Origin of the sequence: Phnomibacter sp. (genome assembly GCF_036803085.1) — a bacterium.
Taxonomy (GTDB): Bacteria; Bacteroidota; Bacteroidia; order Chitinophagales; family Chitinophagaceae; genus Phnomibacter.
The window spans coordinates 360265-473262 of the sequence record NZ_DAIRUZ010000001.1 but is presented as its reverse complement, the minus strand read 5'-3'; the positions used below and the strand labels follow the sequence as shown (position 1 = coordinate 473262).

At 46.3% G+C, this 112998-nt stretch carries 120 protein-coding genes and 1 tRNA gene (2 of these 121 cut by a window edge); 72 read left to right on the top strand and 49 right to left on the bottom strand.

The window, feature by feature from the left end; all coding sequences use genetic code 11:
• A protein-coding gene (locus V7Q13_RS02095; RefSeq protein ID WP_333799027.1) for a DNA-3-methyladenine glycosylase family protein crosses the window boundary here: on the bottom strand, positions 1-387 show its 5' portion. 225 nt of this gene lie to the left of the window's left edge; only the first 387 of its 612 coding nucleotides appear in the window; the start codon lies at positions 385-387; its stop codon lies off the left edge, out of view.
• Between the two features lie 46 nt (positions 388-433).
• Between V7Q13_RS02095 and mnmD the strand changes: the two genes are divergently transcribed.
• The gene (mnmD, locus tag V7Q13_RS02090) at positions 434-1108 is read left to right on the top strand and encodes a tRNA (5-methylaminomethyl-2-thiouridine)(34)-methyltransferase MnmD (RefSeq protein WP_333799026.1); all 675 of its coding nucleotides are present in this window, start codon (positions 434-436) and stop codon (positions 1106-1108) included.
• Positions 1108-1539 carry a YybH family protein gene (locus tag V7Q13_RS02085; RefSeq protein ID WP_333799025.1) on the top strand — a complete coding sequence of 144 codons (432 nt, stop codon included), beginning with the start codon at positions 1108-1110 and terminating at the stop codon, positions 1537-1539. The genes mnmD and V7Q13_RS02085 overlap by 1 nt, the downstream gene beginning before the upstream one ends.
• On the opposite strand, the gene V7Q13_RS02080 is transcribed toward V7Q13_RS02085, so the two are convergent.
• Positions 1536-1778, bottom strand: a complete 243-nt coding sequence (locus V7Q13_RS02080) for a hypothetical protein (protein WP_333799024.1) — start codon at positions 1776-1778, stop codon at positions 1536-1538. The two genes, V7Q13_RS02085 and V7Q13_RS02080, sit on opposite strands and share 4 nt — an antisense overlap.
• Positions 1779-1941: 163 nt before the next feature.
• Between V7Q13_RS02080 and miaB the strand changes: the two genes are divergently transcribed.
• From miaB to V7Q13_RS02030, 10 genes are all read left to right on the top strand, one after another.
• A complete protein-coding gene (gene miaB, locus V7Q13_RS02075) occupies positions 1942-3387 on the top strand; it encodes a tRNA (N6-isopentenyl adenosine(37)-C2)-methylthiotransferase MiaB (protein ID WP_333799023.1) in 1446 nt (481 codons plus the stop codon).
• Positions 3388-3398: 11 nt separating this feature from the next.
• A complete protein-coding gene (locus V7Q13_RS02070; RefSeq protein ID WP_333799022.1) occupies positions 3399-3710 on the top strand; it encodes a nucleotidyltransferase family protein in 312 nt (103 codons plus the stop codon).
• Positions 3697-4077: a HepT-like ribonuclease domain-containing protein gene (locus V7Q13_RS02065; RefSeq protein ID WP_333799021.1), complete on the top strand. Its 381-nt coding sequence runs from the start codon at positions 3697-3699 to the stop codon at positions 4075-4077. The genes V7Q13_RS02070 and V7Q13_RS02065 overlap by 14 nt, the downstream gene beginning before the upstream one ends.
• 15 nt (positions 4078-4092) lie before the next feature.
• Complete coding sequence (locus V7Q13_RS02060) at positions 4093-5379, top strand: sigma-54 interaction domain-containing protein (protein WP_333799020.1); 1287 nt, start codon at positions 4093-4095, stop codon at positions 5377-5379.
• 51 nt (positions 5380-5430) lie between these two features.
• Positions 5431-5943 carry an LptE family protein gene (locus tag V7Q13_RS02055; protein ID WP_333799019.1) on the top strand — a complete coding sequence of 171 codons (513 nt, stop codon included), beginning with the start codon at positions 5431-5433 and terminating at the stop codon, positions 5941-5943.
• Between the two features lie 20 nt (positions 5944-5963).
• The gene (locus V7Q13_RS02050; protein WP_333799018.1) at positions 5964-6704 is read left to right on the top strand and encodes a hypothetical protein; all 741 of its coding nucleotides are present in this window, start codon (positions 5964-5966) and stop codon (positions 6702-6704) included.
• Positions 6701-7054 carry a preprotein translocase subunit SecG gene (gene secG, locus V7Q13_RS02045; protein WP_333799017.1) on the top strand — a complete coding sequence of 118 codons (354 nt, stop codon included), beginning with the start codon at positions 6701-6703 and terminating at the stop codon, positions 7052-7054. Before V7Q13_RS02050 ends, secG begins: the two co-directional genes overlap by 4 nt.
• Before the next feature lie 111 nt (positions 7055-7165).
• The gene (gene mltG / locus V7Q13_RS02040) at positions 7166-8212 is read left to right on the top strand and encodes an endolytic transglycosylase MltG (protein WP_333799016.1); all 1047 of its coding nucleotides are present in this window, start codon (positions 7166-7168) and stop codon (positions 8210-8212) included.
• 12 nt (positions 8213-8224) lie between these two features.
• A complete protein-coding gene (locus V7Q13_RS02035; RefSeq protein ID WP_333799015.1) occupies positions 8225-9202 on the top strand; it encodes a YihY/virulence factor BrkB family protein in 978 nt (325 codons plus the stop codon).
• Between the two features lie 82 nt (positions 9203-9284).
• Positions 9285-9893 carry a thioredoxin family protein gene (locus V7Q13_RS02030; protein ID WP_333799014.1) on the top strand — a complete coding sequence of 203 codons (609 nt, stop codon included), beginning with the start codon at positions 9285-9287 and terminating at the stop codon, positions 9891-9893.
• A gap of 86 nt (positions 9894-9979) precedes the next feature.
• Here V7Q13_RS02030 and V7Q13_RS02025 read toward each other — a convergent pair whose 3' ends face one another.
• The 5 genes from V7Q13_RS02025 to V7Q13_RS02005 all read right to left on the bottom strand — a co-directional run bounded on the left by V7Q13_RS02025 (position 9980) and on the right by V7Q13_RS02005 (position 14265).
• Entirely contained in the window at positions 9980-10534 is a 555-nt protein-coding gene (locus V7Q13_RS02025) for a hypothetical protein (protein WP_333799013.1), read from the bottom strand.
• A gap of 161 nt (positions 10535-10695) precedes the next feature.
• Positions 10696-11871 carry an NAD(P)-dependent malic enzyme gene (locus V7Q13_RS02020; protein ID WP_333799012.1) on the bottom strand — a complete coding sequence of 392 codons (1176 nt, stop codon included), beginning with the start codon at positions 11869-11871 and terminating at the stop codon, positions 10696-10698.
• Between the two features lie 152 nt (positions 11872-12023).
• Complete coding sequence (gene fbaA, locus V7Q13_RS02015) at positions 12024-13097, bottom strand: class II fructose-bisphosphate aldolase (RefSeq protein ID WP_333799011.1); 1074 nt, start codon at positions 13095-13097, stop codon at positions 12024-12026.
• 94 nt (positions 13098-13191) lie between these two features.
• Positions 13192-13917, bottom strand: coding sequence for a ThuA domain-containing protein (locus V7Q13_RS02010; RefSeq protein ID WP_333799010.1), 726 nt, complete (start codon positions 13915-13917; stop codon positions 13192-13194).
• Positions 13918-14085: 168 nt separating this feature from the next.
• Positions 14086-14265, bottom strand: a complete 180-nt coding sequence (locus V7Q13_RS02005) for a hypothetical protein (RefSeq protein WP_333799009.1) — start codon at positions 14263-14265, stop codon at positions 14086-14088.
• 690 nt (positions 14266-14955) lie between these two features.
• Here V7Q13_RS02005 and V7Q13_RS02000 point away from each other — a divergent pair.
• The 35 genes from V7Q13_RS02000 to V7Q13_RS01830 all read left to right on the top strand — a co-directional run bounded on the left by V7Q13_RS02000 (position 14956) and on the right by V7Q13_RS01830 (position 35499).
• Positions 14956-15165 (top strand): hypothetical protein, encoded by a 210-nt coding sequence (locus V7Q13_RS02000; RefSeq protein WP_333799008.1) that lies wholly within the window; start codon positions 14956-14958, stop codon positions 15163-15165.
• Entirely contained in the window at positions 15162-15395 is a 234-nt protein-coding gene (locus V7Q13_RS01995) for a hypothetical protein (RefSeq protein ID WP_333799007.1), read from the top strand. The genes V7Q13_RS02000 and V7Q13_RS01995 overlap by 4 nt, the downstream gene beginning before the upstream one ends.
• The gene (locus V7Q13_RS01990) at positions 15395-15865 is read left to right on the top strand and encodes a hypothetical protein (RefSeq protein WP_333799006.1); all 471 of its coding nucleotides are present in this window, start codon (positions 15395-15397) and stop codon (positions 15863-15865) included. Before V7Q13_RS01995 ends, V7Q13_RS01990 begins: the two co-directional genes overlap by 1 nt.
• 128 nt (positions 15866-15993) lie before the next feature.
• Entirely contained in the window at positions 15994-17247 is a 1254-nt protein-coding gene (locus V7Q13_RS01985; protein ID WP_333799005.1) for a hypothetical protein, read from the top strand.
• Between the two features lie 16 nt (positions 17248-17263).
• Positions 17264-17692, top strand: a complete 429-nt coding sequence (locus tag V7Q13_RS01980) for a hypothetical protein (RefSeq protein ID WP_333799004.1) — start codon at positions 17264-17266, stop codon at positions 17690-17692.
• A gap of 6 nt (positions 17693-17698) precedes the next feature.
• Positions 17699-18049, top strand: a complete 351-nt coding sequence (locus V7Q13_RS01975; RefSeq protein ID WP_333799003.1) for a hypothetical protein — start codon at positions 17699-17701, stop codon at positions 18047-18049.
• Complete coding sequence (locus tag V7Q13_RS01970; protein WP_333799002.1) at positions 18046-18261, top strand: hypothetical protein; 216 nt, start codon at positions 18046-18048, stop codon at positions 18259-18261. The genes V7Q13_RS01975 and V7Q13_RS01970 overlap by 4 nt, the downstream gene beginning before the upstream one ends.
• Positions 18251-18547, top strand: coding sequence for a hypothetical protein (locus tag V7Q13_RS01965; protein WP_333799001.1), 297 nt, complete (start codon positions 18251-18253; stop codon positions 18545-18547). The genes V7Q13_RS01970 and V7Q13_RS01965 overlap by 11 nt, the downstream gene beginning before the upstream one ends.
• Before the next feature lie 144 nt (positions 18548-18691).
• The gene (locus V7Q13_RS01960) at positions 18692-19081 is read left to right on the top strand and encodes a hypothetical protein (RefSeq protein ID WP_333799000.1); all 390 of its coding nucleotides are present in this window, start codon (positions 18692-18694) and stop codon (positions 19079-19081) included.
• Positions 19082-19198: 117 nt separating this feature from the next.
• The gene (locus V7Q13_RS01955; RefSeq protein ID WP_333798999.1) at positions 19199-19603 is read left to right on the top strand and encodes a hypothetical protein; all 405 of its coding nucleotides are present in this window, start codon (positions 19199-19201) and stop codon (positions 19601-19603) included.
• Positions 19604-19751: 148 nt separating this feature from the next.
• Positions 19752-20030 (top strand): hypothetical protein, encoded by a 279-nt coding sequence (locus V7Q13_RS01950; protein WP_333798998.1) that lies wholly within the window; start codon positions 19752-19754, stop codon positions 20028-20030.
• A gap of 123 nt (positions 20031-20153) precedes the next feature.
• On the top strand, positions 20154-20489 hold the full coding sequence (locus tag V7Q13_RS01945; RefSeq protein ID WP_333798997.1) for a single-stranded DNA-binding protein: 336 nt from the start codon (positions 20154-20156) through the stop codon (positions 20487-20489).
• 62 nt (positions 20490-20551) lie between these two features.
• Entirely contained in the window at positions 20552-21031 is a 480-nt protein-coding gene (locus tag V7Q13_RS01940; protein WP_333798996.1) for a type II toxin-antitoxin system RelE/ParE family toxin, read from the top strand.
• A gap of 387 nt (positions 21032-21418) precedes the next feature.
• Positions 21419-21622, top strand: coding sequence for a hypothetical protein (locus V7Q13_RS01935; protein ID WP_333798995.1), 204 nt, complete (start codon positions 21419-21421; stop codon positions 21620-21622).
• Between the two features lie 90 nt (positions 21623-21712).
• On the top strand, positions 21713-22378 hold the full coding sequence (locus V7Q13_RS01930) for a hypothetical protein (RefSeq protein WP_333798994.1): 666 nt from the start codon (positions 21713-21715) through the stop codon (positions 22376-22378).
• A gap of 80 nt (positions 22379-22458) precedes the next feature.
• The gene (locus V7Q13_RS01925) at positions 22459-22803 is read left to right on the top strand and encodes a hypothetical protein (protein WP_333798993.1); all 345 of its coding nucleotides are present in this window, start codon (positions 22459-22461) and stop codon (positions 22801-22803) included.
• A gap of 8 nt (positions 22804-22811) precedes the next feature.
• Complete coding sequence (locus tag V7Q13_RS01920) at positions 22812-23009, top strand: hypothetical protein (RefSeq protein ID WP_333798992.1); 198 nt, start codon at positions 22812-22814, stop codon at positions 23007-23009.
• Complete coding sequence (locus tag V7Q13_RS01915; RefSeq protein ID WP_333798991.1) at positions 23009-24787, top strand: transglutaminase-like domain-containing protein; 1779 nt, start codon at positions 23009-23011, stop codon at positions 24785-24787. Before V7Q13_RS01920 ends, V7Q13_RS01915 begins: the two co-directional genes overlap by 1 nt.
• 26 nt (positions 24788-24813) lie before the next feature.
• Positions 24814-25107 carry a hypothetical protein gene (locus tag V7Q13_RS01910; protein WP_333798990.1) on the top strand — a complete coding sequence of 98 codons (294 nt, stop codon included), beginning with the start codon at positions 24814-24816 and terminating at the stop codon, positions 25105-25107.
• Between the two features lie 54 nt (positions 25108-25161).
• A complete protein-coding gene (locus tag V7Q13_RS01905; protein WP_333798989.1) occupies positions 25162-25554 on the top strand; it encodes a hypothetical protein in 393 nt (130 codons plus the stop codon).
• A gap of 51 nt (positions 25555-25605) precedes the next feature.
• On the top strand, positions 25606-26268 hold the full coding sequence (locus V7Q13_RS01900; RefSeq protein ID WP_333798988.1) for a hypothetical protein: 663 nt from the start codon (positions 25606-25608) through the stop codon (positions 26266-26268).
• Between the two features lie 89 nt (positions 26269-26357).
• Positions 26358-26807, top strand: a complete 450-nt coding sequence (locus V7Q13_RS01895) for a hypothetical protein (protein ID WP_333798987.1) — start codon at positions 26358-26360, stop codon at positions 26805-26807.
• Between the two features lie 5 nt (positions 26808-26812).
• The gene (locus V7Q13_RS01890) at positions 26813-27049 is read left to right on the top strand and encodes a hypothetical protein (RefSeq protein WP_333798986.1); all 237 of its coding nucleotides are present in this window, start codon (positions 26813-26815) and stop codon (positions 27047-27049) included.
• Positions 27046-27228, top strand: coding sequence for a hypothetical protein (locus V7Q13_RS01885; protein WP_333798985.1), 183 nt, complete (start codon positions 27046-27048; stop codon positions 27226-27228). Before V7Q13_RS01890 ends, V7Q13_RS01885 begins: the two co-directional genes overlap by 4 nt.
• Positions 27221-27979 carry a hypothetical protein gene (locus V7Q13_RS01880; RefSeq protein WP_333798984.1) on the top strand — a complete coding sequence of 253 codons (759 nt, stop codon included), beginning with the start codon at positions 27221-27223 and terminating at the stop codon, positions 27977-27979. The genes V7Q13_RS01885 and V7Q13_RS01880 overlap by 8 nt, the downstream gene beginning before the upstream one ends.
• Before the next feature lies 1 nt (position 27980).
• Positions 27981-29003 carry a hypothetical protein gene (locus V7Q13_RS01875; RefSeq protein ID WP_333798983.1) on the top strand — a complete coding sequence of 341 codons (1023 nt, stop codon included), beginning with the start codon at positions 27981-27983 and terminating at the stop codon, positions 29001-29003.
• A gap of 38 nt (positions 29004-29041) precedes the next feature.
• Positions 29042-29644, top strand: coding sequence for a hypothetical protein (locus V7Q13_RS01870; RefSeq protein WP_333798982.1), 603 nt, complete (start codon positions 29042-29044; stop codon positions 29642-29644).
• Positions 29644-30114, top strand: coding sequence for a M23 family metallopeptidase (locus tag V7Q13_RS01865; protein ID WP_333798981.1), 471 nt, complete (start codon positions 29644-29646; stop codon positions 30112-30114). Before V7Q13_RS01870 ends, V7Q13_RS01865 begins: the two co-directional genes overlap by 1 nt.
• The gene (locus V7Q13_RS01860) at positions 30111-30386 is read left to right on the top strand and encodes a hypothetical protein (RefSeq protein ID WP_333798980.1); all 276 of its coding nucleotides are present in this window, start codon (positions 30111-30113) and stop codon (positions 30384-30386) included. Before V7Q13_RS01865 ends, V7Q13_RS01860 begins: the two co-directional genes overlap by 4 nt.
• 2 nt (positions 30387-30388) lie before the next feature.
• The gene (locus tag V7Q13_RS01855) at positions 30389-31123 is read left to right on the top strand and encodes a hypothetical protein (protein WP_333798979.1); all 735 of its coding nucleotides are present in this window, start codon (positions 30389-30391) and stop codon (positions 31121-31123) included.
• A 12-nt stretch (positions 31124-31135) separates the two neighbouring features.
• Positions 31136-31762, top strand: a complete 627-nt coding sequence (locus V7Q13_RS01850; protein ID WP_333798978.1) for a hypothetical protein — start codon at positions 31136-31138, stop codon at positions 31760-31762.
• Positions 31763-31765: 3 nt separating this feature from the next.
• A complete protein-coding gene (locus V7Q13_RS01845; protein WP_333798977.1) occupies positions 31766-33502 on the top strand; it encodes a hypothetical protein in 1737 nt (578 codons plus the stop codon).
• A gap of 12 nt (positions 33503-33514) precedes the next feature.
• Positions 33515-34738, top strand: coding sequence for a right-handed parallel beta-helix repeat-containing protein (locus V7Q13_RS01840; RefSeq protein WP_333798976.1), 1224 nt, complete (start codon positions 33515-33517; stop codon positions 34736-34738).
• A complete protein-coding gene (locus tag V7Q13_RS01835; RefSeq protein WP_333798975.1) occupies positions 34735-35244 on the top strand; it encodes a lipoprotein in 510 nt (169 codons plus the stop codon). The genes V7Q13_RS01840 and V7Q13_RS01835 overlap by 4 nt, the downstream gene beginning before the upstream one ends.
• 27 nt (positions 35245-35271) lie before the next feature.
• Positions 35272-35499 (top strand): hypothetical protein, encoded by a 228-nt coding sequence (locus V7Q13_RS01830; protein WP_333798974.1) that lies wholly within the window; start codon positions 35272-35274, stop codon positions 35497-35499.
• A gap of 459 nt (positions 35500-35958) precedes the next feature.
• On the opposite strand, the gene V7Q13_RS01825 is transcribed toward V7Q13_RS01830, so the two are convergent.
• Positions 35959-37083 (bottom strand): site-specific integrase, encoded by a 1125-nt coding sequence (locus V7Q13_RS01825; protein ID WP_333798973.1) that lies wholly within the window; start codon positions 37081-37083, stop codon positions 35959-35961.
• A 78-nt stretch (positions 37084-37161) separates the two neighbouring features.
• Positions 37162-37233, bottom strand: a tRNA-Glu gene (locus tag V7Q13_RS01820).
• Positions 37234-37389: 156 nt separating this feature from the next.
• Here V7Q13_RS01820 and gap point away from each other — a divergent pair.
• From gap to V7Q13_RS01805, 3 genes are all read left to right on the top strand, one after another.
• Positions 37390-38403: a type I glyceraldehyde-3-phosphate dehydrogenase gene (gene gap, locus V7Q13_RS01815; protein WP_333798972.1), complete on the top strand. Its 1014-nt coding sequence runs from the start codon at positions 37390-37392 to the stop codon at positions 38401-38403.
• Positions 38404-38419: 16 nt separating this feature from the next.
• A complete protein-coding gene (locus V7Q13_RS01810) occupies positions 38420-39283 on the top strand; it encodes a hypothetical protein (RefSeq protein ID WP_333798971.1) in 864 nt (287 codons plus the stop codon).
• 129 nt (positions 39284-39412) lie between these two features.
• Positions 39413-40612, top strand: a complete 1200-nt coding sequence (locus tag V7Q13_RS01805; RefSeq protein ID WP_333798970.1) for a phosphoglycerate kinase — start codon at positions 39413-39415, stop codon at positions 40610-40612.
• A 56-nt stretch (positions 40613-40668) separates the two neighbouring features.
• On the opposite strand, the gene V7Q13_RS01800 is transcribed toward V7Q13_RS01805, so the two are convergent.
• From V7Q13_RS01800 to V7Q13_RS01760, 9 genes are all read right to left on the bottom strand, one after another.
• Positions 40669-41499, bottom strand: a complete 831-nt coding sequence (locus tag V7Q13_RS01800) for an MOSC domain-containing protein (RefSeq protein ID WP_333798969.1) — start codon at positions 41497-41499, stop codon at positions 40669-40671.
• Positions 41483-41977 (bottom strand): DUF4442 domain-containing protein, encoded by a 495-nt coding sequence (locus V7Q13_RS01795; protein WP_333798968.1) that lies wholly within the window; start codon positions 41975-41977, stop codon positions 41483-41485. Before V7Q13_RS01795 ends, V7Q13_RS01800 begins: the two co-directional genes overlap by 17 nt.
• Before the next feature lie 372 nt (positions 41978-42349).
• The gene (locus V7Q13_RS01790) at positions 42350-43936 is read right to left on the bottom strand and encodes a C1 family peptidase (protein WP_333798967.1); all 1587 of its coding nucleotides are present in this window, start codon (positions 43934-43936) and stop codon (positions 42350-42352) included.
• Between the two features lie 198 nt (positions 43937-44134).
• Positions 44135-44344 carry a fasciclin domain-containing protein gene (locus V7Q13_RS01785; RefSeq protein WP_333798966.1) on the bottom strand — a complete coding sequence of 70 codons (210 nt, stop codon included), beginning with the start codon at positions 44342-44344 and terminating at the stop codon, positions 44135-44137.
• Between the two features lie 362 nt (positions 44345-44706).
• Positions 44707-46566, bottom strand: a complete 1860-nt coding sequence (locus tag V7Q13_RS01780; RefSeq protein ID WP_333798965.1) for a M1 family metallopeptidase — start codon at positions 46564-46566, stop codon at positions 44707-44709.
• 133 nt (positions 46567-46699) lie between these two features.
• A complete protein-coding gene (locus V7Q13_RS01775) occupies positions 46700-47194 on the bottom strand; it encodes a methylated-DNA--[protein]-cysteine S-methyltransferase (RefSeq protein ID WP_333798964.1) in 495 nt (164 codons plus the stop codon).
• Positions 47194-47526, bottom strand: a complete 333-nt coding sequence (locus tag V7Q13_RS01770) for a tRNA-binding protein (protein WP_333798963.1) — start codon at positions 47524-47526, stop codon at positions 47194-47196. Before V7Q13_RS01770 ends, V7Q13_RS01775 begins: the two co-directional genes overlap by 1 nt.
• A gap of 89 nt (positions 47527-47615) precedes the next feature.
• On the bottom strand, positions 47616-48782 hold the full coding sequence (gene mqnE, locus V7Q13_RS01765; protein WP_333798962.1) for an aminofutalosine synthase MqnE: 1167 nt from the start codon (positions 48780-48782) through the stop codon (positions 47616-47618).
• A 369-nt stretch (positions 48783-49151) separates the two neighbouring features.
• Positions 49152-52928: a S8 family serine peptidase gene (locus tag V7Q13_RS01760; RefSeq protein ID WP_333798961.1), complete on the bottom strand. Its 3777-nt coding sequence runs from the start codon at positions 52926-52928 to the stop codon at positions 49152-49154.
• Between the two features lie 204 nt (positions 52929-53132).
• On the opposite strand from V7Q13_RS01760, the gene V7Q13_RS01755 reads away from it, so the two are divergent.
• Together V7Q13_RS01755 and rsmG are read left to right on the top strand one after the other, a co-directional pair.
• Entirely contained in the window at positions 53133-54266 is a 1134-nt protein-coding gene (locus V7Q13_RS01755; protein ID WP_333798960.1) for a glycosyltransferase, read from the top strand.
• A gap of 98 nt (positions 54267-54364) precedes the next feature.
• Positions 54365-55021, top strand: a complete 657-nt coding sequence (rsmG, locus tag V7Q13_RS01750; RefSeq protein WP_333798959.1) for a 16S rRNA (guanine(527)-N(7))-methyltransferase RsmG — start codon at positions 54365-54367, stop codon at positions 55019-55021.
• 160 nt (positions 55022-55181) lie between these two features.
• On the opposite strand, the gene V7Q13_RS01745 is transcribed toward rsmG, so the two are convergent.
• From V7Q13_RS01745 to V7Q13_RS01735, 3 genes are all read right to left on the bottom strand, one after another.
• Positions 55182-56771 carry a peptide chain release factor 3 gene (locus V7Q13_RS01745; protein ID WP_333798958.1) on the bottom strand — a complete coding sequence of 530 codons (1590 nt, stop codon included), beginning with the start codon at positions 56769-56771 and terminating at the stop codon, positions 55182-55184.
• A 141-nt stretch (positions 56772-56912) separates the two neighbouring features.
• The gene (locus tag V7Q13_RS01740) at positions 56913-57737 is read right to left on the bottom strand and encodes a ZIP family metal transporter (RefSeq protein WP_333798957.1); all 825 of its coding nucleotides are present in this window, start codon (positions 57735-57737) and stop codon (positions 56913-56915) included.
• A 4-nt stretch (positions 57738-57741) separates the two neighbouring features.
• Positions 57742-58404 (bottom strand): metal-dependent transcriptional regulator, encoded by a 663-nt coding sequence (locus V7Q13_RS01735; protein ID WP_333798956.1) that lies wholly within the window; start codon positions 58402-58404, stop codon positions 57742-57744.
• Positions 58405-58447: 43 nt separating this feature from the next.
• On the opposite strand from V7Q13_RS01735, the gene V7Q13_RS01730 reads away from it, so the two are divergent.
• From V7Q13_RS01730 to V7Q13_RS01715, 4 genes are all read left to right on the top strand, one after another.
• Positions 58448-59428 (top strand): hypothetical protein, encoded by a 981-nt coding sequence (locus V7Q13_RS01730; protein WP_333798955.1) that lies wholly within the window; start codon positions 58448-58450, stop codon positions 59426-59428.
• Positions 59425-59823: a RidA family protein gene (locus V7Q13_RS01725; protein WP_333798954.1), complete on the top strand. Its 399-nt coding sequence runs from the start codon at positions 59425-59427 to the stop codon at positions 59821-59823. Before V7Q13_RS01730 ends, V7Q13_RS01725 begins: the two co-directional genes overlap by 4 nt.
• A 197-nt stretch (positions 59824-60020) precedes the next feature.
• The gene (gene glgP, locus V7Q13_RS01720) at positions 60021-61685 is read left to right on the top strand and encodes an alpha-glucan family phosphorylase (protein WP_333798953.1); all 1665 of its coding nucleotides are present in this window, start codon (positions 60021-60023) and stop codon (positions 61683-61685) included.
• Positions 61686-61804: 119 nt separating this feature from the next.
• Positions 61805-63682 carry an ABC-F family ATP-binding cassette domain-containing protein gene (locus V7Q13_RS01715; RefSeq protein WP_333798952.1) on the top strand — a complete coding sequence of 626 codons (1878 nt, stop codon included), beginning with the start codon at positions 61805-61807 and terminating at the stop codon, positions 63680-63682.
• On the opposite strand, the gene V7Q13_RS01710 is transcribed toward V7Q13_RS01715, so the two are convergent.
• Complete coding sequence (locus V7Q13_RS01710) at positions 63679-64296, bottom strand: SGNH/GDSL hydrolase family protein (RefSeq protein WP_333798951.1); 618 nt, start codon at positions 64294-64296, stop codon at positions 63679-63681. The two genes, V7Q13_RS01715 and V7Q13_RS01710, sit on opposite strands and share 4 nt — an antisense overlap.
• Position 64297: 1 nt before the next feature.
• The gene (kynU, locus tag V7Q13_RS01705) at positions 64298-65560 is read right to left on the bottom strand and encodes a kynureninase (RefSeq protein WP_333798950.1); all 1263 of its coding nucleotides are present in this window, start codon (positions 65558-65560) and stop codon (positions 64298-64300) included.
• 207 nt (positions 65561-65767) lie between these two features.
• Here kynU and msrA point away from each other — a divergent pair, with 207 nt between their 5' ends.
• The gene (msrA, locus tag V7Q13_RS01700) at positions 65768-66433 is read left to right on the top strand and encodes a peptide-methionine (S)-S-oxide reductase MsrA (RefSeq protein ID WP_333798949.1); all 666 of its coding nucleotides are present in this window, start codon (positions 65768-65770) and stop codon (positions 66431-66433) included.
• Positions 66434-66482: 49 nt separating this feature from the next.
• Positions 66483-68135 (top strand): M1 family metallopeptidase, encoded by a 1653-nt coding sequence (locus V7Q13_RS01695; RefSeq protein WP_333798948.1) that lies wholly within the window; start codon positions 66483-66485, stop codon positions 68133-68135.
• Here the strand turns inward: V7Q13_RS01695 and V7Q13_RS01690 are convergent, their stop codons facing one another.
• On the bottom strand, positions 68136-68954 hold the full coding sequence (locus V7Q13_RS01690; RefSeq protein ID WP_333798947.1) for a C40 family peptidase: 819 nt from the start codon (positions 68952-68954) through the stop codon (positions 68136-68138).
• A gap of 237 nt (positions 68955-69191) precedes the next feature.
• Between V7Q13_RS01690 and dnaE the strand changes: the two genes are divergently transcribed.
• A complete protein-coding gene (dnaE, locus tag V7Q13_RS01685; protein ID WP_333798946.1) occupies positions 69192-72890 on the top strand; it encodes a DNA polymerase III subunit alpha in 3699 nt (1232 codons plus the stop codon).
• Between the two features lie 29 nt (positions 72891-72919).
• On the opposite strand, the gene V7Q13_RS01680 is transcribed toward dnaE, so the two are convergent.
• The 4 genes from V7Q13_RS01680 to V7Q13_RS01665 are packed head-to-tail and all read right to left on the bottom strand — an operon-like array spanning position 72920 to position 77748.
• Complete coding sequence (locus tag V7Q13_RS01680) at positions 72920-74020, bottom strand: DUF3810 domain-containing protein (protein ID WP_333798945.1); 1101 nt, start codon at positions 74018-74020, stop codon at positions 72920-72922.
• 12 nt (positions 74021-74032) lie between these two features.
• Positions 74033-76102, bottom strand: a complete 2070-nt coding sequence (locus V7Q13_RS01675) for a putative porin (protein WP_333798944.1) — start codon at positions 76100-76102, stop codon at positions 74033-74035.
• 17 nt (positions 76103-76119) lie between these two features.
• Positions 76120-76941, bottom strand: coding sequence for a purine-nucleoside phosphorylase (locus V7Q13_RS01670; RefSeq protein ID WP_333798943.1), 822 nt, complete (start codon positions 76939-76941; stop codon positions 76120-76122).
• 9 nt (positions 76942-76950) lie between these two features.
• Positions 76951-77748 (bottom strand): menaquinone biosynthetic enzyme MqnA/MqnD family protein, encoded by a 798-nt coding sequence (locus tag V7Q13_RS01665; protein ID WP_333798942.1) that lies wholly within the window; start codon positions 77746-77748, stop codon positions 76951-76953.
• Positions 77749-78016: 268 nt separating this feature from the next.
• Here V7Q13_RS01665 and V7Q13_RS01660 point away from each other — a divergent pair, with 268 nt between their 5' ends.
• Complete coding sequence (locus V7Q13_RS01660; protein WP_333798941.1) at positions 78017-78388, top strand: hypothetical protein; 372 nt, start codon at positions 78017-78019, stop codon at positions 78386-78388.
• A gap of 11 nt (positions 78389-78399) precedes the next feature.
• On the opposite strand, the gene V7Q13_RS01655 is transcribed toward V7Q13_RS01660, so the two are convergent.
• The 6 genes from V7Q13_RS01655 to V7Q13_RS01630 form a co-directional block, all read right to left on the bottom strand.
• Complete coding sequence (locus tag V7Q13_RS01655) at positions 78400-78795, bottom strand: ExbD/TolR family protein (protein ID WP_333798940.1); 396 nt, start codon at positions 78793-78795, stop codon at positions 78400-78402.
• A gap of 84 nt (positions 78796-78879) precedes the next feature.
• Positions 78880-79569, bottom strand: a complete 690-nt coding sequence (locus V7Q13_RS01650; RefSeq protein ID WP_333798939.1) for a MotA/TolQ/ExbB proton channel family protein — start codon at positions 79567-79569, stop codon at positions 78880-78882.
• A gap of 102 nt (positions 79570-79671) precedes the next feature.
• A complete protein-coding gene (locus V7Q13_RS01645) occupies positions 79672-80604 on the bottom strand; it encodes an SPFH domain-containing protein (protein ID WP_333798938.1) in 933 nt (310 codons plus the stop codon).
• Between the two features lie 87 nt (positions 80605-80691).
• On the bottom strand, positions 80692-82410 hold the full coding sequence (locus V7Q13_RS01640) for a sodium:solute symporter (RefSeq protein WP_333798937.1): 1719 nt from the start codon (positions 82408-82410) through the stop codon (positions 80692-80694).
• A gap of 125 nt (positions 82411-82535) precedes the next feature.
• Positions 82536-82688 carry a hypothetical protein gene (locus V7Q13_RS01635; protein ID WP_333798936.1) on the bottom strand — a complete coding sequence of 51 codons (153 nt, stop codon included), beginning with the start codon at positions 82686-82688 and terminating at the stop codon, positions 82536-82538.
• A 43-nt stretch (positions 82689-82731) separates the two neighbouring features.
• A complete protein-coding gene (locus tag V7Q13_RS01630; RefSeq protein WP_333798935.1) occupies positions 82732-85257 on the bottom strand; it encodes a PIG-L family deacetylase in 2526 nt (841 codons plus the stop codon).
• 125 nt (positions 85258-85382) lie between these two features.
• Between V7Q13_RS01630 and V7Q13_RS01625 the strand changes: the two genes are divergently transcribed.
• Positions 85383-85514: a hypothetical protein gene (locus V7Q13_RS01625; RefSeq protein ID WP_281350667.1), complete on the top strand. Its 132-nt coding sequence runs from the start codon at positions 85383-85385 to the stop codon at positions 85512-85514.
• Positions 85515-85582: 68 nt separating this feature from the next.
• Here V7Q13_RS01625 and V7Q13_RS01620 read toward each other — a convergent pair whose 3' ends face one another.
• The 3 genes from V7Q13_RS01620 to bshB1 all read right to left on the bottom strand — a co-directional run bounded on the left by V7Q13_RS01620 (position 85583) and on the right by bshB1 (position 90147).
• A complete protein-coding gene (locus V7Q13_RS01620; protein WP_333798934.1) occupies positions 85583-88087 on the bottom strand; it encodes a M14 metallopeptidase family protein in 2505 nt (834 codons plus the stop codon).
• A gap of 183 nt (positions 88088-88270) precedes the next feature.
• The gene (locus V7Q13_RS01615) at positions 88271-89341 is read right to left on the bottom strand and encodes a fatty acid desaturase family protein (protein WP_333798933.1); all 1071 of its coding nucleotides are present in this window, start codon (positions 89339-89341) and stop codon (positions 88271-88273) included.
• Positions 89342-89418: 77 nt separating this feature from the next.
• Positions 89419-90147: a bacillithiol biosynthesis deacetylase BshB1 gene (gene bshB1, locus V7Q13_RS01610; RefSeq protein ID WP_333798932.1), complete on the bottom strand. Its 729-nt coding sequence runs from the start codon at positions 90145-90147 to the stop codon at positions 89419-89421.
• A 155-nt stretch (positions 90148-90302) separates the two neighbouring features.
• Between bshB1 and V7Q13_RS01605 the strand changes: the two genes are divergently transcribed.
• Entirely contained in the window at positions 90303-92153 is a 1851-nt protein-coding gene (locus tag V7Q13_RS01605; protein ID WP_333798931.1) for a UbiD family decarboxylase, read from the top strand.
• 77 nt (positions 92154-92230) lie between these two features.
• Here V7Q13_RS01605 and V7Q13_RS01600 read toward each other — a convergent pair whose 3' ends face one another.
• Genes V7Q13_RS01600 through V7Q13_RS01575 form a run of 6 tightly spaced genes read right to left on the bottom strand, consistent with a single transcriptional unit; the run spans position 92231 to position 94981 of the window.
• Positions 92231-92791, bottom strand: coding sequence for a hypothetical protein (locus V7Q13_RS01600; RefSeq protein WP_333798930.1), 561 nt, complete (start codon positions 92789-92791; stop codon positions 92231-92233).
• A gap of 29 nt (positions 92792-92820) precedes the next feature.
• Positions 92821-93438: a SprT-like domain-containing protein gene (locus tag V7Q13_RS01595; RefSeq protein ID WP_333798929.1), complete on the bottom strand. Its 618-nt coding sequence runs from the start codon at positions 93436-93438 to the stop codon at positions 92821-92823.
• A gap of 32 nt (positions 93439-93470) precedes the next feature.
• On the bottom strand, positions 93471-93896 hold the full coding sequence (locus V7Q13_RS01590) for a hypothetical protein (protein ID WP_333798928.1): 426 nt from the start codon (positions 93894-93896) through the stop codon (positions 93471-93473).
• Positions 93893-94147 (bottom strand): AtpZ/AtpI family protein, encoded by a 255-nt coding sequence (locus V7Q13_RS01585; RefSeq protein ID WP_333798927.1) that lies wholly within the window; start codon positions 94145-94147, stop codon positions 93893-93895. Before V7Q13_RS01585 ends, V7Q13_RS01590 begins: the two co-directional genes overlap by 4 nt.
• On the bottom strand, positions 94134-94556 hold the full coding sequence (locus V7Q13_RS01580) for a bactofilin family protein (protein ID WP_333798926.1): 423 nt from the start codon (positions 94554-94556) through the stop codon (positions 94134-94136). The genes V7Q13_RS01585 and V7Q13_RS01580 overlap by 14 nt, the downstream gene beginning before the upstream one ends.
• A 20-nt stretch (positions 94557-94576) precedes the next feature.
• Positions 94577-94981: a hypothetical protein gene (locus V7Q13_RS01575; protein ID WP_333798925.1), complete on the bottom strand. Its 405-nt coding sequence runs from the start codon at positions 94979-94981 to the stop codon at positions 94577-94579.
• 179 nt (positions 94982-95160) lie between these two features.
• Between V7Q13_RS01575 and porW the strand changes: the two genes are divergently transcribed.
• From porW to V7Q13_RS01555, 4 genes are all read left to right on the top strand, one after another.
• Positions 95161-98160: a type IX secretion system periplasmic lipoprotein PorW/SprE gene (porW, locus tag V7Q13_RS01570; RefSeq protein ID WP_333798924.1), complete on the top strand. Its 3000-nt coding sequence runs from the start codon at positions 95161-95163 to the stop codon at positions 98158-98160.
• A gap of 2 nt (positions 98161-98162) precedes the next feature.
• Positions 98163-98681: a toxin-antitoxin system YwqK family antitoxin gene (locus tag V7Q13_RS01565; protein WP_333798923.1), complete on the top strand. Its 519-nt coding sequence runs from the start codon at positions 98163-98165 to the stop codon at positions 98679-98681.
• Positions 98682-98783: 102 nt separating this feature from the next.
• Complete coding sequence (locus V7Q13_RS01560) at positions 98784-101189, top strand: transglycosylase domain-containing protein (protein WP_333798922.1); 2406 nt, start codon at positions 98784-98786, stop codon at positions 101187-101189.
• A 36-nt stretch (positions 101190-101225) separates the two neighbouring features.
• The gene (locus V7Q13_RS01555) at positions 101226-102059 is read left to right on the top strand and encodes a YwqG family protein (RefSeq protein ID WP_333798921.1); all 834 of its coding nucleotides are present in this window, start codon (positions 101226-101228) and stop codon (positions 102057-102059) included.
• 176 nt (positions 102060-102235) lie between these two features.
• Here V7Q13_RS01555 and V7Q13_RS01550 read toward each other — a convergent pair whose 3' ends face one another.
• A complete protein-coding gene (locus V7Q13_RS01550) occupies positions 102236-103054 on the bottom strand; it encodes an alpha/beta hydrolase (RefSeq protein WP_333798920.1) in 819 nt (272 codons plus the stop codon).
• Here V7Q13_RS01550 and V7Q13_RS01545 point away from each other — a divergent pair.
• Positions 103037-104074 carry a sterol desaturase family protein gene (locus V7Q13_RS01545; RefSeq protein WP_333798919.1) on the top strand — a complete coding sequence of 346 codons (1038 nt, stop codon included), beginning with the start codon at positions 103037-103039 and terminating at the stop codon, positions 104072-104074. The two genes, V7Q13_RS01550 and V7Q13_RS01545, sit on opposite strands and share 18 nt — an antisense overlap.
• A gap of 32 nt (positions 104075-104106) precedes the next feature.
• Positions 104107-104874, top strand: a complete 768-nt coding sequence (locus V7Q13_RS01540; protein ID WP_333798918.1) for an FkbM family methyltransferase — start codon at positions 104107-104109, stop codon at positions 104872-104874.
• A 106-nt stretch (positions 104875-104980) separates the two neighbouring features.
• Here V7Q13_RS01540 and murQ read toward each other — a convergent pair whose 3' ends face one another.
• From murQ to V7Q13_RS01525, 3 genes are read right to left on the bottom strand one after another with little or no spacing between them, the layout of a single operon-like run.
• Positions 104981-105799, bottom strand: a complete 819-nt coding sequence (murQ, locus tag V7Q13_RS01535; RefSeq protein ID WP_333798917.1) for an N-acetylmuramic acid 6-phosphate etherase — start codon at positions 105797-105799, stop codon at positions 104981-104983.
• A 33-nt stretch (positions 105800-105832) separates the two neighbouring features.
• Complete coding sequence (locus V7Q13_RS01530) at positions 105833-106672, bottom strand: N-acetylglucosamine kinase (RefSeq protein ID WP_333798916.1); 840 nt, start codon at positions 106670-106672, stop codon at positions 105833-105835.
• 33 nt (positions 106673-106705) lie between these two features.
• The gene (locus V7Q13_RS01525; protein ID WP_333798915.1) at positions 106706-107986 is read right to left on the bottom strand and encodes a hypothetical protein; all 1281 of its coding nucleotides are present in this window, start codon (positions 107984-107986) and stop codon (positions 106706-106708) included.
• 83 nt (positions 107987-108069) lie between these two features.
• Between V7Q13_RS01525 and V7Q13_RS01520 the strand changes: the two genes are divergently transcribed.
• From V7Q13_RS01520 to V7Q13_RS01505, 4 genes are all read left to right on the top strand, one after another.
• Complete coding sequence (locus V7Q13_RS01520) at positions 108070-109653, top strand: S41 family peptidase (protein ID WP_333798914.1); 1584 nt, start codon at positions 108070-108072, stop codon at positions 109651-109653.
• Entirely contained in the window at positions 109653-110423 is a 771-nt protein-coding gene (locus tag V7Q13_RS01515) for an FkbM family methyltransferase (RefSeq protein ID WP_333798913.1), read from the top strand. The genes V7Q13_RS01520 and V7Q13_RS01515 overlap by 1 nt, the downstream gene beginning before the upstream one ends.
• 70 nt (positions 110424-110493) lie before the next feature.
• Positions 110494-111183, top strand: coding sequence for a spheroidene monooxygenase (locus tag V7Q13_RS01510; RefSeq protein ID WP_333799368.1), 690 nt, complete (start codon positions 110494-110496; stop codon positions 111181-111183).
• A gap of 50 nt (positions 111184-111233) precedes the next feature.
• The gene (locus V7Q13_RS01505) at positions 111234-112280 is read left to right on the top strand and encodes a patatin-like phospholipase family protein (RefSeq protein WP_333798912.1); all 1047 of its coding nucleotides are present in this window, start codon (positions 111234-111236) and stop codon (positions 112278-112280) included.
• A 65-nt stretch (positions 112281-112345) separates the two neighbouring features.
• Here V7Q13_RS01505 and V7Q13_RS01500 read toward each other — a convergent pair whose 3' ends face one another.
• Positions 112346-112810, bottom strand: coding sequence for a hypothetical protein (locus tag V7Q13_RS01500; protein ID WP_333798911.1), 465 nt, complete (start codon positions 112808-112810; stop codon positions 112346-112348).
• A gap of 27 nt (positions 112811-112837) precedes the next feature.
• Positions 112838-112998: the 3' end of an FG-GAP-like repeat-containing protein gene (locus V7Q13_RS01495; protein WP_333798910.1), read on the bottom strand. Its footprint extends 2554 nt past the window's final position; the window shows 161 of its 2715 coding nt (coding positions 2555-2715); its start codon lies off the right edge, out of view; the stop codon is at positions 112838-112840.

Below are 112998 nucleotides of genomic sequence, written 5' to 3'. Positions count from 1 at the left end.
TTGGCCCACGCCTTTTATTTGTGTCAGCAAGGCTATCACTTCTTCATTGGGCAGGGCATGTATTTGTCGGTCGGTCAGTTGTTTTTCCACAAAAAAAGTAGCTACGGCATGTACATAAGTTGCTTTGGCGTGGCTCAACCCAATACTGCGTAGTTGCTCATAAGAAATGGCCAGCACATCCGTCATGCCTGGTGTTTTTTCTTCGGTAAACAAAGCCAGAAAACGCTGCTGAAACACCGCCGCCACTTTTGTACTGAGCTGCTGGCTCATAATGGAGAGCATCAACTGTAGTCCAATATTTCTTTTTTTCCTGATAGCAAATACCTGCCCTTGCAGCACTTCAAAAAGTACCGGATCATTTTTCAACACTTGTACGTATTCCGCCATAAATCTTAATTGGATGTTTCAACGTTATGCCTGCATATTTGCGCCCATGATGCGTGAATTACATGTGACGAGAGATGGGTCGCATACATTGCAGTTGATAAATTCGGAAGTTACATATCATAGCCGGTACGGTGCCATTCAAGAAAGTGAACACGTGTATATTGGTGCCGGCCTACAGCCTTTTATTGGTAATACAGAACCTGTGCGCATTTTTGAAATGGGCTTTGGAACAGGACTCAATGCTTTTTTAGCCTACCTCGAGGCCAGAGAAGCCAAAGTGAAAATAGAGTATGAAGCTGTAGAGGCTTTTCCGCTGGTAAAAGAAGAATACAAGCATTTAAACTATGCTCAGGTAATGGGCAAAAAAGAACTTTGTGAAGCTTTTCAGATGCTGCACCAAACGCCCTGGAACCGCACCATCCGTATTGGCAGCTGGTTTAGTTTGGTTAAACATCAGGCCAACATGCTTGAGTTTGCTACCACCAAAAAATTTCACGTCATTTTTTATGATGCCTTTGCCCCCACGGCACAACCCGAACTATGGACGGAAGATGCTTTGGGTAAGATGTACAACCTGCTACAGCCAAATGGTATTTTAACCACGTATTGCAGCAAAGGCGAAGTAAGACGTAACTTGGAGGCTGTCGGATTTTCGATAGAAAAACTGCCCGGGCCTTACGGCAAAAGAGAAATGCTGCGGGCACACAAAGCACTTGATTGATGAAAAAACTTCTTTGTTTCAGTCTGTATTTTTTCTTGCTATCCTCTGGTGTATGGGCGCAAATGCCCAAAGCAGAAGAAGCTATCCGTCAGCTAATGGATATGCAGGAAGATGCCTGGAACCGTGGCGATATTGCAACGTTTATGGAAGGCTATTGGAAAAATGATTCTCTTTCTTTTACCGGTGCCGCTGGCCCGGTATATGGCTGGCAAAAAACCTACGATGGCTATCTGAAACGCTACGATTCGCCGGCTAAAATGGGCAAACTCAGTTTTACGCTGTTACAGCTAAAGCCCCTCGGAAAAAAATTTTACACAGTGGTAGGCAAATGGCATTTGGAAAGAACCGTGGGTAATGTGGGCGGTCATTTCACCCTCATTTTGCAACGCTTTGCCAATGGCTGGCGCATCATTTCCGACCATACGAGTTAGCCCTGCTGGTCTACATCAAACAGGGGCACTTCTTTCCACTTTTTTATAATGTACCGCAACAGCACTAAAAAGCTCACAATAAGCCAAGCGTAAAAAACGATGTGCCATACTGCGCCTTGATCTCCCCAAAACAAGAGGCCCAGTTTTATACCCAACACGGTATTAATCAGCAACCACACCAGCCCAAGGCTCATGGTGTGTAAAATGGTGGCCAAAAACTTCCTTACCTCGGGTTCCATACAATATTGAATTTTTAAAAATGACTGGCCGAAAGTCGCACTTTCGGTACAAACAGATGGCATTTAACCGATACATTACAGTGTTTCGTTAATAAGGTTGCTTTCCTGTCATTTTGGCGCAGCAGCTATTATCTTTGCCCTCCTTCAAATAATTGCCTGCAGCATGCATCAAATTCCAACCACTGCACCAGATATCAGCACAACGCTCAATGACCACGACGAAAGCCGGCAGGGTGAAGCCTATGCCCCTTTTGCACTGGACCCTAACCAATACAAAAAACATTTTTACATTGAAAGCTATGGCTGCCAAATGAACTTCAGCGATAGCGAAATTGTGGCGTCCATCCTCAACCAGCATGGCTTTGGCGCCACCCGCAATGTGGAGGAAGCCGACCTGATTTTGCTCAATACCTGCAGCATTCGGGAAAAAGCCGAACAAACCGTTCGCAAACGCCTCACCGAGTTTCGCAAACTCAAAGAGAGCAAACCCGGCACCCTGGTGGGCATGCTCGGCTGTATGGCCGAACGCCTCAAGAGCAAACTGCTGGAAGAAGAAAAACTGGTAGACATGGTAGTAGGCCCCGATGCCTACCGCACCCTGCCAGCCTTGGTGGAGGAAGCCGAAACCGGTCAGAAAGCAGTGAACGTAATGCTGAGCCGCGATGAAACCTATGCCGATATTTCACCTGTTCGCCTCGACAGCAACGGTGTATCTGCCTTTGTGAGCATCATGCGGGGTTGCAACAATATGTGCTCGTTTTGCGTGGTACCCTTTACCCGTGGCCGTGAACGAAGCCGCGATGACATCAGCATCCTCGCTGAGTGTCAGGACCTGTGGAACCGTGGTTTTAAAGAAGTAACCCTGCTTGGCCAAAACGTAGACAGCTACTATTTTGTACACGACGATGGCCGCATTGTAAACTTTGCCAATCTGCTCGAAAAAGTAGCTCTCATCAGCCCAGACCTGCGGGTTCGCTTCAGCACTTCACATCCCAAAGACATTACCGATGAAGTGCTGCACACCATGGCTAAGTATGAAAACATTTGCAAGTACATACACCTGCCCGTACAAAGCGGCAGCACCCGTGTGTTGCAACTCATGAACCGCACTTACACCCGTGAATGGTACATGGCCAAGGTAGACCGCATCCGCGAAATACTGCCCGATTGCGGTATCAGCAGCGATGTGATTGCCGGCTTCTGCACCGAAACCGAAGAAGACCATCAGGATACACTGAGCATTATGGCGTACAGTAAGTACGACATGAGCTACATGTTTTTTTACAGCGAACGCCCCGGCACACTGGCTGCCCGCCGCTATACCGACGATATACCGGAGGATGTGAAAAAGCGTCGGTTGGTGGAAATTGTAGAATTGCAAAACCGCCTGAGCCGCGAAAGCAATCTGCAAGACATTGGCAAAACATTTAAAGTACTGATTGAAGGCAACAGCAAACGCAGCGATGCCGACTGGATGGGCCGCAGCAGTCAAAACAAAGTGGTGGTGTTTCCGAAAGAAAACTACCCGCTGCAAAAAGGCGACTATGTGTGGGTGAAAGTACACGACAGCACACAGGCCACTTTGCTGGGCAATATTGTAGAAGCATAAATACACGGCAGATGCACCCCATTATCGACAACAACAAAAAAGCAATCATTGAACTATGCAAACAGCATGGTATTGCTTCCTTGTGTGTTTTCGGCAGTGTGCTACGGAATGATTTTGGTCCGGAAAGTGATGTTGATTTTCTGGTTAGTTATGTGCCTGACCAATCGCAACTTGAAAAGTTCGACGCATTCCTTTCATTGAAAAACAATCTGGAGCATCTTCTAAAAAGAGATGTAGACTTATTGGAAGCTGAAAACATTGACAACAAGTATCTCCGCTTTTTCATCAACCAAGAAAAACAGTTGTTGTATGGCGAAGCGTGATTTGATTGTGCGACTGGAGGATATCCGAACAAAGATCCTCGCCATTGAGTCAATTCTTCAAGAAGCTGGCGAAGAATCTTCTATGCTGAAAAGTGAAGTCTACAAGCTTGCCTTGGAAAGGTCTTTCGAAATAATTGGAGAAGCATTGTACCAGATTCAGAAACAGCACGAATTTCAACCAGTATCAGACATGAGCAGAATTATCAGCTTACGTCATTTATTGGCGCATGATTATTTCAAAATAAACCACTCCCTATTGTGGGCTTTAGCGACAGAAAAAATTCCTGTTTTAAAAAAGGAAATACTTGACTGGATTGACAGAGAGAATCTCCGTCTTTTTGGAACTATACATCCTGAAATAGATTAAGAAGGATACAACAACATGAGCGACTTACAATCGATAAAAAACAGGTTTGGCATTATTGGCAATGCGCCGGCACTCAACCATGCATTGCATGTGGCCGTGCAGGTAGCCAACACCGACCTCAGCGTACTCATCAGCGGCGAAAGCGGCGTGGGTAAAGAAGTGTTTAGCCAAATCATTCATTCGCTATCGCCCCGCAAGCACAATCCGTTTATTGCGGTCAACTGTGGCGCCATACCCGAAGGCACCATCGACAGCGAATTGTTTGGCCACGAAAAAGGCTCCTTCACTGGTGCTGTAGATGCCCGCAAAGGCTATTTTGAAACAGTAAATGGTGGCACCATTTTTCTCGATGAAATTGGGGAGATGCCACTGGGCACACAGGCCCGCTTACTGCGGGTATTGGAAACCGGCGAATTCATAAGGGTGGGCTCCAGCAAGGTACAGAAAACTGATGTGCGGGTGATAGCTGCCACCAACCGCAACCTGCTGCAGGAAGCGCATAAAGGCCGCTTTCGTGAAGATTTGTATTATCGCCTCAACTCGGTACCCATTCGCATTCCATCGCTCAGAGACCGGCAGGAAGATATTCCGCTGCTGTTCAGAAAGTTTGTGATTGATTTTGCGGAGCGGTACAATACAACACCTGTGCAGCTTGATGAAGAAGCCCGCCAAATGATGATGCATTACCCATGGCGGGGCAATGTGCGGGAACTGAAAAATATTGCTGAACAAATAAGTGTGCTTGCCAAATCGAAACAGATTAATGCACTGGAATTAAAACCTTTTTTACCAGAAGCACCGCTCAACCATTTACCCGTACTGGCCAGTAATTTTACCGATAACGGAAGCGGATTTGTGAGTGAAACAACATTCGCCAACGAACGGGATATTTTATACAAATTCATCTTCGACCTGAAGAAGGATGTGAATGAAATGAAACGCATGTTTGTGGAGTTGGTCAACAATCCTTCGGCTGTAGCAGCTACGCAGGGCTTTCAGGATGTGATGAATGACAACAACAACCTGATGCCACATGATGTAAGCCACGCCGCTTACAACCTGCCGGCCAAAACCAACACCAATACTGCACCGGTATACATTCAGCAACCAGAAGCAGCTGTACCATTCGATCAACACGAAGAGGTGGACGAATCGCTGAACATAGCCGATATGGAAAAAGAACTCATCATAAAGGCATTGAAAAAACACAGGAGCAAACGAAAGGATGCTGCACTCGATTTGGGTATCAGCGAACGTACGCTATACCGCAAACTGAAAGAATACGACATTGAAGACCTGTAAATCATTTTACGAGGTGTTTGCTTTGATAGAACAAACAATAAAAAGTGTTGCATGAATACAACCGGAAAAATAAAGTGGAGTTGGCTGTTGTGGGCATTGGTATTGATTGCCCCTGCCTGTGGAGTTTATACATTTAAAGACGTGAGCATTCCGGCAGAAATCAAAACCGTGAAAGTAAACTTCATTGAAAATAAAGCCCGGTTGGTAAACCCACGCCTCAGCCCTGCCCTTACGGATAAGTTGCAGCAAAAAATTGTGAGTCAAACCAAACTTATACGTACCAATAATGAAGATGCCGACTGGGTGATTAGCGGTGCGGTGAGTGATTATTCCATCAGCACATCGGGCCTGAGTGCTCAGCAGGCCAGCACTAACCGCCTTACAGTAGTAGTACAAATAAGCCTGCGGGATAATATAATCAATAAAACCACCGAATATTCGGTGAACAAAAGCTTCGATTTCAGCGCCACCAAAACTTTGCAACAGGCAGAAAGCGAACTTGGCGATGAGCTCATCAGAGGAGTAACCGACGAAATTTTCAACCGGCTTTTTTCCAATTGGTAATTGCCCCCTACTTTCGGCACATGCTTGCAAGCAAAAACACCATATTGCCATCGTTGGAAACAGCTGCCGATGTAACCTCATTGGCACTGCAATATCCGTGGTATCCCACGGCGCAGCTGTGGCTGAGTGAGCAAGGCGATAGAAATGCTCCGGGCAAGCTAGCGGCTTTTGTGCAGCATCCGCTACGGGTGCATGTTTTGCTATCTGCAGCCACCACAACTGAGAGTGAGAATGCTTCACAGGTTGATGATGCAACCGTTGCCATGGCTGCGGAGACCGCATCTATTGAACCGCAAGAAACCATTACCCATGAGCCGGTTCATCTGCCCGAAGCGCCGGAAGAAACCACACAACCTTCCCTTACGCTGCAACCTGCAGCAGCTGGCAGCACCGACGAAGACCTCCTGTTTTTGCCCTATCATACGGTAGATTATTTTGCAGCCCTTGGTATAAAAATGGATGCCAGCCAACTGGGCACCACCCGTTTTGATACGCAGCTAAAAAGCTTTACGCAGTGGCTCAAAACCATGAAACGCATCAACTACCAAACGGGCGAAATGAACAGCGATCCGTTGGTTGAGCAACAAGCTAAGGCATCGGTACTGGCAAAAGAAATAGTTACCGAGGCCATGGCCGATGTGCTGGCACGCCAGGGAATGCGGCCGCAAGCCATTGCGGTGTACCAGAAATTATCTTTGCTGCATCCTGAAAAATCCGTTTTCTTTGCAGCCCAAATCGAAAAATTAAAAGCCGAAAAATGACCATACTTTTTCTCATCCTGATTGTGTTGGCAAGTGTAATTCTTGGACTGATTATTTTGGTACAAAACCCCAAAGGTGGTGGCCTCACCGGCAATGTAGCTGGCTTGGGCAATCAGTTTATGGGTGTAAAGCAAACTACGGATGTGCTCGAAAAAGGCACCTGGTTATTTGCAGCCATCATTGGTATTTTGTGCATTGTAAGCGTACTGTTTATGGGTACGCAAGATGCCGGCAAGTCGGCCATCGACCGTGTAAGCGGTAGCGGTGTACCTGCGCAAACCACGCCAAAAGCTACGCCACCGGCTGCAACCACTACTCCCGCTCCTGCAAAGGCTGATAGCGGAAAATAATTTGATTGTACATTTTTTACCGATAGAAAAATCCTGCTGACATCAGCAGGATTTTTTTTGCAAATTGCCACATCATTTTCTTTGCTGTTCTTCCCATTCAACACGTTTTGTATGCTTAAAAAAATAATGAAGGTTTTGTTTGCACTGGGCCTACTGCTGTTGCTGGCAGCCTGGTGGCTGTTTTTCAAAAGCATCACCGGCTTCGACAAATCTTTTGAATACGTGTACATACCAACGGGCACCAACAGCCAGGCTCAACTACTGAAAGCCCTGCAGCAAAATGGCAGCATCAGCAGCACCAGCGGATTTCATTTGCTGGCTACCGCCACAGGGTATTACAACAATATAAAGCCCGGCAAATACCGCATCGAAAAAGGAAGCAATGCCTTCAGCATTTTTCGTATGCTAAAAGCTGGCCGGCAAACCGAAGTAAAACTGGTGATAGGTAAAATAAGGCTGGCAGAAGAATGGGCACAAAAAATGGGACAGCTCATAGAAACGGACAGCGCCAGCATTATGCGTTTTTTGCGCAGCAAGGATAGCCTGAAAACATTGGGCGTAGATACCAGCACCTGGCCTACATTACTCATTCAGAACACCTATAACATTTACTGGACGCAGGATTTCGGCACCGTGATGAAACGCCTAAAAAAAGAACAAGCCAAATGGTGGGCGCAAAAAGAACGGATGCAAAAAGCAGCTACTTTGGGCTACACTGCCGAACAGGTCTACACCATTGCCAGCATTGTAGAAGAAGAAACCAACATGACTGAAGACAAGCCCCTCGTAGCAAGTGTATACATCAACCGGCTGCGCAAAGGCATGCCCCTGCAAGCCGACCCGACAGTGCGGTTTGCCCGAAAAGACTTTGCCAGCAACAGGGTGTTTTATAATCACCTGAAAACGCCTTCGCCCTACAATACCTACCTCAACAAAGGCCTGCCCCCCGGCCCTATTTGTGTACCCTCGGTAGCTACGCTGGATGCAGTACTCAAAGCACCGGCTACTGATTATATTTACTTTGTGGCAAAGCCAGATTTTAGCGGATATTCCGTTTTCAACAGTAGCTATACCGAGCACAGCAAAGCCGCCAAATTGTATCAAGACAGCCTGACGGCTTACCTTGCCAGAAAAGCGGCCAAAGCTGCTGGCAAATAAGCAGCAACAAGGATGAATAAACTCGAAAAGAAAATACTCACTTTCCCACCTGTTGCAGCCTTGCTAAGAGTGAGCAAACGCATCACCCTTCCTGGTTTTGAGGGCATCCCTTTGTACGATGTGATGCACTTTTTTGTGCAGCAAGTACAAAAAATCGGGTTTAGTGAAAGAGCTGCTGCCATTTCATTCAACATGATCATGGCTATTCCAGGAGGGCTCATTTTTTTGTTTACCCTCGTTCCGTTTTTGCCCGATGCCTTGCACCTGCGAGACCAACTGCTGTACCTGCTGGATGATTTGTTTCGCAACAAAGAGATGTACCAAATGCTGGAAGATGTAGTGAATGATTTTTTTATTACCGAACGCAGCGGCCTGTTGTGGTTGAGTGTGGCGTTCATCATTTTCTTCAGCTCTAACGCCATGATGGGCATTATGCACACCTTCGACCGAAGTTATTTTGAAGAACGCAGCAGCCGCTTTATGGCAAAAAGATGGACCGCCTTTAAACTCACTTCGCTACTCATTTTACTCATCCTTACTTCCATGCTATTGCTGGCTACCCAAGGCAATATCAAAACGTTCATTTTAAAGAAACTCGGCTGGGATTATTATATCATCAGAACCATTATTGAATACAGTCGCTGGCTTATTATTTTCAGTCTTACGTATTTTACCATTGCCTTCATTTACCGCTACGGGCCTGCCGTAAAAGTAAAGTGGAGCCTGCGATCGCCGGGGGCGGTGCTGGCCACAGTGCTGGTATTGCTGGTTACATGGGGTTTTTCAGTTTGGGTAAACAACTTCAGCAACATCGATAAAATTTATGGCTCTGTGGGCACCGTTATTTTGCTCATGAACATTGTGTATATCAATGCGCTGGTGTTGATTATTGGCTTCGAAATCAATGTGAGTATCGCTTCCATTAAAGCCAAGAGCGACAAGCGAATAGCCGCAGAAACACTGGCCGATTCAGTTGAAGACAGATTTTAACAGCCCGCAGTTGCATTGAACAAACGGACTCAATAATTTGTATCGTCTTTGCTTAAGGAGAAAAACCACCAAACTTTTTTTTATGAAAAAAATGATGATTGCTTTTGCGGCAGTGGCATTATCGGCACTTGCATTTATGCCGGCACAAGTGCTTACCATTGGTAGCCCCATGCCCGATGTAGCCAACATCAGCATGCAGGATGTAAGTGGCAAACAAGTAACCCTGAAGCAACTCACCACTGGAAATGGCTTACTGGTGATGTTTAGTTGCAACACTTGTCCGTATGTCATCAAAAATCAGGCACGTACCAAAGAAATTTTAAGCTATGCACAGCAACAGCAAATTGGCGTAGCTGTACTCAACCCCAACGAGGCCTACCGCAGCAAAGACGATAGTTTTGAAGCCATGGCAACATATGCTAAAGCTCAGGGCTACAATTGGGCTTACGCCATCGATAAAAACCATGTAATAGCCGATGCATTTGGTGCCACCAGAACACCGGAATGTTTTTTGTTTGACAGCAAAGGAATACTGGTTTATCATGGAGCCATTGACGATAGCCCCAGCGATGCAGATGCTGTTAGCCGCAAGCATTTGGAAACCGCCATTCAGGAACTAAAAAAAGGGGCGGCGATTTCAGTGCCTACCAGCAAATCTATTGGTTGCTCCATCAAAAGACTGAGTAATTAATGTTGATTTTTTATTACAAAGCCCGCTGCTTTTTTGGTAGCGGGCTTTGTGTTTTATGCTTCATACAAACTGCTAAACTGTTGTATTTAAGCATTTTTCTTTTTGGGTAAATACCAGCCGAGCCAAGCCCCTGCAAGGCCGAAAGCTACCAGCGAATTGAGGAGTTCAATACTTACACTGGGTATACGGTACCAAATAAACCCTGGGTAAGGATGAAAGCAAAAACTGATAAACCCTACAGCAAGTGATGCAAACAATGCATTGCTGAACGTAAGATTTTTAAACTGCGCCAATAGCCAAACCAATGCAAACGATAAAATAATGTAAGTACCGAAGCCTTGCAGCAAGTTTTTAGTCATGCTCATGTCTTGCACGGGATGGTACAAAATACTGGCGTAGGGTTTCCCCATGGTTGTTTCCATTACTTTTTCCATTTCTTCCATGCTGGTGCCGGGCGGCACATTGGGTATGAAATACTGACCATCGGTTTTGAGGTGCGAACTCAGCACTTGCATGATGGTATCTTGCGCCGGCGTGTACATTTCCTGCGATGCATGCAGTTGTAAAAAGGTGTGGCTCGCCGTTTGCCACAGCATAATTAATGTGCCTGCTACCAGAGCGGCAATTATTTTTCTCATCATTTGGTTGGTGTTTTAAGATAAGAAATATACGGAAGTACACTGAATACCGAAAGCTGCTGGATACATAAAAGCCTAAAGCGATTGGCTTTAGGCTTTATTTGAAAACGAAAAATGCTTGTGCTTACTGTAGGAAAAAATTAATAGTTTATTCATCATTATCATCACCTGCCTGCAGCGGCTCTCACAGCTTCTGCTACGTGGTGTGCCACCGCAGGATCGAGTGTAGCCGGAATAATTTGCTCACGGGTAGGATTGCGTAAATGATCGGCAATGGCATGAGCAGCGGCCAATTTCATAGCTGGAGAAATGCTTGTAGCACGGGCATCCAAAGCACCACGGAAAATACCGGGAAATCCGAGCACGTTATTAATTTGATTCGGTAGGTCGCTACGGCCGGTACCAACAATGGCGGCACCACCTTTGTATGCTTCTTCGGGCATGATTTCAGGCGTTGGATTGGCCAGCGCAAAAATGATAGCATCTTTCGCCATGAGCCGAATATCATCAGCCGTGAGCAGGTTGCCTTTGCTTACACCAATAAACACATCGGCATCTTTCAATGCATCTTGCAAGGTGCCACTCACGTTATTTGTATTGGTGTAATCCAACAATTGAATTTTCTCTTCATTCAAATCAGTACGGTCTTTGCTCACAATGCCTTTGCTATCGCAGGCTATTACATCTTTTACCGATACACAAGCTTCTTTAGCATCACCAAAGCCCTGGCAGCGCAACAAACGGGTGATAGCGGTACCGGCAGCTCCTGCCCCATTCACTACTACTTTCAACTGAAACAAAGATTTGCCTACCAACTTCGCTGCATTAATTAATCCGGCCAATACTACAATAGCAGTTCCATCCTGATCGTCGTGAAAAACAGGAATACCAATGTCTTGGAGGCGGCGTTCTATTTCGAAGCAATGCGGTGCAGCAATATCCTCGAGATTGATGCCCCCAAATGTGGGTGCCAGATATTTTACTGTGTTGATGATAGCTTCTGTATCCTGTGTATCGAGGCAAATTGGAAACGCATCGATATCGGCAAACTTTTTAAACAGCATGGCCTTGCCTTCCATTACAGGCATGGCGGCTTCGGGGCCAATATTGCCAAGGCCCAATACAGCAGAACCATCTGTTACAATGGCTACGCAATTTCCTTTGAGTGTGTAATCGTACACCTTGCTTTTATCGGCAGCAATGGCTTCGCAGGGTGCAGCTACACCAGGCGAATACACTTTTGATAAATCTTCTTTGGTGCGTACATCCATTTTGTTGCGTACCGTTATTTTTCCCCGCAGGGTTTTGTGCAGTTGCAACGATTCTTCGTAGATGTTCATGTGAAAAAATTTGAGGCGGCAAATGTATTGCATTGCACAGCATGCTGAGGCTGATACAAGTCACCGTATTTACGCCAACGTTTACGTGAAACGAAATAAAAAAAGAGGCAAGTGCAACACTCGCCTCTTTATGGAAAGTTGTTTGAATACTATTATTCGCCGAGGCTGTTGATGGCATTCAGATCGCTGAAGGAATGCTTCAAGCGGGCAATCATGCTCTCTTCACCTTTGCGCAGCCACACACGTGGATCGTAGTATTTCTTGTTCGGAGAATCGTCGCCTTCGGGGTTGCCAATCTGGCTTTGCAGGTAGCCATGCTTGTCGGCTTCGTAGGCACGAATACCATCCCAAAACGCCCACTGCACATCGGTATCAATGTTCATTTTGATAACACCGTAGCCAATGGCTTCGCGGATTTCTTCGGTAGTAGAACCTGAACCACCATGGAATACAAAATCAACAGGATTGTGACCGGTGCCAAACTTCTGCTGAATGTATGCCTGAGAGTCACGCAGGATTTTTGGTTCGAGTTTTACATTGCCGGGCTTGTACACACCGTGCACATTGCCAAACGATGCAGCCACTGTAAAACGATGACTGATTTTCTTCAACTCTTCGTAAGCATAGCTCACTTCTTCGGGCTGAGTATACAGTCTTGATTTTTCTACATGCGTGTTGTCTACACCATCTTCTTCACCACCGGTTACACCCAGTTCAATTTCGAGGGTCATTCCCATCTTGCTCATCCGCTCCAAAAACTTACTGCTGATAGCAATATTTTCTTCAATGGGCTCTTCGCTCAAATCGAGCATGTGTGAGCTAAATAAGGGCGTACCCGTTCTTTCAAAATGTGCTTCGCCTTCAGCCAACAAACCTTCTACCCAGGGAAGAATTTTTTTGGCGCAGTGGTCGGTATGTAAAATAACGGGCACACCATACGCTTTGGCAGCATGATGCACATAATAAGCACCAGCTATACCACCAGCAATAGCAGCGGCTTCGTTGGTATTTTTAATACCCTTACCAATAAAAAACTGCGAACCACTATGCGACAATTGAATGATAACAGGAGATTTTACTTCACGGGCTGTTTCCAGTACGGCGTTCACGGTATTGGTACCGGTTACGTTTACCGCAGGCATGGCAAAGCCCTTTTCTTTTGCAAAGGCAAAAAGTTGTTGTACTTCATCGCCCCAGAGAACACCAGGACGGAACTGAGCTGACATAGACATTATTAGTTTGTATTAAAGTTGAACAAAGTGATTGCAAATTAAGGAATGTGGCTCGTTTTGCCGAGTGAGATAAATCATGATTGCGTCGCTATGGTTGCAATAACCATTGTAATGCGCCCAAAATGTGCTTACGAAAATCGGGATCGCTATACGTTTCGGGATGATGACCCAAGGCGGTGTAAAATGCCCGTCCCCCTTCAAATGCATGGCACCATGCCGCCGGGTGAAAGCCATCCATACTGCCACCTTCGTAAGAAGTTTCATCTACGGCCAGCAGAAACTTCAACTTATCTTTTTGCAATGCTTTGATGTTATAAATTTCTTCGAATCTCGAAAACACCGCTGGCCAGAATTTGGTAGCCGGATGTGTACTGTCGAGATTGATGTAGGAAGCTGTTTGAGGTTTGGGATGGTCTTTAAAATACCCTCCTACCAGTTGATTGTACCATGGCCAATCGTATTCCGTATCACTGGCACCATGAATGCCCAAAAAACTTTTGCCACTTCGGATGTATTCCTGAAAAGCCGCTTGCTGTGCCGCATTCAGCACATCGCCGGTGGTACTCAAAAACACCACCACATCGTACGGCTGTAATTTTTCTACTGTAAAAATGCCGGCATCTTCCGTGGTATCCACTTTGCATTTTTCGCTGGCAGCTATTTGCAAAAACAATTGCTTACCCTGCGCAATGGAGGCATGCCGAAACCCGGCCGTTTTGGAAAACACGAGTATTCGTTTTCCTTTTAGCGATTGTGCTTGTGCAGAAACAGCCAACAATAAAAAAGAAACAAAAAGAAAACGGAGTAATGACATGGGCCCAGAAAGTTTGGGCCTAAGATAGCAAACAAAAAACCTCAGCAAATGCTGAGGTTTGTGTTGTAGCCCGTACGGGACGAAGCCGCCGAATCCTTAAAACCCTTGCAGCGCAACGATTACAGCAGTGTACACGGTGAAAAATACAGGTACCGGTGTGTAACATTTTTAGCCCTTTTTTCTCCCCTCTTTTAGTTGTTCTATTTGTATGCGCAGCTGCCGGTTTTCCCGCAGCAGCTCTATGTTTTCTGCCAGCAGGGCGGCATCGGTGGCCGCTACCGCTGCCGGTGCTGCCACACCCGGCCCCGGCAGTAGCATTTCGCCACGCCCGGTAATCAGCCAGTTCATGTTTAAATTCGGATATTTCCTTCCTATCTTTTGAAACCAACTAACACCCAGGTCGGTGTTCTTTTTCTTCGCACTTGATATAAGGCCATTACCCGCTTGAATAGCGTTTTCTACTTGAGCCTGTGTAAGGTTCTCAGCCTCAATCCAGGCAAGCAATCGGTGTGTAACATTTTCGCTCATATCCTATTTTTTGTGTTTTTCCGAAAAAAATATTTGGTAATTCGGATTTATCCTATTTACATTTGTTCCACCACAGTAAACCGACTATATGCAAGCACAGCCAAAAAGATTGACCGCACCCGCCGAGGCAGCCCACACAGGCAGCACTGCAACGGGTACTATCAATAGCAGCAATAGCCGTACTGCCCTGCATACGCAAGGCTGCAACATCATAAAAAGCGGAGGCCGGTTTACTGTGGTAGGTAAGTGCCTCCGTTTTTTTATTTCCCTTATAAAAGTAACACCAAATTTTTTGTGCCGCCCTATAGCAGCGGCCAATACTTGCTTACCCTTAACAGTAACTTGTGCTTCACTTCGGCCAGTGGTATCTACCACAGGCCTTTTTTTATGGGCCATGGGCCAAACGGCCTACCTGTGTGCCCTGTGCCTGTACTGCCTGCCTGCTGTGGCATACAGGGCCATGCGCTGGTTGCTTACCACCGTTTTTTTTCACTCAAAACATACCCCGTTATGATTACCAGAAAAATCATCATCAACGATTGCGACCGCATGACCGATGAGCAGGTACAGCAAGCCCTGGCAGCCGCCAAGGGTTACGATCAGTGGCTCAATGACAAGCGCACCCACAAAGATGCGCCGGTACGGTACCAGCAGTTTACCGTAAGGGAAAGTGCCAAAGGCACCGTAATTGTAAACCTCAAACAGCAGCCCAAGCCATGAGCCCACACCTTACCCACCTGCAACCGGTAGCCACCATGCACAGCAGTGGCCAGGTGCTCAGCAGCATACACATTGGGCCCCGTGCCGATGTGTTTATAGCCTGCCTGCCCGATACCGTAAGCCTGCCTACCACAGAGTACATACCGCCCACTTTTGTACGGGTGGCCGGTTTGCCACAGGCTATACATGCGTTGGATTACTATTTTCTTCATCACCAATGGCCACTGTAATGAAACCACTACCACCACTACCTTATACCCGTACCCTGCTTACGGGCCAAATACAGGTTATTTGGGAGCACCTCGAAAAGCGGGGCGTGTACACCCGCCAGGGTTATATCTGCAATGGCGAGGTAGAAGCCGCCATCATGCTGAGTAATAAAACAGCGTTGTGGATACTGCAACCACTGGCCAGCTGGCTGCGTGGCCAGGAGCATGTAGCAGCTGTAATGGAGCTAAGCAACCCCTACCGCAAAAAGTACATTGGTAAGCTGCACAAAGAGGTAAGCGCCATGCTGGCCCAAGGCACCACCATGCCGCACCATGTAGCCGACTGGCTGGTACGCAGTGGCCTGGCCGATTTTAACGCCGCCATGCCTGGTAGCAGCAGCAAGTACTACAATGGAGCCCTTACCCTGGGCATTTACCTACAGCAGTTTGCCGAAAAGTACGCATCAGCCGAAAAAATACCCCAACCATGAGTTATATTTTTAGCCCCTGCCGTTTTTTGAAAAAAGCTACAAATCTGGTTGGGGCGGTTGAGTAATACCGCCCCCAAGTCCGCCAAGAAGGTGTTTTTTACCCCAATTGTTTTGCTGCCCTCTCATTTATGCAAATTGAACAATTCTACGAACTGATACCACCACAAGATGAAGTAATAAGGGTGGTACCGGTAATAGACTGGCTCAGTTTCAATATGAAAAACCCCACAGATACCATACCCCACGCCAGTAGCAACGATACCATGGTACAGATCAGCGATAATATCAGCCTCAAATACTACGGCAGCGGTACGCAGCACTACAAATACCGCTGGCATGTACTGTACCAGGGTGAAGATTTGGCCACGCTGCTGAGCCACACGGTAAATGAAAAGTTTGTAAAGCGGGGCATGTGCAAGCTCGATATAAAAAACCACCTGCTGTACACCGGCCGCCTGTGGGAGTTTTACCATGCGCTGGCTGCCGATCTGCAACTGGAGTATGTCAACATCAGCCGTTTGGATATTGCAATAGATGGGCTCAATTACCTGCTGCACTTTGTAAATGAGTATGTACGCCAAACGGCAAAAAACAAAGTGGTGGAGCTAAAGGGCCGGGGCCGTTTTAAAAGCAACCTGCTGGATAGGCCCACCATGTTGTACAATTCTTTTCAGTTGGGCAGCCCAAAAAGCAAAAAGGAAGTAACCATTTACAACAAAAGCCAGGAGCTGGTAAAAAGCCAGAAAGATTACATACAGCGGTTTTGGGTGGCCAATGGCATAGCCAAAGAGCTGCTGCCGCTACAGCTATTGGCCAAAGCCATGAGTGGCAAGCATGCAGAACGCTACCACATAGAAGGCTACGAAAATGTGTACCGCTTTGAAATGCGCCTGTACGGCGAACTGGTAAAAAGCATGCAAGGTTTTACCCTCGATTGGCTGAAAACAGGCAGCGGACTGATGAGCATTGTAAAGCGCAACTGCCAAAACTTTTTTGAGTTTGTGGAGTACAACCGGACTGACACCAGCAAATGCAAAACCATTGATCTGATACCCTTCCATCAGTTTGATTGCATACCCATCGAAATACAGCGCATCATTCGGCGGGATGATTTGTATAAAACAAAACTATCCATTAAAAAAAATGTGCATCAGTTGTATCTGGGCATACTACAGCCTTCAGATTATTCCGCCGCCGAAATGCTGGTGTTTGATGTAAACAACTACGAACTAAAAGACTGGTACAGTAAAAAAATAATAGAGTGGCACAAGGAGTACCAGTATGTAAACACCGATGCCAGCTACACCGCTGCTGTGTGGGATTTTCTCACCGGCCTGCACCAGCGGTTTACGAGCAACACTGAGGGTGAGATATTAATTTAAAAACTACCACACATTTATGAAAGCCTACCACATTGTTACATTGCTGCTGCTGTGCAGCACTACTTCTTACGCACAATTTCATGCTGATGTTTCAGCAGGTTTTACCACCCGGTTGCGGCCTACTGTAAGTGCTGCTGCACTCATACATGCACACCGGGCAGAGTTGGCCGCTATTGCCGCCCATGAGTTGGGGCACGGCACCCAAATAGCCGGTACCATAGGGCTGCACATGCCTACCAGTACCACCGCTGGCGATGCAGTGGTATTGTATGCCGGTGGCGGCTACACCTGGCATACCCCGCAAGCCCGTGCAGAGCTTACCAATAAGTGGTACCCCTGTGCCGGTATAAAATTTATAAACGGATGGGGAGCCTGGGAGCTGCGCTACAGCAGCAATACATTTCAGTTATTGTTAGGTGGCCGCATTTTTAACCGTTACAAATAAACCATTATGCAACCAGCAACAGACAATTTAGAAGTACTCAATTTTAGTTACAACTGGAACAATAAGCTACAGTGCAAAGCCTACACCACTATACGGCTGTATGGGCGTAAGTACCAGCAGGGCAAGCGGTTTCAGGTACAGCTAAAAGGAGAAAACCTGCATGTGGCGGAAGTGGTAGAAATAAAACCTTTCTACCTGCAACAGCTCAATGAGTTTATGGCTTATGTAGATACAGGCTACAGCAGCACCGAGGCACGGGATATAGTAATACGCATGTACCCACGGGTAGATGTATTTAAGCAGCAAATGTGTATGGTATTGCTGCGGGTTATCACCGAAAAAAATATTACAGTATGAACAATGAAATCATGACCGAACAGGAAGCCAGGCTGCACCTACAGCTGTACAAACTAAACGGCCTTATTCTTTTTTTTAGTATAGATGGCTTTGCACCAGATATGGATATGTACACCCGCCTGGTAGTAGCTAAAGAACGGTTGCGGCAGCTGATACTTAGCGAAGCAAACAAGCGATTGCAAACCTCAACAAACAATAACCATGAGCAATAAACTGAGCACACAAACCATGAGTTTCAGAAAGCGGTTTAATCTGCTGGCATTGCCGCTAAAGTTTGAAGCAGCAAAAGAATTGGGCAGTTTGGTAAGCCTCAAAATAATGCCTACCGGCAGGCCCATGACCGATGAAGAACACGCCATGTTGCAAGAGTTGGCCGAGTGGTGCAACGATGCTATTCTGTTCAACCGAAAACCAAACGGTGGCTATGATGAATACTTTGAACAGCAAACCACTTACCCGCCCTGCATCAACAATTTTGCCAAATTAAAAGGCAAGTAGCAACGTTGAAATATTGCCGATGGTGGGGATTACTTGCACAACTGCTCACCACAGGCATACAGCTAAATAGTAGTGCATTGCTCAATGGCGGAACGTCTGCCCCACTATTGGCAATATATTGTTGGCAGCAGTTAATTTGTCAAGATGCAAAATTGTCCAATATGTGGTAAAGAAGTTGGCGTTTACCACGAACTAACATTTAAAGAGCCATACACACACAACAAACCATTTGACGGAATGCACATTTACGGTGCATATTCATCACCAAAAGAAACACTATGCAACGAAAAGAACTTTTTGCATTTTGCTTTTTATGATGCAGAAGGGAATTTAACAGACCATAGACTGGTGCAATTAGGTGTTGAAAATCCAACCACTAAAAGCCCAACAGATGAATTTTATGAAATGTCAAACGAGCAAAATTGGCAAGAAGATTTTGATGATGACGATAACGAATTTCAAAGGTGTTCAAAATGTGATGGACACGATGCCTGTGAAGATTTTGGATGTGCTTTTAAAGCTGGGGTCACTTAGTTGAAAATGACGACCTGCCGTTTTAATTGCTGCCAACGAGCAGGGCTTGGCGATGGGCTGGAATAGAAGCCGGTCACGCCCGAACAAAAGTTGATTAATAATTAAAAGCACAATAAAATGAAAAAAGTTGATAAATGTTCTTCTGCTGGAACTACTGTTGAAAGCAGCACAAATGCTCAGGATTCGCAGGTCTGCCAGCCTATTGCCAAACACAATGTTATGCGCCGTTGTCCTCAGCCGGATGAGGTTGATAATTGGTTAATGGATAAGTTGGAAGAAAAAAGAATAAACGACGAATTTGGTTGGACTGGCGAATATAGGCTTTGCCAAAAAGATTTGGTTGATTTCTTTATAGACCATGCCGATAATAAACTTGTAGAAAAGCAACAAGAATACATCAAACTTCTTACAGATGAATTAAGTGAAGTTGTTAGTATGGCTTTCGTGCATGGTTGGAGAAGTAATCGTTTTGAAGCAGGTAAAAAGTTGCGGGAAGAAATAGCGTCTCTCAATTGCGCATAACGGCAAGGCATAGGCGATTGTGGCGGAATTTGGAAAACGTCAGCACAACCCTTAGATGCAGCCAAATAGAAGTACAAAAGTTGAATTACTTAATCAGTCCGCCGACATATTGCCTATGCAATGTTGGTGGCAGTTAAAAATAGTCAAAATGGCAAAAATTAAAAGTGATGAAATGAAAGCCCATTTGCTGAAAATAATATCAGCAGAAATTGAACAGCGTTTCAATTGTAAAGTGGTTGATATAAGCCTTTGTTCAATTATTGGTACTGTAAACGTGCAAGTGAAAATTCAATACAATGATGATTTTGTTTACAAGCCCAATGAACATTGGACGATTGAAAGCATTGTGTTTTCTGAAAAGTGTGTCAGATTTTTTAGGCGAATAGATTTCTTTGAATGTGTCAAAAAGTTGGGGGTGTCCAATTAATTGCCACCAACGTATGTATTGCCGCAGTGCAGTACTCCACCAACATCAACCTGTAGCCAGCATTGCGGCAATACAGTGTTGCAATTTTCTCAACTTATTTTTTCAACCATAAAAAACAGAAACATGGTACTTCAATTGCATGTAACCGGCCACATTGGCCAGGATGCCACCGTAACCAACACCAACGGTAAAAGCGTGGTAAACTTTAGTGTGGCTCATACAGAGAGCTACAAAAACAGCGAGGGTGTAAAGGTGGACAAAACCACCTGGGTAAACTGTAGTTATTGGGATGCTGAAAAGGTGGCCCCCTACCTTAAAAAAGGCACTATAGTACAGTTGCAGGGCACACCCACTGCCGTAGCCTACACCAGCAAAAACGGCGAAAACCGGGCCGATCTTCGCCTTACGGTGCAGCTGCTGAAACTCATTAGCAGCCCCCAAAAAGAAGCCGAAAAATAAACGGCTGCTATCCATCACCAACAAGGCTGCCAATTTTCGGCAGCCTTGTTTAATTTTACAGCATGGCAAAGAAAGATACATGGCAGTTAGAAGATTGGTTACTGCTTTTTGGCGGTGTCTGGCTTATCAGTGAATTATTTAAGACAGCACAACAAGCAGGTATTGGCTCATTAAAAGGTGCCGAGAGATTTCTGTACAGCTACTACAGTGCAGATGGTGTAAATATGCTTGAACAAGACATGAGCCATTACAATAAAGATGAGCAGGGCGAAATTGTAAGATTGATAATAAAAGCAAGATTAAAGCCTGAGTTATCGGAGCCGCTTTACAAGTCATTTCCTGGCAGCAAAGAGATTGATGGCGAAATACGGGATCTGCAAAACGGATGGCGTATTTTTTGTAAAAAATTGCCGGAAGGAGATTTTTTAATGCTATCCGTATTCAAAAAGAAAAGTCAAAAAACACCACAACATGAAAAAGATAAAGCAGAGCAACGTACTAAAGAATGGGAAGCCCACAAAACGCTGGTACGAAAATCCTGATCCGGGCGATGAAATGATTGCAAAGTTATTGGCAGATCCTGCCGTAAGATTGGGATTTATAAAAGCCTCATTGAAAGATGGGGTAAGCCCAAATGAAATAAAAAATCAGTTACAATATTTCGGTTTGTACAAGTAATGTAAAAGAAATAAATTTACACCTGTTAAGGGTAGCGCATTCAACCATGCGCCTACCCTTTTTTATTGCCCGTTACTATCCCAAAATACAGGCCCATGTACACCACTGCATACAGGTACCATATACATACCTTTCTTACGGCTTGCTTACACATTGGTATTTTTTTTACCAAAATCAAGCTGTACAAGGCTTTCAGCGTTTGTAGCGGCATATTTTCAACACCTGCATTTTTCTTGATTACGCATTGATATATGGCAAAGCAACCACCCACCCGGCTATTTATTACCCCAAAAGATTTTATGCAGTTGTACGGGCATAAATCGTACAAAGGAGCGTGGAAAGCATACCAGGCATTAAAAGATGCACTGGGCAAAAAAAGCCATCAGAAAGTAACCGTTACAGAGCTGGCCAGTTACGAAGGGGTAAGCGTTGCTGAAATTATGGCCGTGCTGTAATCGGTACTTTATGGCACAAAATACCCCAAACTTCCACCGGCCACAGCAGGCCGTGCTACACTTGTGCAGCCTTACAGGCAGGTACAGCGTATGAAGTTATTAAAGCCGTTAGCAATTGTGGGAGGCGTAGGCGTATTGGCTTACATACTCATGGAAAAGGCCAATGCAGTAAAAAATCTGCAATGGCAGTTTGCCAGGGTACAGCTCGATAAAAAAGCCACCGGCATACAGCGTATAGCGTTGCTGGTTACCATCAGGGTTACCAACCCTACACGCACTACTGTAGCTTTTGACAGCTTCAATGCCAACCTTTCTGTAAAAGGTACACTGCTTACCAGTTTGCAAGCCAACCGGGCTACAAATGCCATACAGCTTACACCGGGCAACACCGATGTAACTATGACAGCTTATGTAGATACAATTGGCCTGCTGAAAACCATACCGGGCGTAATACGTGAGCTGGTTGCTGGCAAGTTTAACCAGTTGATTGATGTAACCGGCACGCTGTACGCTGGTGGCTTCACCTTCCCGCTTACACAATCTGTAGCGGTAAGTTTTGGCAACACAGCCAGCGTAGGCAAGGCCCGTGTAAGCCTCGAATTTGCCACCAACGATGAAGCAGCTGAATATTTCCAACGCTCCAATATTTATGTAACGGCCAAAGGCGGCGGCAAAAGCAAGCCTGGTTACAGCCTCAATGGTATTGGCAGCGTAAAAAAAAAGTTCTTTCTACTGCATGGCTCCCCGCTTATGTAACGCATAACGGTAAGCAAGGCAAAGCAAGCATAGCACACACCGGGCCCGGCACTTATATTATAAGAGAAGGCAAACGGATTGTGTATGTAGGCCACAGCAAAGCCGATGTAAAAAAAACACTGTACCGCCACTTTCAGCTTTGGACGGATATACGCCAAAGCACCCAGCGGCAGGCAGAGGGCCACGACCGGGTAACCTATGCAGGCAACGATTTGAGCCGGTACACTATTAAAGTGTACTACACCAATTCGGGTAAAGATGCTGAAGTGTTGGAGCAGTTACTGATCGGCAGCATAAAGCCAAGGGATAACATCAGTAAGCTAATGATGTTTGCGCCCAAAGAATATGCAGCCATGGCAGATGCAGCGGCAGAGCCGGACATTGTTTTTGAAACGCCCGATGGGGAAGATTGGCAACCATTTTAATAAAAGATATGGCAACAGTTAAAAAACCAGCAGCAAAAAAAACCGAAAGCCAGCAGCTCACCGGTACCGACTGCTTCAATCACCTGGTAAAGCTCGATGGAAAAAAAGTAACCATTGGTAAAACCGGCGAAGTGATTACAGCCAAAAGCGAAGCAGAAGCGTTGCAGATATTTCAGGCGGCCATTGCAAACAGCCAGTTTCAGTAATGACAATTGAGCAAGCTGCAAACCTGCTGATACCAAAAGCGGACGGAGCCAAGCGGGTTACCTATCCACGCAACGCTGAAACCGCCGACATTATCAGCGAAGTTCTTTCATATTACGACCAAAGCAAAAACGACCTACGGGGTTTTGCGCCATTGCTCAAAGGCACCAGTACGCTGCACACCTGTAGTAATATCTGGCACTTTGTAAAAAAACACATTCGGTATGTAGAAGATGAGCCGGGTGTACAATGGATAAAAACACCCGCCCGTATTTGGCAAGATCGGTTTTGTGATTGCAAAGGTTACAGCATTTTTATTGGCTGCCTGCTGCATTCGCTCAATATACCAGCCACGTTTCGCTTTGTAAGTTTTAGTAAAAATTATCCCGATGCAACCCATGTGTATGTAGTGGTAAAGCAGCCGGGCAACGAAATAAAATTGGATTGTGTTTTACCATCCTTCAACGTGGAAAAACCCTATGCCAGCAAACAAGATTTTGATATGACAATGATAGCCCGTTTGAGTGGTGTAAATGCAGTAGGCGCAGCAATGCCGGTACTGGCTGCACACAAGTTTGGCAGGCCCGTAATGCTGCCAGCACAGGCACCCGCTGCACTGGTACAGGCGGCTAAGGCGTTAGAAGTGTTGGAGGCAGAAATGACCGCCGAAAGCCACAGCGGCAAACTCACCGATATGCGGCATGCGCAGTACATGCGGGCTATGGCTGAATTGAAAAAAACCATTGCCATGCTCGAAAGCCCGGCAGTAGGTAAGTTGAACCTGAAAAAGATTTTTACCAGCGGCAAGCGCAATAAAATTAAAGCGGCCCTGAGTGATGTAAATATTGCTTCTATTTTCCTGTATGCCTTCATCCCAAGTGGCAACCCGGCAGGCCGTGCATTATTGCAACAACTGCCTGCTGCCATTCAGGAAAAAAGAGCCAGGCAGTTAGAACTGGCAAAATGGTTGGCCAATAAATCTGTGTACGGCATGAGCACTTTCATAGCAGATGTACGCAGTACAATTGCCAGGGCGAGAGGCAAAGAGCCAGAGGCGGTACTCAATGAATTATTGGGCCTCGATATTGCTACTAAAGAAGCCGGTGTAGGTGGTTTATTTAAGAAAAACCCAGCAAAAACAGCGGCTAAGCAAGAGAAGAAAACAGCGAAAGCGGCTAAGCGTTTAGCTAACCCTGAAAAGCAAAAAGCCAAAAAAGAATTTGCAACAGGCTTACTGAATGAGGGGTTAGAGTTGGCTGCCGATACAATCCCTTTGGGCAACACCGTGTTGAATATTGCAAAAGGGTTATTCTCTGTTTTCACCGGCGCAAAAAATAAAATCGAATCAGATTTTGGCTTTAAAGTGCCCAATCATTTAGATTCGGCAGCTATTGCGCCAGTAACAGAAGATTTTGCAAGTGCAACACCTGCAACATCAGAAGCTGATAAAGCAGTGACGTACCCTTTACTGCCAATACAACCGCCTGCAAAGTTTGTAGACAACATCAATAACAATGCAGGTAGTGGCAACACCAATGAATTGTTGCAAGTAATTAAAGAGCAGTTTACACAAATCAAAGAAACGTTTGCCAGCCCGTATAACAATAGCGAACTGGCAACCATGGAAACGCCCGACACATTGGAGCCGGTAACCGTTTCTGCACCACGCCGCGCCGCCCAGCCTGCACCTGCTGCCAACAGCAGCAGTGGCAACAATAACAGCAACATGATGATGATGGGCATGGCTGCACTGGCTGTAGTGTTGCTGGCACGTAAATAATTTATTCACTCAAAAAAATAAACACAATGGCAAAATTGAAATACCTGAAGCTGCCCAAAAAACCGAAAGCCGGGGCCAGTGTCAACCAGCTATCTGCCTGGTTGAAAAAGGTGGAAGACATACGCAAAGAGAACCAGGCACGTAAACGCCTCAACGATGACCAGGAACGCCTATCCAAGCGGGTAGCCGGTATTGGTAGCACGTATGTAATACCCAGCGGCAGCAAAATTGTACGGGCAGCACGGCCAAAGAAAAAAGCAGCGGCAAAGCCTGCACGTAAAAAAGCAGCCCCTAAAAAAGCAGCGAGAAAACGCCGCTAAATCATTCACTGAGTGAGTAAATACATCCTTTAATAATCTTCTCAAACTTTCTACATGAAACAAAAACTGAATATTAAATCGGCACTGATGAAAGCCGGTTATAACGGTGGCGGCGCATTGGCCGCTGCATCGGTAAACAAAATTGAATTTGTGGGCAAGCAAAAGCCGCTTATTCGTGGTATTGCAAAATTGGTGGTAGGTGCTTTTCTGCCTTCGCTCATGGGAGGCAAGAAAAACGAAGCCATCGAAGGAGCTGTAGCCGGATGGAACGGTATTGCCGCCATCGAAATTGCCAACGGTATTGTAACCAAAAACGGCAAAGAGCCCGAAAAGGCCATCAGCGTTAGCGGCATTGGCGATGTAAACCCCAACATCATGGGTGCAGCAGATGCAGAGTATTTTTTCCCTAACCAGGAACAAGGATTGGCTGATGATGATGTAATGTAATCACGGCAACACCTCCATTCTTTTTTTCAAAATCCGTTCAAAAAAAATATCATGAATACAGTAGATCAAAAATTGATGCGCCAGATTTTCAAAGGCATTGCCGAAAAAACTGGCAAAACGCCACAGGTTGGTTTTATCCGCCTGGAGCAATTGGCTGACAACTCCAAAGGAGTATATCAGTTTCCATTGAAAAAATCCACCGGCAGCGTATTGGCCACAGAGCAACGCCTCGATGAGAACGATGCTTTTTTTGCCACCCACGCCCGTGTGCGCCTCAAGTTCGAAGATCCTGCCAAGCCTGGCAGTGGTGTATACCAGAGCTACCCTAACCAAACTGCTATTGCACCTACAGCTGGTGAAGTAGTGGCCGCCGATCTGGAAAGCATTTTTGCCAGCAAGCTGAATATCAAAATTGACAACCGGGACGTAATCAAGGCCGCCGACATGAACAACAGCCGGGTGGTACTTACCAGCCAGCAATCAGCAGCCAGCAACCACAGCGAAGTGGACAGCTACACCGGCCTGATTGACCTGCACGGTGTTATTCGCCTCAGCGGTAGTGCTACCATTGAGATCAACCTGGACACACCCAGCTACAGCGGCAAACTGGTACAGCGTACCACTGGCAGCGGTCGTGTGTATGTGTGTGTTGATTTTTACGGTTTCCTGGTAACCGGCGGCAGTGCCCTTGGCGAAATCAGTGTAAACTACTAAGGGAGCCTGCACAAGCATACTAAAAGGCCGCAACGCAATTACTGCAATTGCGGCCTTTTTTGATTTTTTTAATACAAAAATATTTAACCATGGCAAGCCCTACAGCACGGCAGCATAAACCACAAAACCCACTTATGTGCAACGGTAAACGATACTTTAAAATGTTGGCCGTACCAGTTACAGGTACCAGCCAAACATCTTTTTCCTTTCCTACAGATGATGTATTGAAAAATGCAAAAATTCTGGCAGTAGAGGCATTCAGCGGCAATGATTTTCCGACCGGCCCCGGCGGCAACCCTGTAGCCAATACGGGCGTTTTCAACAAGGCTTTTTTGACATTGAAAAGCAAAGAAAACGATGAAGACGTAGTAACGCGCATTCCGTTGCTTCGCCTTCGTGCCGAAAACAACAGCGGCGAACCTTTCCGCACCTGCGATTTGCAAATTAACCCCAGCAGCTGTAGTGTAGAAGTAGCCTCAACTGCCGGGTTGGTTGTTGGTGAAAATTTCTACATCGGTTTTCACTATCAAAGAAATTAAGAAGCATGGCTGAAGTGTCTTTACCCATCGGCCTGCTTTTGCAAATGATTGTGCCACTGCTCACCATTGTGGGCGTATGGGTAGCAATCACCAACAGGGTTACCCGGTTGGAAGAACGCACACAGCTATGGCAAAAAGCAGTTGACCGGGAAAACGAAGAAATCAGGTTGCTATTGGTAAAGCATTCTGAAATGCTACAGGAAATTTTATTAAAGCTCGAAAACAAGCAAAACAGACAATGAGGCAAAGCCGGTTTTATAAGCATTGGAAAACCACCGTTGCAGGCGTGTTGATAGTTGGCGTTGGCCTCCTTCGTTACAAAGGTTATATAGATGCCGCTACCGCAGAAATAGCAACCATGCTGATAGGCGGCACCGGGCTTGTATTGGCAGCAGACAGCAAAAACAAACACCATGATTGAAGGGCGCAAAAACATATTGGCCTGGTTTGAAAGTACCGGTTTTGCATACTGGTTTATCTATCCTGGCAAAGCCACCGATGGCGGCAACTGGACAGCCAAAAGCAGCGAAAGCGAAACAGCTACACCCGGCACCGCATTGCATGAGTTGGAAAGAACCCTGCAATTGCTCAGCGGTGGTGCATTTACATTGGTAAGCTGTAGTGTACCCAAAGCGGTACCCAAAGGCATGTACAAAGTAGAAATCCGATTGTCGGCATTAGAAGGCCAGCAGCAGCCTATGCAGGCCGTTGCACCTACTATATCAGGTGTGCCCGAAGACCAGGTGGAAAAACGCATACAGCAGGCCGTTGATGCTGCCATGACACGGGTAAAGATGGAACAGCTCGAAAGGGAAAACAAAGAGCTGAAGGCCGAATTATCCGAACACGAAAAAACAAACCCGTGGAACCGTATAGGCAACATCATTGCAGACATTGCGCCGGCTGTATTGCCCAGCATTGTAGGCAGCAATGCCGCACCTGTAGCCAAGGTGGCGGGGCTGCACGCTGTAGAACCACAGGCAGGGGCTACACCTGCACCGGCAGCAGAACCAGCCACGGCAGAAACGCTTACCGCCGATCAGCAAAAATTAGAAAACGTGATTGCCATTTTTTCAAGCATTGACCCTGAAGGTTGGTTGGATAAATTAGAAACCATTGCAAAGAAGGTGCAGCAAAAACCTTCTTTGCTCAACATGATAAACCTACTTTGATATGGCACGTATAGGTGAACTGCTTTCTGCTGCTGATATTCAAGAAATTCAACGATTGGGCATAGAACAAACGTACTATGCTGCACCAACCGTGTACCTACTGCCAAACAAAAATATAGCAGCGTACAACTATTACAGAACCTACGAAGATGCTAACCGAAGGCTGAAACAATTGCAAAACAATTCAGCTGGCATAGGCCCCTCTCCTGCTGGCAGTGTAAGATTTACCCGCAATAGTAACACCGGCCAAACATTTGGCATCAATGCAGAATTTTTTGCAGAAACAATTTTCGGCAAAATACAGTTGCCATACGCATACATGCGTGTAGCGATAAGTAAGTTTACATACTTCATTGCCGCATTTTCATTGGCTGACGGCACAGGCAGGTTTTATGCAGTAATTAGCCCGGCTTACTTTGGGCTTTCTGCTACCAGCTTCAAAACTGGCGATACAGCCAAAGCACAAGCCCTTACAGCATTTTACAACGAAGTGCAATTGCTAAAAGTAAAGTACAACGGGCTTACTTCTTACCTAAACAATTTGGCGAAGCGAAATTTAGGGCAAACAGAGCAACAAATATTCAATGAGGGCATTTTGTTGCTTACCAGCATGCGGGCCGATATTGACAGTATAAAAGGGCTCAATAATACTTTTTCAAAAACACCGCCGGGCATTGGTGCATTACCCGTAGTAGCATGGTGGATTATTGCGGGTATTGGAGCATTAACGGTTACTGGTATTACCGTTGCGTTTGTGGCAAACGAAGCGCAAAAAACAAAGCGCATCAATGATGGGTACAACATGCAAAAATGGGTATCTGATCAAAATTTAAAAATTTCTATTGCTGAGCAAAAAGGGCTGATAAGTAAAGAAAGTGCAGCACAGTTGAAAAACGATAATAGCAAAATAATAACCGCAGTAAATGAGGCTAATACTTCCAGCAGTGAAAGTATGATTGATAAAATAAAGCCATTGGCGTATTTATTCATTGGCGTAATTCTGATAAAAGAATTGAATAAATGAGTGCAACCTACAAGGCAAGTGCCAACATATAAGCCACCATGGAAGGCGGGTATTGCAACGGCATACAATGCGGTACAGCCGCCAGTGGCGAAACCTATCGGGGGATCGACCGCAAGCAAGCCGGTAAAAACTGGAAAGGTTGGGCATTAATTGATGCCTGGAAAAAGAAAAAAGGCAATGTGCCATACAACTATTTTTTTTCTGTAAAAGATGGGAAAGTAGGGCCAGAAATAAACGCTTTGGCAGATGAGTTTTGGGCTGGCTGGTGGAACCAGTACGGCATAGGTAAGCTACAAAACCAACACCTGGCAGCTATGTTTTACGGTTGGAGTGCGCAGGGGCAAAACAGGGCCATGGCAGACATCAACGCCATTGCAAAACAATTTGGGGCAAAGCAATTCAGCAGCACAACCATTACCGATAATGTGGCTGCTGCCATCAATGCCAACTTAGCCAGTGCATACAGTTTGTTGCGCAATCGGCTATTGAAGTTTTACAAAGACAGGGGCCTGACTTCTATTAGTAAAAACCGGGTAGAAGTATTCCCGGTAAGCATCAGCAATAAAAAAACCGTTACACTCCAAAAAGCATTAGGGCCGTTGGGTTGGGTGGCCGCTGCTTTTGGTTTATCAAATCTGTAATGCAAACACTCATTTTAATAGCCGCAATTATTATGGTAGCCTCTACAATCAGCGAAGCAAAAACAGTATTGCAACAAAGCAGCTTTGCGTGGCCGCTTAAAATTGCCATCAAAATTACCAGCGGTTTTACCGCTATGCGTGGCGACCGGCCACATGCCGCCATTGATCTGGCAGCACCAGAAAATACGCCGGTATATGCTATGGCTAACGGTGTGGTTACAGCTGTGTGGAATGATACTGTAAACGGCGGAGGCCTAAGTATGACCATCAAGCATGCCAACGGTTTTACCACTGGCTTTGCTCACCTGAATAAAAACAATTTTTTGCAGCCCGGCTCCACCGTTCAGCGTGGACAATTGATTGCACTCAGCGGCAATACCGGCCACAGCACCGGGCCCCATTTGCACATAAAAATGCGCAACGAAAAAGGCCAGGCAGTAAACCCCTTAAACTATTTGCCACCACTATGAGAAAAGCATACAATACCATCAAGGCATACAACAGTGCAGGTTATTTAGAAACCGAAGGCGCAAATGCCATACTGCTGAAAAACGAAGGCGATGTAACGGTAAGGGTGAACACACTGCTAACCATTGCACCCGGCGAAAGCATGAGCATTGCCCAGGTAAGCGCAGATGTAGCAGACCATACACAGTACAGCATCGAATTTGATAACAGCCACCCGCTTACTACAGGCAGCAATAATTTATTGGCTGTAGTGTGCATCGGCATTTACCGCTAAGCATGGCACTCATTCAATTTAATAAAAATATTACCATACAAGGCGGTGGCGGTGAAGCTGCATCTTCCACAACCATTTACGTAGGTTGGGTAAAGCACCTTAATGCAGTAACGGTAGCGCAATTGCAGCCGGTAAAAGTTATAACCGGTGCACAGCAGTACCAGGCACTGGCAGCTGCCGTGGCCAACCTTGCAGGCAACGAAAGTGAATTGCTGAATTTGGTAATTGTAGAACCAACCACAGAGCCGGTAAAAAATTCGGCATTGTTGTACCGCATTTCGGGTAGTTCATTCATTCGCAGCCAAATTGAGTTTGGCGGTTTGTTTACCATGCAGGTAGTGGGCGGCAATCGCATTTACCGCAGCCAGGCTATTGAAGCATATCTGGCAGACGGCAACCAGATTGGCCCCGTGGTATTGAGCACCAACCATGCGCTGCCGGTTACGTTTACCGAAGTTGACCCCATAGGCAATGTGTATGCGTATCGGGTGCGTATTGGTGAACCACCATGCGGAGCCGAAGAAATAACCGTGTACAGCGATAGTGTGGAGTTTGCCACGGGCATTACATTGTTTTCCGATCCATTTTTAGAAACACCGGCCATGCCACCGGGCACATCTGCTGTAGCACCATTCCCCACCGAGGGCATCAATGCCGGGCTGATTAATACCCACGGCGAAATATTCATTTTAAACGGCAATGAAGTTGGCCTAACCACCAGTGGATTTTGCGCATAAAAAATTACTCCAATGAGTTTTCAGCAACAATATTTACCACGCTATCAGTGGGCAAATCCATACCTGTTTTTCCCAATACCCGATACGGTTATTACTGTAGATGGTACCATGTTGCCCATAGTGGCACGCCACCGTGCTTATGCAGATGAGGCAGAAGTATTTGCCACAGTACCCGCAATAGCCCGTGTGGAAGGTGCTTTGGTAGCCATATCAGACGGTGGAGATGGGTATAATTTTTACTACTGGTTTATCAACCGCACGTTTGCGCCGTTTGGCTGTACATGGGAGCTGAAGCCGTTGGTACCAGTTTCTGATACTTATGAGCTGGCTTTTAGATTAGGCGATACAGGGCCCGGTTGGAATGGTGCATCGTTCACTTTGCCGCCGCTGGAGACAATAGAAAAAATTGTTGTTCATGACGGTAATACTGGAATAGCTGGATTGGGTACCTCCAATGTTTCGAACGACATTTTAGACACCTCAATTTTAGAGGGTCAAAATTTTTTCATCAACGTTGGGCATACCAACCTTACAGGTGTTGACCAAACGATATATATCAATGCAGAAATCTATTTACAAGGCCCAATTGTTATAGTGACTATTCGTAAAAATCCAATTCTTAAATACCCCAACCTGTAAACCATGAAGCGTTTTCTTTTTTTTGTGGCAGCCTGCTTTTGCAGCTTGCTTTCTGTAGCACAATCAACAAGCATTATTGCCAATACAGTTGATGCACGTAAAGCCATTTATGTACCACGCCTCACCACACTGCCAACGGCCAGGCCGGGCTTGTTGGTGTACAAAACAACCGGAGCCGATAGCGGCCTGTATATTGGCCGCACCACCGGCAGCACCTGGAACAAAGTTTTTCCCGGTAGTGGCGGTACCAGCTACACAATTGGCAATGGCTTGAAACAAGTAGGCAGCACATTGCAATGGGCAGATACTTTGCTGAACAACACTACAGTTAATTTGATAGGTAGCACACAATTAAAATTTACCTACAGTAGCCCAAGCAATAACACACCATACTACTATTTAAGCCCGTTTAGTGCCGAAATGAAAGGAATAGACCGGTATAATAACACCATCATTTTAGGAGCAGGCGGCAACTCATACAATAATGGCATAAGCTTACAGAGTGCATTTTATGGTGGCAGTGCGGGTACAGAAGGTTCCACTGGTAGTAGCATTCGATTACGTGGCGATACAATTAGGGCACAAGATGGTTTTTTAAGTACACAATACAAACCAATTGCAGCATCATTAACCAAGTACGATTTTTGGGGATATGATAAGGTAAGTGGCGCATTTGTACGAATACCATCAACCCTACTTCCCACGGGTTCCACCATCGATACAACCAGCCTTAGTGTTCGCATCAATCAAAAGCTGCAAGAAGTAACGGCAGGCACGGGCATTACCACTATGCCATACGGGGGCAGTTACAATGGCGTAATAGTCAATGCAGATACGGCAGGTATTATAGCGAGTAAAGCCAATGTAGCCAACCAGATTGCAGCTGCTACTCTTAGCACCATACCTGGCGTTATAGATGTACAGGATGTGCAAAATGGTGGCCTTCGTTGCACAAATTGCAGCACTCAAACTTTTACGGATAGTAGCTACCTCACCAAAAGAAAAGCCGATGAATTATATGCTGGTGCATCTATAAGCAGCCGTAGCAGTAGTGTGGAGGAATTTTACGATTTCTATTCTGCACCCACTATTACACAGGGGGGTAGTAATGGTTTATCTGTCAACGCAACCGGCTCTGGTACCAGTGCAAGCACAGTTACCAGCCCGGCAGCAAACAGGCCCGGCATTTTATCGTTAAGTACTGGTACCACAGCTACCGGCCGTACTACTTTGTATAATGCCAGCGGCATGAACATGCTTGTCATTGGCGGTGGTTACTTTACCACCGGTATCGATGTACGACATCCAACATTGTATGCAGCTGGTGAAGATTATTTCACGGTGTTTGGATTGATGAGTAGCACAGGTAAAGATCAGACCAACGGCATTTATGTGCTGTATGATGCAGGCGGTACAACTACAGGTAGTGCAGCCAGTGCGAACTATCAATTTGTAACTGCGAACGCTGGTACCAGACTGTTTACCACAACAAGCGTACCAGTTACCAGCGGTACAGCTTCAGACTTTCAACGGTTACGCATAGAGGTTACACCTGCAGGTGATACTGCCAGGTTATACATCGGCGGCACTTTGGCCGCTACGCATACCGGCGCAAGTTTACCAGCCGGTGCCAACCTTTCACTAACAGCCAGCATTACGAAATACGGCGTTGGCACTACTGCAAGAACCATGCAGATAGATTGGATTGATTGGCGTTATCTGTTTACTACACCCCGATAAATAACTACAGCAATGTATTACCGTTACAATTATAATTCCAAAGGGCCCAAACTTGTTTGGCTCCTTTTTTTATTGATACTACTCATGGTAGTGGCCACCATACAAACATTTGCAGCCAACATTGTTTTGTATGGCGGCAATACAGCAGGGCAGGCCATACAGCTATACAATTTAAATTTTGGGCAGGTTGTTTCTCCCGGCGATTCTGTACGGTTGAAAGGACATTACCAGCTTATCAATTTGCAGGGTTTTTCCGGAACACAAGCAGCACCCGTGGTGTTTGTGGTAGACAGCGGCATGCGGGTTGGTAGCAATACCAGCAACGCATACGGTATACGCATTTCCGCACCCTGGTGGGAGTTTATCGGTACCGATACAATTACAACAGTGGTATGGAATGAAACCCGTGTAATGACTAACAATTTCAATGTAGATGCCAGCAAGTATTTTAAGGTGAAAAATGTAAAGCTGTTAAGTGCTGCAGCATCGTTTTTTGGCAATCCAACCACCGGCGGGCCTATGGGTTGGTGGGTGTTGGAAAATTTCAGTATTGGCAACACCGCTACTGTTAATGTTGATGGTGAAACCAGCGAGGCCATTTACAGAGGCCCAACCAGCGAAGGCGATACAACCAATGTATTTTGGGATAGTGCCATCATTCGAAATGGAGTATTATACAACCTTGCTGGGGACGGCATACAAGTTGCACTGCACCGAAATGTGTTGATCGACAATGTGAAAATCTACAACTACGGGCAGCGCAATTTTGCGGTACAACGTGCAGGTATTGTTGTAGGTGGTAGCAGCTCTGGTATTGTTCGCAATGTGATTATAGATGGCGGCACCGGGCCTTACCTGCAATGCTACGGGTATGGCAATTTACTGATTCAAAATTGCACCTTCACCAATGGCGCCATGACTGTGAATGTAGATGAAACCGGCGGGCCAGATGGAATGTATTTGCAAAAGAACGGAAATGCTGCTTTTCCATTGAATGTTTACATCGAAAATACTGTTGTGGGGCAAGCTCTGCGCAATGCCATCAGAGAAACAAATGCCACGGCTGTTTATTTATGCAACAATACGTTGGCCAGTGCAGGGCCGTTACTAAATGGAGATGTATTCAGCACATACACCAGCTGCACTACAGTACCGCCGCCTATCAATGCGCCCTCCTTCCGGCTAAAAAATCAACAGCGGAAAATCAATACCCAAACCAAACGCATTACACAATGAAACAGTTTTTTTTTGCCATCACTATACTGCTGCTGCTTTCTTCCTGCGAAGTATTCAAGCAATCCACGCAGACACATAGCGACAGTACCGCCACCAAAAAAGAAAATAGCGGCAGTACCGCCCGTACCAGCAGCAACGCCGATTCTGCTTTTGAGTTTTTTAAGCGTACCTGGTACCAGCCAACAAAACCAGAAGCCGGGCAAAACGGTAGAGATGGCAAAGACGGCAAAGATGGCCAGGTTATTACCTATCCTGTTTACTACCCGGTGTACACTGAAGAATACGGCAAAGGCCAAACCAGCAAACAAACAGAAAGTGCCGACAGTATATGGAAAATGCGCTACGATAGTTTGAGCCAACATCAGAGCTCCAGCAGCACCCAAAAAGAAAAAGAGTTTGTTACCTGGCAGCATTTGGTGATCGGTATTGTTGCGCTGGCAATATTCGCAGTTGTTTTTTGGCAACTGCTCCGCCTCATCAGGAAATTTCGGATTGTAAAAGTGTAGCTATATTTGGGTATTCAATCTACAGTTATGGCAAAAGTTGCAGGCATTACTACCACTAAAAACGCCAAAGGCGAAATCGCTACCATTACCATCAACATGAAAAAGCACGGCGCAGCACTTACCCCAGTGCTAAAGGAAATGGGGTTACTCGAAAAAACGCAGTTTGATAAAGAATGGGAGGAAGGCATTTCAGTGGAAGAATTTAGATCACAACTTTTAGCCCATATAGAATCAGAATGGAAAAGGTCGCACTAACACCAAAAGTTTTATCGCAGGTTACCAAGCTCAGCAAACTGTTATTGCAAAAGGGTTATTTCAGTTATTTAGAAAATGCACAGACATACGCAAATAATTTAGTAGATTTCATCTACAGCATTCCCACCCAAAAACACTACATAACCAAACAACCGCGGTTTGGTCGTTATTATTGCCGTTACAAAGCCAATAAGCATACAACCTACTATATTGCATTCGATACTGATGGCACCCGGTACCTGATAAAAAATATCACCACAAACCATACAGCTGATTACGCACGGTATATAAAAGGAATTTAACTACATTTGAGCTGCAACCGAAACGCAAGGCTTGCAGGGATGCAGCCCCAGGGATAGGGAGCCAACTCAAAGCAGAAAGCCGGTAAACAACTTACCGGCTTTTTTGTGCCCCTTGCTGCTTTAGATTGCTCATGCCTTTATCCCCCCGCTTGCGGGGTTATTCATCCCACTTCGATAATTCCGTAAACTTTGTTGACTGCATTAAATGCGCATAGCCCTGTGTAGTTTTTATGTTGGCATGGCCCAGCAGTTTTTGCACTACTTCAAGCCGAATGCCTTTGTTTATGGCAATCGTTGCAAACGTGTGCCGGGCAATATGTGCCGTAATATTGGTGGTAAGGCCAGCTGCTTTACCTATATCTTTCAATGCCCGGTTAAAGTACTGGTTGCTGTACTTCAACCCCTGAATTTCCGGCCACAACTTCAATGCCTGTGGCAGCATTGGCAGCAATTCTTGCTTACTGGTTTTTGCTTGCCTGTAGTGTAATGCTTTGCCATTTTCAGTATCAATCAGGTTTTCAGGTTGCAACGCCATGGCATCGCCAAACCGGAGGCCTGTAAAGCAGCAAAATAAAAACACCTTTCCAATATTTTGCAATTCAGCAGGCAAAGCGGGTAAAGCGTTTTTTATAGCAGCAAGATCATTCACGCTTAAAAACTCAATTTTTGTTTGCCACGCTCCCAGCCTGATTTTTGCCACCGGATTAACAGCAATCATGCTTCTATCCATTGACCACGACAATACCGCCCTATAGCGTTTAAAATGTGAAAGGATTGTATTGTAGGCAGTACCCTGCCGAACTAAATTTTGCTGTAATTGCACAAAATGCTTTTCGGTCAATTCCTGTATAAGTTCTGGCAGTTTTTCTCTTTTATGCAGGCTCAGTGTAGTTCTGTATTGCTTAGCTCTCCCTTCTTTTACATTGGCAAAAGCCATGTACTCATGCACAACAGCAGCAAACGTATTTTTCGGCATATTGCAAACAGCAGGTTTAAGCAAATCACGGATAGTTGTAAAGTTTACCGGCAAGCCAGACAGTTTGTGTATTAGTACCTTTTGGTGAATGCTGGCAATAGTTGACAGTAGTAAATCATTGATAGCCGAACTGTTTGGGTGGCTGCTCTTTACAATGTAACGGCTACTGCTCCAGTGTTTTGTTTCCAGGTACTCAAACAGGCTTATGTAAATGTGTTTTCTTTCGACGGTAACACGTATGTACAGTGTGCCACCGGTTGAAGTAGCGTTGCGCTTTCTCAGGTATGGTATAAACGAAATACGCATGTTAAAGCATTGGTGTGTAACAAATGCAGTAACATGCGCAATTTTTAGGCGTAATCAGGACTATTACACCCCTTTTCGTAGCCCGTACGGGAATCGAACCCGTCATTCCTCCGTGAAAGGGAGGCGTCTTAACCGCTTGACCAACGAGCCATTTTCGATTGGGAGTGCAAAAATAGGGGGCTCATCTATTCAACCAAAAAAAATTTCTGTTTCGCTGATAATTATCATCTTTTAACAGCTTTCTGAAATGCCATCAATAGGTTACCTTCGCGACGCATTAAAAAACACAATCACAAACAAAATACTATGAGCACAGTAAAAGTAGCCATCAATGGTTTTGGCAGAATTGGTCGCCTGGTTTTTCGCCAGATTTACAATATGGAAGGCATCGAAGTAGTTGCTATCAACGACTTGACCAGCCCCAAGACGTTGGCCCACCTCTTAAAGTACGACAGCGCCCAAGGCCGTTTTGAACAGGCTGTTACAGCAGGTGAAGACAACATCACCGTGAATGGCGACCTGATTAAAATCTACGCACAAAAAAATCCTGCTGATATTCCCTGGGGCAGCCACGATGTAGATGTGGTACTCGAGTGTACCGGCTTCTTTACCGACAAAGCCAAGGCTGAAGCTCACCTTACAGCAGGTGCTAAGCGTGTGGTTATTTCTGCACCAGCCACCGGCGATCTCAAGACCATCGTGTTCAATGTAAACCACGATGCACTCGACGGTAGCGAAACCATCATCAGCTGCGCCAGCTGTACTACCAACTGCCTGGCTCCTATGGCCAAGGTGTTAGAAGATCAATTCGGCATTGTAAATGGTTTAATGACCACCGTACACGCTTATACCAACGACCAGAATACACAGGATGCACCCCACGCTAAAGGCGATCTTCGCCGTGCCCGTGCCGCTGCACAAAACATTGTGCCCAACAGCACTGGTGCTGCCAAAGCCATTGGCCTGGTACTGCCCAGCCTCAAAGGCAAACTCGATGGTAGCGCCCAGCGTGTACCTACGCTTACAGGTTCGCTTACCGAACTGACTGTTTTGTTGGGTAAAAAAACTACCGTTGAAGAAATCAATGCTGCCATGAAGGGTGCTGCTAACGAAAGCTTTGGTTATACCGAAGACGAAATTGTAAGCAGCGATATCGTTGGTATCAGCTATGGTAGCTTGTTCGACGGCACACAAACCCGTGTACAAACCGTAGGCGATACACAACTGGTTCGTACTGTAAGCTGGTACGACAACGAAATGAGCTATGTAAGCCAACTGGTTCGCACCGTTCGTTATTTCGCCCAACTCATCAGCAAGTAATCACGGCTTTTTATTTATGTCATTTCATTTTTTGAAATACAAAGGCTACCGCAGCAGCGGTGGCCTTTTTGTTTGCGCCGCAATACTGCTCAGCAGTTGTCAGCTTATTTTCCCCTTTAAAAAGAAACCAAAGCTTGCCCAGCTCTGGATGATTGAAAGCGGAAGTTTTAAACTGGCAAGAAATTGCACCATGCTGCAACTCAACAGCGACAGCACCTATACCCTGCTCAGCCTTACTGGTGCTGATAGTGGCCAATGGATACAGCAAAACCAACAAGTGCACTTGCAATACAGAGCGGGCAACATTCATGCAACCAACATTTACTTCCGGATTAAGCCTATTAAAAACAACCAACTGGAATTTTGGGAATATGATGATGATAGCTATGCTGATAAAAGGACTACCGGCATGCTAAAAGCCTCACCTATGGGCAAACATAAAACTGCCAACCCGGTGGCATTTGCCATGAACCAATGGCGCATTCCTCCGGACAGCGCAGAAACACCTGCTGCCATAAAAAAACGCACCCTGCAATACCTGCAATTTGTGGAGGCTTGCTACCAGTTTGCCATCGACAATAAATTGGAAATACTACCAACCGATTGGTTTCCCCAACCCATTCAAATGTATTTCAGCAATGGTGTACGCATGGCATACGCCAATGAACTGGATGATTGGAACAGCTGTTTTTTTAGCATCGAACAAGCCACGCAAGGCTACATGTACATCAGCTCGGCACTACGAAAAATAAAGCTGAAAACAACCGACAATAAATTTGACCGTAACCTTGATTGCTTACAGCAATTGATAGCGGAAATAACAGCCATGGAAGAGCTGCCTCCTACTGAAGAAAGTAACCATAAAGAACCGGATAACTAATATTTGTCAGTCTTCATAGTGAGGCAACATGTTTATCTTGCGGATGCTGTAAACAACCCTTGCAGCCACAAGCATCACACCTGCATCAGCAGGCCAATCATTATTCAATAACTAAAATTTTTTTGACCTATGTCAGCATTTTCACAACACAATTTTGCCGGGCAAAAAGCCCTCATCCGTGTGGACTTCAACGTACCACTGGACAAGCAAACACAAGCCATTACCGACGATACCCGTATGCGGGCAGCGTTACCTACTATTCAAAAGATTTTAGCCGATGGCGGCAGCGTTATTCTCATGAGCCACCTCGGCAGGCCAAAAGAAGGTCCCGAAGCCAAATACTCGCTGAAACATTTGATTGCCCACCTGAGCGAACTGCTTGGCGGCAACACCAAAGTGTTCTTTGCCGATGATTGTATTGGCGAACAAGCATACCTCACCGCATCTATGCTGCAACCCGGCGAAGTGCTGCTCCTCGAAAACCTGCGTTTTTACAAAGAAGAAGAAAAAGGCAACCCAGAGTTTGCAGCAAAACTGAGCAAGCTCGGCGATGTGTATGTAAACGATGCCTTCGGTACAGCTCACCGTGCACATGCCAGCACTGCTATAATTGCCGACTATTTTGAAGCCGGTAAAAAAATGTTTGGCCTGCTGATGGAAGGCGAAGTAATTGCTGCAGAAAAAGTTTTGCATCAAAGCGAAAAACCTTTCACAGCCATTATTGGCGGTGCCAAAGTGAGTGATAAAATTCTCATCATCGAAAACCTGCTCGAACGTGCTACCGACATAATAATTGGTGGTGGCATGGCCTACACTTTTATGAAGGCCCGTGGGGGAAACATTGGCAGCAGCTTGTGCGAAGATGACCGCATTACTACTGCTACCGAATTGCTGGCTAAGGCCACTGCAAAAGGTGTAAGCATTCACCTGCCAGAAGACAGTGTAATTGCCGACAAATTTGCTGCTGATGCCAACACCAAAGTTACCCCCAGCGATGCCATACCTGATGGCTGGATGGGCCTCGACATTGGCCCCAAAGCAGCTGGTGTATTTGCAGAAGTCATTCGCAAATCGAAAACCATTTTGTGGAATGGCCCCATGGGTGTGTTTGAAATGGAAAAGTTTCAGGCAGGTACCAAAGCCATTGCGGATGCTGTTGCAGAAAGCACCGTTAACGGCGCCTTTAGCCTGGTAGGCGGTGGCGATAGTGTAGCTGCGGTGAATGAATTTGGCTACACCGATAAAGTGAGCTACATCAGCACCGGTGGTGGCGCTATGCTCGAATATTTCGAAGGAAAAGTATTGCCCGGCATTGCGGCAATTAAATAAGTAAATCTTCAGATTACAAAAGCGGTTGCAGCATGCTGTTGCAATCGCTTTTGTATTTATGCACTGGTAAGTAAAGTTACCTTCACGCTATCGCCGATTCGAATAAGTTGGCCCAAAGTAAGCGGCAACACATTTTGCCCAAACAATACTTTGTTGCCCGTTTTTCTGTACTTGCTGAGTGTGGCCAGTGGCTCCACTCCTTGCTCGCCTGTTTCCTGATTTACTGTGGTGAGTACACAACGGGCACAGGGCTTTACACCTGCAAAAGCAGCATCGCCAATGGTAAAGTGCTGCCAGCAATCTTCATCAAAAGCTTTGCCACCTTCTACTACAATATTGGGGCGAAAGCGATTCATCGGCACAGGCGTTTGCAAGCGACTGTTGAGATCATCCAATGATGTTTGTCCAATCAACAAAATCGGATAACCATCTGCAAGGCTTACTTCATCACTATTCAAGGCATACGTAGCATCCACCTTTCTGGTATGTGCTTCAGGAAAATAAACCAGCTTACACGACAGCCCGACTTGTGTAGAAAACCAGGCACTGTGAGCAGCACTTACTTCCAACACTTCCACAGCATCATCCCAAATAGTAGCCCTTATTGGTTCACTGTTATGTTCATGTAATGGCAACAGCATTTCATGACCTGCATGATGCAGCATAAATCCATGCTGGTGAAAAGACAATTTGAACAACGCCAATTGATGCAACACCCGCTGGGTTATGAACTCATTCCGTTCATCAATCAACATCCATCGCCTGTCGTATTCGAAACCTTTGGCCAACACCTTAGCCTGCGGAACCGCAATACCACCCAAGGATTTTACCGGATACATCCACAACTCCGATACCCGCAAAGCAGCTGTGTTATTGGTTTCCTGCATGAGCTTTGGCTTTAAAACTCCATTCTACGGTAAACGTACTCACTACCTCACCCGCTTTAGTACGGCCAGTGCTGGTAGCGGTAAATGATTTTCCTTCACCCGAAGCAATGGCTGATGCTATACATTGCTGCATAGCCTCGCCATCTTCGCAAGTAAAGTAAATCCGCTCTGTTGCCTTCTTCACAAATTCTGCTTTGATGGATGCAACCAACATACTCACCGCAGGCTTGCAGCAGTGTATGTGGCCGAGTGCCAACACGCCGGTGCTCATTTCTGCCGCCATGGCCTGGCAGGCAAAATAGATGCTGCGAAACGGATTTTGCGATAACCATTTGAATGGTACACTCACCACCGCTGCATTTTCCGAAATGCTGCGCAACCGCACCCCACAGAAAAAAGCACTCGGCAGTTTATACAACATAAACAAACCGAACTTGAAACGGTGATTGGCTGTTTGTTGAAATTCTTTAAAAGCCATGTTGATGTTGTTTAGAAGCCCCCTAGCCCCGGAGGGGGAATAAGGGCATAGCACACTAATTTACTATTTACTGACTTTCGGACTTTCAGACCTCAAAATACCCTTCGACGAGCTCAGGGTAGCAATCGTCTTCAGACTTTCGGACTACTGACTTTCCGACTTTATCCCCCGTTCTCATTTCGCCCTTGTAGGGCTTGTATTTGCTTTGTTCATCTTTTCCATGGGCGTTGCCTATGGCTTTCATAAACCGCCCTTTCAGGGCTAAAGAATAAAGTCTCCGTACTACCGACTACCAGCTCCGGACTCTCGGTCTTTCCGACTTTCCGACAGGCTCAGATCGTCATCTACCGACTACGCACTACGGACTACCGTCTATTTTTTATTAATCTCCACAATCGCATACGAAACGCTCTTGGCGCCTGCTGCTGCAGTAAAGCGCAGGTTACCATTGCCGGTGCTGCTTACCTGCAACGAAGCGCTGCCATAACTCCGTAGTGCGTTGCTTACATTGCTGGCATAGTTGCTGCCGGGTGTAGAAATGTTTTGGTTCAATTCGTACCAAGGCAGCTCTTCTTTGCTCACTACAACAGCTATGTAATCTTTAGTGCCAATGCTATCGGGCATCATGCTCTTGTTTTTTGGAAACAACCGGTAACCGGTGATGCCGCAATATGCTGTGTAAGCGGTTTTTGTGGCATCTTCTTTTGTGGGGTATGGAAACAACGTATAACTGCTGCCATCCACTTCCTGACCAAACACGTACACATAACATTCGGTACTGTTTTTCACTTCCACTTTAAACCGGGAGCCTTTGGCAATGGTATTGCTGGTAAACAAATTGCTACCAGCATTGCGCAAAGGAATATAGCCAGCTGGTTTCGCTTTCTCATCTACCTGTACCAATCCTATTTCGCAATCGAATGCTTGCTGCAAAGCGGCGCCCTGCTGTGGCAATGGATCAATGCCGTAGGCTTCCCGCACAAATTCTTTGAAGTCGGCATAGCGTACCCAGCCAATGCCATTTTCGCCCCACTCTGGCCCCCAGCTGTTCATGATTTGAAAAGCACCACCAGCCAGTTTATCATCATAGCCAATCACACTCATGGCATGGCCGCCAAAGCCCATTTGGTTGTAATCGCTTTGTGTGGGCATCCATACTTTTTGGCCCATCATACCTTCCATAAAACTCCCGCCCACCATCATGCCTATCACCACCGGCGCACCCGAAGCCAGGTGCTCTTTTATGGCACGAATGCTGATGCCTTCCGGTGCATCGGAACCCGTAAGGCGGTTGAAGCCATGGATTTTATTGGCAGCGGCCAATGCATCCAGCGACGTGGGCGGATTGCGGCTGCAATCGGTTTCATCGTACGGAAAATTATTAAACGGTACTCCACCCTTGCGTTGCATCAACTCCATGGCCCGGATGATGTACGAACCCTGGCAACCATCGAGGCCAATTTGGTTGTACATGTACGACGGACTAAAAGCTAACTGATTGGGATTGATGCCGGAGCTGGCACTCATAAGAATGGTTTGGGCCGCATACGCACTACTCCATGCTACACAGCTGCCCTGTTTGCCCTGGTTTTGCCTGTCGGGGGCAAACTTGGCCAGCGATACATATTCGGGCAGCGGGTTGCGTATATCATCATCGCTGAGGCCTTCGTACACTGGTGCTTTGGCAAACTCCTGCTTGCTCAGCATGCCGCCTGTACTAAAGGCACTGGCAGCCTGTTGCAAAAAGCTACTGCCACAGCCCTGCTGGTTCATGAGGAAGTATGCACCACCGAGCAGCACTAAAATGAGCAGGCCACCGGGCTTACGAAATAGCATGAGCAGCAGTGGCAACAGGTTGAGCAAACCGCCACCGCCGCCACCACGGCCACCAGAGCGTCCACCACTATTATCGTTGAATTCGTTGGGATCCTGCGGATCATCTACCATTCGTATCGGCATTGTTACAAGTTGAAAGGATGAGTCAGCAAAATACTTGTTCTGCGCCAACTATCGTTACGCTTTCGAGTGCCATGATTATTTATTTGAATCCAACCAAGAAAATTGGCACTTCAGTTCCGGCTTGTTTGCTTTGCAATACCTGCATACAACAAAGGCTGCTCTCTTGAGCAGCCTTTGTTGTTAGGAATGCGGCGGTTATTATTTAGGTAAAATAACGGCGTCGATCACTTGTACTACACCATTGCCAGCGCCGAGGTCGGCAGTGGTTACATTGGCACCGTTCACGGTTACTTTTCCTTCTTTTACACCAGTGGCAGTGTCTGCAGTTGCAGTTTCGGCAGGTGCTTCGGCACAAGCAACCATTCCAACAATTGTTAACATGGCGAGGCTAATCTTCAAATTTTTCATTTTAAAAGTTTTGTAGCAATAGAACATGACAGTGTCGCTATTGCTCTGAAAAGCTAAACTTTAACATCTTACCTCATTCGCTTATAACAGCTGTTAATGCAATAGCATCATCACTTGTTCTGTGCTTTGCGTTATCCGAAACTTTCGGTGGGCAAAGCCACATGCTTTCCCCCTTCTTCATCCCATGGTATGAAAGCCGCAGTTAATACACGAACGTTGAAATTTGGCTTCGATACGCAACGTCCCTAAAGGAGACGTTGCTGACAAATAAATCTGTGCATTTCATCATTCGTAATTGCACAACAAAAAAGCGCAGCACCAAAATAGTGCTGCGCTTTTTTAAGAGCATACATGCAAGCCCGTTACCATTTCAGTTCCAGCTTGTTGTTTTTGCGTTCTACATCAGCCAGGCGTTGTGATGCATCTATTTCCACCGAAATAATCTCGTTGATACGGCGGTTAGTACGGATGATCATGTCGCGGTGTGTCCAGCGCTGGGCGGGGTATACCACACGGGGCGCAGTGCTTTCTGCCGGCTTTTCGCCATAGGTAAGGTTGAGCGGCACATAGTGCTGTTCGGTGGTGCTGTCTTTAAAGGTCAGCGTTACATCTACCGGCATGGGCATTTCGCCCAACCGCTTGATGCGTACCAGCGTGTAGTTGTCTTCCATCCAGAGACTGTCAATGGCATAGTCGATGGTTTTGGTGGTGTACACCATGTACTCTTTGTACCAGTCGAGTTCCATGCCGCTTACTTTTTCGGCCACCCGCACAAAGTCGTTCGGGTTGGGATGTTTGAATTTCCAGGTATCGTAGTAAGCATGCAAGGTTTTTTTGAGCAGCGAGTCGCCTATTACATAACCCAGCTGACCCAAAAACACAGCGCCTTTGCTGTACGCTGCTGTGCTGTACGCATAGTTGGTAGCGAAGTGATCGGCATGGGTGCTCATGGGTTCTTCAAACTTGCCTTTGGCCAGCGCAATGTAACCGCGGTATTCATCGGCCAGTGCAAAGCCGGTGCCGCCTTTCAGGTATTGTGTTACCACGCTTTCGCCATAGCTGGTAAAGCCTTCATCCATCCAGGCATACAGGCTTTCGTTGGTACCCATCAGGTGTTGGTACCAGCTGTGCATCCATTCGTGGATGGCGGTGCCCAATGACGCTGTTTTGATGAGGGTAGCCATAGCGTATTCCATGCCACCATCGCCTCCTTGAATAAAGCTGTACTCAGGCCATGGATAGGCACCAAACAAGTCTTTCATAAACGGATAGGCACGGGCACATTCGTTGGCTGTGCTCACCCAGTTGGCATCGTCGGCTTTGTCGCTTTTAAAAATGAAATGCAGCAAAGGACCGTTGTCGGGCTTGCGGGTAATGTGCTGGTAGCCGGGGTCGGCGGCCCACACAAAGTCGTGCACTTTTTTAGCGGTAAAACGCCAGCTGCGGGTTTCACCGGCAATGTCTTTGAGCGGTGTGCCGGGCTTATCGTAGCCCCAACCGATAGCGGCTGCATTTTGCAACACACCACTGGCACCAATCTTGTACGATTTATCGAGGGTAATATTCACATCATAATCGCCCCAAACACCGTAAAACTCACGGGCAATGTAAGGGTTGGGGGTCCAGCCGGTGTAGTCGTACTCCACCACTTTGGGGTACCACTGGCTCATGCTGTAGCGAACGCCTTCGGCATTGTCGCGGCCACTGCGGCGAATTTGCACCGGCACCTGTGCTTCAAACTGGGTTTGAATGCTCACGGTTTGCTTGGGCAAAATGGGCTTGGGCAAATCAAATTTGATGATGGTTTCGTATTCCTTGCCTTTGAGCGTAACACCGTTGAGGGTGATGGATTGAATACGGCAGTAACCAATTTCGTTGGGCTTCAGTTGGCTGATGCGATCCTTTACACGGCCATCCCAATCGAGGCGGTCGCTACCATCGCGGTTGCGGCCCACCACTTTGGTACCCAGTTCCCGGCTGCGTACATCCATGCTGCTGTTGGGCTGAAAGGCATTCCAGTACAGGTGAAAGTAAATTTCATGCAGGGTATCGGGCGAATTGTTGGTGTACTGAATTTGCTGTTTGCCCTGCAGGATATTCGTTTGCACATTCAGCCGTACATCCATGTTGTAGCTGATTTGCTGCTGCCAGCGGTCGGGCTGGGCCTGAGCAGTGGTAGCCCATAACAATGCGGCTACAAAAACATTCACATAAAAACGCATGCAAAAAATTTAGATGATCAATAGAAACGGGAATGTGTGTGTTTGGGAAAATGAGGTACCCAAAGAAGATCGTGTAAAGAACAACTGCAATATGACGTTTTGCGGCGGAAAAACGCTTGTTAAAAAACAGGAATCAACCAAACAACGCCGACTGTGTGGCAAGGCCGCTGTGTTTGGCTTCGTGCTCCAGCAGCCATTGCTTGCGCCAGAGCTCTCCGGCATAGCCTACCAGGGCACCATTGGCACCTACCACCCGGTGGCAGGGCACCACAATGGCCAGCTGGTTTTTACCATTGGCGGTACCTGCTGCCCGTATGCATTTTTCATCGCCCAGGCGAATGGCCATGGTTTTGTAGCTGATGGTTTTGCCAAAGGGAATGTCGAGCAAGCCCGCCCATACCCGCTGCTGAAACAACGTGCCTTCCTGGCCAAAAGGAAAACTAAATTCGGTGCGGGAGCCAGCGAAATATTCCCGCAACTGTGAGGAAGCTACTTGCAACAATGGCGAAGTTGCAGCTTGTAAAGGCAGGGCATCGCCAACGAATTTGATTTCCGTTACCTGTTCTTCGGTAGCGGTGAGCAGGATGTGGCCGAGTGGAGATGATATGACTGCTGTGAAGGTTTCCATTAACCTACTTTGCCTCCGTTTTGTACGGGCTGCTGTGGTTGCAGCAATACCACGTCGTTATTTTCATTGTATACACCAAGCACCAAACATTCACTCATAAAATCGGCTATTTGCTTAGGCGGAAAATTGACCACCGCAACAACCTGCCGGCCAATGAGGGCTTGCGGCTCGTAGAGTACTGTGATTTGTGCTGAAGATTTTTTGATGCCGAGTTCACCAAAATCAATCCATAATTTATACGCTGGTCGGCGGGCTTTGTCAAACACCTGTGCATCTACAATGGTGCCGGCCCGCATGTCTACCGCTTCAAATTGTTCCCAGTTGATGTGCATGGCAGCTAACTTACCACATTGCGTCGTTTTCGGCCACAAAAAAAGCGGCACCGTGGTACCGCCTTCTTTGTTTCAATCCAAAGAGTCACTTAGTTCAGCGACGCATCGGGCACAGGTGCCGTGCTGCGTTCAAACACTTTTACTTCTTTGTAGAGTGTATCTCTTTCTACCGCTACCCGGCCCGCCTGATGAATAAGGGCTACGAGTTCTTCGGTGGTCATGCTGGGGCTTTGCTCTTCGCTACCCGCCATGCTGTAAATCTTGGTACTGTCGTCGATGGTACCGTCAATATCATTTACGCCAAACGACAAGCTGAGCTGTGCGTTGTGGCGGCCAAGCATGGGCCAGTAAGCTTTGATATGCGGGAAATTGTCCATGTACAAACGAGCCACGGCATACATCTTCATGTCTTCAATCAGCGTGGTTTCTTTTACATGGCTCATTTCATTATCGTGGTTGCGAAACTTGAGCGGAATGAACGTGTTGAAGCCCTTGGTTTCATCCTGCAGGCTGCGCAGTTGCTCCATGTGGTCAATGCGGTGTGCATAGTTTTCTACATGGCCGTACAGCATGGTAGCATTGCTGTGCATGCCCAACTGATGCGCTGCTTTGTGAATGTGTAACCAACCGGCACCGTCTACTTTATCGGCGCAAATTTGCTCCCGAACACTGGGGTCGAATATTTCGGCACCACCACCGGGCAATGATTGCAAACCGGCTTCGTGCATCATCTTCATGCCTTCTTCTACACTCACTTTGGCCTTGCGGAACATGTAATCCAGTTCTACAGCCGTAAAGCCTTTGATGTGCAAATCAGGACGATGGGCACGAATGGCTTTGGTGAGTTCCATGAAGAAGTACATATCCATTTTAGGATGCACACCACCCACAATGTGTACTTCGGTTACAGGCTGTCCATCGTATTTTTTCACGATGTCGAGCATTTGGTCGAGGCTCAGCTCCCAGCCTTCTTCCCGTTTGCTGTACAGGCGGCTGTACGAGCAAAACTTACAACTGAACACACACACGTTGGTAGGCTCGATATGGAAGTTGCGGTTGAAATACGTACGGTGACCATGCTTTTGCTCCCGTACCTGATTGGCCAGGGCACCCAACCAGCCCAGCGGGGCATGTTCAAATAAGTACAGCCCATCTTCAGGACTAAGGCGAACGCCATTGTTTACTTTATCGGCTATCTGCTGCAGCTGAGCATCGGTAGCTACTATGTTGTGCATCAAGGTAGAAATCTGACTCATGTATTCCTTTAATTGGGTGCAAATGTAACGTAAACAACAGCGGTGAAGGCCTGATGTTTATCAGTGTTGGCGTTAAAAAATGGCGGGGTTGCACATTGCCATTTTATTTTAAGTTAGTTAGTCATTCTAAGAAATGAACAACTCCTTTTAGCAGTTCCGTATCATTTTGTTTTGGCTGCTTTTTTGGTCACATTGTTACTTTCTTTTTCTTGAAAAAAAGAAAGTAACCAAAGAAAATTCAAGGCAAACCCGAAGGCTCCGCCCATTTTGCCGGGCCAGCGCCTCCCGCTGTGTAGCCATTCCCCTAAATGTTCAGTGTATTTCGTTGGTAGGCTTTTCTAATTTTCATATGCAATACCGCAAAACACATTAGTATTTCAGCAACTTTTCTGTGCGGCTAAAACCATCGTACTGCAACTGCACATAGTACAGGCCGGCTGGCAGATGCGCCGTGCTTACCTGAAGGGTTTGCGGCGGATTGGCGGTCCATTGCCACTGCTGCAACACTTGTCCGGTGGCGCTGATGAGGCGGGCACTGCGCCAGCGGGGTTCCGGCTGATAATGCCAAATGAGGAACTGCCCGCTAAACGGATTTGGGTACACGCCGAAACCAGCAGCCTTGAGAGCAGCAGGTACATTTTTGGAAAGGATGCGCAGGTCATCGAGCCAGCCATTGTTGCTACCGCCAGCTTTCAACCTGAATGCCAGTTGAAATGGCGTACTGGCGCTGGGTAACAAAGCAGTCAGGTCAATGGTGTCTTTTTGCCAATGGGAAGCCTGTGGCAAATAATCGGCATCGGTAGCCGGGGCTGTATGCCAGCGGTTGCCGAACCGGGCGGCCACGGTTTGCCAGTTGAGGCCGCAATCATTGCTCCACAAAATTTCCAGCGTATCTCCGGCTGTGGCATCAATGGCTGAAGTGGGTGCTGAAGCTTTGGTAAAATACAACAGTAACGAGTCTGCATTGCTGATGGGTGCCATCACCGGCAACCGCCATTCGTATGTGTTGGTTGATGTTTGTCCGAAACGCTTTGCCAGCAAGGCTTTGCTGCCACTCGCCGCTGCGGCATTGCTACTCATCCACCCCTGATTGACAGGTGTGCTAGTCCAGCCCACAGGCACGGATGCATTGTCTTCCATTGAAGTTTGGTATGGCAACGAAGCATTGCCTGCCACACTCACCCATACCCGCAGCGTATCATTTATTGCAAAAGGATCTTGAATGCCGCCTAATGGCTGTACTACAAAATGCAATTGCTGTACACCAAGGTTGAGGTTAACTGGCTTGAATGGTAAGGAAGTATCCTTATTGGCAGTCAATGCCAAGGCTGCATATTGAGCCGAATCGATGCGTTGGCCATTTTGCAACAACACAATTTGTGCTGACTGCAACATGGCAGCACCGTTATTGCGGAGCAGTATGCGTGGTGTAAAAATAGTATTGCACAACACCGTGTCCGTTGTACCTGCCAAACCTGGCAAACTCAGGTCGGCTTTGTTGCGTTCAATCATGCGTACCCGTATGTTGTCGAGCCACAGGTTTTGGCCAAACTTATTGGTACCAATAAAGCCAATACTTACCGTAGCGCCGGCAGGAATACTGGCCGGCAGTTTCAATTGTCTCATTGCCCAGTCGCTGCTGTTGAAGGGTACAAACTCAGCGGTAGAAATACCCGGCACCGTTGCCAAGCCTACCCCGCCTGCTTTCCATAAGGTTTGATAGGTGGTGCCGCAATCGAGGCTGTATGCTACTTCCAAAGAATCGGCCAGATCTGCATCGGGTGCATAGGCCCGGTAAGCATAATCAAACAACACAATAACAGAGTCTGCTACGCTGGCATCGGGCATAGTGAAAGCTGCGGTACGCAAGGTTTCTTTGCTGTTGTTGCCGTTTTGGGTATAGGCATTCATCAGCACCGAAATATCATCGCCGGCAGAGCTACCAGCCAGTTGCAGGCGACGCCATGTTTTGCCATCGGCAACCAAACTTCCGTTGGGCCCGCCATCCTGCAATCGCCAGCCAAGCGGTGGATAGGTAGTGCTGGTAAAACTTTCTTCGATGGGTAAGTCTTTTACAGCACAAGCCGTGTTGCCTGCAAACATAACAGGTGCCCCATATTCCCAACTGGTTCCATTGAACTGATAGGGATACAAAGCATAGTAATAGGTCTGATCGGCTTGCAAACCTGTGTGCACAAATCCAGTCTGGTTACCCTGTTGCAACCGTTGTCCTCCGCCGGGAATAATGGTTACTGCGGCAGGGTCGCCGGTGGGGGTACCAAAGCTGCCATCGGTACTGGTGGCCAGCAGTAAGCCCCGCTGCGGGCATTGACGCTGCCACGATAATTGAATGCTGTTGTTGCTGCCAATGGCTTGTGGCAAGCTTGCCGTAACGGGCACGGTTGCGGAAATCGTTTCGCCCAAACTGTACACGCTGCCATCGGCATTGCTGGCCCAAATGCGCAGCTGCCAACGGCTACCATCCATGGGCATGGGAATGGTAACGGTGTTCGCATTGCCGCTATACACTACCGTGCCGCCACCAGGTAAAGTTTGTCCTTCGGTATAGGTTTGATAAAATGGTACTCCAATGAAGGCATCGGCAGGAACCATGGCCACCAACACTTTACTGGCAGCAGCGGGGATGGCCCATTGCAACTGCCAGGTGCTGCACGCTGGCTGCAGCGAAAAATTGGTAACGGCAGCCAGCGTAGCACTGTTGGCCAAGGAATCTGTCCGCAGCATGCTCTTGCCCACATTCAAACGGCCGGTGCCCAACTTGCCGAATAGGTTAGCCGTATTGATGGGATAAATATTATCGACACCAAATTGCAAGAGGCTGCGGAGGTCATCGGCCAGCATTTTGCCCGGGGCACGACTCACCAGCAAGGCCGCAGCCCCACTCACCAGCGGGCAAGCCATTGATGTGCCAAACAGGTTGCCATAATTGCTACCCGTGATGGTGCTCAGCATGGGTTGAGATGCATCGCCACCGGGGGCGGTTATATCTACCCAGCTACCAAAGTTGGAGTAGCCAGCTTTTTCATCGTTGTGCGTAGCCGCTGCTACTGCCAATACCCTGTTGTAGGCAGGTGGAAAATAGGTTTGCTCGGTACCATTGTTGCCCGCAGAAAAGATAACGATGCCGCCTTTCAGAACAGTGCCGCCACCATTGGCAATGAAATAATCGATGGCATCGGCGGTGTATTGCGGAAAGAAATTGGGGGCATTGTAGCTCCAGCTGTTTTGCGAAATAGCAGCGCCGTTGTTGGCAGCATATACAAACGACAACGCTTCGTGACCGGCCACTACGGGTGTACCGCCGATGATTTGCAGGCTCATCATTTTTACCCCTGTGCTGGCCGTGCCATTGCCACCGGCCACACCAGCAATGCCTGCAGCGTTGTTGCGCACCGCTGCCAGCAAACCTGCTACATGGGTACCGTGGTTGTCGTCGGTGAGCTGGGTATTGTTGGCTACAAAATTGAAAGACTTGCCTTGCCACATATTGCTTTGCAAATCGGGATGCGATAGCTGCACACCGCCATCATGCACGGCCACTATGACATCGCTGCTGCCGGTGGTAAAATTCCATGCCGGTGACACATTGATATCGGCACCTACCCTGCCAGCGGTTTGGCCGCTGTTGCGTAAATACCATTGGTTGGCAAAAAACGAATCGTTGGGATCGGCATGGAGTTCAATTTTGCCTACGGCATCGGCCCACGCCACTTCGGGCAGGGAGCGAAACATGCTGCACACCTGCATTACCGGTAAGTCGGCCGAAAAGCGAACAGTCATCCAACGCATCAATCCGGCTTGCTCCATTTGCTGCTGTGCCAGAGCGTTTTCGTCGGCATTGGCGAGCTCGTACACAGTTTTGAAGAGGGTATCTACTTTGCTGGCGGCAATTTTTTGCAGGGCTTTATCGAGGTTGGCCGAACCAGTTTGCCAGCCATTGGCTGTTTTTTTCCATGGCAAATGTGCAAATTCCGGTTTCATTTTTACCTGTACCACGCCTTCGTACACCGACGAAGCCGGTAGCTGAAGCGGATACACGGCAGTGGTTTGCGCCTGTAGCCAAGCCGGCCAGCAACAAACGGTGAGCAGCCATCCGATAATAAAAAGGGTGTGTCGATTCCGCATAGCAATGTTCAAAGATAGCCGAAGCCCCAAGAGATACGCCAAACGTTGAAGGGCCGGATGAAATTATCCACCGGTTTCAATTCCTGACATCCACCATGCCTCAAACCTTATTTTTGCGGATTGAAGCGGGGTATGCGTTGGCTGTGAAGAATCCTGACATGCCTTAGCTGACAGCTATCCCCGTACCCCAAAACACGCATCCGAATGAATTGGAACGACATACTACATCAATGGCCTTTTTATATTTTTCTTGCACTATGCCTCACCCTTCTCATCCAGCTGCTGTATAACCTGTACTTTTTTCTTCGCTTTTTGCTCTACAAATCGAAGGACAAGTTTCAGTCGCAAACGCATCCGGTGAGTGTGATTATTTGTGCCAGAGATGAGGCCCATAACCTGGAGCAAAACCTGCCGCCCATTCTTACGCAGCAATACCCCACCACGCATGAAGTAATGGTGGTCAACGACAATTCATTCGACGATACCAAGTTTTTTCTGGAAGAGCTGGAGCGGATGTTTCGTCATTTGAAGCCCGTGAACCTGACGCAAGAAGCCAAGCATATTCCCGGTAAAAAATATCCGTTGAGTATAGGCATAAAATCGAGCAAGTTTGAAGTAATGCTGCTCACCGATGCCGATTGCAAACCCGCCAGCGAATGGTGGATTCAAAAAATGCAGGACGCTTATACCGACGACATTGAAGTAGTGTTGGGCTATGGTGCACACGAAAAAAAGCCGGGCCTGTTCAACAAGCTGGTACGTTTTGAAACCTTTCATACAGCACTGCAATATTTCAGTTATGCGCTGGCAGGTACACCCTATATGGGCGTGGGACGCAACCTCAGCTATCGCAAAAATTTGTTCTTCAAAGCCAAGGGGTTTTCCAGTATCAACCACATTCCAGGTGGTGATGATGACATGTTCATCAACAAAGTGGCGACCAAAGAAAACACGGCCATAGTGATTGATCCGGATGCGTTTACCTACAGCGAACCGGCCGCCGATTTTGCACAGTGGTGGAAGCAAAAAAACCGTCACTACAGCACAGCGAAATATTATAAAACAAGCCATCAGTTTTTGCTGGGTACTTATGCGTTAGTGAACTGGTTGTTTTACCCACTACTCATTGTGAGTGCCATCTTTTTCAGCTGGCAGTTTGCTTTAGGAGCACTCGCTTTCCGCTGGCTGATGCAAGGCATTGTATGGGGCAAAGCCATGCAGCGCCTGAAAGAAAATGATTTGATTCCGTTGTTCTGGTTGTTGGATATCTGGCAGTTTTTCTACTACATCATTTTCTCGCTGTCGGTATTTGTGAAGCCGAAGAGTAGTTGGAAGTAGTGCCGTTCCGGCGTTGATAAGTTGATTGGTTGAAGAGTTGACAAGTAAATACACCTCAATTTTGAACTACTCATTTCATTGATAACCGTTCTATACTCATGGATATTCTGACGAAATACTTCGCTGATTTTACACCTACACAACTGCAGCAATTGCAGGCGCTGAAAGGGTTGTACAAAGAATGGAATGAAAAAATCAATGTCATTTCCCGCAAGGATATCGACAGCTTGTATTTGAAGCATGTGTTGCATTCGTTGAGTATTGCGGCCATCTTCGATTTTCAGCCCGGCATGCAGGTGATTGATATTGGCGCTGGTGGCGGTTTCCCTTCTGTACCCTTGGCCATTTTTTTTCCGGAAGTGCAGTTTCATGCGGTGGACAGCATCAACAAAAAACTAACGGTGATTCAAGAAGTGGCTGCAGGTGCCGGTATCCCAAACATTACCACTCAGCATACCCGTGCCGAGCAAATCACCAACCGTAAGTTTGATGTGGCCGTAAGCCGTGCTGTAGCACCATTAAAAGATTTATTGAGCTGGAGTAAACACTTGCTAAACAAACCATCTGAAGTTCGCAAGCATTTTGGTGCACAAGCCACTGAAGACATGGAAATACCAGCCGGGCTCATTTGTTTGAAAGGCGGCGATCTGGCTCAAGAAATTCACGACAGTGGCCGCAAGCCTTTTATTTGGCCCATCAATGAAATTTTTCCGGAAGAATTCTTCAATGAAAAGTTTGTATTGCAGGTAAAATAATGCTCATCAAACAATGTATTGCTAAGCCTTTCTGCTCTATGCTGAAAGGCTTTTTCTTGTATGTACTTTTTCTTTCGATAAAAAAAGCCGTGCATACAGCAGTTGAATGATGCTGTATGCACGGTGGTAAATGTGCTTGTTGTATTTACACAACCAGCGGCTATTTATGCACTTCGCTGGTGAAGTGAAATTCGATATCCGGATTGTTGTTTCTTTCAGTATTCAGGAACCACTCACTTTGAGCCAGGTACACCAGATGTCCGTCTTTATCTTCAGCAACATTGGCCATTTTAAAGCGGGTAAAATCATCCAGTTTTTTCTTGTCATTACTGGTCATCCAGCAAGCTTTGTAAAAAGGTAAAGTATTGAATTGCACACTGGCTCCATACTCCTGCAGCAGGCGGTATTGAATCACTTCAAATTGCAGTTCGCCCACACAACCAATGATTTTTTTGTTGCCCCCATGCTGAGTAAAAAGTTGCGCCACACCTTCATCTGTCAGTTGCATCAGGCCTTTTTCCAGTTGCTTGGTTTTCATCGGGTCTTTGTTCACCACTTCTTTAAATATCTCAGGAGAGAAAGTAGGAATACCGGTGTAAAAAAAGTTTTCGCCTTCGGTAAGCGTATCGCCAATTTTAAAGTTGCCTGTATCGAACAAACCCACAATATCGCCGGGGTAAGCATCTTCTACCACATCTTTACTACGGGCCAAAAATGTGTACGGGTTGCTAAAGCGCATGTCTTTATCGAGGCGTACATGATGGTAGTATTTGTTGCGTTCAAAGCGGCCGCTGCAAATCCGGAAAAAAGCAATGCGGTCGCGGTGTTTAGGATCGAGGTTGGCATGAATCTTAAACACGAATCCACTCATTTTATCTTCATGCACACTCACGTTTCTTGTATTGGTTCTTCGGTCTCGTGGTGTTGGTGCAATTTGAATGAAAGTATCCAGCAGTTCTTTTACACCGAAATTATTCACCGCCGAACCGAAGAAAACCGGAGCCTTCTCTCCTGTCAGGTATTCCGATTTGTCTAACTGTCCGTACACGCCATCTATCAATTCTACATCTTCCCGCAGGGTGTTGGCATCGTGGTCGCCTACTTTGGCATCCAGCACAGTGCTTGAGAGATCGCTGATTTCAACCACATCATCATCATCCGTTTGCTTGGTACCTGCTGTAAACAGTACGAGGCTTTTTTGGGTGAGGTCGTACACCCCTTTGAAGTCTTTGCCATTGTTGATGGGCCATGTCATTGGGTGCAACTGAATCTTCAATTCTGCTTCAATTTCTTCCAGCAAATCGTAGCGGTTTTTACCATCGCGGTCCATTTTATTGATGAACACCATCACTGGTGTTTTGCGCATCGCAATTACTTCCATCAACCGGCGGGTTTGGGCTTCCACACCATTCACACTATCAATCACCAGTATTACACTATCTACAGCGGTGAGGGTACGGTAGGTATCTTCGGCAAAGTCTTTGTGGCCGGGTGTATCCAGCAGGTTGATGAGGGTGTTTTTGTACTCAAACGTCATCACCGAAGTGGCCACAGAAATGCCCCGCTGCCGTTCAATTTCCATGAAGTCGCTGGTGGCATGTTTTTTAATCTTGTTGCTTTTTACCGCACCAGCGGTTTGAATAGCACCGCCAAACAACAGCAACTTTTCAGTTAATGTGGTTTTACCGGCATCAGGGTGACTGATGATGGCAAAGGTTTTGCGTTTATTGATTTCAGCTTCGTATTTCATAATATAAAAGGGCGGCAAAAGTACGGAAAAGCAAAGAGGGTATATTGATTGTAAATAGTAGTTCAATGGCAGCATGAGCAGCAAAAAGCTAATGCTGCTTACTATCATCCCGAAATGTTGGTCTTCATTTTTGGCAGGTATTTATCCTAAAGCCACATCCAAAATCATCATTACAGTAAAGCCTCCCATAAAGCCCATTACTGCAACGTCGGTGTATTTATCCCTTTGTGTTTCGGGTATTACTTCTTCTACCACTACATATATCATGGCGCCTGCGGCGAATGCCAGTGCAAATGGCAAAACAGGTTGCATGTAAATAACCGCCACGGCTCCCAATACCCCGGCAATGGGCTCCACAATGGCAGACAACTGACCATACCAAAAACTTTTAAACCGGCTTACCCCGTGCCTGCGCAAGGGCATGGCTACCGCAAAACCTTCGGGAAAGTTTTGGATGCCGATTCCTATAGCCAACGTTATAGCACCGGCAATGGTAGCATCGGGCATGCCTTGTGCGGCAGCCCCAAACAACACGCCTACTGCAAGCCCTTCAGGAATGTTGTGCAATGTAATAGCCAAAATCAGCAGCGTACTTCTGCGCCATTGGGTTTGCACCCCTTCCGTTTCGCTATCGGTAAAGTTGATGTGGAGGTGCGGCAAGTATTTATCGAGGGCAAAAATGAAAAAGCCACCTGCTAAAAAGCCCACCGCTGCAGGCAACCACGGCGCAGCAGGAAACATTTTTTCACTCATTTCAATGCTTGGATTGAGCAGGCTCCAAAAGCTGGCTGCCACCATTACGCCACCGGTAAAACCCAGCATGGCATCGAGCAGGCCGCGGTGCATTTTCTTAAAAAAGAAAACGAGGCTGGCACCTGCTGCGGTAACCAACCACGTAAAAATGGTAGCCAGCAATGCGGAATATACCGGGCCAATTTCTGTGACAAAGGCAGTTATTTTTTCCATCGCATTACACTTCTACAGGTTTTACAAAAATGTTTTTGGCCAGCATTTCGCTGATGGTGAAACTGCTGCCAGTAGCCAATTGCAGCTCCACCGTTTTATCGAAATTGAAATGCCGCAACACCGTCAACCGGCAACCAATTTCCAGTTGCTTCAGGCTGAGCATTTCCAAAAAAGATTCATCCTGGCTGCCTACGCCACATACTTCGGCCGGCGCTTGGCTTGTCCAAAGGCTGAGCGGCGTTTGCTCCCGGGCAGCCATGTTTCCCAAGGTATCGGGTATAGGGTCGCCGTGTGGATCGAACAGCGGAAAACCCAGGTAGACATCGAGTTTATCGGTAAGCAAATCGCTTTGTACATGCTCCAGCTGCTCGGCTACGGCATGCACTTCCTCCCAGCCAAAACCCAACTTTTCCGACAAAAAAAACTCCCACAACCTGTGGCGGCGAATGATATTTAATGCCAGTTTCTTGCCGGTTTTGGTGAGTGAACAGCCGTAGTATTTTTCATACTTGAGCAGGCCCTTGGCTTCCAGCTTCTTAATCATGTCGGTAGCCGATGCTGCCCGGGTGTTCAACTCCGCCGCCAAATCATTTGTGTGTACACTTTTCTGGTGGCGTTGCAGGTGGTATATGCTTTTAATGTAATTTTCCTCGGCAACTGTGTACATTCGAAATATTTAGCCAAAGCTAAAAATATATTTTTAAATACCGATGACTATTACCCCGCTTCGCTTGCTGCGATTTCGTCACCTGATACTACTATTGCTGCTGGGCTGCATGGCCGCCTGTAAGAGCTCTCACAAAAAAAGCATGAAGGGCGATGAGGAAGTAACCACCGCCGATTTTGTTTCCTTTTTCGACCCGGTAAAGTTGCCTTTTGCTTTTACCGATACAATTTTCAAAAACAAACTATCCGATTCGGCAAGAATTGACTACGGCGTTTTTACCAAAATACTGGGCGATACAATCCTCACCCCCCTGTACAAAAAGGAAAAGCCCAAAATTTATGCCCTTGGCAGCTTTCAAAATGCTGAGGCCGAAACGTATTTGCTGGTACAAACAAAAGGAACACAAAACGCTGTGTACCTGATAGCGGTAGACAACAACATGCAGCCAAAAGCCAGCATGCTGCTGCTGGCCAATAAAGGAAAACCTGCCGAAGTAAACCTGGTAAGCATCGACAAAAAGATGACCATAACACTCGTAGATGAATACAAAAAAAGTAACGGCGAAAACGCAGCTTACTCTACCGTGTACGCCTACAATAATGCAGGTCTTTTTATGGTGATAATGAACGATGGACTTAAAAAAGGAGAGGTGATTGAGTTAGTAAATCCTATTGATACTTTTCCGCAAACGCAGCCCCATACCGGCGATTTTGGTAACCTGAAACAAAGTTTCATCAGCATTCGTGACGGCGAAACACCCAAAAAGTTTCAATTCTTTTTGTACATGAACAAAAGCAGCTTGTGCACCGCCGAGCTAAAAGGTGAAGCCCGCTGGGTAACCAAAGACAGCGCCCTGTACGACTCCAACAACGATGGCTGCAAAGTGGCTTTCAAATTTGGTAAGCGAAATGTGCAAATACTGGAGTTAGAAGGCTGCGGCAGCAAGCGGCCCCTTGAGTGCAGCTTCAATGCCAGCTACAGTAAAATTCAGAAGCCAGCCGCCAGCAAAAAGAAAAAGAAATGAGTGAACGCATCAACTACCGCAGTGGCGCAGTGTGGGAAGATTTGGTAGGCTACAGCCGTGCCGTAAAAGTGGGCAATTGTATAGAAATAGCCGGTACCACTGCATTTGTAAATGGTGAGTTGGTAGGTAAAAATGATTTGTACCTGCAATGCAAATGCATATTCGAAAAAATAGAACAAGTGCTATTGCAAGCCGGCAGCAGCCTGACGGACGTGGTGCGAACCCGCACATTTGTTACCGACATCAGCCGGTGGGAAGAATTTGCTAAAGCCCATGCTGAATATTTTGCCAACATACGGCCTGCAGCCAGCCTGATAGAAGTAAAGGGCTTTATAGACCCGGAAATGTTGGTAGAAATTGAGGTGACCGCAATCATTTCCGGTGCAAAAGTTTAGCACACTCCATAATAGCCATGTGTACATTTTACACAGTAAAAAACCTTAATTACGCTATATTGCGGCCCCTTTGATAAGCGTGGCTCAACTGTAGCAAAGTTCATATCCTGAATGGTATGCTTTAATCTCTAATGGCAAATTCATGAAGGTGTGCTACTTCACCCCCGCATTTTCGGAGGCATCAAAAACCTTATTGTATGACAACTAATAGTTTTCGCAATTATACAGTTCCCTTTCAGGTAGATGAACGGTATAGCAAGAAAGTAGCTTATTTCAGCATGGAGTTTGCCGTGCATCAACCACTTAAAATTTATAGTGGTGGTTTGGGTTTTCTATCGGGCTCACATTTACGCAGTGCGTATGAGCTCAAGCAAAACCTGATTGGCATTGGCATCTTATGGAAATATGGGTACTACGATCAGGCACGCAACCAGGACCAAACCCTGCAGGTGCAGTGGAATGAAAAGATTTACAATTTTCTGGAAGACACGGGCATCAAGTTTCAAATTCCCATTCATGATCACCCGGTATGGGTAAAAGTATACTACCTCAACCCTACTACTTTCAACTCGGCGCCACTCTTTTTGCTGAGCACCGACCTGCCGGAAAATGACTATGTAAGCCAAACAATTTGCCATCGCTTGTACGATGCCAACACCGCTACCAAAGTGGCACAGTTTATTTTGCTGGGCATTGGTGGTGCCAAGCTGATAGACGAATTGAACTTCAACCCCGATGTGTACCACCTGAATGAAGCACACGCCATGAGTAGTGTTTTTTACTTGTATAAAAAGCTGGGCAGTGTTGAAGAAATTAAAAAGAAACTCGTTTTTACCACGCATACCCCAGAAGAAGCCGGCAACGAAAAGCACGACATTTTCCTTTGCGAAAAAATGAGTTATTTCTACGGTATGCCGCTGGAAAAAGTACGGGAACTCACAGGTATTTATGACGACCAGTTTAACCACTCATTGGCAGCATTGCGTTTTGCAAGAATTGCTAATGGCGTAAGCCAGCTGCATGGCGAAGTAAGCCGCACCATGTGGGGACATTATGATAAAGTAGCTCCTATTAAAGCTATCACCAATGCACAAAACTGGAAATACTGGGCCGATAAGCAGTTGTACCGCTTTATGGAAGAAGGCAACGATTTTGGTTTTGATGACCGCAAACGTCATTTGAAAAAAAGAGCCTTTGATATCGTAGCCGATCAAACCGGCAAGCTGCTCGATCCGGATGTGCTCACTATTGTTTGGGCCCGCCGTTTTGCAGGCTACAAACGTGCAGAATTACTCACCCGTGATTTGGCCCGTTTCGAACGGCTCATCAACAACATCAACCGTCCGGTACAAATCATTTGGGCAGGCAAGCCTTACCCTGTTGATTATCCTGCCATCAGCGACTTCAACCACTTGGTACACCTCAGTAAAAAGTACGACAACGTGGCAGTATGTGTAGGTTACGAACTGGCCCTCAGCAAGCGCCTGAAACAAGCCGCCGATATTTGGCTAAACAACCCACGGGTACCCCGCGAAGCCAGCGGTACCAGTGGCATGACAGCTGCCATGAACGGTGCGGTAAACGTGAGCACTCACGATGGCTGGATTTGTGAATTCATCAACCACGGTAATAACGGTTTTGTAGTACCCCCCATTGATTACACCGCTGTAAACGTACACGAACAAGACGCTTACGACCTGGAAGAACTCTACAAAATATTGGAAGAACAAGTAGTGCCCATGTACTACGGCAATAAAGACACTTGGCGCCAAATTGTAAAAAATGGAATGCGGGATGTGCGTATTCAATTCGACAGCAACCGCATGGCACATGAATACTACGAAGAGATGTATAAAGCCTGATAAAGGCCTTCAACTACAAGCACAATCTGAATATCCCGGCTCTGGTAGCCGGGGTATTTATTTTTATCAAAAGCAATGATGGCCTTCATAGTTTTGCCTTCCCAACAGAAACAGTATACATGCATTATTTATCAGCAGAAAACCTTACCAAAGCATACGGCGTAACCCCTTTGTTTGATAGTATCAGCTTCCACATAAACGAAGGAGATAAAGTAGCATTGGTAGCCCGCAACGGCGTAGGCAAAAGCACACTGCTGAAAATACTGGCCGGACGAGAAACGGCAGACAGCGGCAAGCTTTGGATTAACAAAGACGTGAAAGTGGTGTTGTTTGAACAGGAACCGCAATTCATCGAACACCAAACCATAGCCCAAAATATTTTCCAACACGACCATCCTATTCTCAATGCCATTCGTGACTATGAAGAAGTGAGTGAATCGGGCGACGGAGAAAAAATAATGCAGGCCATTCAACGTATGGATGAGTTGGGTGCATGGGATTTTGATGCCAGCGTAAAACAAATTTTGGGCAAGCTCAACATTCATTACCTCGACCAGCGCATGATATCATTGAGTGGTGGACAGCGCAAAAGGGTGGCATTGGCACGTACACTGATTGATGCAGGTTTTGAAACTGGTCATGTGCTGCTCATAATGGACGAACCCACCAACCATCTGGATGTAGAAATGATTGAGTGGCTGGAGCACTACCTGAGTGCACAGCATGTAACGCTGCTGATGGTAACCCACGACCGTTATTTTCTGGATGCTGTTTGCGATGAAATATGGGAAATGGAACGTAGCAACATTTACACCTACAAAGGCGACTACGAAAACTTTTTAGAGAAGAAAGCTGCACGAATTGAAAACGAACTGAGCAGCATTGACAAAGCCAAAAACGAATATCGCAAAGAACTAGAGTGGATGCGCAAGCAACCCAAGGCCCGCACCACCAAAGCAAAAAGCCGCATTGATGCTTTTTATGATGTAGAAAGCAGGGCCAAACAAAAAGTGGTAGACGAGCAACTACAACTGCAGGTAAAAATGACTCGCCTCGGTGGCAAGGTGGCCGAAATGAAAAAGGTATACAAAGCATACGGAGAGAAAACCATTCTCAAAGGTTTTGACTACACCTTTACCAAAGGCAAACGCATTGGTATTGTTGGTAAAAACGGCGTTGGTAAATCCACTTTCCTCAACATGCTGCAAGGCTTAGAGCAAGCCGATAGCGGTAAAATAAATATTGGCGATACTGTCGTATTTGGCAACTACAGTCAGGAAGGATTGCAATGGAAAGAAGACCTGAGGGTAATTGAATACGTAAAACAATTTGCAGAAACGTTTCCATTAGCTGGAGGTGGAGCATTGACGGCAAGCAAGTTTCTGGAGTTGTTTTTGTTTCCGCCAGAAAAACAATACACCTACTTATCATCGTTGAGTGGCGGCGAAAAAAGACGTTTGCAATTGCTCACCATTTTGTTTCGCAATCCCAACTTTTTAATACTCGACGAACCAACCAATGATTTGGACTTACCAACGCTGGCCGTGGTCGAAAACTTTTTGGCCGACTATCAGGGTTGTGTACTCATTGTAAGCCACGACCGCTATTTCATGGACCGATTAGTAGATCATTTGTTTGTGTTTGAAGGTGATGGTATAGTGCGGGATTACCCCGGCAACTACACACAATACCGTCTGGAAGAACAATGGAAAGAAAAACAAGCAGAGCAAAAAACAACACCCGAAAAAGACAAGCCTGCAGAAACAACTGCACCTGTTGCCAAGAAAAAACTATCGTACAAAGAGCAGCGGGAGCTGGAACAACTCGACAAAGACCTGCCTGCATTGGAAGCTGAAAAAGCAACCCTCACCGAAAAAATGAGCAACCCTCTCTCCTACGAAGAACTGCAGGAAGTGTCAGCCAGATTGATTGCAGTAACCAACGAACTTGAAGAAAAAGAAATGCGTTGGTTAGAACTCAGCGAAGTGGGCAATTAATGCTTGTGTATTTGCTGCTGCATCCAATCAGCGAAAGATGCAGCCCATTGTGCGTACAATTTTCCGGCAGGATGTAAGCCATCTTCTGCCAATAAACTACCGTCGTTTGCTGCGGCTCTGCTGGCAGTGCTGTTATCTAAAAAAGTAACTTTATACTTATCACAAAGTGCTTGCAGCACTGCATTAAATGCATCAATCTGTTGTGCGATAGCATCCTTATCTCTGTCTTTTGCAAATGGCGTAACGCCCCAATCTGGTATAGACAACACCGCTACCCGATGTGATAAATTGCCTGCTAAATGAATGGCTTTGCGCAACAGAAATTCAGCGTCTTCCTGAAAACTTTCAATGGATAAACCACGGTATTGATTGTTGACACCAATCAACAGCGACACCACATCATACGCCTCTTCCAGCTGATGATGAATCAGGTATTCCGCCAATTCAAAAGTGGTCCAGCCTGTTTTGGCTACAATTTCCGGAGCATGTACATGCACACCAGCTTTGCGCAACAGCTGCATGGTTTGGTATGGAAAAGATTCGTACAACGGAACACCTTCGCCAATAGTATAACTATCGCCAAGGCATAAGAGGCTGTGGATATGCTGCGACATATTAATATTGCGTTTTCAGGATTTCGTAAAACCGATACACATCTTCAAAGCTACAATACATGGGTGCTGGTGCCACACGAATTACGCCGGGTTCCCGATAATCGACAATGATACCAGCAGCATGCATGGCATCATGAATGGCCCGGCCATTTTCTTTGAAATACAAGGACAATTGGGCTCCTCTTTCTTCTGGATTTTCAGGCGTGATAATTTCAAAAGAAAGATTGGGCAATTGCTGCAGGAGGTATTGCAAATAAGCAGTGAGTTGTATGCTTTTGGCCCGAAGATTTTCGATGCCTGCTTGTTCAAACATTTCCAGCGAAGCTTTCAGGCACACAGTGTTCATTACCTGTGATGTACTCATGCACCAGCCACTGGCATCGGCCTTGGGTACAAACCCTTTCTCCATTTTAAAACGGGTCTTTTCATCATTGCCCCACCAGCCGCCCAAGCGACCCAGCTGCACATTTTGTGCATGTTTTTCGTGTACAAAAACGCCGCCCACAGCACCCGGACCAGCATTCAGATATTTGTAACTGCACCATGCTGCAAAGTCAACATCCCAATCATGCAATTGCACGGGTACATTGCCGGTAACATGTGCCAAATCGAAGCCCACCATCGCTCCTGCTGCATGACCAGCTTTGGTAATTGCCGCCATGTCAAACAACTGGCCGGTATAATAATTCATGCCGGCAAACATCACCAGTGCCAATTCATTTGCATGAGCGTTGATATTCTCCAAAATATCTTCTGTCCTTAACGTTTTCTCCCCTTCTCTTGGCGCTATTTCTATAATAGCTTCATCGGGATTGAAGCCGTATTGCCGCACTTGTGTTTCCACCGCATATTGGTCGCTGGGAAAGGCGCCGGCTTCCATCATGATTTTGTACCGGTTGCCACTGGGTTTGTAAAACGACAACATCAACAAGTGAAGGTTCACTGTTAATGCGTTCATCACCGTTACTTCTTGTGTAGAAGCACCTACCATTTTAGCCAAAGCAGGCTTGCAATAATCCTGATAATACAACCATGGATTGGTACCGCCGAAATAACCACCCACCGCCAGTTGCTGCCAGCTTTGCAATTCAGTGTGTATAGCATTGGCTACAGCCTTGGGTTGCAGGCCCAAACTATTGCCACAGAAGTAAATAGCATTGCGCCCATTATGCTGTGGAAAATGAAAAGCAGCTTTAAAACTTTGTAAAGCATCTGTAGCGTCTTGCTGGCGGGCAAAGGCCAGGGTAGGTTCAAAATCTATCATGAACAAATTACATTTTTGTTGAATGAATGTTGCGCTTATCGATGGGCCATCAAACAGCCCGACGAATATCAGCAGATTTTAAGATACCTTTTGCATTCTGGGCATGGGGGTCACATTGTTTATCTTTAGTTAGTGTTAATTTGCTGCCACACGTGCACTTCGTGTTCCCTTATTGAACCAACTTTGCTTTTGAAAATGCGATTACTCATGATGAATGTTTTGGTGTTGGCTACTGTGGCAGGAGGCTTGATGTTGGCGGGGTGTAACCAACCAAACGTACAATCTCAATCGTTGAGCGTAAGCATGCTAAACAGAACCATGGAAACTACAGATACCGCCACGTTTGGAGCAGGCTGCTTTTGGTGTACAGAAGCTGTATTTCAGGAATTGAAAGGTGTATTGAAAGTAACCAGCGGTTACAGCGGTGGCCATGTAGCCAATCCCACCTACGAGCAGGTTACCAGCAAAACCACTGGTCATGCAGAGGTTACTCAAATCGTTTACAACCCGGAACAAATCAGTTTTGATGAACTGCTCGAAGTATTTTGGAAAACCCACGACCCCACAACTCCCAATCGACAGGGTGCCGACGTAGGCCCACAATATCGTTCAGCCATATTTTACCATTCTGCTTCGCAAAAAGAACTGGCAGAAAAATACAAAGCGGAGCTCGACAAAAGCGGAGCATTTAATGCGCCAATTGTTACTGAAATCAACGCATTTAAAGCCTTTTATGCTGCAGAAGATTATCACCAGAATTTTTATGCCAACAATCCTAACTACGGCTATTGTTCTTATGTGATAAAGCCGAAGCTCGATAAATTTCGAAAAGTATTTCAGGAGAAATTACGCAAATCAAATCCGGGTCAATAACCCGGATTTTTTGTTGCTGCATATCGGGTGGGTTTAGTAGTATTGCTACATGCGTAAATCCATTTGTATTGGCCTGATGGCCATAATGCTGCCCGCATTTGCTCAGGCACAATTAGGCAGAACGCCACAAAAATTCACCCTCGACGATTCGTTACGGGGAACGCTCAACGCCAACCGTAGCTGGTGGGATGTACAACGCTACGATATTACCGTAACGCCGGATTATACCAGCGAAACCATTGTTGGTCAAACCAGTATTCGGTTCAGCAGTAGTAAGCCCGGCAAGCTGATGCAGATTGATTTGCAACAACCTTTGCTGATAGACAGCATTGTGCTCAATCAACAACAGCGCATTTCATTTACCAGAAAAAACAACACTGCTTTGTTGCAAATGCCTGCACAAATGCAAGCTGGTGAACACAACCTGCACATCTATTATCATGGTCAGCCACGCAAAGCCGTACGTGCCCCCTGGGATGGCGGCTGGGTATGGACCAAAGACAACAAAGGCCGCCCTTGGATGACGGTAGCTTGTCAGGGCTTGGGCGCCTCCGTTTGGTATCCTTGCAAAGACCACCAAAGTGATGAGCCTGATTTGGGTGCATCGCTTACGATGATTGTGCCTGATACACTCACTGCTGTTGGCAATGGCAGACTCACCAACAAAATGACCATGGGCGATAAAACGGCCTGGCGCTGGGAAGTAAAAAATCCCATCAACAATTACAACATCATTCCATACATCGGCAAGTATGTATCGTTTGAAGAACAATACAACGGCGAAGATGGTGTGCTCGATTGCAGCTATTGGGTGCTCGATTATGAACTGGAAAAAGCCAAAGAACAATTCAAACAAGTGAAGCCGATGCTTCAATGTTTTGAGCATTGGTTTGGCCCCTATCCTTTTTATGCCGATGGCTACAAACTCGTTCAATCATCGCACCTGGGCATGGAGCACCAAAGTGCCGTGGCCTATGGCAATAACTTTATGAATGGCTATCGTGGCCGTGACCTGAGCGGTACAGGATGGGGTTCCAAATGGGATTTCATTATTATTCATGAAAGCGGACACGAATGGTTTGGCAACAACATTACCAGCAAAGACATTGCCGACATGTGGATTCATGAAGGGTTTACCAACTACAGCGAAACCATATACACGCAATGCCTGTTTGGCAAGGCTGCCGGCGAAGCCTATGTACAAGGCATTCGCAAAAACATCATGAACGACCGGCCCATTATTGGTGAATATGGCGTAAACCATGAAGGCAGTGGCGATATGTATTACAAAGCGGCCAACATGATTCATACCATTCGTACGGCTATGCAAAACGACAGCAGTTTTCGGCAGCTGCTGCGGGGCATGTACAAAACCTATTATCATGGTACCACTTCTACTGTAGAACTGCAGGCATACATGCAACAGTTTGTGTCGTTTGATGTGAAAGCCGTGTTTGATCAATACCTGCGAACCACACAAATTCCGTTGTTGCAATGGAGCATCAATAGCGGACAGTTAAAGGTGAAGTTTACTGATTGTAACGCTGCATTTCGTTTGCCTGTGTATTTGCCTACCGGCAATGGACAAGGCGTTTGGAAAACCATACACGCCAATGAGTGGACAACAATAGCCACATCATTGAATGATGAAAACATCAGTAGTGAGTGGAATAAAAATTTGTATATCCGGTATCAGGATTAATCAATCCAACTGTGTAGGTGCAGCGGTAGCGGTTGTTACTTCTGCCATGCGGCGGGCACCAATAAACCGGCGGCTCCAATACTTGCTTTGCAAGTCGCCAATACTTACACCTTCGCTGCTGCTGGCATGTATGAATTTGTTGTTTTGCAAATACATACCCACATGGCTAATGCCGCCGGTAGTGTTGAAGAAAACAAAATCGCCTTCCCGCAGTTCATCCCGCTTAATGCCTTGCATGGCTACATACTGCTCTCGGGCAGTGCGTGGCAGCACCCAGCCAAATGTATATTCCGATATGACCTGCATGAAAGCTGAGCAATCAATGCCCTTTGTGGTTTTGCCACCATACCGGTAGCGGGTACCATACCAATCATCAATGTTTTTGTACAGCACCAGGTTCGATAATTTCTCTACCGATTCATTCAGCAGAATAGCGTATTTGAATTGAACGGGAATGAAATTTTCCAACGCTGTTCCCAATGTTTTTCCCAGGTTAAAATCAGGACTTTTTAAGGATGTTTCCTGACGACGGGCCGCCATCAAAATAGAATCGAAATTGCGGAGCGGTATGTCTCTTTCCAGCAGGCTATCCTTTATCTGAGGAATGGCTTGCGCCAAATTTACCCTTGGCGTTGCCTTTGGTTTTGCCTTTGCAGTGCTGGCTGGTTTCTTCTTGCTGATCGTTTTCTTTTGTGTAGTCGTTTTCTTGGGTGCAGGCTTTTTGGCACTGCTTTTTTGCTGTGCTTCGGCATAGCTACTGCAAAGCAGCAACATGGCTATCATACATAAAGAACACAATCGTTTGATCATCAACTCCATCCACACAAATTTAGCGAGGGGCAAAAATACCGGAAAATGCCTAGCGACCATCATCCGGCCGTCAAATTTGACAGTCATTGTATCAATAAAACCGTGCCACAATTGAGCCTCAACGGTTTACATTTTTCCTACAATAATTGTACGGTTTTGTGGAAAATGAAAGCCGTATCATCCGCCCTTTTACGCCAAATTTGACCCCTTGCATTGTGGTAGATAGTACAGAAAATTTGTAGCGTTATGCCTAGTTTTTCCCACCTCCATTGTCATACTCAGTATTCATTGCTCGATGGTGCCGCCAGCATCGATTCGCTGTACAAAAAAGCAGCGGCTAATAACATGCCCGGCCTTGCCATAACCGACCATGGCAACATGTTTGGCGCTTTTGAATTTGTGAGCCAGGCCTGGAAAAACACCCGTGTGGTGGGCAAAAATGAAGATGGCTCAGATAAAATTGAGCCGGTAGTAAAACCCATTGTTGGCTGCGAGTTTTATGTGGTGGAAAACATGCACCGCAAAACTTTTTCGAAAGAGCAAAAAGATGAACGCTACCATCAGGTATTGCTGGCCAAAAACAAACAGGGTTATCAAAACCTCATAAAGCTAACCTCGTTGGGTTTTATTGAGGGCATGTACAGCAAGTATCCGCGTATTGAAAAATCGCTGATTGAAAAATACCATGAGGGTTTGATAGCAACCACCTGTTGCATTGGCGCCTATGTGCCACAAACCATTTTGCACGATGGTGAAGAAGCCGCAGAAAAAGAGTTTCAGTGGTGGCACAATTTGTTTGGCGATGATTACTTTATTGAATTGCAGCGGCACAACATGCCCGAGCAAGACCAGATTAATGAAGTGCTGATGCGCTTTGCCAAGAAGTACAACGTTCCTGTAATTGCCACCAACGACAGCCACTACACCGATCAGGATGATTACAATGCCCACGACATTTTGCTCTGCATCAACACAGGTGAAAAGCAAAGCACACCCGGCTTTGATGACATGACGAATGATGAAGTGCACATGAAAAACCGGCGCTTCAAATTTCCCAACGATCAGTTTTATTTTAAAACGCCGGATGAAATGTCGAAGCTCTTCAGCGACATTCCGGAAGCGATAGACAACACCAACATGATAGTTGATCGTGTAGAAGTGTTGAACCTGAAAAAAGAAATCTTACTACCCAACTTCCCTATTCCGCCATCATTCAAGGTTCATGAAAGCGATGTGCTGAACCAATGGGAATTTCTGAAGCATCTTACTTACGAAGGTGCCATGAAACGCTATGGTGAAATTTCGGAGTCGACACGTGAACGCCTCGACTTCGAGTTGAACACCATTAAAATCATGGGCTTTGCCGGTTACTTTTTGATTGTAAGCGACTTCATTAAAGCCGGTCGTGATTTGGGTGTGTTTGTGGGCCCAGGTCGTGGTTCGGCAGCTGGTAGTGCCGTGGCCTATTGCATCGGCATTACCAATATCGACCCCATTAAATACAACCTGCTGTTCGAACGTTTCCTCAACCCCGACCGTAAGAGCATGCCCGATATTGATACGGACTTCGATGATGAAGGCCGTCAGCGGGTAATTGATTATGTGGTGGACAAATATGGCAAAGCACAGGTAGCGCAGATTATTACCTATGGTACTATGGCTGCCAAAATGAGTATTAAAGATGTGGCCCGTGTACTTGATTTGCCACTGGCCGATAGCAACGCTTTGGCAAAGCTGGTGCCCGATAAACCGGGCACAAATTTGGGCCGTGTGCTGAAAGCACCACTCACTAAAAAAGAAGGCGAAAAAAGCCTGGAAGAAAAAGAACAGCTGGCGCCGGAAGATATTGAGAACGTAAAACAGCTACGGGAAATATACAAGGGCACCGACATTAGGGCGCAAGTGTTGAAAGAAGCCGAACGTTTGGAAGGTTCTGTTCGCAACACAGGCATCCATGCTGCAGGTATCATCATTGCTCCGCAAGATTTGACAGAACTGATACCTGTAGCTACTGCCAAAGATTCTGATTTGTGGGTTACACAAATAGAAGGTAGTGTGATTGAAGAAGCCGGTGTAATTAAGATGGACTTTTTGGGATTGAAAACCTTGTCCATTTTGAAAACGGCCCTGGAACTCATCAAAGAAAATCATGGGGTAGATATTGAACCCGATAATTTACCATTGGATGATGCCAAAACCTATCAGCTGTATCAACGTGGCGAAACGAACGGTACGTTTCAGTTTGAAAGTACGGGCATGCAGAAATACCTGCGGGACCTGAAGCCCGACCAGTTTGCCGATTTGATTGCCATGAACGCCTTGTATCGTCCGGGCCCGCTGGCATACATCCCCAAGTTCATTGCCCGTAAGCATGGCCTCGAACCCATTGAATACGACCTGCCGGAAATGGAAGAATACCTGGCAGAAACCTACGGCATTACCGTGTATCAGGAACAGGTGATGTTGCTGAGCCAAAAGCTGGCCGGCTTTAGCAAGGGCGATGCCGACGTACTGCGAAAAGCAATGGGCAAAAAAGACCGCAAGACGCTGGACAAAATGAAAGGCAAGTTTGTGGATGGTGCCATTGCCAAAGGCATGGCGGCCGACAAACTGGAAAAGATTTGGACCGACTGGGAAGCCTTTGCCCAATATGCATTCAACAAATCGCATTCTACGTGCTATGCATTTGTGGCATACCAAACAGCGTACCTCAAAGCCCACTACCCCAGCGAATACATGGCGGCTGTACTCAACCATGCCGGTGCCTTGGAAAAAATCACCTTCTTCATGGAAGAGTGCAAACGCATGGGCATTAAAGTGCTTGGTCCGGATATCAACGAATCGAAGCAAGGTTTTGCTGTCAATAAAAAAGGAGAAATCCGTTTTGGTTTGGGTGGTTTGAAAGGAGTGGGCGAAGCTGCTATTCAAAGCATTATTGAAGAGCGGGAACAACACGGCCGCTATCAAAATGTATTTGATTTTATCAAGCGCATCAATCAAAGAACCGTGAATAAAAAATCGCTGGAAAGCCTCATCTATTCCGGTGCATTTGATTGCTTCGAAGACCTGCACCGGGCACAATACTTTTTTGTGCCAAAGGGCGAAAGCATGAACGGCTTGGAACGCATCATTCGCTATGGCAACCAACTGCAGCAGCAAAGTGCCAGCACCGCCAACACATTGTTTGGTAACCTTGCCGACAGTCTGGATGTGCAGCTACCTAAGCTACCGCCATGCGACCAATGGACATTGACGGATAAACTTGGTCACGAAAAAGATGTAACGGGCATGTTCATGAGTGGACACCCTCTCGATCATTTCCGATTTGAACTAAGGCATTATGGCGTAACGCCATTGGGTAAATTCAATGAATTTACTGAAAGTATCAATGAACAAGCAAGTCCGGGCCAGCCATTCAGATTGGCAGGTTTGGTGGTGAGTGCACAACATCGCACCACACGTACGGGCAGAAACTTTGCCATCCTTGCCATTGAAGATTATACTGGCAAAGCGGAGTTTGCCTTGTGGAGCCAGGACTATACGAAGTATGCGCAGTTCCTCAATATCGGCTTGAACTTATACGTGGTAGGCCAACACAAACCCCGCATGAAATACGGCCCCGACCAGCAGTTGGAACAGCAAGGTTGGGAGTTTAAAATATCGGGTATTTATTTGCTGGAAACCCTGCGTACCAGTACCACCAAACAAGTAGATATTCTTATTGAGCCATCTAATATTACCACACAAATGATTGGGTTTATGGAACAACAACTCAAGAAAAATGTAGGTGGTACCAAACTGAAATTTTTGGTGCGGGATAGCATCCGCAATTTTGATATTGAAATGATGAGCAGCAAAAGCTACAGTCTTAATGAAGAGATGGCTGACTATCTGCTTAACACAACTGAGCTGGATGTGAAAGTAACGATGACAGATTTAGGCTAATCAGTTTCCAAAAACAATCGTGGCTGGCATTACAACTGATGCCAGCCATATTTTTTTCCATAAGCAATCAACCATGCCACTACCCTGTTGTACGATTGTAGCCCTTGTGGCTGATTATTACTCCACAAGTAACGTTCATACATCCAATTAAGCCACTGCTGTGCCGGATGCTTGTGCGCCTGCACCCACTGCCGCATTTCTTTGCGATGCTGCTGCAACATGTAAGGCACTTCTTTGTACCGCTGTTTAGCCAAAACGCTATCTCTTACCCACATATCGCTTACAGCATAATCATGCATTTCGGCATAAGTGCTGTATTGCAGTAAAGCAGACGCAGATTGCCTTCCGGCTAAATAGCCAATCAGATTTGCTTCGCTTTCGCTACCAAAACCAAGTTGGTGCGCCATTTCATGACTTACTGTAAACGGCAGCGTAAATGCAAGTGCGTGAAAGTTTACCTGTGCTTCGCCAGTGAAGGGGAACAAATAACCACCGTAGCCTGTGTATGATTGTAAAGGCCCGAGCAGGTTGGGTTTCAAACTAGTGTGATGTAAGGCCAACCAGCCATATTGCTGTGAAGCATTTGTATACGCAGCAGTCACCATTTCATTGAGATGTAGCCTGTCTTGCGTTAACGATTGTCGTATAACAACGCTGTCTTTACTCAAAGAATGCAGCCGGGCATTCACTGTATTCAACAGCGTATCTACATCGGCAGTTGTATACACGTCGGGCTGCAGTTGAAGCAGATAAGCTGAACCTTTTCGGTAATAATTCAATCCCCAAATGCATTCAAATAAAATGTATGACCAAAGCATCCATTTCAACAGTTGTTGCAGTAAGTGCCTGAGCCAACCCAACTTTCCTGTGTAGTATTTTTTCTTACGCATTGCTTTTACAACAGTAGTAACAGCAATTATGATAAGTACAGCAATCAATACATCACCCACACTAAATGGCAACCAACCAAACAAAACCCGAAGCATCCAACCGATGTATGGGTAAATACCTTGTGCATAATAGGTTTCGATGATGCCGGGAAATTGCTGCAGCAACCAGATAAGCAAAACCAAAACAAGCGGTAATATCCATGCCCTGAGCTGTGGCGATATGGCTAACCTGCGTTGCATGAATAGAAAATCTTAGTTCACAAATCCCCAATAGATACCAAGGCGGAAAAACATGCCGGGTGTAGGATACAAAGGTGCTGCCAGATTGTTGTTGAGGAAAGAGAAGCCTCTGTTTATACTAAGTGCATTCAGGTTTTCGAGACGGGTAAACAATCTAAATGAACGGATCCGCAAATGCAAAAACGCATGTATGTCAGGACGGTTGCGAATGGTAGCAGTATCCTGCACCACCCACTGCCCGTTTATGGGGCTAAAGTCGTTGATGGTATAAGGTGTGAAATATCTGATTTCAACACCAGTACTCAGGTTGAGGTTTTTAAAAAACAACCCTTCATAAGCGACCCTGTTTTGTGCATACAACAGCGGCAGGTTTATAGCATCGCTGGCTTCTGTTTGCACATGCAGTGCAGCATGCCAGTTCCAATGCTTCGAGAGCTTGAAAGTTTTTGAAGCACCTACATGCAGCACACTTGTTAATGTAGCTTCCTGCTTAAATGTAGTGTACGTGTCCCAGTAGGTATAATTGCTTACCAAGTAATAGTGGCCAAACAATTGCATTTGCAAAGACGGCAAAAAATATTGTCCGCTGAGATGCGTCCAGTTTTCTTGCTTCAACTCACTATTGGTTTGATTGATAAAATGACTGAGTGTGTCAAATACAAAAGAAGGTGTACGGTTGGTATTTTGAAAACCCAAACGAAGAATGCCTGCTTTTTTACCCAGCAAAGTTTGCAATGAAACGTCTGCAGTGTAATCGCCGGCATTCAATCCACTGATGTACAATTTACCATTGGCATTAATGTCCCACTTTCTGTTGCGGGTTCGGTTTCTGTACTCACCCAGCACATACAGGTTGTTGTACTTGCGGCTGGTAGCACTATCAAACAATGCATTCAGCATTTGAAATGCTGCACCGAGTTTCAAAAACTGATCCTGATTATTCTTTTGCGGATACAAAAGAATGGCACCTTCATTGGTTACTTCAGTCCATTTATCATTTAGCTGTAGCAACGGATGCAGCTTATTTACACCAAAACGGTTTCGGTAAACATTAGCATACACATTGGTGGTCGACGTATCTGTAAGTGAAGCATCGGCATATCCAAATTGCTGTTGCTGATACAATAAATTGTGCTGTATCCGAAACCTGGGGTAAAACAGTTTGGTATATGTTGAGTCTTCTACGTTTAGTACAGAATCCTTTTGCCCAAGGTCGTATTGCTGCCGGAAAAAAAACAGGCGTTGCTGGTAGGTATGACCTGTTCTTACACTGGTGGCAAAAAAGTTAGTACTAAGATCCCCATCGCCCCCCAGCCATGTGGGTATATTGAAGCGTTGGTTATAAGCCGTATTGGTAGATGTTAAGAAAGTATCAGACACAATACCACCATTGGTAGCAGATCGGTTACGGTTGGTAATGTAAATGGCATTGCCACTGTAGCGACGGTTGCGGGTAGCAAAGCCTGTAGCCAATCTGATATTACTATGGCTAGTGTTGTTGTTTTTCAAATTGCCCGGCGATCCCAGATAGCGAAACTCAAATGAAGCATTCCAGGTAGGAGAAATGTTTTGTGTATGCAGTGCCTTAATGGTTTGCTCAGATCTTGCACCCAGCAAATAATCAAGTTCTGTGTAAGGCCGTGTTGTTTGAAAAATTCGTGTGCCCTCTACAGTATACTTGTATTGGTCGTATGCATGAAACCCCGGATCAAAGCCAGGCCTGAGATTAGGGCCAAACAACAATGACTGTGAAGCATTACCCAGGCTGCCTAAAAACAATTGGTCTTTTTGCAAGGGAAATCGGTTCGTAAACTCTCCGACAGTAGAGTCGAGAAAACGCACCCTGCTGCTATCAAACATTCTGAAAAAGATGGTGATGGAGTCTTCGTTATTATCCCTTTGCTGCAAACTATCGCCACCCTTCATTTTGTTATTGCCCATTGGCCGGCCTTGCGGGTCGTAGCGCAAATTGCTACCCGGCCCAGAAGGACGTTGAGCCCAACCATCAGTATGCCCCAGCACCAGCAAGGCAAGTACCAAAGCGCATAAACTCTTCAGTGTATGAGTGACGTTTGTTTTCATTTTACCAAAGCTGCAGCTTACAATGCAGCTATTATCCCTTTGAAAATAGCCGTCATTTTTGGCTCTGCAGCAGCAGCAGCTTCCAATACTTCCTGGTGAGTGATGATATTATTTTCTTCCCGAATGCCAAGATCGGTAATAACACTGATGGCAAAAACCGGGAGATCCATGTGGCGGGCTACTATCACTTCTTGCACAGTGCTCATGCCTACTGCATCGGCACCCAAAATGTGCAGCATTTTGTATTCTGCTTTTGTTTCGAAAGTTGGGCCGGTTACGCCTACATATACACCTTCAAAAACCGGAATGCTATGCGCCGCAGCTACCTGCTGTGCTATGTTAATGAGTTCTACACTGTATGGTTCACTCATATCGGGAAAACGTGGGCCGAGTGCAGCCTCGTTGGGCCCAAGCAGCGGGTTGTGGGCAAACAAACTGATGTGATCGTTGATAATCATGAGATCGCCTACTGCAAAAGCCGGGTTCATACCGCCTGCAGCATTGCTCAGCAACAGCGTTTCAATTCCTAAGAACTTCATTACACGTATAGGAAAAGAAACATCGGTAGATGAATAGCCTTCATAAAAATGAAAACGGCCAGCCATGCACACCACGGTTTTGCCTGCCATTTTTCCGAAAATCAATTTACCACTATGGCCTTCTACTGTAGACACGGGAAAATGCGGAATATCCTCGTAAGGAATCTCACATTCTACCGTCATGTTTTCTTTAAAATTTCCCAGACCACTGCCCAGCACAATACCTGCTACTGGTTTTTCACTGTAATATTCTTTAATCACCGCTACGGTGTGGTTCAACTTTTCGATAAGAGACGTCATATAGGTTGATTATTTTAATATAGAAGTTGTAGCCTGTTGCACCAATACAGATGCGTTAGCCGGTTGCTGCAGGCATTGTAAAAAAAGTTGCATTCCTGCTCTCTTTTCCTTGGTGAGCAAGTAATGAACATTTACAGTAAAATAATGGAGTAAATCATACGCCGGAAAAGGATAGGATGCGGCAATGCTTTCCAGCTCTTGCATACCTGCAGCATTGGCAGCGTTGAAGCTGGCAATAAAATCTTCGGATAAAGGTTTATTGGCAATCCATGCTGCAAATACAAAGGGCAGGCCCGTCCATTGCAACCATGCTTCAGCCAAATCGAAAATATAAGGATAATGACCTTGCATACTCAGCGCCCTGTCGCCAATAACAACTGCCGCAGTGGTGCCACTCACCTGTTGCTCAAAACCGGGTGTGGCGGGTACAAACTGCACGGGTTGTTTCCAAAAATGCTGGAACAATAACTGCGCCAATGCAACAGAGGTTCTGCTTTGATAGTCGAGTAGTACCGTTTCAATCTGTTCCATGGGCACTTCGCTAAATACACATACAGAAGCTACTTTGCCATGAGCGGCGATACCGTAATCGCCAATGATATGACCATTTGGCACTAACGGCAGCACGGCCACGGGCACCAGCCCCACATCCACAGTACCGGCAATAAGCTGAGCAGCTACCGCACTTGGGTAGTCTTTCATCAGCTCAATTTTACCTTGCAAGGCGAGGCTGTTTAATCCATACAATAAAGGCAATGTGTTGGAATAGCTAACGGCGCCAACTTTTACAATACTGCTGTTATTCAAAGTGTTTTTTTTAGCGAAGTGGGCAAAGTTAAGCGTTGAGTCGCCAACAAAATGTAGTTACTTGATTACCTGCAAGCCAGTAGTTTCATTTAACAATTTGCCTGATTTTTTCACCAATCATTCAACGTGTATTTCTATTGGATAAAAAGAAGAACAATATTACGATGCTGCAACAACGATTTTGTATCTTAGAATCACTTTATTATCCTAAAAATCACCACAATAAAGTCGCAGCCATCAGCCTCATTGGCTGTGAATACACAATATTATGTCACTCCAATACAGCATTCACCACGATGGCCAAACACTCCGTTCGGAAGCTACGGGCCAACATGCCAGTTTTCAGGAAGTACAAGAGTATTTGATGGCGGTGGCCATGTCGGCTATGCAACATCAATCCCGCTTTGTGCTGTGCGATGAAACAGAATTGTATCACAACATTGGCATAGCAGAAACTTACCGCCTGGCTGAGCAGTTGGCGCAATTTGCCCAATATGAAATTCGTGTGGTGCTTATTTGCAACGAACACACATTTGAACGGGCCAAATTTTATGAGGATGCCGCAGTAAACAGGGGGATGATACTCAAAGTTTTTTTGACAAAAGAAGATGCAGAGCAATGGCTCTTCGGTGAGCAATAATATTCTGCGGTTTAATTGGCATTGATATTGGCCACCACTTTTGCCTTTAATCTTTTTCCGGCGTTAAGTGCCTTGAAAAAGTCTCCGTAAAAAGCGGCACTGTCCACATTCAACGCTATTACAGGTGTATCGGCTTTGTTGGCCATCATGCGTTGCAGTTCTGTTTCCAGGCTGTCTGCCGAAATAGGTTTTTGCATCAGGTACATTTGCCTGTTCTTATCAATGCTCACCACAATTGTTTGCTTCACCTTGGTATCATTTTTACCACGGGGTGTATCTACCTTCACCACATTCGGGTTGGCCAGCGTACTCACAATTAAAAAGAACAACAAGAGGATGAACAGGATATCGTTCAACGCTCCGGTGTGTACTTCTGCATGTGATTTAAGTTTGCGGCGAATATTCATGAAAGCAATTGAAAATGTGAATGCGAATAGAGGTGCAACAATGCAGTTCAATTAATGCAAAGGTTTGCAAGTATTGCATGCCGGTTACTTGTGCGGCTCTTGCAGGGTATCTAAAAATTCTGCAGAAGCCACTTCCATTTTATTAGCCGTTTTATCTACTTGTGTATTGAGATAATTGTAAAAAAGATAAGCCATCAAACCAATAATTAAACCGGTAGCTGAAGTAATCATTTTTACATAAATACCTCCAGCGATACTGTTCAATTCAAACCGGCCGGTGCTATTAATTTCATAAAACATCTGAATCATACCAATAATGGTACCCAAGAAGCCAAACATCGGCGCCATGCCTGCAATCATCGACAATACATTGATGTTTCGCTCCATATTGTACATTTCAATACGGCCCACATTCTCCATGCTTTTTTCAATGGCATCAATAGGTTTGCCCAAACGCTGCAAGCCTTTATCAATAATTCGTGCAACTGGGTGATCTGTATTCTTCGTCAATGAACGGGCTGCAGTAATGTTGCCATTCATGATATGGTCACGAACAATATTCATGAAGTTGGGATCGATACGGGAAGCTTTACTGATGGCAATGTTTCTTTCTACAAAAAAATACACGGCGGCCACCAGCAGCAAAGCCAGCGGAATCATAAGCACCCCACCCTGAGCTATCAACTCCCATAGGTTAATCGACTTTGCAGTAGCTGTTGTTTGAGCGGCTACTTGCTGCATGGTATCGGCTAAGGCCTGATATATCAATATCATGAATGAACAAATTGTGTTTGTATCAACGAATATGCAGGCAAATAATTATCCAACATTTACCCGGCAAAAGCTATTAACAGTTTTTTACGGCAACTGACGGTTTTATTTTTTCGACTCTTCCGATTTCATTTGCATCATGCCCATGATACGGTTCATAGTACTCTGCATGCCATCGGGGCTGCCATCGAGAAATATCACATTGCCCTTTCCGTATTCAGCAAAGTTCTTAATGGCTTCTGTCCACATACTAAAGAGTATGACATTGGTATCGAGGTTGGCCTGCTTCAATTCTTCAGCAGCTTCGCTCATACCCTTGGCTACTTCCTGACGGAACAACGCCACACCCTGACCACGCAGTTGTGCTGCCTGCCGTTCGGCTTCTGCAGCAATCTTAATGGCGTTGCCTTCAGCTTCTGCAGCTCGGGTTTTGGTAATAAGCAATGCCTGACCTTCGTTTTCAGCAGCTGCTTTCATGTTGTGGCTGGCCACAACCCTGCTCATACTTTCAATAATGGCCTGATCAAAGGTGATATCATTGATTTGCAAATCGAGCAAATGATAACCCCAAGTTTCGAGGGTCTGGTCAATTTCTACTTTCACATATTCTACAATTTCGCGGCGTAAGCCCAATACTTCTGCCTGACGACGGGTAGCCACATACGAACGGATGTTGCCTTCAATGGTGCGAACCAATGCCTGCATCAATTCTCTTTCACTCATGAATTTGAAAGCCACCCGCTTAATGGTTTCTTCTTCTTCATTCATCACACTGTAGAGCAGCATCGATTTGAAATACACGTTGGCCTGATCAATAGTAACCGCCTGAAATTCGAGTTCCACACTGCGGTTTTGAATACTCACTCTGGTATACACTTTTTCCAGAAAAGGAATTTTGATATTCAAACCGGGGCGCATAATGCGGCGATATTTTCCAAACATGGTAATAACAGAAATGTACCCTTGCTGAACGGTAACGATTCCGCTGAGTACAAACAATACCGCAATAACGACGAGAGCAATAAAACCGTAGTCCATGCTATTAAAATTTGACGAAAGTTAATGGCGGCTCACCGCATTTTACTGCGGAATTATGCACCATTGGTAATAATGATGGCTGCGTGGTTAAGCCTGTTCTCCAGCAGGCTTTTCAGTTGGCGGTTTTTGCAGCAAGGTTTGAAAAGGAATGGCAATGAAAATAACCAGCGCAGCGCCAATGAGATTGAGCCAGAGAAACGAGACAATTTCCATTTTGTAAATGGTGACCACCAAGAGTTCGCTTACTACTGCACTCCAGAACACAGCATCGCCTTTTACTTTTTTAATGAAAAAAGCCACTAGAAAAATGCCGAGAATAACACCATAAAAAAGAGAACCCAAAATGTTCACTGCTTCAATTAAGCTGCCCATATTGGTAGCAAACATGGCCACCGCAATGCTGAACAAACCCCAGCCCAACGTGTATTGCCAGCTGAGTTTGTACGACGTTTTCTCGTCGCAGTTTTTATTCACCACTTTGTGATGAATATCGATGACAGTACTGCTGGCCAACGAATTCAGCGCCGCTGCAATGCTGCCCCAGGCCGCCAAAACAATCACCGCTATGAGTAAGCCCACCAAGCCTTTCGGCAGGTTCTGTGTCACGAAATACAAGAAGATATAATTGGTGTCGCTGGTTTCGCCATTGGGTACGGCTTGCTTTAATACAGCAGCGTATTCTTTCCGTAATGATTGGAGTTGCTGGTAGTTTTTCTCCACTGCCTGCTGCATGGTATCAACATGAATACCTTCGGCAACAGGTCGTTGATTTCTCAACTTGTTGCGTTGTTCTTGCAGTAAATTGTACTCCGTTTCCAGCTTATTCAATGCAGGTGCAAATGCAGTTGTTTTAGCTTCTTTCACCAAAGTTTGGTTAAAGAAAATGGGGGCCTGATTGAACTGATAAAAAGCAAATACCAACACACCCACCATCAGTATCACAAACTGCATGGGCACTTTTACCAAACCATTCATGAGCAGGCCAATGCGACTTTCTTTCATGCTGCGGGCTGTGAGGTAGCGGCCCACCTGGCTTTGGTCGGTACCAAAATAACTGAGTGCCAAAAAGAAACCACCAATCACACCGCTCCACATATTGTAGCGGTCTTTCCAATCGAAGCCTTTTTCTGTCATGCCATCGGTAATGATGTTCATTTTACCCATGCTGCCACCAGTGGCAATGGCTTCGGTAAAACCAACACCTGCCGGCAACAATTGTACCGCTACTACAGCAGCAATCAGCATACCGCCCATAATGAGCAGGAACTGCAACTGCTGTGTGTAGGCAATCGATTTGGCACCACCACTTACGGTATAAATGATGAGCAAACCACCCATTACCAAATTGGTGAGGTAAATATTCCAACCCAGCAAACTGCTTACAATAATGGCTGGTGCATAAATACTAATACCGGTAGATAAACCGCGGCCCAGCAAAAAGAGAAAAGATGTGAGTGTTCTTGTTTTTAAATCGAAGCGTTGTTCTAAAAATTCATACGCTGTATACACTTTCAGCTTGTGAAAAATGGGTACAAAAAAGGCACTGATCACAATCATGGCAATGGGCAAGCCAAAATAGTATTGCACAAAACGCATGCCATCGGTATAGGCCTGGCCCGGCGCAGAAAGAAACGTAACGGCACTAGCCTGAGTGCCCATAATGCTCAGCAATACCAACCACCAGGGCATGCTGCGGCTGCTTAAAAAATAACCTTCCAGCGTTTTTTCATGACGGCTTTTGTACAGGCCATAAGTAATGATACCCGCCAGCGTAGCAATCAACACCACCCAATCTAATACAGCCATGATGCAACTCTTGAAGGTTTATTGAAACAATTGACTGAGATAGGTAAACCACCAAATCTGCAACAGCAGAAATGCCAGTACCAATATGTACCACACTTGCCAATATTTACGGCCAGGCTCCCTCATTAATCACGTTGTTTTTTGTAAGGTTTTCCAAATGCATACAAAGCCGCAATGATGACACCAATAAGGAAACCCCATCGAAAATTTTTGATGAGTTTGCCTATGATTAAACCAGAAACCGCAGCAATGATGAGTAATATTTCAGGACGACGCATGAATACAAATTAATGATAATGGAAATGCTTGAGCAACACTACGCTAATGTTTGGGCAATGCCAAGAGATTGGCCAACAAGCGGTAGGCGCCGGGCACACCGGCTGGCAGTTCGCGGAAGAAGACCAGAGCAGTGTACACAAAGTTGCCTTTGCCATAAGGCGCAATGGCGAGGCTACCATTTTGCATCGGTTCATTGGGATCGTTGAGGCCCAAAGGCAATTGCCAGTTGGCATCCAATCCTTCTGCATGATACACACTCCGCTCCTGCACCCAGCCTTCAAAATCTTTAGTGGTGATTTTATTCGGAAAATTCAACACAGGATGACCATGCAATAAAAACTGTACGGGTGATTGCTCATCGGTAATGCGGGTACGGCCAATGCTGAATGGGTATGGTGCCATCTTGCCTTTCAACGAACTAATGAAATTATTGGTGTTGTATTGTACAATGAGGTTGCCGCCATTTTTCACATAGGTCATCAAACCTTCGTAGGCTTGTGCCAGATAATCGTGAATGTTGTAGGCACGTACACCCATCACCACAGCATCGTATTGTTTCAGCAATTCTGGTTTCAAATCGGCTTCTTTCAACTCGGTTACCTGATAGCCCATTTGCAACAAGGCCTCCGGAATTTTATCGCCGGCACCTGGCAGATAGCCAATCTTTTTGCCAACGGTTTTCAAATCGATGTGCAGCACTTTTACCACATCCTGATAGTGCCAGGTTTGTGTGGGAATGTGATCGTATTCAATCATACGGCGGGCATTGAAATACTCAGCATCGCCAAAGCTACCGCCGGGTTTAAAGGACAAATGCAATACATCTTCTTCCTTACCTGTACCCTTCATGTAATTGGGTACTTTCAAGGTGATTGTCTTTTTATCGTTGGCAGCAAACTGCATGGCCGACTGTGGCATTTGCTGCTTGTAGCCAGAGTTGGCACCGCTCAGCAAAATGTTGGGCGACGCGGCATTGGCGGCTTTTATCGATTGAATATTTACCTGCAACGTAGCACTGTCGTTGCTGTTTTTACGGAAGAGCAACACACCGGGATCGTTGTATAACAAAAACGGATTGGTGACGTGTATCGGATTGTACAATTCTGCTTTTACCGGATCTACCACTCTGTATTGAATACTGGGATATACTTTGATAACACGGTTGCCCAAGGCAAGTGCAACTTCTAAAATTGGCGGCTCATTTTCACCTTTACCAATCATCTGCTGGTCTTGCACATCAAACATGCCGTCTTTTTTGGGCATTCGCAACCAATAAGGCTGGGTTTCCAGCACACTGTTGCCCATTGGTACAGCATACGGTATTTGCGTCCACACATTAGCCGGCAATGGTTTTTGTATGTCTTGAAATTTATCGTTGAAGCCAATGCTGCTGATGCTCATGGGAAAATCTGACCGGTTGATGATGTTAAGCATCACTTTGGCAGAATCGCCTGTCACCACTGCAGGTTGCGTTACAATGGCTTCTGCATAAATACCTGCACAGTGCTGAATAATGCGATCCAAATCCCGCAGTTTTATTTTCACCCATTGGTCGTAAGGTTGAATGGCCAGCAGTCTTGATTTTAATTGCAACAAAGCCGGAATACTGGCATCGGGATGCTCCATATCATAGAGGCGAATAATGCCGTTGATCATGGCTTCAATGCCCTCCGCATTTTTTACCCGGTCCCAACTGGTGGTTACGCCATCCATCAATCCTTGCTTCACCGGCTCTCCGGCCACCAGGCTAAAATATTCTTTAGAATTGCCCCGCTGGCGGCTTACGCCAAAGCCCTGGCTCTTGTGCTGGCTGCGGCTTTCACCGGCCAGTTCACCAATGCTTTTACCAGTCAGCGTATTGTACTGCCCTACTTCTACGGAAAACTGTTTGGTACTATCAATGGTATTGGCGCTGCCAAAATTGAACGTGTTCCAAAGCACCCGCTTGGGCTGCCACACACGGGCACCTTTACCAAACTGGTCGGTAAACTCATCGGCATTGCCTGCAGCTTCGTAACCCAAACGGGCCATAATGCCGCTGGCACTGTGGTGGCCATGGCCGGCCCTGCCATCTTCGGGAAAGCGGGCAATAATCACATCGGGGCGAAACTGGCGTATCACCCACACTACATCGCTGAGTACCGCCTCCTTATCCCAAATGCGAAACGTTTCTTCAGGATTTTTGCTAAAACCAAAATCGAAGGCCCGGCTGAAAAACTGTTCACCGCCATCTATACGGCGGGCAGCCAGCAATTCTTGGGTACGAATAAGGCCAAGCTCTACGCCTTGCTCATCGCCAATCAGGTTTTGGCCGCCATCGCCACGGGTAAGGCTAAGGTAGCCGGTGCGGTATAGAGCATGATTGCTCAGCCAGGCTATCAGGCGGGTGTTTTCATCATCGGGGTGAGCGGCAATGTAGAGCACACTGCCCAGTACTTTGAGCTTCTTTATATCCTGCAATATTTGACCGGCAGCAGGTGTTTCCGGCACCTGTGCTACTGCTGTAAAACCCAGCAAGAGCCCCAAACCGGCAGAGGACATTCTTTTGATTTTATTCAACAGACACATGATTTTCTACAGCTTCAATAGATGATTAAAAAAAATTATTGGTCGGTGTTAAACCATTGTTTTTTCTGGTACGAACATTGATACATTCACATTGATCTGATTAACCCCAACCCCCCAATTAAACCATGAGACGTTTCAGCCTCGCCCTTCTTTCATTATTCGTAGTAGCCCTGCTGGTTAGCAGTTGCTCTGGTGGCATGAGCATTCAGGCAGCAGCCAATGGCAAACAAAAATGTGGCCGCGGATTTATCCGTTAATATTACTCACTTAGTGAGCTCTCACCCATAGTTGAAGCGACCACTTTGCAGTGGTCGCTTTTTTATTGTTATCGGGCGGCATTGCCTGAATGCACCATGAACAGCGCATTGGCCATCAGCAGTTTGCCACTTTCCCAAAAATTGCGGAACAATATATCGTCTGCAAAAAACACCACAGAGCCACGGCCCACAGGTACTTCTCCAAACAGTACACCATCTTTCAGTTGCGCCTTGGCCTTGTTGCCAACAAAACCGGCTATTTGTGCTTCTTTTTTGATAACACCAACATTCCAGCCATTTTCCATAAACTCATACACATTGTTGTCGGCTTTAAGGGTAAAATAGTGCTTATCGAAACCAAAGCCCAACGGATGAGAATTGTCTATTTCAACTTTATAAATGCTTCCTGGATTATTGTACTCCAGACTTTCTTTTTCCTGGTTTTCGTAGCGGCGAACATTGTCATACAATCCCTCTTTTTCATCGGCTTCTTTTTTGTTACTCAGGCCCCAATCGGCTTGTACCAGTTGGCTCACAGCATTTTCCATCACAATAAGTTTACCGCCTTGCTGCAACCACTTTTTCATAGCGCCATCTTTATCAAACAAGGGCTTGTAATTGTAACCTTCAGGCAAAATCACTACATCGTATTTATGCCAGGCAATATTGTTGAGGTTGGCAGCATTGATAAGTGAAACAGGATATTGCAAATCTCTTTCGAGGTAATGCCACACTTCGCCGGCACCAAGGCTGCTGGTGCCCTCGCCGGTAGCCATGGCTACACGGGGCGCATGCAAAATTCTTACATCTGAGCTACCAAAATCGGCACCCTTATCCATAAATCCGGTGGCAACGGGCACTAATGTTACCCTATGATCCGTGGCCAATTCAGCAATCTTTTTTTCGAGGTTGGCTACTTGCTGGTTAGATGTTTTGAGCAACACCACAGTACCCGCCGGGTAGGTAGTACCCTGATACTCAAACGGACGCTGAGCCACCCGTGGCTTTATGCCTGCTTTGAGGCAAGCTGCTACAAAGTTGGCGTCGCTATTGCTGCGCCATGGCAGCAAATAACCATACTGCATGGGCGGCACCACCGGCATCATCATAATGGCCGGTTGTGCTTTATTTACAGTGAGTTTCTCCCTTACTGCAAAAGCCTTGAGGCCATGTGCATACGGAATGCTCCAGGCAGTGATATCGTAAGTAGCACTATCGGTAATTTTTGAAGTGGGCTCAAACAACACTTTCGCCAATGTACCACGTGGCTGTACCGTACTAATCACAATGTCGCCTTTCTCTACATTGAAGGCTTCTTCTTTACCAGTAATATAATTGAAACCTTTGGCAGGTGCAACGGCACCGTAGCCCCAGTCAATACCGTTGTTGGTGAGCAAATCAGTCAGGCGTTTGATTTTGCCTTCGTTGCCCTTTTCTTTTACCACAAAAGTTTTGTACTCGCCTACGCCATTGGTTCGGGCGTTGTTAAAAAACTGCTGGAAGTTTTGCTGTAAACCTGAAGCATTTTTTGAAGAAATTTCTACCGTGCTGATGCCGGTAGTAAAATGATGTTCGGCACGGTCTTTCAAAGTAAGGATATCGCCATCTTCATTCACAATGCCCAAACCTGCACGAATACCGCCTTGCTCATAAGTCATACCAACGCTTCCGTTGTAAGTGGGCCAGGTATCGCCATAGCTGGGGTAAAACAAATCGAAACGTTCTCTGGTAAAAAACAACCAGTTGTTAGCATCAAAATATTTAGCATGGTTGCGACCAATGCTGGTTTGAAACTGACGCTGCCAAGGGGTTATCACTTCGTGTATTGGCTCGGCGGCTGGTGCAAAATAATAGGGCTCGTTGAAACCTTGTTCATGAAAATCGACATGCACATGCGGCATCCATTTGTTGTACTGCGGAATGCGCTGCTGGCTTTCTACCTGCGTTTGCCAGGCCCAGTCGCGGTTGAGGTCGAAGTTGTAATGGTTGCTTCTGCCGCCGGGCCATGGTTCTACGTGTTCCCGTGATGCGGGGTCGGGATTCATCTCGTTACCCACCACGCTGTTGTACCAGTTTACATAGCGGTCGCGGCCATCGGGGTTGATGCAGGGGTCAATTATTACCACAGTATTTTTCAGCCACTCTTGTGCCTTGGCATCGGTGAGTAAAAAATAGGCTGTCTTCATTACGGCTTCGCTGCTGCTGGCTTCATTGCCATGCACGTTGTAGCTCATCCACACAATAGCGGTACCATTTACCTGACCATTGCCCGCTGCCAGCCCTGCCAGTTGCAGGTTGTTTTGGCGGATGGTTTCCAGTTGGCCCATGTTGGCAGCACTGGCAAAAGTGGCCAGCAATAAGGGTCGACCTTCGTTGGTAAGGCCGTATTGCTCCAGCTTCATTTGTGCAGGGGCAGCTTTGGCCAGCGCTTCAAAGTAGCCCACAATTTTGTGGTGGGGCGTAAATCGTTCGCCAATCTCATAGCCTAAATACGACTTGGGCGAAGGAATGCTTTGTGCAATGCCGAACACGGCCAATAGCAGCAAGCAAAGAGTAGCAGTTATTTTTTTCATACCAAATATGTAGAACAACAAAGATTAGGGAAAAAACCGTTGCAGCCAGTTGGACGATATCCATCAACAAATCCAACAGATTATTGGCCAGCTTTTCATTTACAGCATGAATTGGTAATTATCATAGCAAAAAAAAGCAACCCCGGAGGATTGCTTTCAATAATGTTTAGATTATGTATTGCATCAGGCCGTTTTAGCCAGGCTACGCAGGTACATAAAATGACTGGCGATAGCTTTGCCCATTGTTTTGTATTCAATGTAGGGCACGTTGAATTCGGCACATGCCTGCTTCACTATTTTGTTGATTTCGGGATAGTGAATATGCGAAATACGGGGAAACAAATGGTGCTCTACCTGAAAGTTGAGACCACCCACCAACCAACTTACTAATTTGCTGCGGGTAGCAAAATTGGCAGTGGTTTTCAATTGGTGTACAGCCCACTCATCATCCATTTTACCGGTAGCCTCGTTGGCCAAAGGAAAGGCTGTATCCTGCACGGTATGAGCCAATTGAAAAACAATGCTCAGTACAAAACCGCTTAGCATGGTCATTACTAAAAAGCCAACCATCCAGCTCACAAAGCCATGCACGTAGATAGGGATAATCATGAAGATGGAAGCAAACAGCAATTTGCCTATCCAGAATGACAGGTGATCTTTCAACGACATTTTTGACAATGGAACAGTACCAATGCGGCCTTTGAAGTATTTGCCAAAGTCAGAATAAAAAATCCAGAACAGGTACAGCAGGCAATACAAAAACCAGAAGTAAAAATGCTGCACTTTGTGAATGCCCAGCTTTTGCTGATGCTTGCTCATTCTTAATAAAATGCCGGCATCCAAATCATCGTCTACCTCATGCACATTGGTGTAAGCATGGTGAATAACGTTGTGTTTTTGGTTCCACATGTAAGCACTTCCACCCAAAATATTGAGGGTAAGTGCCGCCAGTTTGTTGATAAAAGCATGTTTGCTAAAACTGCCGTGGCCACCATCGTGCATGATGTTGAAGCCAATGGTTGCTATCAGCAAACCCATGAGGCCGCAAAGCACCAGCGATAACCACACAGGCATTGCCACCGCCATCAGCACAATGTAAACTGCTGTAAGTGCTGCTACCAGAATAATCGCTTTAGATAAAATACGCCAGCCGCCGGTGGTGGCTGTTTGTTTTTCTTCGAAATACTTTTGAACCCGCTGCTTGAGTACTGCATGAAAAGACGGGGTAACATGGGGAAATTTTGGAGTTGCCATTCAAACTATTAATAAATGATCAGCAGTTTTACACTGCTTTTTAAAAGACGAAGTAAGTAACCGTGCTAATGTAGCTCTTAGGTTACATGTTGAATAAAACTGTTGAAGTTTTGTAAACCCAAAGTTTTATCACTGATGAATCCTTCGGCATAAGGAACCCCCACCGTTTTGCCGTACATGCGGCATCTGTCGATGATGGATTGTAAAAAAGCGGGTGAGCTGATATAGGTCTGTGGCTCATCGTCGGGCACGGTATCAAACTGTGTGGCATATGCCCTAATGGCGGCAAGTTTGCGTTCAATCACAGCCGAAATATCCATTACAAAATCTGGTTCGAGGTAGCGGTCTTGTATAAAATTGAATACGTAGGTGGGTCGCCACGCAGCTTGTTGTTCCCCGTTTCTGGAAGTTTCTATTTTGCGTAGCCCGCTCAGCCAGGCAGCATCACGCACCAGTTGAGCGGCACGGCCATGGTCGGGGTGGCGGTCGCTGGGTGCATTGGTTAAAATAATAGTGGGTTGATAGTACCGGATAGCCTCCACCACTTTGAGCTGGTATTCCCGGGTATTTTCAAAAAAACCATCGGGAATACCGAGGTTTTCACGGGCATCAATGTCCATAATTTTTGCGGCGGCGGCGGCTTCTGCAAAGCGGGTTTCTATATTGCCTCTTGTACCCAGTTCTCCTTGGGTAAGGTCAACAATCCCCGTTTTTTTCCCTTGCAGTTTTTCCATCATCAGGGTGCCGGCACAGCTGAGTTCTACATCATCAGGATGTGCCGCAATAGCCAAAATGTCCAATTTCATAGTTGCAAAGGTAAGCGAACCCGTACAGCCGCAGCCTATGCAAAAAGCCAAAAAAACTGGTTGTATCATTCATTACATCCCACTACCATGCCATTTCTATTTTCACACATTCACTCACTCAACCACACAGCCACTTCAACTGTTACCTTCGCAATATGGCATACGCATCGTTAGAAGCATGTTTGATTGACCTCGAAAAAAATGGTCATCTCATTAGAATTAAAGAAGCAGTAGACCCTCATTTAGAAATGGCCGCCATACACTTGCGGGTGTATGATGCACAGGGCCCTGCGCTGTTATTTGAAAATGTGAAAGGTTCGAAATACAGAGCAGCGTCCAATATTTTCGGCACCCTCGACCGTAGTAAATTCATTTTCCGCGATACACTGGCGCAGGTGCAGCAAATGGTGCAGTTGAAAAACGATCCCATGAAGGCGCTGAAATCGCCTATCAAAAATTTCGGTACCGGACTCGCTGCCATCAAGGCATTGCCACTCAAAAATCCGTTGAGTAAACCCGTGCTGGACAACGAAATCCGCATCAGCGATTTGCCGCTTATTCAACACTGGCCCATGGATGGCGGTGCTTTTGTAACCCTGCCACAGGTGTACAGCGAAGACATTGACCAGCCTGGAATAATGAAAGCCAACCTGGGTATGTACCGCATTCAGCTGAGCGGCAATGAGTATGAAATGGATAAAGAAATTGGCCTGCATTATCAATTGCACCGTGGCATTGGCGTACACCAAACCAAGGCCAACCGCAAAGGCCAACCGCTTAAAGTAAGTTGCTTTGTGGGTGGCCCGCCATCGCATACAGTGTCGGCAGTAATGCCGCTGCCCGAAGGCCTGAGTGAAATGACTTTTGCAGGAATATTGGGTGGCCGTCGTTTCCGCTACACTTACCGCGATGGATTTGCCATTAGCACCGATGCCGATTTTGTGATTACAGGCGAAGTATACCCCGGGGAAAACAAACCCGAAGGCCCATTTGGCGATCACCTCGGATATTACAGCCTAACCCATCCGTTTCCGCTGATGAGGGTACACAAAGTGTACGCCAAAAAGAACGCCATCTGGCCGTTTACCGTTGTGGGTCGTCCACCACAGGAAGACACCAGCTTTGGGCAGCTCATTCACGAAATGACGGGCGACGCCATCCCCAACGAAATACCGGGCGTAAAAGAAGTGCATGCCGTGGATGCATCAGGTGTTCATCCATTACTGTTGGCCATTGGCAGCGAACGTTATACCCCTTACCTGCCCACCAAACAACCGGCAGAACTGCTTACCATTGCCAACCATATTTTAGGTACGGGACAGCTGAGTCTGGCAAAATTCCTGTTCATAACCGCTGATGAAACCAACCAACTGCACACTCACAACGTGCAGGCGTTTATGCAGTATTTGCTCGAACGAATAGACCTCACCAGAGATGTGCACTTTTACACCAATACCACTATTGACACTCTCGACTACAGCGGCACGGGCATCAACAGTGGTAGTAAAGTAGTACTGGCCGCCTACGGCGAAAAGCTGCGGGAGTTGGCTACTGAAGTACCTGCTGAACTGAAGGACTTACAAGGATTTGTGAACCCACAAATTTGCATGCCAGGTGTTGTGGCATTGCAAGCCAATGCATTTACCAATTATGAAAATGCAGCGAAAGAAATAGCAGCGCTGAATGCACAGTTGGAGCCACACTTGCAAACCGCTAACTGTCAATTGCTAACTGTACAAATTATTGTAATAGTTGACGACTCAGGCTTTACCGCTGCCACCCTCAATAACTATTTGTGGGTAACCTACACCCGTTGCAACCCCAGCCACGATATGCATGGCATTGGCGCATTTACAGAGCACAAGCATTGGGGCTGCCGTGGCCCGCTGGTGATAGATGCCCGCATAAAACCACACCATGCTCCTGCATTGGTAAAAGATGCTGCGGTAGAAAAACGCGTTGATCAGTTGTTTGCGAAAGGCAGCAGTTTACATGGAGTAGCTTAATCGTTTTTTATTCAATAAATAAAGCCTGTACCAAAAAGTACAGGCTTTATTTATTGAGCAGCAAACTGCAGCTGAGCTTATTTACCCATCACATTTGTTTTCAAATCTTTTGCTGTACGGCGGTTGAAGTAAATGCCAAAACCAAAGCGGAGAGTAAACCCACCATTGCCATCTACGTTTTTAAATTTACTAAAGTTGTAACCGCTTACGCCTTCAACAGCTACTGATTCGTTTACAAAAGCGGCAAAACCCATTCCAATTAAAAAGCGGGTACCATTGGTTTTTGTTACGTTGCTTACACTACCAATTGTTTGAGTAGACTTGGTAGAAAGAAAATCGAATTCACCAACTACAAATGGCTTAGTGCTTGTATTGCCAAAATAGTAGCGGGCAAAGGGGCCAATACCAAAGGAGTTGTTTTTAACGTTGCCTAATTTCTGATTGGTAAAATTGAGGGTGCCGCCAAACACAAAATTATCGGCGAAGAAATAACCCACAGTTGGTGTAAACGCAAACTGACTATTGCCGCTACCGGTTTGCAGTGCTAAGCCACCGCCTACCAATACTGAGTTTTCTTCTGTTTGAGCTTGAGCCATAGTTGCCATAAACAACAGCGAGGAGAGTAAGATTTTTTTCATAACCAAAATTTAAGGTGCTGTAAAAGTACTTAAAGCCGCTGTACTTCATACAAAGGATGAAACAAGTACACCCGAATGCTGTGCATTTCGTGACAGCGGATGCGTTTGCGCAGCTTATCTCCGCGTATAAATGCCCGGCCATCGGGCAATTGAAAAGCCTCTCCTTCTGCAATTTCTTCAACCGTTGCAATACCGGGCCTTGGGGCATCGTATTTGCGGAGTACCCGTTGCAAGCCATCTTCGGCACTGCTGCTGGCGGCAGGGTTGCCCAGCATTAATGTAAGTTCGTGAGCTACATCGGCAGGAAAAATATTGGCCGCTAAAAAACTGCTGAGCAGTTGGCTGTACGTATACTTCCACTCTTTGCCATGTGGCGGTATGCGGTGGCCATACCGCTGGTAGGCCAGCAAATGTGCCAGCTCATGTATGAGTGTTATCAGAAAGGCATGTACGTTGAGATTTCCATTTACCGTAATGCGGTGATTGTTGTTGCGGTGAGCATGCCTGAAATCGCCGAGCTTGGTTTGCCGTTCTTTGGTAATCACCAAATGTACTTTGTGCTCGGTTATGAGCGGCATTACCATATCAAAACTACCCGCAGGCAGGTAGCCTTTCAATGCTTCAAAAGGATGCTGACGGGCGGCCATGTGTGCTTTGAAAAATAAGACGCTGCAAAAAATTAGTGATGCTTCTTTTTGTGCGAATGGGGCTGCTGTGGAGCCGGATGCGTAGCCTTGGCCTGCTTGCGTACCACCTGCGATGTTCCCAGAAAATTGTAGATGAGGTAAATAACCATGCAACTAAAAACGGCCGGCTTATTAATTTCTTTGGCAAAATAGAAATACACCATGGCCAGTATCAACAAGGCAAAAAACTTGAGGATAAAACCACCATATACCTGGCGTACAAACCCATAACTTTTGCTACTGGTGAGTGCAGCAGCGTACATCCACTGTGCCAAAATAGAAATACCAAAAATGGCGACGTTGCCAATAAGTATTACATCCGTATCAAAGCCTTTTGCTTCCAGCTGTTTGCCAAACAACAGTAACAATGCCGAAATGAGCACAAATACAACTATCAGGGGAATAAACTTCTTGTTCATGTTTTATCGTCAGCTTTTGCTGAGTTATTTTTTTTGTTGCGGGGTGTAGTTTCTTTTATCAGCTGCCAAAACAACCCAACCAATACCAGCAGCGGAAGAGAAAGTGCAAAAATGGGGAAAGCTAAGTCCGTTTTACCATCGAGCCAGCTACCCAACCAAATAGCCAGCGCCAGTGAGGCCAGCATTTGACCGGCCAGGCCGGCATACCTGGCCCAACTATGGGTGTTGCTGGTAGGTTTATCCAACTTCATTGGGCACCAAAACGGGTTTCTTGGGTTTTGTTATTTGTTCAGCTGTTGTCTTTGCTCCCATTTGGCATTTGCCATTAAAGTTTACACCGGCCTCCACTTGCAGCAGGTTGGCTTGTATGTTTCCGTTGATAACAGCGCCTTTACGTAGTACCAAACTTTCTGCAACTATAATGTCGCCAAAAAGCTTCCCGCTTACATCTGCCAGGGTGCAGGTAATAGCGCCGGAGACAGAACCGTTTTGGCCAATCACTACTTTGCTATCGCATACAATATCGCCTTCAATATGGCCGTCTATCCGCAGGTGATTGCTACACGTAAAATCGCCAAGCACACTGGTGCCAGCGGCTACAATAGTGGCCGCATCGCTACCCGCATGTTGTTCGCCCCCTTCTTTTTTCTGAAAAATCATTCCACTGTTTGTTTGGTCAATCAATCGGTTATTTCTTCGGTAGGTGGCAGGTTTTTGAGCAGGCTGGTATCCAGCGGCACGGTGGTGGGTGTGGTGCCTTGCAGTACATTCTGCAGGTTTTGCAGGTACAGTTGTTGCTGGCCCATGGCCTTTTCCAAACTGTCGGTACGCATTTTTAGCTGCCGCAGCTCCTGCAGCGAACTTTGCTTGCCATAACCGGGAATGAGAAAGCGGAGGTTGGTGAATGAGATGAGTGCAATGGTTAACCCGACGAGTACAACAAATATCGTGCTCATGAGGATATAAACGCTCAGCCGGGTGAGTTTAAAGGTGATCACTTCTTCAAACGTATCATCGTTCATAACCACCAACCGGTAGCGGTTGCGCAGCCGTTTGGCTACGGGCTTGTTTCGCAATGTTTCCATGGCTTTGTACGTTTATACAGTTACTACCTGCAAATATTAAGCAGCAATCATGAGCATGCCAATTTTTCCTTTCAACAACAGCCTTTGTTGCACGGCAATGCCGCAATGGCCCATTTTGGATAACGTTGCCGTTTTACCGTTCTTTGTTCCTCGTGTTGTTGCATCCGAAATCTAACCCAGTGACCAACCAATTAACGCCTTCATATTCCGTTTTCAAATACCTGCGCCGCTTGCTGCACGGCTGGTTGCTACTGGCCATGTGCCTTCCTGCCTTGATGGCCACAGCACAACCCAAGCTGGAGTTTCAGATGAAAAAACCCAAGCAGTTTGAAGAACGCAAGCTGGGTTCCGAAAAAATGGCCGACAAAAAGTTCACTCCCATCCGCCGTTTTTTTCAAAACACGTACACGCATTACAACTACTATTTCAATGCCAATGAAAAGCTCATCAAAATCATTGATCAGGCTATTGAAACACAAAAAGACGATTACACAGAACTGTTGTCATTTTTCCCGTACAGTTTAAAAACAACAGCTGCCAACGGCGATATTGATTCCATTTTGCAAACCGTGACTACCGGCATTTTGCTGCACGACCTGCGCAACGACTGGATAGACAACCTGTACCTGCTGTTGGGTAAGGCTTACCTGCACCGCATGGATTTTGACTCGGCCATGATGTCGTTTCAATTTCTCAACACCAGCTATGCGCCAAAAGAAAAAGACGGGTACGACCAACCCATTGGCAGCAACTCGGTAGAAGGCAGCAACGCATTTTCGATAGCTACCAAAGAAAAAACCAACCTGGCAAAAAAAGCATTGAGCCGACCGCCCAGCCGCAACGAATCTTTCCTTTGGATGATTCGCACACTCACGGCCAAAGGCAATTACCTCGATGCATCTTCTTTGCTCAGCACCATTAAAAATGATCCCGTTTTTCCGGATCGTTTGAAATACGAATTGAATGAAGTAACCGCCTACATGTATTACGGCCTGGAGCAATACGACAGTGCTGCGGTGTACACCGAAAAAGCAGTGGCTAATGCGAGCAGCTTGCACGACAAAGCCCGCCGCTACTACCTGACCGGACAATTGTATCAATTGGCAGGTATGCGCAACGAAGCATCCGAAGCATACCAGCAAGCAACCAAGTCAGCCATTGATCCGGTGATGGAAATTTATGCCCGCCTCAACACCATTCGCTTACGCAAAAGCGAAGACCCCAATATCATTGACCAGAACATTGCCGACCTGAAATCGCTGGCCAAAAAAGACAGCTACCGCAACTACCGCGATATTATTTTTTATGCCATTGCTTTGTTTGAAGTAGAACGCAATGGCTACGAAGCGGCTGATAATTATTTACAAACCAGCATCCGCTTCAATACCGATAATGCTGCACAACGCAGCAGCAGTTTTCAACTGTTGGGCAATGTGCGGTATGCCGCAAAAAAATACGGACAAGCAGCCTTGCCTTACGATAGCGTAAATACTTCGCTATCGAAAAAAGCCGACTCTTTGCAAACAGAAATGCGCCGCCCCGGCACCAAGGCAGTATTTGAAGCCGATGAAATTATCCACCTGAATGATAGCCTTTTACAACTGGCCCTTACACCAGAACCAGAACGCTCCAATGCGGTAAGAAACATTGCCAAAATACTGCGCAAACAAAAAGGGCTGAAAGAGGAACTGAACACCGGCGGCACATCTGGCGCCACACCTGCCACTACAGCCGATTTGTTTGGCAACAATACAGGCACCTGGTATTTCTACGATGTGCCCCGCAGGGCCAATGGCTTCAATAGTTTCCGCGAAAAATTTGGCGACCGTCCTAACGTAGACAACTGGCGGCGAAGTTCTTCCACATCTGTAACCAACAAGCGGGCTACCCCTGGCGGACAAACAGGCACTTTTGTAGAAACAGCTGGCGTGGATGAAAAAGAAAAGTTCGATACTTCGGATATTTCGTTTGACAACCTGTATAGCCGACTGCCAATTAGTGAAGAACGCCAACTGAAAACCAAGCTACGCATCAACAATGCTTTGTATAAAAAAGCACTGGCGCTGCATGAGCAAATTGAAGATTATCCCGAAGCCATTAAGTACTATGAAATGGTGCTGGAAAATGTAGACAGCGGACAGCTGGTGACGCAGTCTTTGTTCAACCTCATTCATTGCTACACCAAGGTAGGCGATACCGAACTGGCCAATAAAGCCCGTCGTTTGCTGCAGGAAAAATACGGGCAATCGCCACAGGCAAAAGCTGCCAACAGCAACAGCCCCGAACAAAAAGCTGCAGCCCAAAAAACAACCGCCGCTACCAATGCTTACAAGCAGGTGTACAACCTGTTTTTAGAAGGTAAGTTTAAAGAAGCCACGCAACTAAAGCAGCAGGCGGATAGCAGCTTTGGAGATAACTACTGGACACCTCAGCTGCTCTACATTGAAACGGTGTACTTGCTGCAAAGCAAGCAAGACTCGCTGGCCAACCGTCAGCTTGATAATATCATCAGCAAATTTGCCGATCACCCGCTGGCAGAAAGAGCCAAGCTGATAAAAGAAGTACTGCCCCGCCGCAAAGAAATTGAAGATTACCTGAGCAAACTGGAAGTAACCCGGGCCACAGAAGAACGCATGGTAGTGCCGGTTACAACCCATGCTACTAAGCCTGGCCCTGTAACCACTCAAACACAAAAGCCCAGCCAGCCCGTAGCGCCAACGGTGGCACCCAAGCCGGTGAAAGACACGGTGAGTACCCAACTGGTGGAAACCAAAGTGGAGAAGCCTTCCCGCTTCAACCTGCTGCCCAATGCCAGCCAGAACGTAGCCATTGTACTCGAAAACATTGACCCGGCTTATGTAAATGAAGTGTTATACTCCATCAATAGTTCGCCCCGCAAAAACTCACCGGTGGCTACGGTTACTGCAGAAAAGAAAAAACTGAAAGACAACCTGTTTCTGGTCATTCTCCGCTCACCTGCTTTCACCGATGCATCGGCGGCATACACCTACATTGACTATTTCAAACCTGTGGCCAGCAAGCAAGTCCTTACCTGGTTGGATGCTGCCAAATACCGATTTATCATCATAAACGATGCCAGCATCGAAGCCTTGGCGCAAGACCCCAATATGGCAGAGTACGAGCAACTGCTGAAACAATCTTTCCCCGGTAAATTCTGATTATGAACATCATTCGCCTTTCTTGTTTGGCATTGCTTACAGCAGCCTTTGCTATTGGTTGCAAACCCAACACCAGCGATGTAATGGTAGAAACCATTGACACAGCTTATCTGCGCCAACTGCCCAATATGGCCGATACCGTTATACCCATCGTGCCCGACACTAGCATCCGATTGCTGGGCGTGGTGCGTGGCGAAGAAATCATCATAGGCAACGGCCAAAAACAAATGCAACTGTGGTACGATGTGCAAGGCCAGGTACTGCTGATGACAGAAAAAAACAAAGGCCGCATCATTGACAGCGTAGCTTTTTATCCAAACGGCCAGCGTATTTTCAAACTCAGTTTTAACCAACAGGGAAAAGCCGATGGCTTTGCCAAATACTTTTACAGCGATGGCCGGGTGCGGGAAGACGGCCGCTTTATCAACGGCATCAAAACCGGCGTATGGCGCAGTTTCGATGAAAATGGCCGCCTGCTGGAAACACACGAATTCACCCAGCGGGGCGAAAAGCTGAAATAAGCACCAAACGCTTGTTAAAAAATGGCCTTACACACACCTGCTTCTGCTATTTTGTGCCAAATTTTACCGACATCTGTTCTTCGATAAAAATCAATTCCATCCATGACCCGTGCAGTTAGTTTGCTTTGGAAAGCCACCATTGGATTTTTGCTGTTGGTAGTGCTGCTTTTTGTAGCCACCAATTTTGGGCTATTGGGCAAAATGCCCTCCATCGAAGATTTGCAAAACCCTTCCGCATCATTGGCATCAGAAGTGTATGCCGATGATGGCACCCCCATGGGCAAATTTTATCTGGAAGACCGCAGCCCTGTTGGCTTCAAAGACATTTCGCCATACGTAATAAAAGCATTGGTAGCTACAGAAGACGAACGCTTTTACGACCATAGCGGCATAGATGGCAAGTCGTTGCTGCGGGCTGTAAAAGGCGTGGTTACGTTCGACCCCGCCGGTGGTGCATCCACCATCAGCCAGCAATTGGCCCTCAACCTTTTTGGCGGTCAGCGGGCTACCAACAAGCTTACCCGTGGGGTGCAAAAAATTAAAGAATGGATTATTGCGGTGAAGCTTGAACGCAATTTTACCAAAGACGAAATCATTACTTACTATCTCAACACCGTAGCATTTGGCGATAATGTGTACGGCATTCGCAACGCAGCCCGTACGTTTTTCCAAAAAGAACCCGACCGCCTGGAACTTACAGAGGCCGCTGTATTGGTTGGCATGCTCAAAGCCAATACCACCTACAACCCCCGCCGCAATCCAAAGGCTGCGTTGGACCGGAGAAATACAGTACTCGATCAAATGGTGCGTAATAACTTTTTGAGTGATGCCGATGCTTCCAAACTCAAGCGGGAACCGATTAAACTGAACTATAAAAAGTTGGATGCTAACTCAGGTATTGCCCCCTACTTTCGCGAAAATGTAGTGAAAGATGAAGTACGCAAACTACTGAAAGACCTGGTAAAATCGAACGGTGAGAAGTATGACATTTATAGAGATGGCCTGAAAATTTACACTACCATCAACCCGCACATGCAATTGTATGCCGAAGAAGCAGTGGCGCAAAATGTGGCGGCAAGGCAGCGGGTGTTTAAGCAGTATGGCTTTGTAAAAAATGGAACAGTATTCAACGGCCGTGATAAGGAACTGGAAAAATTCATGAAGCAAAGCGACCGCTGGCGGGCCCAAAAAGAAGACGGTCTGACGGACGAGGAAAACAGGGCTGTATTTAACAAGCCGGTGCAAATGAAAATATTTGCCTGGAATGCCAAAAGAGAAACAGACACCACCCTGTCGCCACTCGATTCTATCAAGTATTTGAAAACCTTGCTGCAAAGCGGTTTTATGGCCATGGAGCCGCAAACTGGTTTTGTAAAAGCATGGGTTGGCGGCATCGATTACAAGACATTTAAAATAGACCACGTAAACCTGAATGTGAAGCGGCAAGTAGGTTCTACCATCAAACCCATGCTGTACTGTCAGGCCATAGAAGAAGCAGGTTTTTCTCCGGAAACGCCATTGCAAAACGTGCAGCAAAACTTTCCGGGGTACGGACTGGTACCCGCCAATGGCAAAGGTGCCCGTGGTGGCAGCCCACCGATGGCCGTGGCCCTTGCTCAGTCGCTCAATGGTTGTGCCGCTTACCTGATGAAGCAAATCGGGCCACAGCGTTTTGTAGACTTCCTCAATCGCTGTCAGGTGCAAACCAAACTCGACGCCTACCCTTCGTTGGCCCTCGGTAGCTGCGACCTGAGTTTGTACGAAATGATGTGGATGTACACTATGTTTCCCGGCCGCGGTTTCAATACCAAACCGCAATTCATTAGCCGTATTGAAGACCGTAACGGGAACGTAATTGTAAACGTGGCACCGCAGATAAAAGAAGTGATAAGCGAAGTAGCTGCATATAACATGTGCAAGATGATGGGCGGTGCGGTGAAGTTTGGTACTGCCACCCGTATGAACGCCTATGGTGTAAAAGCTGAAATGGGCGCTAAAACTGGTACTACCAACGATAACACCGATGCCTGGTTTATGGTGTATACGCCAGAACTGCTCACCGGCACGTGGGTTGGTTGCGACGAAAACTGGATTCACTTCCCCAGCAGTTCTGCCGAAGGTTATGGTGGTGCAGCAGCACTGCCAGCTTGTGGTATGTTTTTGCAAAAAGTATACAACGACCGCAAATTGGGCTACGATAACGAAGCTAAATTTGTGAAACCAGCCATCGACAAAAACGATATTAACTACGACTATTTCCAAAATGTAAATGGCCCGCAAAGCCCCGATGCCGAAGGCGAAGACATGGGCAACGGAAACATTGATGATTACTTTGGCGATGGCTTAGATACCAATGGCCTTGGTCAAATTGGCGGCGAATCGGAACTGCCGGTAAATGAGCAGCCGAAAACCAACAACAAGCCCAAGCCCGACACGGGACGCAAACAGCAAGACCCCGCAGACAAAGCTCCGAAAGCAGTGCTGCCGGCACCGGTCAGAAAGAATTAAAAGAAGTGGTGGTAATTTAACTTGGATCATTACAATATGGGTTTTATCAAAAACATATTGAATATTTTCAAATCAAATAAAGTAACTGATTTGGGTAATCTTTTAGTTAACAAAAAAGACACGACTACTCAAAATCTGGTTGCTATTGAAGAATTACAACAACTAGTTTCACCACTTATCAGAAATGCTACAAAATTAGAACTTCAAAAAGCATCTTCTCCTCCTGAAAATTCACAATTAATATCACACTTTGGTGGGCAGCCATATTTTGAAGAAGGTGATTCTTGGCCAAAAGCACAAAATGGCAACGACTTAGATTTCATTTTTCAAATTTTCAATAGCGATGATATTCAACTTCCAAAATCTGTAAAACTTGTACAATTTTTCTATGATGTAGAAACATTCCCTTGGCAAACAGAAGAGGATGGCTGGTTGGTCAAAATTTATGAAACACTCAATACTGATAGATTGATAAAGATTGACAATCCAATACTACAAGAAGAGAAACCTTATTGTGAAGTTTTGTTTACACAAGTAAAGTCTTTACCCGATTGGGAAGGCATTGACCTATATGAAAAGAACACATTGAGAATTTCAAGCCTTTTAAATCTTGAAAATGATTGGGATGGTTATGAAATAGTAGTTGAAAAATTAATTGGTGAGCAAGACTTTCAAAGTCAATTAGGAGGATACCCAAGGTGGATTCAAGGAGAAAGTACACCAACGCTTAGTAATGGAGAAAACATGAAATTACTTTTTCAAATTGACTCCGAAGAAAATGCTGACCTGATGTGGGGTGATGTCGGAATGGTATATGTTTTCTATGATGAACAAACAAAAAGAGTAGATTTTACTTTACAATGTCACTAGTCGTTTAGGCAACATAATCAGCTGTTTTGGTACTTTTAAGTTAAGAGAGTATAGTGCTAGGTTATCGTATATGAGCCCAACCTACTTCCGATTATTAGAAAGTCTTAGAATAATTCCATAAAAAAATCCATTCCGAATTGGAATGGATTTTTTTATGCTGCATACTGCCGCATCCGTTATTTGCCCCAACCCCAGGTCAAAAAGTCGGGAAAGGCAAGGGCCCAGGTAGGCACATCATGACGGCCATCCTGCAACTCGAGGTAGCGAATGTGTTGCTCCCGGTCGTAGCCTTTATTCTCCAGCTCTTGTATCAAATCCAATGTATCGTCTATGCTATCAATAATGCCGTTGTTGTTGCGGTCCATGGTTTCATCCTGCGTACCTGTTTCAAAAAAGAAACGCAGGTTGTCGGCATATTTTCCTTCCCGCACCAGCTTGTGCATAATGCGGTCTGTTGATTCTTCATAGCCATCGTTCAAATCTTTCAGGCGCCACCACAGTGAGCCGCTGAAAACACCTGCTACATTAAAAATTTCGGGATGCTTCCACACCACATCCAGCGCCGACAGGCCACCCAATGAAAAACCGGCATACCCAATTTGCTGAATTACGGGCAGGAAATATTCCTGACGTATGTACGGAATCAATTCGTCCAACACAAACTTGCGGTGGTAGCGGGCACGGCTGCCACGGCTCATGTAATCGAGGATGTCTGCAGTGCCGTATTCCAGTTTGCGTTCTTCGCTGCAGTGCATGGCCACCACCATGAGCGGCCGAATTTTACCAGCGGTATACAAGCCATCAATGATGGGTGCAAAAGGCATTTTGGGTAAATCCTGCCCGTCATTTACCAGCAGTAAAGACGGCTGCATTCCTGCCTGCAATTGCGGCCGGTACACATCGACCAGCACGGCCCTGTCGAGGGCATAGCTATCCAGCACAAAATGGTCTACTTCATAATGCAGCAACGATTCCGTATGTACATTTCTCTTCACAGCAGCGGTCATGGTTTCAAAAGTAGGGGGAATGAGGAAAAGCTCATGCAAATTGCTGCAGCCATCGCCAAAATCGCAAGGCTGTGGCCGTTATCTTTGCCGCCGTCTATGATTAGCTATTGGGAAAATCTACTCATTCTCGTTTCAACGCCACTGTATGTGCTCATTATTTTGGGCGAAATACTGCTGAGCAATTACCGGCATAAACCAGTGTACAGCGTAAAAGACACGCTGACCAATGCCTACATGATGCTGCTCAACGCTGGCATTGATGTGCTGTTTCGCAGTGTGTACCTGCTGGTGCTGGTGTATGTATTCAAACACCGCTTTGGCCAAATCAGTAATCCTTTGGTGTACTGGCTGGTGCTGCTCATCGCCGAAGATTTTATTTTTTACTGGCTGCATCGGTTAGAGCATACGGTACGCATGTTTTGGGCCGTGCATGTTACCCATCATTCTTCTGAGCTGTTCAATTTTACTGTAGGCTTCCGAAGTTCGGTGTTGCAGCCATTGTATCGTTTTGTGTTCTTTATTCCGCTGGCGTTGTTTGGCTTTAACCCAACGGATATTCTCATCATGTTTTCGGCTACGCAAATCTGGGGTATCCTGGTGCATACGCAGTTCATCAAAAAAATGGGCTGGGCCGAATATGTGCTGGTGACGCCTTCGCACCACCGGGTACATCATGCCAGCAATGCTTTGTACCTCGATAAAAACATGGGCATGTTCCTGATCGTGTGGGACAAACTCTTTGGCACATTTCAGGCTGAGCTGGATGAGCAAAAATACCAGCCCATCCGCTACGGACTAACCAGCAAGCAACCCGAACGCAATGCGCTGACTGTGGTTACCCATGAGTGGCAGGCCATTGCTGAAGACTTGCAGAAACCAGTACCATTCTTTACCAAACTGAAATACCTGCTGGCACCGCCCGGCTGGAGCCACGATGGCAGCCGGCACACCAGTGATGAACTGCGACAACTGGAAGCCAAAGGGCAATGGCAGCCAGACAACAACTAACATACATCCTACCCTATTTAAAGCTGACTCTCATGCGTACATCATTTTTCAGACTGCGTTATCACCTCGGGTGGAAAAATGCTTTGCGGGTAATGTGGAAGGCAGAACGAGATCAGTTTACCACACTGAAAATTGATCAGTACAAACATCCCATTCATTTTCGTTCGTACAAAGACGATTATGATGGATTTGATTTCATTCTGGTGGCACAGGATTACAAGTTCAGATTGCCCCATCAACCGCTAACCATACTCGATGCCGGTGGTAATATTGGTTTAGCTGCTGTCTATTTTGCCAACCGCTATCCGCAGGCCGAAATTGTGAGCATCGAACCCTCTGATTTCAACTATCCATACTTGCAAAAGAATACCCAAGCCTATCCGCAAATCACCGCTTTAAAAGGCGGGCTTTGGGGCTATCCGGCGCATTTGCAATTGGTAGATAAAGGCCGCGGCCACACGTCATTTGAAGTAGCCGAAGTGCCAGCAGAAAGACCCGGCGCTATGAAAGCCTATTCCATCCCGGAAATTATGGCCCTAAAAAACTGGGCGACGATTGACCTGCTAAAAATGGATATTGAAGGCTCCGAAAAACACGTGATTGAAAACAACCCGGAAGAATGGCTGCCCCGCACCAAATTCATTGCCGTAGAGCTGCACGACCGCCGCATCCGCGATACATCGAAGGCGTTTTTCAAAGTGATGAGTCAGTACAATTTCTCGATGGAACCCTTGCGGGAATGTCTGTTGTTTTACAACGAAGATTTGGTGCACATGTTCGAACCCTACCATACGGCATAAGAGTCGCCAGCAATCCTCATTCCATCGCTATAAAAAAATCTGTGCATCTGCGGCCATAACTTTTTAGCCCCGAATGCACAGATCTGGAAAATCTATTGCAGCGGAATTATTTCACCGTTTGCTCCATGGCGGCTTTAACGCTGCCGTATTTCAGCAGCAGTGATTTAGCCTTTTCATAGTCAGCTTCACCGGTTTTTTCCATTAGCATTTTTACGCCACGGTCTACCAGCTTTTCATTGCTCAGCTGCATGTTTACCATTTTGTTGTCTTCCACCCTGCCGAGCTGTATCATCACACTGGTGCTAATCATGTTGAGCACCAGCTTTTGTGCCGTACCACTTTTCATGCGGGTGCTGCCGGTTACAAACTCAGGACCTACTACCACTTCAATCGGAAAGTCGGCTTCTTTACTCACCGGTGCATTGGGGTTGCAGGTAATGCTGCCGGTAATAATACCCCGTTGACGACATTCCCGCAAGGCTTCAATCACATAGGGTGTGGTACCACTGGCAGCAATACCCACCACCACATCTTTATCACTTACAAAATGTTTTTCCAAATCTTTCCAGCCCTCTTCTTTGCTGTCTTCGGCAAATTCTACGGCTTTAAACATGGCATCATCGCCACCGGCTATAAGGCCAATGACCAATCCGTGTGGTACACCGTAAGTAGGCGGGCACTCACTGGCATCTACCACGCCCAAGCGGCCGCTGGTACCGGCGCCTATGTAAAACAAACGGCCACCGCTCAGCATTTTATCGGCAATGGCTTCTACCAATGCTTCTATGGATGGCAAAGCCGCTTCCACTGCCAGCGGCACCAGTTTATCTTCCTGATTGATATTGGTGAGTATTTCGTGCACCGACATTTTTTCCAAATGGCGGTAGCGGGAAGGTTGCTCTGTTACTCTTGTAAATTCTGACATGAGATGTATTGAAATATAAAACCGAACGTAAAGCTATTGATGATAACGGATAAGACCTTGCATGGGCGATTGTAGCACCTGCCCCATGCTCAGTTCAAAACTGTTGCACAGGTCTTTGAGTACATCTTTAAAATGCCAGGCTACACTGCCCACAAAATGAATGGGATGTTTCCAGGTTTCGGGATACTTGTACAAATGCGTGGTAATGAAATCACTCAGGCCATCTTCTATGATGTTTTCTACCATGTAGTGGCCGCGGTTTTCACTGAGAAAGGGTGTAAAAGAAGCCAGGTAACGGTTGGGCCATGGTTCTTTGTACACATGCTGTAGTATTTCGCGGTAGTGAGTGTTGTACTTCACCTGAAACCGGTGTTGCAGTTCTTCATCAAAAGTTTGGTAAATGAAATACTGCACTGTTTTCTTTCCCAGGTAAGAACCGCTCCCTTCATCGCCGAGTATAAACCCCGGCGCAGGATTGTTTCGAACGATTTTTTTGCCGTTGTACACACAGCTGTTGCTACCGGTTCCCAATATGCAGGCGATGCCTTTATCGTGACCGCAAAGGGCTCTGGCAGCTGCAGTTAAATCACTTTCTACACTAATCTTTTTTACCCCTTTAAAAGCGCCTTTCAATCCTGCTTTTACCAGCTGTTGGTTTTCTTTCGTGGCGCAACCAGTACCATAAAAATGAATGGCTTCAACCGGAGCATCTTTCAGCTTGGGCAGTAAATCTTTTTGCAACAGTGCCGTAATATCGGCTGCAGTAAAAAAATACGGACTAATACCGGCAGTACTGACGGTTTTCGTACGGGCTCCGCCAATCAAACTCCAGGTGGTTTTAGTGGCGCCGCTATCCGCAATCAATTGTATCATGTTGGTAGTAATAACTCCCTGGGTGAATGTCGACTACAGCCAGGAGTTAATGGCATCCACCAATCGTTGTGGGTGAAATGCATGCTGTAAATCGGGGCGTTGCAGTGTTTGGTTGGGTTGCTCCCGCCAGTTCCGGTACAAGGTCTCAATCATCAACCGTATTTCTTCCTCTTTGCCATTGGTTGCCTGATAGGGATAATCATTGCCCACTACCCGCCTTGCTTCGGAAGTAGCCGGGCCAATACAAAGTATCGGTTTATCGGCCATCACCGCATCAGCAAACTTACCAAAAAGTTGAGGAGAATGGTATGTAGCTGATTCAATTACGAGGTTGGCAGCAGCAGCTTTTTGCAAAACCAGCGCCTGGCCGTAGGTTAAGCGGGTATTGTTTTCAATAATAAAATTTTTGTGATTCGCCGCAGGGTCAAATTCGGGCAGCAACTTGGGGTGCACCTGACCAATAAACACCACCTGTGTATGCGCTTCTGCCTCAGGATGTGACTCTAAAAATTGCAGCATGGCACTGATGAAATAACCGGGCGAACGCCCTTCCAGCAAAGTACCCATGTGTACCAGCAAAAAATGTGTACTGCTGTGCAATGGTTGAATTTTCGCCAACAAAGCAACTTGCTTTTCGGCTGGTGGGCTGGCGGGCTGCAGTAAAAAAGGAAGCTGATGCGCCAAGTGCGGCACTACCACCGCTTTGCTGGCCAATGCCGGATAAACAGGGCTTAAATGCTCTATCAACCGCAACGATGGTGCATAGCAACCTGTAGCTTGCTCCACAAGATGATTGAAGCGTTTCATCAGTTGGCGCTGGCCATTGTCGATGGGTACATTGTACGGCTCTGGCAGCATGGCCATGGGAAACGGATCATGAATGGAAATAACAAACTTGCCGGCATAAGGCAGCAAATTGCTGAATGCCATGTGAGCATACCAGCCCATACCACTGCCCAAGAGCAATACCAAATCGTAAGAATCCTTCGCCAGTTTATGCTTAATGGCCTGAGTCCACTGCTGCAATTTGTAATAAGAAGCATGGTTAAATCCGGTCAGCTTTTCGGGCAGGCTGCGCAAAAGTGGAACTTTTCCCATCAGTTTCCAGGCGGTTGGTTGCTGCAACTTTACCTGTTCTATTGATGCTAATGGCAGTTCAAATATAGGCTTGCCTACCCTGCCACCCACCAGCAGGTGTAGAGCAAAATGCTGGCTGAGCACTTCTGTCATCTTTGTATTGAGCAGACCGCAACTGGTGCGGTCGTATTCCAATTCTTCGGCAATAATGAGTATCCGGGCCTTCTTTTTATCCATGCTTTGCACATTGGGCTTTTTGTACAAATGGCATTAGCCTGCAACTTGTACTTTCGCTGGTCAAAAGTACAGGGCAACATATAATGGAAAATAGAAAACTGCAGGTTTGGCTACCCTTGTTTATCGGGCTGGCATTGGCACTGGGCATATTAGCGGGCTTTCAACTGGCGGGCAGTAGTGGCCGCACCAGTAGCAGCAACAAAAACCGGTCGGCCATTCAGCAGGTGCTCGATTTGGTTCAATATAAATATGTCGATTCTGTGAGTCTCGATTCCATGGAGGCCGATGGCATTCAGGCCATGCTCAACCACCTCGATCCGCATACCGTTTTCATTCCTGCCCAAGAGCTGGCCGAAGCCAATGCCGACCTTGAAGGTGGCTTTAGCGGTATTGGTGTAGAATACCAGATGATTAACGACACCATGAATGTGGTGTATGTGGTGGAAAACGGACCAAGTGCCAAAGCAGGCCTCAAAACCGGCGACAGAATTATTAAAGTATACGACAAAGTAATAGCTGGCAATAAATTGAAAGGCAGCGAGTTGCGAAAATTGCTTCGTGGTGATTATAATACTAAAGTAGAAGTGACTGCCCTACGGGATGGTAAAACCCAAACCTATACCATTACCCGTGGCAATGTACCGCTGCCTTCAGTTGAAGCAGCCTACATGGCTGAACCCGGCGTTGGCTACATCAAGCTCAACAAGTTTAGCGAAACCACTTATAAAGAGTTCATGGATGCAGCCACAGGCCTGCAGGCAAAGGGCATGAAAAAGATGATTCTCGATTTGCGGGGCAACACCGGTGGCATCCTCACCGAAGCGACTAACATTGCCGACGAGTTGCTTCCCGACGGACTTTCTATTGTGAGCACCCGTGGCTCCCATGTCAAAAACAAAGAAATACAAAGCACGAAGCCCGGCATTTTTGAAAAAGAACCGCTGGTAGTACTCATTGATGAGTTTAGTGCCAGTGCCAGTGAGGTATTGGCCGGCGCCCTGCAAGACAATGACCGCGGCACCATCATTGGACGGCGCAGTTTTGGCAAAGGACTGGTGCAAGAACAATACGATCTGGCCAATGGAGGTGCTGTTCGCATTACCGTAGCCCGCTACTATACGCCTTCCGGCCGCAGTATTCAAAAACCATACAATGGCAGCCGCAACGATTATCAGCATGAAGTACTGGAAAGAAACCCCGCAAAAGACGACAGCAGCCTTCAAAAAAGTAAGGAAGTGTACACGACACGGGCAGGTAAAAAGGTATACGGTGGCGGTGGCATTACTCCCGACATCACCGTAGCTTTCGACAGCAGCCGGGTACCTCAAGGCAGCTTGCCACTCTTCAGCGGCAACCGCATTGGTGATTTCAGCTTCCGCTTGTTTCAGCAAATGAAGGGCAGCCTGACGCAATACAAAACGCCTTCAGACTTCATCAAGCAATATCAGTTACCAGCCAACACCTGGGACATGTACACTATTCAACTTCAACAAGACAGCGTAAAAATACCTGAAGTATCGGTTTCGGTAAAAAATGATATTCTATTGATTATCAAAGCTAATATGGCCCGATACCAATGGCGAAACAATGCCTTTTATGAAACGCTGCAGCCTACCGATAAACTGTTGCAGCAGGCATTGCAAACTCTCAAATCAATCAGCAAATAGTGAAACAACTGAAAGCCATCCTTATTCAATTGCTAGGCAGACAGGCTTACCTACGCCTCACTTCCAGGATATTTTTGTTCAGCTTCCGACGACAGTGGCTGAAAAAGAATCCGGCATACACGGTACACTATTTTGTCCGCCACCTCATTGGTAAGGGCCAAACGGTGATTGATATAGGCGCCAACCTCGGCTATTACTCCACGGAGTTTGCCCGGTTGGTCGGCAGCAAGGGAAAGGTGCTTTCCGTTGAACCCATTCAACTCTACAGAGAAATATTGCTGGCCAATACCTGTCATTTACCACAGGTGCAAGTGCTACCCTATGCATTGGGCGAACAGGAAGGTACCATCAGCATGGGCCTGCCGTTTGCCGAGCAGCACCGCCATGGCCTCATGAAAGTGTTGACCGAATCGGAGAAGCAGGTTGCACCAGAAATATTTGAAGTGGAGCTCAAACACCCTGCTAAACTATTCGGACAACTCACTGATATTCATTACTTAAAATGTGATATCGAAGGCTATGAAGTACCTGTATTGCCAGCTATGCGGGCTGTGATTGAAAGCCATCAACCCATTGTTCAGGTAGAAACCGACGGCGAGAACAAACTCATTTTGCACCGCATGTTCAACGAAATGGGCTACCAGCTGTTCTATGTACAGCAGGACAAACTGGTACCCTATCCAGATGCGCAGCAGCAGCTCATTGGCGACCTGATTTGTATACCTGCCGGTAAAATCTCATCTATTGAAAAACTCATCCACCGGGCATAATCAACAGGAACCTCTTGTAGCGGTTCTCTTTATCATCCGTTACAAAAGTTTCAAACCGGGCTTTTTGTCGATGGCTTTATTCAGGCTTCCCCTTTGGCTCAACAAGAAAATTTCCTTTTGGCGGCTGATGGGCAGTGGCAGAAACGGCACTTTTGACATTGTACCCGATTGGAAACAATGGAGCATTATGGTGGTGATTCCTAAAACATGGATTGCTGACAGATGGGAAACAATTAGTCTGGAGAAACTTCAGCGAAGGTGTTTGGGAGATATCATTAGTGATCTCATTTCATTATGGAACGGTAAGGTGCAGGCTCTTTTACTGGAACCCAAAGAAGGCCATGGCCTTTGGAATGGCCGTGAGGTTTTCGGTCCTTTAGAGCGAAAAGCCGGCGACTGGGAAGGCCCGATAGCGGTAATGACGAGAGCCACCATACGGCTGAGCAGGGCCAAAGCTTTTTGGCAACATGTAGACCAGGTGGCCCGGCAAATGGCGGGGGCTCCCGGCTTTATTACCAGCTACGGTATTGGCGAAGTACCGTTCATAAAGCAGGCTACTTTCAGCATATGGGAGAGCAAGCAAGCCATGCAGGCATTTGCCTATCAAATGCATGAGCACCGCGAAGTGATTAAAAAAACCTACGCCGAAAAGTGGTACAGCGAAGAAATGTTTGTCCGTTTCCGCATCATTCGTACCTGGGAATTGCCCTCCCTTGAACAACAACTCGGGCAGACGGCGAATCATTTACCCGCCAATTAGTTTTGTATGCCCGGCGGCAAGTGTGTATTTTACCTGAAAACAAGCACAATATGGCCCGCACAAAAATTCGTATTCTTTCTTTAGATGGTGGTGGCATCAGGGGAATCATCCCGGCCACCATTATGGTAGAAATTGAAAACCGGTTGCAAATGCGCACCGGCAACCCAGATGCCCGCATTGCCGACTTTGTTGACCTGATAGCAGGTACCAGTACAGGCGGTATTCTCACCAGCATATACCTCTGCCCGGGCCCCGACAACCGGCCGAAGTTTGCCGCAAAAGACGCCCTAGACTTGTACCTAAACAATGGCAAGGATATTTTTCAAATGGAATTTCTGTCGAAAGTGGCTAAGCTTTATGTGGTATTCAACGAAATGTATCCGAGCAAGCACATCGAAAAATTGCTGGCGGAATATTTTGGCGACACGGAGCTCGACGATCTGCTTCGCCCCTGCCTCATTACCGCTTACGACATACGCAACCGGCGGGCCCATTTTTTTAATAGTGTAGATGCCAGGGGTGGCAAAAAGATTTACAACTACAAACTGAAAGATGTGTGCCGGGCTACCTCTGCAGCCCCCACCTATTTTGAACCTGCCAAAATTTCATCGGAGCAAGGTGCCGAATACACGCTGGTTGATGGCGGTGTGTTTGTAAATAATCCAGCGCTGGCAGCGTATAGCGAAGCCCGCACCATTCGGTTTAGCAAAGAAGTAGCGCCACACAAGCCTGACTTCCCTTCTGCTAAAGACATGTTGATTATTTCTGTAGGAACGGGAACGGTAAAAACGCCCTATCATTACGATAAAATTAAGAACGCAGGCTTGATTGCATGGCTGCCAATCGTTATCGACATCATGATGAGTGGCAATAGTGAAACGGTAGATTACCATTTGCAAAAGATGTTCAACACATTATCAGAAGAAGATGAGCAGGACTACTACCGATTGGAACCAGCCCTGCAAGATGCCAGTAGCGAAATGGATGATGTATCGGACGAGAACCTGAAAAACCTGCATGAAGCTGGCTTACACTATGTAGCCAAACACGATGCGTTGATTGAGGAGATTGTGACCAAGCTGATAGCTTACGCATGATTAGCAAAAACAAAAAAAGACCTGCACAAAACGTGCAGGTCTTTTTGCAACAAAAGGAAGTCATATTACGAAAGTGCCACCAATGTTGGCTTAGGTGATGCCATCCAGCGTTCCATCATATCAGTGGTCAGCTTTGCTGTACTGAAACAACGCAGCTGCGGGTGATTTGCTTTTTTGGTGGTTTCCAAATGCAAGCTGGTTTGTACACCGGCTACATTCAACATTACTTCATTGAGTGCAGGAGAAATTTCCAATTCAGCTGCATGCACCAACAAATTGCTGGTGCGATACTGTTTGCCCCAGATGTCGGTAATCCAAAACATGTTGTTTTGGTAGCTCACAGCAATGGCTTGTTGAATGTGTTGGGTTGTACCCTTGGCCTGAAGAACAACCGGCTGGGCCTGGCCCAACAACACCTGCTCACATTGCATTACGGCATCTTGGTTTTTTGCAAATACTACTGATGGAGCTAACGCCATTGCTGGCATTAGCTTCACCATATTGAGTAAGAACTGTTTGCGTTCCATCATATCTCATCACGTTTTAATGGGTTCAAGTTATTCTTTTACCAGTTTGAAACTACGCCCATCAGATAATACCAATTGGTACAAACCTGCTGACAGCGATTGCATATTGAGCTCATGTGTATTGCTGCGCATTACAAATGAGGTTACAACCCTACCCTGAGCATCAATCAACCGGGCTGATAATTGTGCAG

Excerpts from the sequence above, each read along its gene's own strand:
- mnmD (WP_333799026.1), top strand. The coding sequence starts at position 434 with ATGATGCGTGAATTACATGTGACGAGAGATGGGTCGCATACATTGCAG.
- V7Q13_RS02085 (WP_333799025.1), top strand. The coding sequence starts at position 1,108 with ATGAAAAAACTTCTTTGTTTCAGTCTGTATTTTTTCTTGCTATCCTCT.
- V7Q13_RS02080 (WP_333799024.1), bottom strand. The coding sequence starts at position 1,778 with ATGGAACCCGAGGTAAGGAAGTTTTTGGCCACCATTTTACACACCATG.
- miaB (WP_333799023.1), top strand. The coding sequence starts at position 1,942 with ATGCATCAAATTCCAACCACTGCACCAGATATCAGCACAACGCTCAAT.
- V7Q13_RS02070 (WP_333799022.1), top strand. The coding sequence starts at position 3,399 with ATGCACCCCATTATCGACAACAACAAAAAAGCAATCATTGAACTATGC.
- V7Q13_RS02065 (WP_333799021.1), top strand. The coding sequence starts at position 3,697 with ATGGCGAAGCGTGATTTGATTGTGCGACTGGAGGATATCCGAACAAAG.
- V7Q13_RS02060 (WP_333799020.1), top strand. The coding sequence starts at position 4,093 with ATGAGCGACTTACAATCGATAAAAAACAGGTTTGGCATTATTGGCAAT.
- V7Q13_RS02055 (WP_333799019.1), top strand. The coding sequence starts at position 5,431 with ATGAATACAACCGGAAAAATAAAGTGGAGTTGGCTGTTGTGGGCATTG.
- V7Q13_RS02050 (WP_333799018.1), top strand. The coding sequence starts at position 5,964 with ATGCTTGCAAGCAAAAACACCATATTGCCATCGTTGGAAACAGCTGCC.
- secG (WP_333799017.1), top strand. The coding sequence starts at position 6,701 with ATGACCATACTTTTTCTCATCCTGATTGTGTTGGCAAGTGTAATTCTT.
- mltG (WP_333799016.1), top strand. The coding sequence starts at position 7,166 with ATGCTTAAAAAAATAATGAAGGTTTTGTTTGCACTGGGCCTACTGCTG.
- V7Q13_RS02035 (WP_333799015.1), top strand. The coding sequence starts at position 8,225 with ATGAATAAACTCGAAAAGAAAATACTCACTTTCCCACCTGTTGCAGCC.
- V7Q13_RS02030 (WP_333799014.1), top strand. The coding sequence starts at position 9,285 with ATGAAAAAAATGATGATTGCTTTTGCGGCAGTGGCATTATCGGCACTT.
- V7Q13_RS02025 (WP_333799013.1), bottom strand. The coding sequence starts at position 10,534 with ATGATGAGAAAAATAATTGCCGCTCTGGTAGCAGGCACATTAATTATG.
- V7Q13_RS02020 (WP_333799012.1), bottom strand. The coding sequence starts at position 11,871 with ATGAACATCTACGAAGAATCGTTGCAACTGCACAAAACCCTGCGGGGA.
- fbaA (WP_333799011.1), bottom strand. The coding sequence starts at position 13,097 with ATGTCAGCTCAGTTCCGTCCTGGTGTTCTCTGGGGCGATGAAGTACAA.
- V7Q13_RS02010 (WP_333799010.1), bottom strand. The coding sequence starts at position 13,917 with ATGTCATTACTCCGTTTTCTTTTTGTTTCTTTTTTATTGTTGGCTGTT.
- V7Q13_RS02005 (WP_333799009.1), bottom strand. The coding sequence starts at position 14,265 with ATGAACTGGCTGATTACCGGGCGTGGCGAAATGCTACTGCCGGGGCCG.
- V7Q13_RS02000 (WP_333799008.1), top strand. The coding sequence starts at position 14,956 with ATGATTACCAGAAAAATCATCATCAACGATTGCGACCGCATGACCGAT.
- V7Q13_RS01995 (WP_333799007.1), top strand. The coding sequence starts at position 15,162 with ATGAGCCCACACCTTACCCACCTGCAACCGGTAGCCACCATGCACAGC.
- V7Q13_RS01990 (WP_333799006.1), top strand. The coding sequence starts at position 15,395 with ATGAAACCACTACCACCACTACCTTATACCCGTACCCTGCTTACGGGC.
- V7Q13_RS01985 (WP_333799005.1), top strand. The coding sequence starts at position 15,994 with ATGCAAATTGAACAATTCTACGAACTGATACCACCACAAGATGAAGTA.
- V7Q13_RS01980 (WP_333799004.1), top strand. The coding sequence starts at position 17,264 with ATGAAAGCCTACCACATTGTTACATTGCTGCTGCTGTGCAGCACTACT.
- V7Q13_RS01975 (WP_333799003.1), top strand. The coding sequence starts at position 17,699 with ATGCAACCAGCAACAGACAATTTAGAAGTACTCAATTTTAGTTACAAC.
- V7Q13_RS01970 (WP_333799002.1), top strand. The coding sequence starts at position 18,046 with ATGAACAATGAAATCATGACCGAACAGGAAGCCAGGCTGCACCTACAG.
- V7Q13_RS01965 (WP_333799001.1), top strand. The coding sequence starts at position 18,251 with ATGAGCAATAAACTGAGCACACAAACCATGAGTTTCAGAAAGCGGTTT.
- V7Q13_RS01960 (WP_333799000.1), top strand. The coding sequence starts at position 18,692 with ATGCAAAATTGTCCAATATGTGGTAAAGAAGTTGGCGTTTACCACGAA.
- V7Q13_RS01955 (WP_333798999.1), top strand. The coding sequence starts at position 19,199 with ATGAAAAAAGTTGATAAATGTTCTTCTGCTGGAACTACTGTTGAAAGC.
- V7Q13_RS01950 (WP_333798998.1), top strand. The coding sequence starts at position 19,752 with ATGGCAAAAATTAAAAGTGATGAAATGAAAGCCCATTTGCTGAAAATA.
- V7Q13_RS01945 (WP_333798997.1), top strand. The coding sequence starts at position 20,154 with ATGGTACTTCAATTGCATGTAACCGGCCACATTGGCCAGGATGCCACC.
- V7Q13_RS01940 (WP_333798996.1), top strand. The coding sequence starts at position 20,552 with ATGGCAAAGAAAGATACATGGCAGTTAGAAGATTGGTTACTGCTTTTT.
- V7Q13_RS01935 (WP_333798995.1), top strand. The coding sequence starts at position 21,419 with ATGGCAAAGCAACCACCCACCCGGCTATTTATTACCCCAAAAGATTTT.
- V7Q13_RS01930 (WP_333798994.1), top strand. The coding sequence starts at position 21,713 with ATGAAGTTATTAAAGCCGTTAGCAATTGTGGGAGGCGTAGGCGTATTG.
- V7Q13_RS01920 (WP_333798992.1), top strand. The coding sequence starts at position 22,812 with ATGGCAACAGTTAAAAAACCAGCAGCAAAAAAAACCGAAAGCCAGCAG.
- V7Q13_RS01915 (WP_333798991.1), top strand. The coding sequence starts at position 23,009 with ATGACAATTGAGCAAGCTGCAAACCTGCTGATACCAAAAGCGGACGGA.
- V7Q13_RS01910 (WP_333798990.1), top strand. The coding sequence starts at position 24,814 with ATGGCAAAATTGAAATACCTGAAGCTGCCCAAAAAACCGAAAGCCGGG.
- V7Q13_RS01905 (WP_333798989.1), top strand. The coding sequence starts at position 25,162 with ATGAAACAAAAACTGAATATTAAATCGGCACTGATGAAAGCCGGTTAT.
- V7Q13_RS01900 (WP_333798988.1), top strand. The coding sequence starts at position 25,606 with ATGAATACAGTAGATCAAAAATTGATGCGCCAGATTTTCAAAGGCATT.
- V7Q13_RS01895 (WP_333798987.1), top strand. The coding sequence starts at position 26,358 with ATGGCAAGCCCTACAGCACGGCAGCATAAACCACAAAACCCACTTATG.
- V7Q13_RS01890 (WP_333798986.1), top strand. The coding sequence starts at position 26,813 with ATGGCTGAAGTGTCTTTACCCATCGGCCTGCTTTTGCAAATGATTGTG.
- V7Q13_RS01885 (WP_333798985.1), top strand. The coding sequence starts at position 27,046 with ATGAGGCAAAGCCGGTTTTATAAGCATTGGAAAACCACCGTTGCAGGC.
- V7Q13_RS01880 (WP_333798984.1), top strand. The coding sequence starts at position 27,221 with ATGATTGAAGGGCGCAAAAACATATTGGCCTGGTTTGAAAGTACCGGT.
- V7Q13_RS01875 (WP_333798983.1), top strand. The coding sequence starts at position 27,981 with ATGGCACGTATAGGTGAACTGCTTTCTGCTGCTGATATTCAAGAAATT.
- V7Q13_RS01870 (WP_333798982.1), top strand. The coding sequence starts at position 29,042 with ATGGAAGGCGGGTATTGCAACGGCATACAATGCGGTACAGCCGCCAGT.
- V7Q13_RS01865 (WP_333798981.1), top strand. The coding sequence starts at position 29,644 with ATGCAAACACTCATTTTAATAGCCGCAATTATTATGGTAGCCTCTACA.
- V7Q13_RS01860 (WP_333798980.1), top strand. The coding sequence starts at position 30,111 with ATGAGAAAAGCATACAATACCATCAAGGCATACAACAGTGCAGGTTAT.
- V7Q13_RS01855 (WP_333798979.1), top strand. The coding sequence starts at position 30,389 with ATGGCACTCATTCAATTTAATAAAAATATTACCATACAAGGCGGTGGC.
- V7Q13_RS01850 (WP_333798978.1), top strand. The coding sequence starts at position 31,136 with ATGAGTTTTCAGCAACAATATTTACCACGCTATCAGTGGGCAAATCCA.
- V7Q13_RS01845 (WP_333798977.1), top strand. The coding sequence starts at position 31,766 with ATGAAGCGTTTTCTTTTTTTTGTGGCAGCCTGCTTTTGCAGCTTGCTT.
- V7Q13_RS01840 (WP_333798976.1), top strand. The coding sequence starts at position 33,515 with ATGTATTACCGTTACAATTATAATTCCAAAGGGCCCAAACTTGTTTGG.
- V7Q13_RS01835 (WP_333798975.1), top strand. The coding sequence starts at position 34,735 with ATGAAACAGTTTTTTTTTGCCATCACTATACTGCTGCTGCTTTCTTCC.
- V7Q13_RS01830 (WP_333798974.1), top strand. The coding sequence starts at position 35,272 with ATGGCAAAAGTTGCAGGCATTACTACCACTAAAAACGCCAAAGGCGAA.
- V7Q13_RS01825 (WP_333798973.1), bottom strand. The coding sequence starts at position 37,083 with ATGCGTATTTCGTTTATACCATACCTGAGAAAGCGCAACGCTACTTCA.
- gap (WP_333798972.1), top strand. The coding sequence starts at position 37,390 with ATGAGCACAGTAAAAGTAGCCATCAATGGTTTTGGCAGAATTGGTCGC.
- V7Q13_RS01810 (WP_333798971.1), top strand. The coding sequence starts at position 38,420 with ATGTCATTTCATTTTTTGAAATACAAAGGCTACCGCAGCAGCGGTGGC.
- V7Q13_RS01805 (WP_333798970.1), top strand. The coding sequence starts at position 39,413 with ATGTCAGCATTTTCACAACACAATTTTGCCGGGCAAAAAGCCCTCATC.
- V7Q13_RS01800 (WP_333798969.1), bottom strand. The coding sequence starts at position 41,499 with ATGCAGGAAACCAATAACACAGCTGCTTTGCGGGTATCGGAGTTGTGG.
- V7Q13_RS01795 (WP_333798968.1), bottom strand. The coding sequence starts at position 41,977 with ATGGCTTTTAAAGAATTTCAACAAACAGCCAATCACCGTTTCAAGTTC.
- V7Q13_RS01790 (WP_333798967.1), bottom strand. The coding sequence starts at position 43,936 with ATGCCGATACGAATGGTAGATGATCCGCAGGATCCCAACGAATTCAAC.
- V7Q13_RS01785 (WP_333798966.1), bottom strand. The coding sequence starts at position 44,344 with ATGAAAAATTTGAAGATTAGCCTCGCCATGTTAACAATTGTTGGAATG.
- V7Q13_RS01780 (WP_333798965.1), bottom strand. The coding sequence starts at position 46,566 with ATGCGTTTTTATGTGAATGTTTTTGTAGCCGCATTGTTATGGGCTACC.
- V7Q13_RS01775 (WP_333798964.1), bottom strand. The coding sequence starts at position 47,194 with ATGGAAACCTTCACAGCAGTCATATCATCTCCACTCGGCCACATCCTG.
- V7Q13_RS01770 (WP_333798963.1), bottom strand. The coding sequence starts at position 47,526 with ATGCACATCAACTGGGAACAATTTGAAGCGGTAGACATGCGGGCCGGC.
- mqnE (WP_333798962.1), bottom strand. The coding sequence starts at position 48,782 with ATGAGTCAGATTTCTACCTTGATGCACAACATAGTAGCTACCGATGCT.
- V7Q13_RS01760 (WP_333798961.1), bottom strand. The coding sequence starts at position 52,928 with ATGCGGAATCGACACACCCTTTTTATTATCGGATGGCTGCTCACCGTT.
- V7Q13_RS01755 (WP_333798960.1), top strand. The coding sequence starts at position 53,133 with ATGAATTGGAACGACATACTACATCAATGGCCTTTTTATATTTTTCTT.
- rsmG (WP_333798959.1), top strand. The coding sequence starts at position 54,365 with ATGGATATTCTGACGAAATACTTCGCTGATTTTACACCTACACAACTG.
- V7Q13_RS01745 (WP_333798958.1), bottom strand. The coding sequence starts at position 56,771 with ATGAAATACGAAGCTGAAATCAATAAACGCAAAACCTTTGCCATCATC.
- V7Q13_RS01740 (WP_333798957.1), bottom strand. The coding sequence starts at position 57,737 with ATGGAAAAAATAACTGCCTTTGTCACAGAAATTGGCCCGGTATATTCC.
- V7Q13_RS01735 (WP_333798956.1), bottom strand. The coding sequence starts at position 58,404 with ATGTACACAGTTGCCGAGGAAAATTACATTAAAAGCATATACCACCTG.
- V7Q13_RS01730 (WP_333798955.1), top strand. The coding sequence starts at position 58,448 with ATGACTATTACCCCGCTTCGCTTGCTGCGATTTCGTCACCTGATACTA.
- V7Q13_RS01725 (WP_333798954.1), top strand. The coding sequence starts at position 59,425 with ATGAGTGAACGCATCAACTACCGCAGTGGCGCAGTGTGGGAAGATTTG.
- glgP (WP_333798953.1), top strand. The coding sequence starts at position 60,021 with ATGACAACTAATAGTTTTCGCAATTATACAGTTCCCTTTCAGGTAGAT.
- V7Q13_RS01715 (WP_333798952.1), top strand. The coding sequence starts at position 61,805 with ATGCATTATTTATCAGCAGAAAACCTTACCAAAGCATACGGCGTAACC.
- V7Q13_RS01710 (WP_333798951.1), bottom strand. The coding sequence starts at position 64,296 with ATGTCGCAGCATATCCACAGCCTCTTATGCCTTGGCGATAGTTATACT.
- kynU (WP_333798950.1), bottom strand. The coding sequence starts at position 65,560 with ATGATAGATTTTGAACCTACCCTGGCCTTTGCCCGCCAGCAAGACGCT.
- msrA (WP_333798949.1), top strand. The coding sequence starts at position 65,768 with ATGATGAATGTTTTGGTGTTGGCTACTGTGGCAGGAGGCTTGATGTTG.
- V7Q13_RS01695 (WP_333798948.1), top strand. The coding sequence starts at position 66,483 with ATGCGTAAATCCATTTGTATTGGCCTGATGGCCATAATGCTGCCCGCA.
- V7Q13_RS01690 (WP_333798947.1), bottom strand. The coding sequence starts at position 68,954 with ATGGAGTTGATGATCAAACGATTGTGTTCTTTATGTATGATAGCCATG.
- dnaE (WP_333798946.1), top strand. The coding sequence starts at position 69,192 with ATGCCTAGTTTTTCCCACCTCCATTGTCATACTCAGTATTCATTGCTC.
- V7Q13_RS01680 (WP_333798945.1), bottom strand. The coding sequence starts at position 74,020 with ATGCAACGCAGGTTAGCCATATCGCCACAGCTCAGGGCATGGATATTA.
- V7Q13_RS01675 (WP_333798944.1), bottom strand. The coding sequence starts at position 76,102 with ATGAAAACAAACGTCACTCATACACTGAAGAGTTTATGCGCTTTGGTA.
- V7Q13_RS01670 (WP_333798943.1), bottom strand. The coding sequence starts at position 76,941 with ATGACGTCTCTTATCGAAAAGTTGAACCACACCGTAGCGGTGATTAAA.
- V7Q13_RS01660 (WP_333798941.1), top strand. The coding sequence starts at position 78,017 with ATGTCACTCCAATACAGCATTCACCACGATGGCCAAACACTCCGTTCG.
- V7Q13_RS01655 (WP_333798940.1), bottom strand. The coding sequence starts at position 78,795 with ATGAATATTCGCCGCAAACTTAAATCACATGCAGAAGTACACACCGGA.
- V7Q13_RS01650 (WP_333798939.1), bottom strand. The coding sequence starts at position 79,569 with ATGATATTGATATATCAGGCCTTAGCCGATACCATGCAGCAAGTAGCC.
- V7Q13_RS01645 (WP_333798938.1), bottom strand. The coding sequence starts at position 80,604 with ATGGACTACGGTTTTATTGCTCTCGTCGTTATTGCGGTATTGTTTGTA.
- V7Q13_RS01640 (WP_333798937.1), bottom strand. The coding sequence starts at position 82,410 with ATGGCTGTATTAGATTGGGTGGTGTTGATTGCTACGCTGGCGGGTATC.
- V7Q13_RS01635 (WP_333798936.1), bottom strand. The coding sequence starts at position 82,688 with ATGCGTCGTCCTGAAATATTACTCATCATTGCTGCGGTTTCTGGTTTA.
- V7Q13_RS01630 (WP_333798935.1), bottom strand. The coding sequence starts at position 85,257 with ATGTGTCTGTTGAATAAAATCAAAAGAATGTCCTCTGCCGGTTTGGGG.
- V7Q13_RS01625 (WP_281350667.1), top strand. The coding sequence starts at position 85,383 with ATGAGACGTTTCAGCCTCGCCCTTCTTTCATTATTCGTAGTAGCCCTG.
- V7Q13_RS01620 (WP_333798934.1), bottom strand. The coding sequence starts at position 88,087 with ATGAAAAAAATAACTGCTACTCTTTGCTTGCTGCTATTGGCCGTGTTC.
- V7Q13_RS01615 (WP_333798933.1), bottom strand. The coding sequence starts at position 89,341 with ATGGCAACTCCAAAATTTCCCCATGTTACCCCGTCTTTTCATGCAGTA.
- bshB1 (WP_333798932.1), bottom strand. The coding sequence starts at position 90,147 with ATGAAATTGGACATTTTGGCTATTGCGGCACATCCTGATGATGTAGAA.
- V7Q13_RS01605 (WP_333798931.1), top strand. The coding sequence starts at position 90,303 with ATGGCATACGCATCGTTAGAAGCATGTTTGATTGACCTCGAAAAAAAT.
- V7Q13_RS01600 (WP_333798930.1), bottom strand. The coding sequence starts at position 92,791 with ATGAAAAAAATCTTACTCTCCTCGCTGTTGTTTATGGCAACTATGGCT.
- V7Q13_RS01595 (WP_333798929.1), bottom strand. The coding sequence starts at position 93,438 with ATGGCCGCCCGTCAGCATCCTTTTGAAGCATTGAAAGGCTACCTGCCT.
- V7Q13_RS01590 (WP_333798928.1), bottom strand. The coding sequence starts at position 93,896 with ATGAACAAGAAGTTTATTCCCCTGATAGTTGTATTTGTGCTCATTTCG.
- V7Q13_RS01585 (WP_333798927.1), bottom strand. The coding sequence starts at position 94,147 with ATGAAGTTGGATAAACCTACCAGCAACACCCATAGTTGGGCCAGGTAT.
- V7Q13_RS01580 (WP_333798926.1), bottom strand. The coding sequence starts at position 94,556 with ATGATTTTTCAGAAAAAAGAAGGGGGCGAACAACATGCGGGTAGCGAT.
- V7Q13_RS01575 (WP_333798925.1), bottom strand. The coding sequence starts at position 94,981 with ATGGAAACATTGCGAAACAAGCCCGTAGCCAAACGGCTGCGCAACCGC.
- V7Q13_RS01565 (WP_333798923.1), top strand. The coding sequence starts at position 98,163 with ATGAACATCATTCGCCTTTCTTGTTTGGCATTGCTTACAGCAGCCTTT.
- V7Q13_RS01560 (WP_333798922.1), top strand. The coding sequence starts at position 98,784 with ATGACCCGTGCAGTTAGTTTGCTTTGGAAAGCCACCATTGGATTTTTG.
- V7Q13_RS01555 (WP_333798921.1), top strand. The coding sequence starts at position 101,226 with ATGGGTTTTATCAAAAACATATTGAATATTTTCAAATCAAATAAAGTA.
- V7Q13_RS01545 (WP_333798919.1), top strand. The coding sequence starts at position 103,037 with ATGTACATTTCTCTTCACAGCAGCGGTCATGGTTTCAAAAGTAGGGGG.
- V7Q13_RS01540 (WP_333798918.1), top strand. The coding sequence starts at position 104,107 with ATGCGTACATCATTTTTCAGACTGCGTTATCACCTCGGGTGGAAAAAT.
- murQ (WP_333798917.1), bottom strand. The coding sequence starts at position 105,799 with ATGTCAGAATTTACAAGAGTAACAGAGCAACCTTCCCGCTACCGCCAT.
- V7Q13_RS01530 (WP_333798916.1), bottom strand. The coding sequence starts at position 106,672 with ATGATACAATTGATTGCGGATAGCGGCGCCACTAAAACCACCTGGAGT.
- V7Q13_RS01525 (WP_333798915.1), bottom strand. The coding sequence starts at position 107,986 with ATGGATAAAAAGAAGGCCCGGATACTCATTATTGCCGAAGAATTGGAA.
- V7Q13_RS01520 (WP_333798914.1), top strand. The coding sequence starts at position 108,070 with ATGGAAAATAGAAAACTGCAGGTTTGGCTACCCTTGTTTATCGGGCTG.
- V7Q13_RS01510 (WP_333799368.1), top strand. The coding sequence starts at position 110,494 with ATGGCTTTATTCAGGCTTCCCCTTTGGCTCAACAAGAAAATTTCCTTT.
- V7Q13_RS01505 (WP_333798912.1), top strand. The coding sequence starts at position 111,234 with ATGGCCCGCACAAAAATTCGTATTCTTTCTTTAGATGGTGGTGGCATC.
- V7Q13_RS01500 (WP_333798911.1), bottom strand. The coding sequence starts at position 112,810 with ATGATGGAACGCAAACAGTTCTTACTCAATATGGTGAAGCTAATGCCA.